The sequence below is a fragment of the Micavibrio aeruginosavorus EPB genome (assembly GCF_000348745.1).
Classification (GTDB): domain Bacteria; phylum Pseudomonadota; class Alphaproteobacteria; order Micavibrionales; family Micavibrionaceae; genus Micavibrio; species Micavibrio aeruginosavorus_A.
The window spans coordinates 1,038,090-1,151,906 of sequence record NC_020812.1; the positions used below are offsets into that span (position 1 = coordinate 1,038,090).

General features: G+C 54.3%; 114 protein-coding genes, 6 tRNA genes and 1 pseudogene (2 of these 121 running past the window's edge). 53 read left to right on the top strand and 68 right to left on the bottom strand.

The window, feature by feature from the left end:
- Positions 1-1,027 carry the 5' end (the start) of an ATP-binding protein gene (locus tag A11S_RS04775; RefSeq protein WP_015467366.1) on the bottom strand. It extends 1,091 nt beyond the left edge of the window, so the window shows 1,027 of its 2,118 coding nt (coding positions 1-1,027); it begins with the start codon at positions 1,025-1,027; its stop codon lies off the left edge, out of view.
- On the opposite strand from A11S_RS04775, the gene A11S_RS04780 reads away from it, so the two are divergent.
- Entirely contained in the window at positions 1,026-1,397 is a 372-nt protein-coding gene (locus A11S_RS04780; RefSeq protein WP_041802473.1) for a hypothetical protein, read from the top strand. The genes A11S_RS04775 and A11S_RS04780 overlap by 2 nt on opposite strands.
- 725 nt (positions 1,398-2,122) lie before the next feature.
- Here A11S_RS04780 and A11S_RS04785 read toward each other — a convergent pair.
- The 5 genes from A11S_RS04785 to A11S_RS04805 all read right to left on the bottom strand — a co-directional run bounded on the left by A11S_RS04785 (position 2,123) and on the right by A11S_RS04805 (position 5,276).
- On the bottom strand, positions 2,123-2,626 hold the full coding sequence (locus A11S_RS04785; RefSeq protein WP_015467367.1) for a hypothetical protein: 504 nt from the start codon (positions 2,624-2,626) through the stop codon (positions 2,123-2,125).
- Between the two features lie 15 nt (positions 2,627-2,641).
- A complete protein-coding gene (locus A11S_RS12245) occupies positions 2,642-2,860 on the bottom strand; it encodes a helix-turn-helix transcriptional regulator (protein WP_015467368.1) in 219 nt (72 codons plus the stop codon).
- Positions 2,861-3,010: 150 nt separating this feature from the next.
- Complete coding sequence (locus tag A11S_RS04795) at positions 3,011-3,805, bottom strand: transcriptional regulator domain-containing protein (RefSeq protein ID WP_015467369.1); 795 nt, start codon at positions 3,803-3,805, stop codon at positions 3,011-3,013.
- Positions 3,805-5,037 (bottom strand): tyrosine-type recombinase/integrase, encoded by a 1,233-nt coding sequence (locus tag A11S_RS04800; protein WP_015467370.1) that lies wholly within the window; start codon positions 5,035-5,037, stop codon positions 3,805-3,807. Before A11S_RS04800 ends, A11S_RS04795 begins: the two co-directional genes overlap by 1 nt.
- A gap of 163 nt (positions 5,038-5,200) precedes the next feature.
- Positions 5,201-5,276 (bottom strand) — tRNA-Glu (locus tag A11S_RS04805).
- 198 nt (positions 5,277-5,474) lie between these two features.
- Between A11S_RS04805 and A11S_RS04810 the strand changes: the two genes are divergently transcribed.
- Together A11S_RS04810 and A11S_RS04815 are read left to right on the top strand one after the other, a co-directional pair.
- Positions 5,475-7,223: a cation:proton antiporter domain-containing protein gene (locus A11S_RS04810; protein WP_235068256.1), complete on the top strand. Its 1,749-nt coding sequence runs from the start codon at positions 5,475-5,477 to the stop codon at positions 7,221-7,223.
- 132 nt (positions 7,224-7,355) lie between these two features.
- The gene (locus A11S_RS04815) at positions 7,356-7,550 is read left to right on the top strand and encodes a hypothetical protein (RefSeq protein ID WP_015467372.1); all 195 of its coding nucleotides are present in this window, start codon (positions 7,356-7,358) and stop codon (positions 7,548-7,550) included.
- Positions 7,551-7,625: 75 nt separating this feature from the next.
- On the opposite strand, the gene A11S_RS04820 is transcribed toward A11S_RS04815, so the two are convergent.
- The 9 genes from A11S_RS04820 to gatC all read right to left on the bottom strand — a co-directional run bounded on the left by A11S_RS04820 (position 7,626) and on the right by gatC (position 14,863).
- Complete coding sequence (locus A11S_RS04820; protein ID WP_015467373.1) at positions 7,626-9,593, bottom strand: methyl-accepting chemotaxis protein; 1,968 nt, start codon at positions 9,591-9,593, stop codon at positions 7,626-7,628.
- Positions 9,594-9,793: 200 nt separating this feature from the next.
- Positions 9,794-9,885: transfer RNA gene (locus A11S_RS04825), tRNA-Ser, on the bottom strand.
- Positions 9,886-10,069: 184 nt separating this feature from the next.
- Positions 10,070-10,474: a hypothetical protein gene (locus tag A11S_RS04830; RefSeq protein ID WP_015467374.1), complete on the bottom strand. Its 405-nt coding sequence runs from the start codon at positions 10,472-10,474 to the stop codon at positions 10,070-10,072.
- A gap of 21 nt (positions 10,475-10,495) precedes the next feature.
- Entirely contained in the window at positions 10,496-10,717 is a 222-nt protein-coding gene (locus A11S_RS04835; RefSeq protein ID WP_015467375.1) for a DUF4177 domain-containing protein, read from the bottom strand.
- Positions 10,717-10,959 carry a hypothetical protein gene (locus A11S_RS04840; protein ID WP_015467376.1) on the bottom strand — a complete coding sequence of 81 codons (243 nt, stop codon included), beginning with the start codon at positions 10,957-10,959 and terminating at the stop codon, positions 10,717-10,719. The genes A11S_RS04835 and A11S_RS04840 overlap by 1 nt, the downstream gene beginning before the upstream one ends.
- A gap of 28 nt (positions 10,960-10,987) precedes the next feature.
- Positions 10,988-12,442, bottom strand: coding sequence for an Asp-tRNA(Asn)/Glu-tRNA(Gln) amidotransferase subunit GatB (gene gatB, locus A11S_RS04845; protein WP_015467377.1), 1,455 nt, complete (start codon positions 12,440-12,442; stop codon positions 10,988-10,990).
- 34 nt (positions 12,443-12,476) lie between these two features.
- Positions 12,477-13,076 (bottom strand): hypothetical protein, encoded by a 600-nt coding sequence (locus A11S_RS04850; protein WP_148285106.1) that lies wholly within the window; start codon positions 13,074-13,076, stop codon positions 12,477-12,479.
- Entirely contained in the window at positions 13,073-14,563 is a 1,491-nt protein-coding gene (gatA, locus tag A11S_RS04855) for an Asp-tRNA(Asn)/Glu-tRNA(Gln) amidotransferase subunit GatA (RefSeq protein WP_015467379.1), read from the bottom strand. Before gatA ends, A11S_RS04850 begins: the two co-directional genes overlap by 4 nt.
- A 12-nt stretch (positions 14,564-14,575) precedes the next feature.
- On the bottom strand, positions 14,576-14,863 hold the full coding sequence (gene gatC / locus A11S_RS04860) for an Asp-tRNA(Asn)/Glu-tRNA(Gln) amidotransferase subunit GatC (protein ID WP_015467380.1): 288 nt from the start codon (positions 14,861-14,863) through the stop codon (positions 14,576-14,578).
- 65 nt (positions 14,864-14,928) lie between these two features.
- Here gatC and ruvX point away from each other — a divergent pair, with 65 nt between their 5' ends.
- Entirely contained in the window at positions 14,929-15,417 is a 489-nt protein-coding gene (gene ruvX, locus A11S_RS04865; protein ID WP_015467381.1) for a Holliday junction resolvase RuvX, read from the top strand.
- Here ruvX and A11S_RS04870 read toward each other — a convergent pair.
- The 4 genes from A11S_RS04870 to A11S_RS04885 form a co-directional block, all read right to left on the bottom strand.
- On the bottom strand, positions 15,395-15,700 hold the full coding sequence (locus A11S_RS04870; RefSeq protein ID WP_015467382.1) for a hypothetical protein: 306 nt from the start codon (positions 15,698-15,700) through the stop codon (positions 15,395-15,397). The two genes, ruvX and A11S_RS04870, sit on opposite strands and share 23 nt — an antisense overlap.
- A 175-nt stretch (positions 15,701-15,875) precedes the next feature.
- Positions 15,876-16,727: a hypothetical protein gene (locus tag A11S_RS04875; RefSeq protein WP_015467383.1), complete on the bottom strand. Its 852-nt coding sequence runs from the start codon at positions 16,725-16,727 to the stop codon at positions 15,876-15,878.
- Positions 16,728-16,814: 87 nt separating this feature from the next.
- On the bottom strand, positions 16,815-17,582 hold the full coding sequence (locus A11S_RS04880; protein ID WP_015467384.1) for a M48 family metallopeptidase: 768 nt from the start codon (positions 17,580-17,582) through the stop codon (positions 16,815-16,817).
- A gap of 161 nt (positions 17,583-17,743) precedes the next feature.
- A complete protein-coding gene (locus A11S_RS04885; RefSeq protein WP_015467385.1) occupies positions 17,744-19,129 on the bottom strand; it encodes a polyhydroxyalkanoate depolymerase in 1,386 nt (461 codons plus the stop codon).
- A 172-nt stretch (positions 19,130-19,301) separates the two neighbouring features.
- On the opposite strand from A11S_RS04885, the gene A11S_RS04890 reads away from it, so the two are divergent.
- The 3 genes from A11S_RS04890 (at position 19,302) to A11S_RS11885 (ending at position 22,422) form a co-directional block, all read left to right on the top strand.
- Positions 19,302-20,270: a PfkB family carbohydrate kinase gene (locus A11S_RS04890; RefSeq protein WP_015467386.1), complete on the top strand. Its 969-nt coding sequence runs from the start codon at positions 19,302-19,304 to the stop codon at positions 20,268-20,270.
- 139 nt (positions 20,271-20,409) lie between these two features.
- A complete protein-coding gene (locus A11S_RS04895; RefSeq protein WP_015467387.1) occupies positions 20,410-21,705 on the top strand; it encodes an NAD(P)/FAD-dependent oxidoreductase in 1,296 nt (431 codons plus the stop codon).
- Between the two features lie 48 nt (positions 21,706-21,753).
- Entirely contained in the window at positions 21,754-22,422 is a 669-nt protein-coding gene (locus A11S_RS11885) for a hypothetical protein (protein ID WP_015467388.1), read from the top strand.
- A gap of 6 nt (positions 22,423-22,428) precedes the next feature.
- Here A11S_RS11885 and A11S_RS04905 read toward each other — a convergent pair whose 3' ends face one another.
- Positions 22,429-23,385, bottom strand: a complete 957-nt coding sequence (locus tag A11S_RS04905) for a peptidoglycan-binding protein (protein WP_015467389.1) — start codon at positions 23,383-23,385, stop codon at positions 22,429-22,431.
- A gap of 161 nt (positions 23,386-23,546) precedes the next feature.
- Between A11S_RS04905 and A11S_RS04910 the strand changes: the two genes are divergently transcribed.
- The 4 genes and pseudogenes from A11S_RS04910 to tgt all read left to right on the top strand — a co-directional run bounded on the left by A11S_RS04910 (position 23,547) and on the right by tgt (position 26,876).
- On the top strand, positions 23,547-24,578 hold the full coding sequence (locus A11S_RS04910) for a cobalamin biosynthesis protein (protein WP_015467390.1): 1,032 nt from the start codon (positions 23,547-23,549) through the stop codon (positions 24,576-24,578).
- A 105-nt stretch (positions 24,579-24,683) separates the two neighbouring features.
- Positions 24,684-24,947, top strand: a pseudogene (gene rpmB / locus A11S_RS04915) (50S ribosomal protein L28); the annotation flags it as partial.
- A 270-nt stretch (positions 24,948-25,217) separates the two neighbouring features.
- Entirely contained in the window at positions 25,218-25,670 is a 453-nt protein-coding gene (locus A11S_RS04920; protein ID WP_015467392.1) for a hypothetical protein, read from the top strand.
- A gap of 21 nt (positions 25,671-25,691) precedes the next feature.
- The gene (gene tgt / locus A11S_RS04925) at positions 25,692-26,876 is read left to right on the top strand and encodes a tRNA guanosine(34) transglycosylase Tgt (protein WP_015467393.1); all 1,185 of its coding nucleotides are present in this window, start codon (positions 25,692-25,694) and stop codon (positions 26,874-26,876) included.
- Between the two features lie 99 nt (positions 26,877-26,975).
- Here the strand turns inward: tgt and A11S_RS04930 are convergent, their stop codons facing one another.
- Both A11S_RS04930 and A11S_RS04935 read right to left on the bottom strand, forming a co-directional pair.
- The gene (locus A11S_RS04930) at positions 26,976-27,896 is read right to left on the bottom strand and encodes a hypothetical protein (protein ID WP_015467394.1); all 921 of its coding nucleotides are present in this window, start codon (positions 27,894-27,896) and stop codon (positions 26,976-26,978) included.
- Positions 27,893-28,315, bottom strand: a complete 423-nt coding sequence (locus tag A11S_RS04935) for a hypothetical protein (RefSeq protein ID WP_015467395.1) — start codon at positions 28,313-28,315, stop codon at positions 27,893-27,895. Before A11S_RS04935 ends, A11S_RS04930 begins: the two co-directional genes overlap by 4 nt.
- A 209-nt stretch (positions 28,316-28,524) precedes the next feature.
- Between A11S_RS04935 and A11S_RS04940 the strand changes: the two genes are divergently transcribed.
- From A11S_RS04940 to ppa, 5 genes are all read left to right on the top strand, one after another.
- Complete coding sequence (locus A11S_RS04940) at positions 28,525-29,454, top strand: diguanylate cyclase domain-containing protein (protein ID WP_015467396.1); 930 nt, start codon at positions 28,525-28,527, stop codon at positions 29,452-29,454.
- On the top strand, positions 29,454-31,007 hold the full coding sequence (locus A11S_RS04945; RefSeq protein ID WP_015467397.1) for a sensor histidine kinase: 1,554 nt from the start codon (positions 29,454-29,456) through the stop codon (positions 31,005-31,007). Before A11S_RS04940 ends, A11S_RS04945 begins: the two co-directional genes overlap by 1 nt.
- A 73-nt stretch (positions 31,008-31,080) precedes the next feature.
- A complete protein-coding gene (locus tag A11S_RS04950) occupies positions 31,081-31,527 on the top strand; it encodes a Fur family transcriptional regulator (protein ID WP_014102621.1) in 447 nt (148 codons plus the stop codon).
- A gap of 2 nt (positions 31,528-31,529) precedes the next feature.
- Positions 31,530-31,868 (top strand): DUF1491 family protein, encoded by a 339-nt coding sequence (locus A11S_RS04955; RefSeq protein ID WP_015467398.1) that lies wholly within the window; start codon positions 31,530-31,532, stop codon positions 31,866-31,868.
- A 56-nt stretch (positions 31,869-31,924) separates the two neighbouring features.
- Positions 31,925-32,464 (top strand): inorganic diphosphatase, encoded by a 540-nt coding sequence (gene ppa / locus A11S_RS04960; protein WP_014102623.1) that lies wholly within the window; start codon positions 31,925-31,927, stop codon positions 32,462-32,464.
- On the opposite strand, the gene A11S_RS04965 is transcribed toward ppa, so the two are convergent.
- Entirely contained in the window at positions 32,465-32,830 is a 366-nt protein-coding gene (locus A11S_RS04965; RefSeq protein ID WP_015467399.1) for a DUF1304 domain-containing protein, read from the bottom strand. It abuts the gene before it with no gap.
- Between the two features lie 160 nt (positions 32,831-32,990).
- Between A11S_RS04965 and A11S_RS04970 the strand changes: the two genes are divergently transcribed.
- Complete coding sequence (locus A11S_RS04970; protein WP_015467401.1) at positions 32,991-34,568, top strand: peptide chain release factor 3; 1,578 nt, start codon at positions 32,991-32,993, stop codon at positions 34,566-34,568.
- A 39-nt stretch (positions 34,569-34,607) separates the two neighbouring features.
- Here A11S_RS04970 and A11S_RS04975 read toward each other — a convergent pair whose 3' ends face one another.
- Complete coding sequence (locus tag A11S_RS04975) at positions 34,608-35,375, bottom strand: hypothetical protein (RefSeq protein WP_015467402.1); 768 nt, start codon at positions 35,373-35,375, stop codon at positions 34,608-34,610.
- Positions 35,376-35,531: 156 nt separating this feature from the next.
- On the opposite strand from A11S_RS04975, the gene A11S_RS04980 reads away from it, so the two are divergent.
- Positions 35,532-36,521 carry a hypothetical protein gene (locus A11S_RS04980; protein ID WP_015467403.1) on the top strand — a complete coding sequence of 330 codons (990 nt, stop codon included), beginning with the start codon at positions 35,532-35,534 and terminating at the stop codon, positions 36,519-36,521.
- Positions 36,522-36,576: 55 nt separating this feature from the next.
- Here A11S_RS04980 and A11S_RS11985 read toward each other — a convergent pair whose 3' ends face one another.
- Positions 36,577-36,747, bottom strand: a complete 171-nt coding sequence (locus tag A11S_RS11985; RefSeq protein ID WP_015467404.1) for a hypothetical protein — start codon at positions 36,745-36,747, stop codon at positions 36,577-36,579.
- A gap of 275 nt (positions 36,748-37,022) precedes the next feature.
- Between A11S_RS11985 and A11S_RS04985 the strand changes: the two genes are divergently transcribed.
- From A11S_RS04985 to A11S_RS05025, 8 genes are all read left to right on the top strand, one after another.
- Positions 37,023-37,475 carry an SUF system Fe-S cluster assembly regulator gene (locus tag A11S_RS04985; RefSeq protein WP_015467405.1) on the top strand — a complete coding sequence of 151 codons (453 nt, stop codon included), beginning with the start codon at positions 37,023-37,025 and terminating at the stop codon, positions 37,473-37,475.
- Positions 37,476-37,481: 6 nt separating this feature from the next.
- Positions 37,482-38,939 carry a Fe-S cluster assembly protein SufB gene (gene sufB, locus A11S_RS04990; RefSeq protein WP_015467406.1) on the top strand — a complete coding sequence of 486 codons (1,458 nt, stop codon included), beginning with the start codon at positions 37,482-37,484 and terminating at the stop codon, positions 38,937-38,939.
- 396 nt (positions 38,940-39,335) lie between these two features.
- Positions 39,336-40,085 (top strand): Fe-S cluster assembly ATPase SufC, encoded by a 750-nt coding sequence (sufC, locus tag A11S_RS05000; protein WP_041802483.1) that lies wholly within the window; start codon positions 39,336-39,338, stop codon positions 40,083-40,085.
- 1 nt (position 40,086) lies between these two features.
- On the top strand, positions 40,087-41,331 hold the full coding sequence (gene sufD, locus A11S_RS05005; protein ID WP_015467409.1) for a Fe-S cluster assembly protein SufD: 1,245 nt from the start codon (positions 40,087-40,089) through the stop codon (positions 41,329-41,331).
- The gene (locus tag A11S_RS05010; RefSeq protein WP_015467410.1) at positions 41,316-42,569 is read left to right on the top strand and encodes an aminotransferase class V-fold PLP-dependent enzyme; all 1,254 of its coding nucleotides are present in this window, start codon (positions 41,316-41,318) and stop codon (positions 42,567-42,569) included. The genes sufD and A11S_RS05010 overlap by 16 nt, the downstream gene beginning before the upstream one ends.
- Before the next feature lie 3 nt (positions 42,570-42,572).
- Entirely contained in the window at positions 42,573-43,028 is a 456-nt protein-coding gene (locus A11S_RS05015) for a hypothetical protein (RefSeq protein WP_235068260.1), read from the top strand.
- Positions 43,029-43,057: 29 nt separating this feature from the next.
- The gene (locus A11S_RS05020) at positions 43,058-43,450 is read left to right on the top strand and encodes an iron-sulfur cluster assembly protein (protein WP_015467412.1); all 393 of its coding nucleotides are present in this window, start codon (positions 43,058-43,060) and stop codon (positions 43,448-43,450) included.
- Positions 43,450-43,818 (top strand): HesB/IscA family protein, encoded by a 369-nt coding sequence (locus A11S_RS05025; RefSeq protein WP_015467413.1) that lies wholly within the window; start codon positions 43,450-43,452, stop codon positions 43,816-43,818. The genes A11S_RS05020 and A11S_RS05025 overlap by 1 nt, the downstream gene beginning before the upstream one ends.
- 122 nt (positions 43,819-43,940) lie before the next feature.
- Here A11S_RS05025 and A11S_RS05030 read toward each other — a convergent pair whose 3' ends face one another.
- From A11S_RS05030 to dusA, 6 genes are all read right to left on the bottom strand, one after another.
- Positions 43,941-44,132: a hypothetical protein gene (locus A11S_RS05030; RefSeq protein ID WP_148285107.1), complete on the bottom strand. Its 192-nt coding sequence runs from the start codon at positions 44,130-44,132 to the stop codon at positions 43,941-43,943.
- Positions 44,129-46,735, bottom strand: a complete 2,607-nt coding sequence (locus A11S_RS05035) for an ankyrin repeat domain-containing protein (protein ID WP_015467415.1) — start codon at positions 46,733-46,735, stop codon at positions 44,129-44,131. The genes A11S_RS05030 and A11S_RS05035 overlap by 4 nt, the downstream gene beginning before the upstream one ends.
- 141 nt (positions 46,736-46,876) lie before the next feature.
- Positions 46,877-47,044 (bottom strand): hypothetical protein, encoded by a 168-nt coding sequence (locus A11S_RS11990; RefSeq protein WP_015467416.1) that lies wholly within the window; start codon positions 47,042-47,044, stop codon positions 46,877-46,879.
- A 14-nt stretch (positions 47,045-47,058) separates the two neighbouring features.
- Complete coding sequence (locus tag A11S_RS05040; protein ID WP_015467417.1) at positions 47,059-47,646, bottom strand: hypothetical protein; 588 nt, start codon at positions 47,644-47,646, stop codon at positions 47,059-47,061.
- A 27-nt stretch (positions 47,647-47,673) separates the two neighbouring features.
- Positions 47,674-48,288 carry a hypothetical protein gene (locus tag A11S_RS05045; protein ID WP_015467418.1) on the bottom strand — a complete coding sequence of 205 codons (615 nt, stop codon included), beginning with the start codon at positions 48,286-48,288 and terminating at the stop codon, positions 47,674-47,676.
- A 183-nt stretch (positions 48,289-48,471) separates the two neighbouring features.
- Entirely contained in the window at positions 48,472-49,476 is a 1,005-nt protein-coding gene (dusA, locus tag A11S_RS05050) for a tRNA dihydrouridine(20/20a) synthase DusA (protein WP_015467419.1), read from the bottom strand.
- A 103-nt stretch (positions 49,477-49,579) separates the two neighbouring features.
- Between dusA and A11S_RS05055 the strand changes: the two genes are divergently transcribed.
- Positions 49,580-50,098, top strand: a complete 519-nt coding sequence (locus A11S_RS05055) for an SH3 domain-containing protein (protein WP_041802983.1) — start codon at positions 49,580-49,582, stop codon at positions 50,096-50,098.
- A gap of 131 nt (positions 50,099-50,229) precedes the next feature.
- Positions 50,230-51,222, top strand: coding sequence for a hypothetical protein (locus A11S_RS05060; protein ID WP_015467421.1), 993 nt, complete (start codon positions 50,230-50,232; stop codon positions 51,220-51,222).
- Between the two features lie 15 nt (positions 51,223-51,237).
- Here the strand turns inward: A11S_RS05060 and A11S_RS05065 are convergent, their stop codons facing one another.
- Positions 51,238-51,645, bottom strand: a complete 408-nt coding sequence (locus tag A11S_RS05065; RefSeq protein WP_015467422.1) for a hypothetical protein — start codon at positions 51,643-51,645, stop codon at positions 51,238-51,240.
- 148 nt (positions 51,646-51,793) lie between these two features.
- Between A11S_RS05065 and fabA the strand changes: the two genes are divergently transcribed.
- Genes fabA through A11S_RS05080 form a run of 3 tightly spaced genes read left to right on the top strand, consistent with a single transcriptional unit; the run spans position 51,794 to position 54,423 of the window.
- On the top strand, positions 51,794-52,315 hold the full coding sequence (gene fabA / locus A11S_RS05070; protein ID WP_041802485.1) for a 3-hydroxyacyl-[acyl-carrier-protein] dehydratase FabA: 522 nt from the start codon (positions 51,794-51,796) through the stop codon (positions 52,313-52,315).
- Positions 52,316-52,320: 5 nt separating this feature from the next.
- On the top strand, positions 52,321-53,565 hold the full coding sequence (gene fabB, locus A11S_RS05075; RefSeq protein WP_015467424.1) for a beta-ketoacyl-ACP synthase I: 1,245 nt from the start codon (positions 52,321-52,323) through the stop codon (positions 53,563-53,565).
- A 15-nt stretch (positions 53,566-53,580) separates the two neighbouring features.
- Complete coding sequence (locus tag A11S_RS05080; protein WP_015467425.1) at positions 53,581-54,423, top strand: enoyl-ACP reductase FabI; 843 nt, start codon at positions 53,581-53,583, stop codon at positions 54,421-54,423.
- Between the two features lie 55 nt (positions 54,424-54,478).
- Here the strand turns inward: A11S_RS05080 and mscL are convergent, their stop codons facing one another.
- The 4 genes from mscL to A11S_RS05100 all read right to left on the bottom strand — a co-directional run bounded on the left by mscL (position 54,479) and on the right by A11S_RS05100 (position 59,599).
- On the bottom strand, positions 54,479-54,880 hold the full coding sequence (gene mscL, locus A11S_RS05085) for a large-conductance mechanosensitive channel protein MscL (protein WP_015467426.1): 402 nt from the start codon (positions 54,878-54,880) through the stop codon (positions 54,479-54,481).
- Between the two features lie 64 nt (positions 54,881-54,944).
- On the bottom strand, positions 54,945-55,694 hold the full coding sequence (locus tag A11S_RS05090; RefSeq protein ID WP_015467427.1) for a glycerophosphoryl diester phosphodiesterase: 750 nt from the start codon (positions 55,692-55,694) through the stop codon (positions 54,945-54,947).
- A gap of 89 nt (positions 55,695-55,783) precedes the next feature.
- Positions 55,784-57,931: a polyribonucleotide nucleotidyltransferase gene (gene pnp, locus A11S_RS05095; RefSeq protein WP_015467428.1), complete on the bottom strand. Its 2,148-nt coding sequence runs from the start codon at positions 57,929-57,931 to the stop codon at positions 55,784-55,786.
- A gap of 288 nt (positions 57,932-58,219) precedes the next feature.
- Entirely contained in the window at positions 58,220-59,599 is a 1,380-nt protein-coding gene (locus A11S_RS05100; protein WP_015467430.1) for a hypothetical protein, read from the bottom strand.
- Between the two features lie 126 nt (positions 59,600-59,725).
- Here A11S_RS05100 and A11S_RS05105 point away from each other — a divergent pair, with 126 nt between their 5' ends.
- Positions 59,726-60,361, top strand: a complete 636-nt coding sequence (locus A11S_RS05105) for a 2,3-bisphosphoglycerate-dependent phosphoglycerate mutase (protein ID WP_015467431.1) — start codon at positions 59,726-59,728, stop codon at positions 60,359-60,361.
- Here A11S_RS05105 and A11S_RS05110 read toward each other — a convergent pair.
- The 19 genes from A11S_RS05110 to miaB form a co-directional block, all read right to left on the bottom strand.
- Positions 60,358-62,112, bottom strand: a complete 1,755-nt coding sequence (locus A11S_RS05110; protein WP_015467432.1) for an acyl-CoA dehydrogenase family protein — start codon at positions 62,110-62,112, stop codon at positions 60,358-60,360. The two genes, A11S_RS05105 and A11S_RS05110, sit on opposite strands and share 4 nt — an antisense overlap.
- Before the next feature lie 102 nt (positions 62,113-62,214).
- Positions 62,215-62,982, bottom strand: a complete 768-nt coding sequence (locus A11S_RS05115) for a GNAT family N-acetyltransferase (protein WP_015467433.1) — start codon at positions 62,980-62,982, stop codon at positions 62,215-62,217.
- A 301-nt stretch (positions 62,983-63,283) separates the two neighbouring features.
- Positions 63,284-63,562, bottom strand: a complete 279-nt coding sequence (rpsO, locus tag A11S_RS05125) for a 30S ribosomal protein S15 (protein ID WP_015467435.1) — start codon at positions 63,560-63,562, stop codon at positions 63,284-63,286.
- Between the two features lie 19 nt (positions 63,563-63,581).
- Complete coding sequence (gene truB, locus A11S_RS05130) at positions 63,582-64,523, bottom strand: tRNA pseudouridine(55) synthase TruB (RefSeq protein ID WP_015467436.1); 942 nt, start codon at positions 64,521-64,523, stop codon at positions 63,582-63,584.
- Between the two features lie 5 nt (positions 64,524-64,528).
- The gene (gene rbfA, locus A11S_RS05135) at positions 64,529-64,978 is read right to left on the bottom strand and encodes a 30S ribosome-binding factor RbfA (protein ID WP_041802492.1); all 450 of its coding nucleotides are present in this window, start codon (positions 64,976-64,978) and stop codon (positions 64,529-64,531) included.
- 5 nt (positions 64,979-64,983) lie between these two features.
- Positions 64,984-67,629 carry a translation initiation factor IF-2 gene (gene infB, locus A11S_RS05140; protein WP_148285108.1) on the bottom strand — a complete coding sequence of 882 codons (2,646 nt, stop codon included), beginning with the start codon at positions 67,627-67,629 and terminating at the stop codon, positions 64,984-64,986.
- Between the two features lie 22 nt (positions 67,630-67,651).
- On the bottom strand, positions 67,652-68,365 hold the full coding sequence (locus A11S_RS05145) for a DUF448 domain-containing protein (RefSeq protein WP_015467439.1): 714 nt from the start codon (positions 68,363-68,365) through the stop codon (positions 67,652-67,654).
- Between the two features lie 26 nt (positions 68,366-68,391).
- Positions 68,392-69,906: a transcription termination factor NusA gene (gene nusA / locus A11S_RS05150; protein ID WP_015467440.1), complete on the bottom strand. Its 1,515-nt coding sequence runs from the start codon at positions 69,904-69,906 to the stop codon at positions 68,392-68,394.
- A gap of 60 nt (positions 69,907-69,966) precedes the next feature.
- Positions 69,967-70,479: a ribosome maturation factor RimP gene (locus A11S_RS05155; protein ID WP_015467441.1), complete on the bottom strand. Its 513-nt coding sequence runs from the start codon at positions 70,477-70,479 to the stop codon at positions 69,967-69,969.
- Between the two features lie 128 nt (positions 70,480-70,607).
- Complete coding sequence (locus A11S_RS05160; RefSeq protein WP_015467442.1) at positions 70,608-70,967, bottom strand: hypothetical protein; 360 nt, start codon at positions 70,965-70,967, stop codon at positions 70,608-70,610.
- A 101-nt stretch (positions 70,968-71,068) separates the two neighbouring features.
- Entirely contained in the window at positions 71,069-71,812 is a 744-nt protein-coding gene (trmB, locus tag A11S_RS05165; RefSeq protein ID WP_015467443.1) for a tRNA (guanosine(46)-N7)-methyltransferase TrmB, read from the bottom strand.
- The gene (metK, locus tag A11S_RS05170) at positions 71,809-73,026 is read right to left on the bottom strand and encodes a methionine adenosyltransferase (RefSeq protein WP_015467444.1); all 1,218 of its coding nucleotides are present in this window, start codon (positions 73,024-73,026) and stop codon (positions 71,809-71,811) included. Before metK ends, trmB begins: the two co-directional genes overlap by 4 nt.
- A gap of 154 nt (positions 73,027-73,180) precedes the next feature.
- Positions 73,181-73,684, bottom strand: coding sequence for a helix-turn-helix domain-containing protein (locus A11S_RS05175; protein WP_015467445.1), 504 nt, complete (start codon positions 73,682-73,684; stop codon positions 73,181-73,183).
- A 187-nt stretch (positions 73,685-73,871) separates the two neighbouring features.
- The gene (lnt, locus tag A11S_RS05180) at positions 73,872-75,449 is read right to left on the bottom strand and encodes an apolipoprotein N-acyltransferase (RefSeq protein ID WP_015467446.1); all 1,578 of its coding nucleotides are present in this window, start codon (positions 75,447-75,449) and stop codon (positions 73,872-73,874) included.
- A gap of 97 nt (positions 75,450-75,546) precedes the next feature.
- Entirely contained in the window at positions 75,547-76,506 is a 960-nt protein-coding gene (locus A11S_RS05185) for a hemolysin family protein (protein ID WP_148285109.1), read from the bottom strand.
- 68 nt (positions 76,507-76,574) lie between these two features.
- Positions 76,575-77,093 (bottom strand): rRNA maturation RNase YbeY, encoded by a 519-nt coding sequence (gene ybeY / locus A11S_RS05190; protein WP_015467448.1) that lies wholly within the window; start codon positions 77,091-77,093, stop codon positions 76,575-76,577.
- 9 nt (positions 77,094-77,102) lie between these two features.
- On the bottom strand, positions 77,103-78,227 hold the full coding sequence (locus tag A11S_RS05195; protein ID WP_148285110.1) for a PhoH family protein: 1,125 nt from the start codon (positions 78,225-78,227) through the stop codon (positions 77,103-77,105).
- Between the two features lie 65 nt (positions 78,228-78,292).
- Complete coding sequence (locus A11S_RS05200) at positions 78,293-79,222, bottom strand: PhoH family protein (protein ID WP_015467450.1); 930 nt, start codon at positions 79,220-79,222, stop codon at positions 78,293-78,295.
- A 91-nt stretch (positions 79,223-79,313) separates the two neighbouring features.
- The gene (gene miaB, locus A11S_RS05205) at positions 79,314-80,657 is read right to left on the bottom strand and encodes a tRNA (N6-isopentenyl adenosine(37)-C2)-methylthiotransferase MiaB (RefSeq protein WP_015467451.1); all 1,344 of its coding nucleotides are present in this window, start codon (positions 80,655-80,657) and stop codon (positions 79,314-79,316) included.
- A gap of 170 nt (positions 80,658-80,827) precedes the next feature.
- On the opposite strand from miaB, the gene A11S_RS05210 reads away from it, so the two are divergent.
- The 4 genes from A11S_RS05210 (at position 80,828) to A11S_RS05225 (ending at position 88,102) form a co-directional block, all read left to right on the top strand.
- Positions 80,828-81,322: a hypothetical protein gene (locus tag A11S_RS05210; protein ID WP_015467452.1), complete on the top strand. Its 495-nt coding sequence runs from the start codon at positions 80,828-80,830 to the stop codon at positions 81,320-81,322.
- A gap of 133 nt (positions 81,323-81,455) precedes the next feature.
- Positions 81,456-82,979 carry an alanine/glycine:cation symporter family protein gene (locus A11S_RS05215; RefSeq protein ID WP_015467453.1) on the top strand — a complete coding sequence of 508 codons (1,524 nt, stop codon included), beginning with the start codon at positions 81,456-81,458 and terminating at the stop codon, positions 82,977-82,979.
- Between the two features lie 160 nt (positions 82,980-83,139).
- On the top strand, positions 83,140-87,030 hold the full coding sequence (locus A11S_RS05220; protein ID WP_015467454.1) for a hypothetical protein: 3,891 nt from the start codon (positions 83,140-83,142) through the stop codon (positions 87,028-87,030).
- A gap of 160 nt (positions 87,031-87,190) precedes the next feature.
- Complete coding sequence (locus A11S_RS05225) at positions 87,191-88,102, top strand: EamA family transporter (RefSeq protein WP_015467455.1); 912 nt, start codon at positions 87,191-87,193, stop codon at positions 88,100-88,102.
- On the opposite strand, the gene A11S_RS05230 is transcribed toward A11S_RS05225, so the two are convergent.
- Positions 88,068-88,844: a glucosamine-6-phosphate deaminase gene (locus A11S_RS05230; protein WP_015467456.1), complete on the bottom strand. Its 777-nt coding sequence runs from the start codon at positions 88,842-88,844 to the stop codon at positions 88,068-88,070. The genes A11S_RS05225 and A11S_RS05230 overlap by 35 nt on opposite strands.
- 150 nt (positions 88,845-88,994) lie before the next feature.
- On the opposite strand from A11S_RS05230, the gene A11S_RS05235 reads away from it, so the two are divergent.
- On the top strand, positions 88,995-89,933 hold the full coding sequence (locus A11S_RS05235; protein WP_015467457.1) for a TIGR01459 family HAD-type hydrolase: 939 nt from the start codon (positions 88,995-88,997) through the stop codon (positions 89,931-89,933).
- A gap of 43 nt (positions 89,934-89,976) precedes the next feature.
- Here A11S_RS05235 and A11S_RS05240 read toward each other — a convergent pair whose 3' ends face one another.
- A complete protein-coding gene (locus A11S_RS05240) occupies positions 89,977-90,942 on the bottom strand; it encodes a patatin-like phospholipase family protein (RefSeq protein ID WP_041802498.1) in 966 nt (321 codons plus the stop codon).
- Positions 90,943-91,099: 157 nt separating this feature from the next.
- On the opposite strand from A11S_RS05240, the gene A11S_RS05245 reads away from it, so the two are divergent.
- The 10 genes from A11S_RS05245 to A11S_RS05290 all read left to right on the top strand — a co-directional run bounded on the left by A11S_RS05245 (position 91,100) and on the right by A11S_RS05290 (position 97,450).
- Positions 91,100-91,372, top strand: a complete 273-nt coding sequence (locus tag A11S_RS05245) for a hypothetical protein (RefSeq protein ID WP_041802500.1) — start codon at positions 91,100-91,102, stop codon at positions 91,370-91,372.
- 12 nt (positions 91,373-91,384) lie between these two features.
- Positions 91,385-93,157 (top strand): ABC transporter ATP-binding protein, encoded by a 1,773-nt coding sequence (locus tag A11S_RS05250; RefSeq protein ID WP_015467460.1) that lies wholly within the window; start codon positions 91,385-91,387, stop codon positions 93,155-93,157.
- Complete coding sequence (locus A11S_RS05255) at positions 93,157-93,999, top strand: alpha/beta hydrolase (protein WP_015467461.1); 843 nt, start codon at positions 93,157-93,159, stop codon at positions 93,997-93,999. Before A11S_RS05250 ends, A11S_RS05255 begins: the two co-directional genes overlap by 1 nt.
- 91 nt (positions 94,000-94,090) lie before the next feature.
- A complete protein-coding gene (locus A11S_RS05260) occupies positions 94,091-94,558 on the top strand; it encodes a CBS domain-containing protein (protein WP_015467462.1) in 468 nt (155 codons plus the stop codon).
- A 5-nt stretch (positions 94,559-94,563) separates the two neighbouring features.
- Positions 94,564-95,907 carry an ArsB/NhaD family transporter gene (locus A11S_RS05265; RefSeq protein WP_015467463.1) on the top strand — a complete coding sequence of 448 codons (1,344 nt, stop codon included), beginning with the start codon at positions 94,564-94,566 and terminating at the stop codon, positions 95,905-95,907.
- A 1-nt stretch (position 95,908) separates the two neighbouring features.
- Positions 95,909-96,400: a DUF192 domain-containing protein gene (locus A11S_RS05270; RefSeq protein ID WP_015467464.1), complete on the top strand. Its 492-nt coding sequence runs from the start codon at positions 95,909-95,911 to the stop codon at positions 96,398-96,400.
- Positions 96,401-96,424: 24 nt separating this feature from the next.
- Positions 96,425-96,501 (top strand) — tRNA-Pro (locus A11S_RS05275).
- Positions 96,502-96,775: 274 nt separating this feature from the next.
- On the top strand, positions 96,776-97,045 hold the full coding sequence (locus A11S_RS05280; RefSeq protein WP_041802502.1) for a GIY-YIG nuclease family protein: 270 nt from the start codon (positions 96,776-96,778) through the stop codon (positions 97,043-97,045).
- A gap of 6 nt (positions 97,046-97,051) precedes the next feature.
- Positions 97,052-97,360, top strand: coding sequence for an ETC complex I subunit (locus A11S_RS05285; protein WP_014102692.1), 309 nt, complete (start codon positions 97,052-97,054; stop codon positions 97,358-97,360).
- Positions 97,361-97,373: 13 nt separating this feature from the next.
- Positions 97,374-97,450, top strand: a tRNA-Arg gene (locus A11S_RS05290).
- 571 nt (positions 97,451-98,021) lie between these two features.
- On the opposite strand, the gene A11S_RS05295 is transcribed toward A11S_RS05290, so the two are convergent.
- The 5 genes from A11S_RS05295 to A11S_RS05315 all read right to left on the bottom strand — a co-directional run bounded on the left by A11S_RS05295 (position 98,022) and on the right by A11S_RS05315 (position 101,540).
- A complete protein-coding gene (locus A11S_RS05295) occupies positions 98,022-98,876 on the bottom strand; it encodes a sulfurtransferase (protein ID WP_015467465.1) in 855 nt (284 codons plus the stop codon).
- A complete protein-coding gene (locus A11S_RS05300) occupies positions 98,873-100,042 on the bottom strand; it encodes an adenylate/guanylate cyclase domain-containing protein (protein ID WP_015467466.1) in 1,170 nt (389 codons plus the stop codon). The genes A11S_RS05295 and A11S_RS05300 overlap by 4 nt, the downstream gene beginning before the upstream one ends.
- An 87-nt stretch (positions 100,043-100,129) precedes the next feature.
- Positions 100,130-101,269, bottom strand: a complete 1,140-nt coding sequence (gene chrA, locus A11S_RS05305; RefSeq protein ID WP_015467467.1) for a chromate efflux transporter — start codon at positions 101,267-101,269, stop codon at positions 100,130-100,132.
- A 42-nt stretch (positions 101,270-101,311) separates the two neighbouring features.
- Positions 101,312-101,386: transfer RNA gene (locus A11S_RS05310), tRNA-Asn, on the bottom strand.
- A gap of 80 nt (positions 101,387-101,466) precedes the next feature.
- Positions 101,467-101,540, bottom strand: a tRNA-Cys gene (locus A11S_RS05315).
- A gap of 419 nt (positions 101,541-101,959) precedes the next feature.
- Here A11S_RS05315 and A11S_RS05320 point away from each other — a divergent pair.
- The 4 genes from A11S_RS05320 (at position 101,960) to A11S_RS05335 (ending at position 107,749) form a co-directional block, all read left to right on the top strand.
- Positions 101,960-102,619: a protein-L-isoaspartate O-methyltransferase family protein gene (locus tag A11S_RS05320; RefSeq protein WP_015467468.1), complete on the top strand. Its 660-nt coding sequence runs from the start codon at positions 101,960-101,962 to the stop codon at positions 102,617-102,619.
- Positions 102,620-102,652: 33 nt separating this feature from the next.
- Positions 102,653-104,329: a TolC family outer membrane protein gene (locus A11S_RS05325; protein ID WP_015467469.1), complete on the top strand. Its 1,677-nt coding sequence runs from the start codon at positions 102,653-102,655 to the stop codon at positions 104,327-104,329.
- Positions 104,330-104,405: 76 nt separating this feature from the next.
- Entirely contained in the window at positions 104,406-105,035 is a 630-nt protein-coding gene (locus tag A11S_RS05330) for a DUF2497 domain-containing protein (protein ID WP_015467470.1), read from the top strand.
- Between the two features lie 53 nt (positions 105,036-105,088).
- Positions 105,089-107,749, top strand: a complete 2,661-nt coding sequence (locus tag A11S_RS05335) for a valine--tRNA ligase (protein ID WP_015467471.1) — start codon at positions 105,089-105,091, stop codon at positions 107,747-107,749.
- Between the two features lie 153 nt (positions 107,750-107,902).
- Here A11S_RS05335 and rpmE read toward each other — a convergent pair whose 3' ends face one another.
- From rpmE to A11S_RS05355, 4 genes are all read right to left on the bottom strand, one after another.
- On the bottom strand, positions 107,903-108,145 hold the full coding sequence (gene rpmE / locus A11S_RS05340) for a 50S ribosomal protein L31 (protein WP_014102706.1): 243 nt from the start codon (positions 108,143-108,145) through the stop codon (positions 107,903-107,905).
- A gap of 157 nt (positions 108,146-108,302) precedes the next feature.
- The gene (gene fbaA, locus A11S_RS05345) at positions 108,303-109,400 is read right to left on the bottom strand and encodes a class II fructose-bisphosphate aldolase (protein WP_015467472.1); all 1,098 of its coding nucleotides are present in this window, start codon (positions 109,398-109,400) and stop codon (positions 108,303-108,305) included.
- 108 nt (positions 109,401-109,508) lie between these two features.
- On the bottom strand, positions 109,509-109,748 hold the full coding sequence (locus A11S_RS05350; protein ID WP_041802505.1) for a hypothetical protein: 240 nt from the start codon (positions 109,746-109,748) through the stop codon (positions 109,509-109,511).
- A gap of 9 nt (positions 109,749-109,757) precedes the next feature.
- On the bottom strand, positions 109,758-110,312 hold the full coding sequence (locus A11S_RS05355; protein WP_015467474.1) for a MarR family transcriptional regulator: 555 nt from the start codon (positions 110,310-110,312) through the stop codon (positions 109,758-109,760).
- Positions 110,313-110,518: 206 nt separating this feature from the next.
- Here A11S_RS05355 and A11S_RS05360 point away from each other — a divergent pair, with 206 nt between their 5' ends.
- A complete protein-coding gene (locus A11S_RS05360) occupies positions 110,519-112,042 on the top strand; it encodes a hypothetical protein (RefSeq protein ID WP_015467475.1) in 1,524 nt (507 codons plus the stop codon).
- Between the two features lie 39 nt (positions 112,043-112,081).
- Here the strand turns inward: A11S_RS05360 and gap are convergent, their stop codons facing one another.
- Both gap and A11S_RS11930 read right to left on the bottom strand, forming a co-directional pair.
- Positions 112,082-113,092: a type I glyceraldehyde-3-phosphate dehydrogenase gene (gene gap, locus A11S_RS05365; protein ID WP_015467476.1), complete on the bottom strand. Its 1,011-nt coding sequence runs from the start codon at positions 113,090-113,092 to the stop codon at positions 112,082-112,084.
- Between the two features lie 148 nt (positions 113,093-113,240).
- Positions 113,241-113,396 carry a hypothetical protein gene (locus A11S_RS11930; protein WP_015467477.1) on the bottom strand — a complete coding sequence of 52 codons (156 nt, stop codon included), beginning with the start codon at positions 113,394-113,396 and terminating at the stop codon, positions 113,241-113,243.
- 156 nt (positions 113,397-113,552) lie between these two features.
- Here A11S_RS11930 and A11S_RS05370 point away from each other — a divergent pair, with 156 nt between their 5' ends.
- A protein-coding gene (locus A11S_RS05370; RefSeq protein ID WP_015467478.1) for a class I SAM-dependent methyltransferase crosses the window boundary here: on the top strand, positions 113,553-113,817 show its start. The gene runs 434 nt beyond the window's last position; only the first 265 of its 699 coding nucleotides appear in the window; it begins with the start codon at positions 113,553-113,555; its stop codon lies off the right edge, out of view.

The following is a 113,817-nucleotide window of genomic DNA, read 5'->3' on the forward strand; positions in this document are numbered from 1 at the left end:
CGTAGTTATGTACTCGGATGCCGTCTCGATAAACCCTTATACCTCCATTCTCATCCAGAAAATCTTTAAGCAAGTTTGTATTTGTCATGAGACTCATGATTTCCGCGTCACGGTCGAAAATATAAAACTCGCCACAGACGGGGCCGATTCCGTCTGTAAAGGTTTTGTCTGCTGTTAGGGTTCCATATTTTTTTTGGTCATCCTTTGCAAGTTGGAGCGTCGCATTTTTTTCGGACTTTAAAGACCGTCCTTTGATTTTTAAGGCATCAATTGGCTTAAATTTGTACTCCCATTCAAACTTTCCATCCTCAAACCAGAAGCAGTAATGCCAGATTGCTTGATCAAGGATGTCTTGAACATCTGGTAGCTTAGAAAGCCACTCTTCTTTTCCGGGTACGGAAAGATTGGCTCTGAAAACTTCTTCTTCTTTGAATGGCGAAGAAATTGACTTCACGTTGGCCCATAGCCTGCGGATGTCTCCGCGACTCCAAGTCTCGCGAAGTTCGCTGATGATTATCTTGGTGCCAGTTTCCCCTTGTTTGAACGTGGAGCCATTGCTTTCAACGATTCTGACGTTCGCTTCGTCCATATATCTTGTGTCATTTACTAGGTCATGCCAGTCAATATCAATTGTATATTCAGGTTCGTTTTCTGCCCGCGTGATAAGGGTAATTTTATTTCCTAGTTTGTGAACAGCAAAGCGTCCTACGCCTTTTTCCCCTAGAGGTAGGCGATTGAATTTCTTTGTTCGTTTTCCAGCTTTTCTTTGTAGCTCACGATGATCTGCTCCAGGCTCAAACCAGATATTTTGGAGTGTGCTAAGTGGCATGCCTTCGCCATCATCAGTAACAACAATGCGTGGATTTTGCTTTTCGAGATTTTCAAAAACAATATCCAGCTGATTTGCGTCGGCATCGTAGGCGTTCTTTACTAATTCAAACAGGGCAAGCCGAGCGTTTCCAATCAGCTGGTCTCCAAGCAGTTGAAGTAATCGTGCGCGTGGGCGGAAAGGTGCAACAGCGGTCATGGTGCTCAGCCTTACAATTTTTATACTTGTTGTTTATATTCATAACGTGGAGCGGCTTGCACCGCTTCAGTCGTTTGCCCTTATGCTGCTTTTTATCCGGGAAAAGCACAGTAATTATTCCAACCATTTGATCCATAAGTCGGATTTTAAAAATATAGTAAAACGTTTGAGGCTACAAGCAGGGATTGCTGAATTAGGCCGCTTCAGTTGTGATGGGTGTATTTATCTGTTTTATTTGAAAGGTCTAAAACATTTTCCAAGAGAGCTGATCAAGCCCAGTAATTTGTACGGACCACCCGTACAAGTTTCTGGCCCAACAGAAGCTGATAATGGAGGTATTGGGCAAGGCCTGATATTGTTAATAAATTGAACCCGGGTTCAAATTGGGCAGGGGGCCTTGCTGGTGCGAGGTTTATACCTGCTCAAGAGGCGTAAAAATTGCAAAAAAAGCCCCCCTCGGTTTTCTCCTGCGAGGCGTACGAGATGTAACGGATTTTTTGTATGTTGTGTGTAGAGGGTTTTAATTGTGTGGCATTGATAATCGATTGTATTTGAACAGTTCATCGGCTTTATAAAAATGTGACACCGATAAAATCGAGAAGAATTACGGCGTTGGTTAGGGGTAAATTTTGGTCCCGTTTTTTATTCATTGGAATTGCTCTGTTCTTTGTGGTCAGACCTCTTAATTTGGGGGCGGAACGCTCACGTCTGAAATCTATATAAGATTGCCTAGTTGACGGCGCGTCCGCTGCCGGGGCGGAACATTCTCCACATTCTCCCGCTCTGATTCTTAAGCCTATTTTGTTTTTTAGATTCTGAGAGTCTAAAAAGAATTTTAAAAATTCAATGTGAGTCAGCATAGTTATTACTTATTCCTATAGTTATTATTCTCATATTTATATATGCGGCACTTTCCTGCAGCCCATGGAGGTGCTTTTCTACATGGGTTTGCAAGAAAGTGCCTGTCCATCAGTTAAAAAATTTAACCGACGATTTTTGTTTGAAAATAGATAGATAGCCTTGATTGGGTAATTTTTATCCATTCACTCTAAATGTCTCTCTACCTGACTTGCATATAAGGACGGTTAAAAATCTTTACCGATGTATCCGCTTTGAGCGCGTTAATGGCTTTTTGTTTCGAACTTTGTTGGCTTCAAAATTAAAGTCGATTGCATACCAAGATCCGTAAGGGGTGCGATTGCGGGTGATACATTTCTTTTTCTGCATGTTGTCCAAAATTTCCTTTAGGCGTCGTTCCTTCAATGGCAACCCAGAAATTGTGGAGGGGATGCCGTCAGTAAAATGGCGATACTTTATGAACTCACGTGCTTTACCCCAAAATATCGTGCGATTCCAAATAAACATAAGAACCATGTACTCGCTCGGGGTGAGTTTTTTGATCCACGTATTATGAATCATGCGTAAAGACCAAAATTTATCTGAGGGGCTAATTTTTTCTCCTTTATAGGGTTTGATGTGCTCAGGGAGGTCTTCTCCATCATCGCCGCCATTGGGGTCAATTTGATTATCGTCGTAATCATCCTGAGGTTTGTAGTTGCAGTAAATTTCACGCGTTTTGCTGTACCGTGTTTCTGTCATAAAAATTCTCCAAAATTAAAGTGTTCGACTTTTTTCAATGCGCTGCTGTACCCAAGTGTCGATCTCGTGCTCTATAAACCCAACTCGACGCCCGCCGAGGTTGATTGGCTTCGGTAAATCTCCATTTTTGATACGCTCATATAAGCCACTTCTAGAAATTCCTAGGCGATTAATAACCTCAGAAATGCGTAGAATGCGTGTGGTCTTTGTATCGTTGTGATTGTATCGACTCATTTACTGCTCCTTTTTGTTCATATTGATGCGTTAGCCAACTCATTTGTGTGTCGTTGGATGCTGATAAACGTACTTGTACGGAGGTCAATAAAATAGAAAGGATAAGCCCGAGGCTTATCCTTTCATCTGCGTGATATAAATTGGAGGGAATTAAGAGATTTTAGCTATTTGACGATAGCCTGAATCACGTAGTCGTTTGGCTTCCATCAGGTTCCATCTTAGGGTTTTTTCGCCCCTGAAATCATCATCATAGGAATTGTCCATTCCGAATACATCTGCCATTTCCTTTAGATCTATTCCTCGAATATCTGCGTCGAGAACGCGAAGATAAAGTAGGTATTTTGATGTGCGCATGCGCATCATTTGGGATGAGGGGCTGTTTTCTTGGGTATTGCGCATACCAATACGCTGTCTAATTGTTTCTTTAATTTTTTTCAGTTGTGGGTCGATGGGGAGTTCCATGTCAATGGTGCAAAGGGCTTCGTTGAAGCCAAGGAAAGTTTCCTCTGGTTCGTAGTGTCTTCTGCTCTGACTTTCTGATCTAAAAAATATTCTTCTATCTTCAAACTTTATTCGTGCGGTTGCATTTTCTGGGGCAGGTGGAAATGTTAATAGGCCAAATCGTCCGTAGAAGATCTCCATTAGCTCGATGACTTGCGTAAGTGGGCGGTCTTCTTCGGAAAAAATGAGCTCTCTGTCTGAAGTGCTCTGCGCGACGATATTACGAGCTTCGTGTAAGTCGATCTCTGATAATTTTGATTCTCCAATCAAAGATTTTCGTAGATTTCCGTAGTGCGGTTGTCTTCGTAGGAATTCCCATGCCCAATTTGTTCCGGTCATTGTGCTGGGGTCTGGATATTGATCTTCTTGTCTCCAATCAGGCAGCCAAGAAAATCTCTGTGCTAGGTATTCTTTATTGGGTTCATGTTTCTTTTCGTTTTTCATTACAATACCTTTCTTGAAAATCGTCCTTGAATAAGTTTTCCGTTCTTGTGTGATATATTTTCGATATAATCTGCCCATTCCTGCATCATCTTTTTTCTCTGAGCCAGGAATTTTGTACGGTCATAGGCCCGACGAACAGAGTCGCCTTTGGCGTGCGCTAGCTGTGTATCCGGTACCTCATGCGGATAGCCCAGTTCCTCCATGATTGTTGTCATGGCCAGTGCGCGGAAACCGTGTCCCGTGTGAATACCGTGATATCCCATCCGTTTGAGAGCCATTAATATCGCCCCATTTGACATGTGCGTTTTGGGGTTACGCTGTCCCGGGAATAAAAATTCTCTATGTTCACTTATGGGTTTTAATTGCTCTAGGATTCTCAAAACTTGCTTTGATAGAGGAACGATATGATCCCGGTTCATTTTCATGCGCTCTGCGGGAATGATCCACTGCCTTTTTTCAAAATCAAATTCGTCCCAGCGCGCTTTTATCAGTTCACTGGTGCGAACAAACGTTAAGAGCATCATTTCTAGAGCCAGCTGTGTCGAAATAAAGAGCCGGGCTTCGTTGCTATAGAGCTTGCTTAGAAATTCGGGGAGGTCTTTTGCTTCCATCGCGGCGTAATGCCCTTGTTTGATAGGGGCTAGGAAATCTTTGGCTTTGATGTCTGCCGGGTTCGTGTCAATTTTTCCCCTTAGCTGAGCGTAGGCGAAAATTGCTCGGCTATATTGTAGTGCTCTACGTGCAATATCGTAGGCTCCGCGTTTTTCGATATTTTCGATTACAATCGCTAGGCGAGGGGTGGTGATTTCTTTTATGGGAAGGTTGCCTATGGCTGGGAAAAGGTCTTGTTCCAAACGGCGTAAAACGGTTGACGCATGATTGGGGCTCCAGTTGCCCTTATTCTTCTCATGCCACTCTAATGCCAGCGCCTCGAACGTATTGGCAGCACTGGCTTGCGCAAGGCGTTTCTTTTCCTGTTTGGCGAGGGATGGGTCATTGTGTTCCGCAAGCAGCTTGCGCGCCTTATCTCGCCCGTCACGGGCATCTGCTAAGGACACCTCTGGGTACTGCCCTAAGGCTAGGCGTTTTTCTTTGCCACCATAGCGGTATTTCATGCGCCACAGCTTGCTGCCCTTGGGGGTGATTTCTAGATACAGTCCCCCGGAATCGCCCATTTTGTAGGATTTCTCGCGGGGTTTGGCCTGTCTGCAGGCAACATCACTCAGAGGCATTGGGGGCATCCTCTTCTTGGTTTCAGTTAGATGCCCCCAAGAATGCCCCCATAACCTCAGGATGTAAAGAAATCTCCCGGGACGTTGACGAACAAAAAACCCGCGAAAACACGAGGTTTTCTGCGGGCTTTTGGATGATCTCGGATGTTGCCGGATCAGAAATTGGCGTCCCCTACGGGATTCGAACCCGTGTCGCCTCCGTGAAAGGGAGGTGTCCTAGGCCTCTAGACGAAGGGGACAGCCGAAGGATGGGGTTTTCTAATCAATGGCGCGGGGGAAATCAAGCACTTTCTGATATAAATTATATTTACATAATCTAAATCCTTGTTCTGACGTCCTGTGCGCGGTTTGGGTGCGGGGTGTGTGGGTAGGGCTGGGGTATTTTTTCATGGGGGATTTTTGTGGGGTTGGGCATCTGCTACGCTCCCGCCATGGAAATGCATCTCCCTTTTCAAGCCGAATTGCTGGTCTTTCTGGCGATCACGGCCATTCTGGTTCCGGTGTTCAGCCGTTTTCGGTTGAACCCCGTTCTTGGGTTCTTGCTGGCCGGTGTGGTCATCGGGCCGTATGGGCTTGGGCGGCTGGTGGGGGATTATCCGTTCCTGTCACATATCGTGTTCGAAGATGTGAAGGGCGTGGGCATTCTGGCCGAGCTGGGCGTGATCTTCCTGCTCTTCACCATCGGGTTGGAATTGTCGCCGCAACGTTTGTGGGCCATGCGGCGCATGGTGTTCGGGCTGGGCACGGCCCAGATTGTTGTGACGGGCGCGGTGATTGGCGTGGTGGCCTATATGTGGGGCAATTCCGGGCCGGCATCGGCGGTGATTGGTACGGCGCTGGCGTTATCATCCACGGCGATGATTATGAAGATCCTGTTTGATCGGCAACAATTCGCATCCCCCGTGGGACAGACGAGCTTTTCCATCCTGTTAATGCAGGATTTGGCCGTGGTGCCGTTGATCTTCATGGTGGCGATGTTGCAGGACAAGGGTGCGGGCGCGGAACAGAATGTCATGCTCTCTTTGTTGCTGGCGCTGGCCAAGGCGGGCGGTGTTGTCGCCGTGCTGGTGGCGCTTGGCCATTTTGTTGTGCGTCCGGCGTTGCGTTACGTCACGGCGGGGGCGCAGGGGCCGGAATTTTTCATGGCGCAAATCCTGCTCATCGTCATTTGCGCGGCATGGGCGACGGGTGAGGCAGGGCTGTCCATGGCGTTGGGGGCGTTTCTGGCGGGGCTGGTTCTGGCCGAAACCGAATTCCGCAACCAGATCGAGGTGGATATCGAACCGTTTAAGGGCATGTTCCTGGGCCTGTTCTTTATGTCCGTGGGCATGGGCGTTGATCTGTTGGCGGTGATGGACAATGTGTTCTGGCTGGCGGCGTCGGTCCTTGGCATTTTCGCGATCAAGGCGGTGATTACAGCCGGCCTGTGCCGCATTTGGGGCGTGTCCTTGCCGACATCCATCCAAACCGGTCTGGCGTTGGGGCAGGGGGGCGAATTTGCCTTTGTCCTGTTCGGTCTGGCCATGGCATCGGGTGTGGTGGAGAAAAATGTCGGCCATTTCATGATGATGCTGGCCAGCCTGACCATGATTCTGACGCCGTTTTATTATCGTTTGGGTGAAGTCCTGGCCGCGCGTCTGGTCAAGCGTAAAGCCAACGGCATGACCGAGGTCATGGAGCAGTATGTGAAGGGTGTCGAGGGCCATGTGGTCATCGCCGGATTTGGCCGCACGGGCCAGGCCGTCGCCGAAGTGATGGAAAACAATCAAATTCCTTATGTCGCGTTGGATCACCAATCCGGCCATTTGGAGGCCCTGCGCAAAAAGGGCAAGCCCGTGTTTTACGGTGATGCGTCGCAAACCCATGTTCTGGACAAGGTCAAGGCCACATCAGCCCGCGCGATTATTCTGGCCATGGATGACAAAAAAGCATCGCGAACCGCGATTGAAAATATCCGTCGCCATTGCAAAAATGTTCCCATCTATGCCCGCGCGCGCGATGAAGTTCATGCAGCGGATTTACAAAAATTGGGGGTGAACGATGTCGTGTTGGAAACGCGCGAGATCAGTTTGCAATTGGCCGGACGCGTGTTGCAATGTTTCGAATATTCCGCCGCCGCGGCCAGCCGGGTGCTGGACAGCGAACGTGAGGAAAGCGAGCATCGGAACGACGACGTTGCGGCATAAATCCAGTTAAAACGGCTGATTCCACCAATAGATACAATTTTATATATTGAAAATAGAATATTAAGATCTTCTGTGTATTCTGGTCTCAACGAATTGAAAACCAGAGCGTGAGCGTAGAAGGGGACTTGATAGATGGTTGATATTGTTGAAAGTGGCGGCGTTGAAACGAGCGTCAATCTGAAGGCCTCTTTTGATCAGGCTTTGGATGCGAAAGAGCCGTTACAGTTGCAAAAAGGCATGGATGTTGCGCTGTCCCCGTCGCAGTTGATGAACGGTGCTAAAATCCCGGCCACTGTCGAAAACTGGAAGGCGAGGGGCTTCTCCTGATTTTTCCACGGAACACAGAAAAAACCCGCCAGAAATGGCGGGTTTTTTACGGTTTTCGATGCTTCTTGTGTAAAACTATGCGTTTTTAACCGCCATCAGGAACGAATCCACTGTTTCTTTCAGTTTTAACGTTTCCTGTGCCATATCCAGCGATACGCGGGATACCGTGTTGGCGGCATCACCCGTGCGGGATGCGGCATCGCTGACGCCGTTGATGTTTTTATTCACTTCGTTGGTTGCGGTGGACACTTCCTGAACGTTGCGGGAAATCTGCTGGGTCGCGGCGCTTTGTTCTTCAACGGCGGCGGCGACGGTCGTGCTGATTTCGTCAATGTTGCGGATGGTGGAACTGATGCCAACGATGGAATTCACGGCATCCACCGTGGCCGATTGCACGCGCATGATCTGGTTGGAAATATCTTCCGTGGCCTTGGATGTCTGGCTGGCCAGGGATTTTACTTCGCTGGCCACCACGCTGAAGCCTTTGCCGGCCTCACCGGCACGGGCGGCCTCAATCGTTGCGTTCAGAGCAAGCAGGTTGGTTTGCGCCGCAATCTGGTTGATCAGTTCGATAACCGCACCGATTTCTTCGGATGCCGTTTTCAACCCGTTGATCAGGACGTTGGCTTTATCCGACTGATCGACGGCGTCGCCGGCGATGCGCGACGCGCTGCTGACCTGTTGGGAAATGTCGGCGATGGTTGCGCTCAACTCCTCGGTCGCGGCGGCCACGTTCTGGACGTTGGCGGATGCTTCCTCCGATGCGTGGGCCACGTTCAACGACCGGTGCGATGTTTCCTCCGCCGTGACGTTCAGGCTTTGCGACACGGTTTGCATTTCCGATGTCGCACCATTCAGGCTGGCCATCAGGGCTTCGATATCCGATTCAAACCCGCGGGCCAGATCGCTGATGCGTTTGGCGCGTTCTTCACGTTGGGCGGCGGCGGCGCGTTGTTCGGCCTCCATCTCGCGGTTTTTGATCAGGTTTTCTTTGAAGATATTCATGGCATCGGCCATCGGGCGCAGGCTGCCCGTGCTGTCCAGGAATGGGATGGATTCATCCGTTTCCCCTTGGGACAGGGATGTCATGCGGGTGCCCAAGGTCGACAACCCGCCCGTGATCATCCGGCTCAGGAACAGGGCCGCCAGAACGACGATAACGGCAATCCCGAGCATCAGCCCCGTCGTCATAACGGTAATGCGGGCCGCGCTGGCATTATAGGCCTTGAGCGCATCGTCTTTGCGTTGCGATGCCAGTTCATCAATTTTTTCAATGAATGGTTCTGCGGCGGCATATTTATCGCTCAGCAAAGAAATGGCCGTGTCTAATTCGCCGTATTTCGTGGCCATGCTGTAAAACGAATCTTGGTAAATTTTCATTAATCCGGTGATTTTTTGCTGAACGGCGTAATCCAATCCTGATGTGCTCAGGGCCAGTTTGAATTCTTCACCACGCTTTTTGATGTCTTCAATGTATTTTGGATCCTTGCGGGCCAGAAAATCTTTCTCATGGCGGCGCATCATCAACATTAAAACTTTCAAACGATCTTGATTCTGGGCGTTGATGATTTCCTCGACGCCGTGAACGGCGGCGCGTAAATCACCCAGAAGGCCGCTTTTTTCGTTTAATCCGACATCTTTTTGCAGGGCGACGACGGCGTCAAACTGTGCGGAATAATCATTAAATCCAGCCTGGAATTTTTGAGCCTGCTCGGTGATTTCTGCATCTTCTGAAACAAGGTCAAGAAGCATTTTGTTTTCGGCGGCGACCAAATCCTGAATTTCATCATGGCGCGTGACGTATTTTTCATCCAGGCGCAGCAGGAAGTCTTTTTCGGCGCGACGTGCGGTTAAAAAGGCAGATTCCAACGATGCCGCGTGGTCGTTGATTTCAACGGCCGCAAATGCTTTGCCCTGAATTTTTTCCAGGTTGCCTTTGCCTACGCTCACGGTTAATCCCACCGCGGCAAAACCCGCAATCATCAATGCGGAGAGTATAATAAACTGGGTTTTCAGCGTCAGGTTATGAATTTGAACACGCATCGAATAATCTCTCCATAAAATACAGGGCCGTGGTCGGCCTTTAATCTCTAATAATTCTATGGAGGTTATGTTGCAGTTTTATGACAGAGCGGGCGGCCTAACCCTATGAATAGAAAAAAATGCAAAAAATGTTGTTTCCTGAAGCGTTTATTAAATTTTTTGCATGAAAAAAGCCCTCGCAAGCGAGGGCTTTGATTTGGTGGCGGAGACGGAGGGATTCGAACCCTCGATACAGTTTAACCCGTATGACGATTTAGCAAACCGTTGCCTTCAGCCACTCGGCCACGTCTCCATAGTCTTTATTAAAGCATGTCGGGGTAGCCGTGCTTTTGAAAGCGGGCGGCCACGCCCCACATGGTAGTCCCCATAGTCGTAGTCTTTATACTCGTAGTCAGCTCGGCCAATGAATTATCAGGAAATGGCGGGCGGATCAACTGTTTACTGGGGCGTTTCCTGCGGATTATAAGCCCTTTAAATCAATCAATATAATGATTGTCGCGCAATTTCTTGCCAGTGCCGAAATCCTCGGCCACGGCCAGGATGAAGCCGATCAGCCCCACGCCCACGGCCAGCGTGATCAAAACCTTAATAAAAACAGGCCAATCCAGAATTTGGGCCCAGATTTGGGCGACGATCAGGCCGCCTGCGCCAAGCGCCAGCCCGCAAAGCAGGAAGAGCAGCCATTTACGGCGGCTGGCCGGAATATCGTAATCAACCGCGATCAGGAAGGAGGCCAGCGTGCCTAGCACGATAATTGTGCCCATGGTCCGCACAAACACGGCCCATTCCATAACGTTGCCCCACATTTGGGCCAGACCCAGCAAGGCGGCCACAACCCCCATACCAATGAGGGAAAAGAGCAGGATGCGCGTGCGGATCATGGGGGCCTCTTTTATAGTGAGTTAAATCTCACGTTCCATGATGGTCAGGAACGCTTCGCGTTTGAAGAACAGCAATTCGCGGCGCGTTTCCCGCTCCATCGTAATCACCTTCCACCCCTCGGCGGCGTTCTTGTTCAGGAAGTCGGTGTAACGCACCGGGTCCACACGCGATCCGCCCAGGAAGATAGAGCCGAGCAGGGGTTCGCGGTAAATGGCGACCTTGTATTCGTATTTTTTACTCATCACTTAAAATCCGGTTGGACGGTTTTAATCTCCGGCATGGATTGCAATGTGCGCAATACGTCCGCCGGATTTTTGTTACAGGTCACCAGCATGCGGCGCGGGTCATAGGCCGGAGCCGGAAGCGCATCGGGAAACACGGAGGTAATGTGTTTCATCCGGCGCATCTGTTGCCCGAGGGCGCTGCATTGGGCTTCGTCAAAATCATCGTGCAGCGTAATGCTGAACGTTGTCCGCCTCGTCATGGTTATTCTCCCTGTTTACAGGCTCTTCTTACGAGAGCTTTTTCTTCAGCAATTCGTTGGCCATGCCCGGGTTGACTTTGCCCTGAGACTTTTTCATCACCTGACCGACCAGGAAGCCGAAGACCTTTTCATTGCCACCTTTATAATCGGCAACGATTTGCGGGTTTTCGTTCAACACTTCTTCCACGATCTTTTCGATCGCACCGGTGTCGGTCACCTGTTTCAGGCCCTTGGTTTCGATGATCGTATCGGCGTCCTTGCCCGATGCGTACATTTCGGCGAACACGTCCTTGGCGATTTTGCCGCTGATCGTGTTGTCGGTGATGCGTTCGATCATCAGGCCCAGCATGGCGGCGGTGACGGGGCTTTCGCTGATCGTCTTGCCATCCTTGTTCAAAATGCCCAGCAATTCGTTCAGAACCCAGTTGGCGGCCAGTTTGGCGTCACGGCCCTTGGCCACGGCTTCGTAATAATCCGCACGGGCACGTTCCGCGATCAACACGCTGGAATCATAGGCGGACAGGCCGTAGGAATCCATGAAACGGTGTTTCTTCTGGTCCGGCAGTTCCGGCAGGGTCGCCTTGATCTTCTCAACCCAGTCGGATTTCAGGTTCAGCGGCAACAGGTCCGGGTCCGGGAAGTAACGGTAATCGTGCGCTTCTTCCTTGGATCGCATGGACCGGGTTTCGCCCTTGGATGGGTCCCACAGGCGTGTTTCCTGTTTAATCTCACCGCCGCCTTCGATAATTTCGATCTGGCGGGCGGCTTCGTATTCAATCGCCATCTGAACGGCTTTCAACGAGTTCACGTTCTTGATCTCGCACCGCGTGCCCAGTTCTTTCACGCCCAGACGACGCACGGATACGTTCACGTCGGCACGCATGGATCCTTCTTCCATGTTGCCATCGCATGTGCCGAGATAGCGTAGAACCATGCGCAGTTTCGACAGGTACGCGGTGGCTTCATCCGCGCCGCGAATATCCGGTTCCGACACAATTTCCATCAGGGCGCAGCCGGACCGGTTCAAATCGACGAAGGATTTTTGCGGGTGCTGGTCGTGCAGGGATTTACCGGCATCCTGTTCCAAATGTAGGCGGGTAATGCCAATGGTTTTCACCGTGCCGTCCGGCAGGTCGATTTCAATTTCGCCCTTGCCCACGATCGGGTGCAGGAATTGCGAAATCTGATAACCCTGCGGCAGGTCGGGGTAGAAATAGTTTTTGCGTTCGAACACCGACGTCATGTTGATCTGCGCATTCAGGCCCAGACCCGTGCGCACGGCCTGTTCAACGCAATATTCGTTCAAAACGGGCAGCATGCCGGGCATGGCGGCATCCACCATGCTGACCTGGCTGTTCGGGGCGGCGCCGAATGTGGCGGATGAACCGGAAAACAATTTGGAATTGGCGGTCACCTGGGCGTGGACTTCCATGCCGATGACGATTTCCCAAACGCCTGTGTCCGTTTTAATTGTCTGTGCCATTGTCGTTGCTCTCTACTTAGATATCAATTGATTGTTATTCGCTCGTGCCTTCACGCAGGCAGGAGAAAAGATTGTTGCTGGCCTGTTGGCGGAATGACGGGCTGCTCATAATCGCGGGCAGGGGGTCGCGCAGATCCGGGTTGTGGGCCAGAATGCTGCGCATCATCGCCTCGCCATCCGTTTCCAGATAGGCGGCAGAGCGTTTCGACATGCAACGGCAGAGTTTCGGCATATCGCGCAAATCAAAATCCATGATTTTCTTGTCACGCATGCATTCGTTGAACAGCAAATCCTGCGCCGCCGTTTGCATGCACGGGCCGTAAACCTGTGTCTGCATTTTGTGCATCAGTTCTTTGCCCAGCTTGGTCGGCTTGCCGATGATATCCAGCTCTTCCATGCTGAACCGCGACATCATTTTAACGGATGTGCAGGAGCACAGCTCCGCTTGCGCCTCATCGCTCATCCGCTGATCATCGGCGGCCATGCACTGGGCGTAGTAACTGTTGGCACGCTCGGTCGTGATCGGCGTGCGCGTTTGCGGCGGTAATTCTTCCTGTGTCTGGGCCCGTGCCGGTGTTGCCACCACCACAAACGCCAGAACCGAAACAATTAGGATCAGGAAGCGGATCATCATGCGGCTTTCTTCACGACCATTTGCGGAACGGCGGTGAAGTTTGCGGCCTTTTCAATCACCTGCGACACGTTCAGAACGGTTTCCTCGTCCCACGGCTTGCCAATGATCTGCAAGCCCAGGGGCAGGCCGTCACCGCTCAAACCCGCCGGAACGGACATGCCCGGCATACCGGCCAACGAGGCCGGAACCGTGAACACGTCGTTCAGGTACATCTTGATCGGATCGTCTTCGTTTTCGCCAATGGCGAACGCGGCGGACGGCGCGGTCGGGGTCAGCAGGACATCGCATTCCTTGTAAGCGTTCAGGAAGTCTTCCGAAATCAAACGGCGGACTTTCTGGGCCTTGGTGTAATACGCATCGTAATACCCGGCGGACAGAACGTAAGTTCCGACCATGATCCGGCGGCGGACTTCTTCGCCAAAGCCCTGTGCGCGGGTGTTTTCATACACTTCGCGCAGATCCTTGCCTTCGGCGCGCATGCCATACCGCACGCCGTCATAACGGGCGAGGTTGGACGAGCATTCCGCAGGGGCGATGATGTAATAGGTCGCCAACGAATATTTCGTGTGGGGCAGGGATACATCGACGATTTTCGCGCCGGCATCTTTCAAATACGCTTTGCCTTCATCCCACAATTTTTGGATTTCGGCGGGCATGCCGTCCACCGCATATTCGCGCGGAATGCCGACCTTCATGCCTTTTACGCTTTTGCCCAACGCGGCCACAAAATCCGGCACCGGTTTGTTAGCGGATGTCGCATCCTTCGGGTCGTGCCCGGCAACGGATTTCAACAGCAATGCGCAATCTTCGGTGTTGCGGGCGAACACGCCCGGCTGGTCCAGCGATGACGCGAACGCAACCACACCCCAGCGGGAGCAGCGGCCATAGGTCGGCTTGATCCCGGCAATGCCACAGAAGCTGGCCGGCTGGCGGATGGAACCGCCCGTATCCGTGCCCGTTGCGCCCATGCAAGAGCGTGCGGCCACAGCAGCGGAGGACCCACCGGACGAACCGCCCGGAACCAGATCGGCATTATCGCCGTTATTGCGTTTCCACGGGCTGATCACGTTGCCGAACGCGCTGGTCGTGTTGGACGATCCCATCGCAAATTCGTCGAGGTTCAGTTTGCCCATGAACACCGCACCGTCATTCAGCAACTTGGTCGTGACGGTGGATTCGTAATGCGGCACGAAATTGCCCAGAATTTTGCTGGCCGCCGTGGTGCGGATACCGTTGGTGCAGAACAGGTCCTTAATCCCCAGCGGAATACCGTCCAGCGCACCATTTTTGCCCGCGGCGTAACGCGCGTCGGATTCCGCGGCCTGTTTCATGGCCACGTCCGGCGTTTCGGTGATATAGGCGTTCAGGTGACGGGTGTTTTCCATCACCTTCACATGCGCGGCGGTCAATTCAGTCGCGGTGAATTCTTTTTTCTTCAATCCGTCCAAAGCGGAGGCAATGGTCAGGTCGGTCAGGGCGTTGCTCATAATCTTCAATCCTTACTCAACGACTTTGGGAACGACGAAGAAGCCTTCCATGGCTTCCGGCGCATTGGCCAGTACATCGGACTGGATATCCCCGTCAGTGACCTTGTCCGCGCGCAGTTCCATTTCCATGTTCACCACGCTGGCCAGCGGGGCGACATTGTCGGTATTAACTTCGCCCAACTGCTCAACCCATTTCAGCAAACCGCCCAATTGGGGGGCTAGCTTGTCGGCCTGGTCTTCGGTAATGGCCAGACGGGCGAGGGTGGCGACTTTCTTAACGGTGGCTTTGTCCATCGACATGCTTGTGAATCCTCTCAGAAATGCTTAGATTTTGTATACTTCCCAGCCACAGGACGCAAGCCCAGATGCCAGCAGAAACCCTCGAAAAAATCGCCGGAACCCGGCCCCGCAACGTCCGTCTGATGGGGCTGGATCTGGGGACAAAAACCATTGGGGTGGCCATTTCGGATTCGGCCCACTCCATTGCCACCCCGGTCCGGGTGGTGCAACGGACCAAATTCACCCGCGATATCGTGGAATTGGGCAAGATTATCCGCGATTATGACATCGGTGGATATGTCTTGGGATATCCCCTGAACATGGACGGAACCATGGGGCCGCGGTGCGATGCCGTGCAATCCTTCGCCGCGGAAATGCTCAATCACCCGGATATTTTCGGCGAAAAGCCATGGATCGCCCTGTGGGATGAACGCCTGTCCACCGCCGCCATGACCGATTTTCTGATCGATACTGTGGATATTTCAAGAACAAAGCGAAAACAGGTCATCGACAAACTGGCCGCCCAGTACATTCTTCAGGGCGCGCTGGATTTTATGCAGGCTGGGGGCCTTTAGAGGACACGGCCTCGTAAGCTTCCAAAACCAGCTTCACGCGATCCTGCGCCTGCCAGACCTGGCGAATATCCGCCCCTTGATTGTGCTTGTCCCAAGCCGTGCGCAAATTACTCTCTGCGCGTTCATAAACCCGGCAAAACGCCAGCAACAGATCGGACGGGCTGGTGGTCTCCTGATCGACCTCCAGGATGGCACGATAATTCGGTGCGGCGGCGTTATCCGTCGCCCGGGCATAAGGGGCGTTGTGCTTGCTTGCGCGTTGGGCCCGAATTGTGAGGCTCATATTTGGCTCCGTATAGAATGAATTTCGCGGGGACGTAGCCGATTTTGGGATAAACGCGCAAGAATAATCGTATGGGGTGCCATAAGGGATAGGGTGGGCTATGAATCCTGCCCAAACCGCATCAAACTATGCCCATTCTTCTACATCCAGTCATAGCCGGAATCGAAATCGTCGCTCAGCTTCTCGCACTGGGGCCAGAAGCGCTGGCTGTGGCCCATTTATACAAGTGTGAAAGAATACCTGCGTTTATGGCGGTGAGGTAGATGTAAATTATAATCCATGGTGCCTCAAGGAAGATGAGGCTTAAAATATATTCTGACGCTGTGGAGTTAAGCTCTTCTGGCAGAAGGTCAGCATTAAAATACTCAATTACAAGCAATAAAACGATTGCGATTGCGCCCGGTATAAACGAAGCAATGGAGGCTATCATCCATGCTGTAGCTTTTGCTGCGATCAAATGAATGGTTAGATCTTCGGAAATATTGTCAGCTTGTTTGAATGATGTTGATTCTCCAATGGCCTGGGCGGGAAGCATAAAGCAGTACCCCGTTGCCTTGATTGTAATGTAAGTGAGTGCTGCCATGCTCAAAGAATATATGAGGAGTGATGTCATTGATGCTTGGTTTGTGCCAATCATGTAAAAAATCGTCATGGTGTAAGCCAAGAATACGAATGTGGGGGTCCAAATCGTGATGAATAAGGTGATAGAGGTAGTTATAAATTTAAATTCACTTAATTTCAGACGAAGCGCATTAATTTTGTGGCTTCGTGAGGGGCCAAGCAGGTTGGCTCGGTACCACATGAGCGCAAAGCATGTATGAAAATATAGCATGGTGAAAAAGTATATTAGTTTACCTATATCATCGTACTGTTCTTCTAGGAGGTGTTCTGCAAGGAAGGCCAGCGGAACAATTATGATGGCGGGGATCAAAAGCTGTTTGATATAAAAGAGTGCCAACCCTGCATTGTTCCAGAGAAAGCTGTGTGATTGTAAAACTAGTGTTTTTATTGAGGGTCTTTTGTTCATGATTGTGCATGTGTTTGTTTTTATACCGGGGCACAATTCTAGCGTGTTTTTATCGGGGCGTCCATTTTATGTTGAAATGCGTAGGGTTTAAGCATCCTGCCCATACCGCATCAAACTATGCCCATTCTTCTGCATCCAGTCATAGCCGAAATCGAAATCGCCGCTCAGCTTCTCGCACTGGGTCCAGAAGCGCTGGCTGTGGTCCATGATTTTTAGGTGGGCGACTTCGTGGGCGATGACGTAGTCCATGGCCAATGGCGGGGCGAAGATCAGCCGCCAGGAGAACGATATTTTGCCATCCTCGGAACAACTGCCCCAGCGGCTGCGCGTGTCGCGGACGGTGATGGATTGGATTTTTGTGTGGCGGTCAATTTGCTTCGCTTTTTCGTGTGCCATTTCGGTGATGGCGTCGCTGGCCAGTTGGCGCAGGAAGCGTTTGATGCGCGGGGCGGCATCGTCCTTGTTCGTTTTGACGATCAGGGTGCGCGGTTTCAATTCAATGTCCGTCATTTTTAATTTCGGATCATAATGAATATGCAGTGTGACATTGTGGCCAAGGATCGGCAGAACGGCCCCATCCACAAACGGAACCGGTTCCGGTAAATCTTCCAGACGTTTTTCAACCCATAATTTATTCTGGCGTGCGAAATCCAGCGCGCGTTCCATGCTGGCGCGGTGGGGGACGATCAAGTGCACCACGCGCGCGGCCGGGTCCAGCCGCAGGGCCATGCGGCGGGCGCGTTTGCTGACGGTCAGGCGCAGGCAGGGGTGAACAGCGCTCACGGCCTGTTGCGCCTTGGCGATGGCGTCCTTGTCACGGTTTTTGCCGCCTTTGGTTGATGTTGTCCGGACCATCCTAGCCCGACCCTTTCGTCTGTTACAAAGAATAAATATATGGGTTTGCCCCGACGGGATTCCAGATGCGGCGCCCGTTCAAAAACGGGGCCGTTCAAACCGGAGCCAGAGGGGGTACACCACACTCATCAGCCCCGGCCGGAAAGCTTTTCGGGGCTAAACTATTCCGCGGCTTCCGCCGTTTTTTCGGATTTTTTCGCTTTCGCGGTTCGGGCGCGGACCGCGTCGATCCCGTGAACACGGACATCCCAATGCGTCGGGGCGATGTCCGGTATTTTTTTCAAATCATCCGCCGGGATTGGGTCGCGTTTTGAATCGTGGGCGCGCATGAAATGGCGAATGCGCGGCATGATCAATGTGCGCCAGCGGCTGCCGTTGAAAATACCGTAATGGCCAACATTTTCCTGGAAATGGTGGAATTGTTTTTCCGCCGGCAATTTGGTGGCAATGACATGCGCCGCCGTGGTCTGGCCATGCGCGGAAATATCGTCCAGCTCGCCCTCAATGGTCAGCAGGGCGGTTTTGCGGATGGCGGACGGGTCGACTTTATGCACGCGACCGCTCAACGGGTCTTTCCACGTCATTTCGCCTTTGGGCAACGCATGTTTCTGGAACACGGTTTCCACGGTCTGCAGATAGAAATCCGCATCCATATCCATCACGGCCAGATATTCGTCATAGAAGTCACGGTGGCGTTCGGCGGATTCACCGTCGCCTTGGATCAGGTGGTTATAAAACTCCACATGCGATCCGACATGGCGGTCCAAATTCATCGACATGAATCCGCTCAGTTGCAAGAAGCCGGGGTAAACGCGGCGGTGCGCGCCGGGATAATAAAACGGGACCGGCGACACAACGGTTTTTTCAAACCAGCTTAACGGGCGTTCTTCGGCCAGTTCGGTGACGGCGGTTTTGGACACGCGTGTATCAATCGGCCCGCCCATCAACGTCATGCTCAGCGGTGTATTCGGATCTTCGTCAGCTTCCATCAATGCAATGGCGGCAAAGACGGGTACGGCGGGTTGGCACACGGCCACCACATGCACATCCGGCCCCAGCAGGGTCAGGAATTCGCGGACATAGGCAATATAACTGTCCAGATCAAAGCGCCCTTCGGTCAACGGCACTTGGCGCGCGTCCTTCCAGTCAGTGATATACACATCATGGTGTGGAAGCAGGGCCTCGACCGTACCACGCAGCAGGGTAGCGTAGTGGCCGGACATGGGCGCGACGATCAATACGCGCGGATCATTGCGGCGTTCCATGCGGCGGAAATGGATCAGGTTACAGAACGGGCGCTCGGACACGATGTGTTCCACCACATCGACCGTGCGGCCATCAATCTGGGTTGTTTTCAAACCAAATTCCGGTTTTGCAAATTTGCGTGTGGATCGCTCGAACAATTCCGCACCGGCGGCAATGGTCCGGCCCAGCGGGGTATAGGACAGCGGATTGTTGGGATTGGCCCATGCGTTACGGGTCATCTCTGCCGTCAGGCGGGCAGGGGTCATAAACGCATGATGAATATCGAACAGATGGTAAAGCACTCTTTTCACTCACACAATTTTGAACGCGTTGGACGTTACATTAGCACCATTGTACACCCAAAATCGTTAAATTATGCACCGCAACAAAAGATTTAGATTTTTTGTTCCAAATCATTGACATACAAAGATATTTTCTTTACATAAGCGCCTCTCTTGTTCGGGAAGGGGCCCCATGCTGTTTATTGGCGACTTGGTTATTGATTGTACCGCGCGCGTAACCGACGCCGATCTTGCACGCTGGGGGCTTGAAAAAGGCCGTCGCCAGACGGTGGATCCCGTCTTTATCAATGATCTGTTGTCCCAAATCGAAGACCGCAAATTCTGTGGCGGCGGGTCTACTGGAAATACGGCTTTTGCGTATGCCGGTATGGGCGGGCGGGGCACGTATCTGACCGCCATGGCGACGGATGATCACGCGGATGTTTTGCGCCGTGAAATGGAATCCGTCGGGCTGGATCTGATCATTGGCGGCGTGCCCGTCCCGGGATCGTACAGCAATATTTGTCTGTGTCTGGTGACGCCGGATGGCGAACGCACCATGTTGATGGGGTTGGAAACCTGTTTTTGCAGCACGGCCATGGTTGTCGATATGGTCGAAAAATCCACACATAATTCCGTGTTTATGACGGCGTATTCCGCGGCGGGATTTGGTATTGGCGGTTTTTGTGACATTGCAAAATCGGCCTTATATAACGGCAAGAAACTGTATATGTCGTTGTCCAATCCCACATTGGCCGCCGCCCATCGCGAAGCATGGATCGATCTGATCCGCGCCGGGGCATCTGTGTTTAGCAACCAGGGCGAATTTTCACCGTTGCTGGATGGTCAACCGCCGCAATCATTGCAGAGTTATTTGCGTGATGATGCCTTTGCCGTTGTCACGGATGGTGAAGATGGCGCGCATGTTGTCACCACGACCGATGTCATGCGTTTTGATGCGGTTCCTGTTGTGGATGTGCAAAACACCACAGGGGCAGGGGACCATTACGCGGCCGGATTTTTGTATGCGTTGTCCCGTGGATTGGGTCTGTCCGATTGTGCGACCTTTGCCGCCAATCTGGCCGCGCGTAAAGTGGCCGCCCCGGCCAGCCGCCTGGACCGTTCGGCCCTGACCGATTGCGCCGGGTTGGTTGCCGCTTAAATCAAATAAAACAAAGGCTTGATTGCGTTCCTGTTGGACCGTGCAGGTGCAGCAGGGCTTTTTCTTTAAACAGTCCAAACGCCGGATTAAACTCCCCTTCCGCTGAATGCGGGTACAATAATAAAGGGAGTTTCAAATCATGCTCATGCGCAAGCCAACCGATTATATCGACACCTATTACCGCGACACCATGCAGGGTGCGCGCGCCTATGACCCGTTGGTCGATAAAATTCAGGCCGATGTGTGCGTGATCGGTGGCGGTCTAGCGGGATTGAACACGGCGCTTGGTTTGGTTGAACGCGGGCGCGGGGCGGTGGTGATCGAAGCTGCACGGATTGGCTGGGGCGCATCGGGCCGCAATGGCGGGTTTGTGGCCAAGGGCTATGCCCGTGATTTGTCCAGCTTGAAAAAGAAAGTCGGGCTGGATCATGCCCGGGCGCTGGTCAATTTGACCAAAGACGCGCGCGCGATGATCAAACAACGCATCAATGATTTGAATATCCCGTGCGGTCCATTGCGCCCCGGTGTTCTGACCGTGTCATGGAAAGACAATCCCGATGCGGTGAAGGCCATCGTGGATGATATGAACGATTCATACGATCTGGGCTTTGAATTCTGGGGCACGGACAAGGTGCGCGAACAATGCCACACCGATAAATATTTCGACGGCGTGTATTCCCCCGGTGATTTTCAGTTCCATCCGCTGACCTATGTCCAAGGTTTGGCCAGCACGATTGTGTCCAAAGGCGGCCAGATTTACGAAGGGTCCAAAGCCACCAAAATCACCCAGATGCCATCAGGCCGCTGGCGTATCGAGGTGGGCAACGGCGGCGTGATTGAGGCCGAACACGTTGTCCTGTGCTGTTCTATCTATGTCAACGGGCTGGATAAACGTCTGCGCAACGCGGCGTTTCCGGTGCGCACCTATGTGATGGTGACGGAACCGGTTGATCCGGCGGATCTGAAAACCTCCATCGATACCGAACACGCCATTTATGATATGCGCTTCGCCAGCGATTATTACCGCGTTCTGCCCGATAACCGCATCATGTGGGGCGGGCGTGTCAGCGTGGGCCGTGACCCGGCGAAGATTGCCGAACTTCTGCACGGCGATATGCTGAAGGTCTATCCGCAATTGCGCGGCAAAGTGAAAACCGAATATGGCTGGTCGGGTGATCTCTGCTACGCTCCGCACAAAATGCCGCAAATCGGGCAACTGGCCCCGAATTACTGGTACGCCACCTGCTTCGGCGGCCACGGCCTGGCCCCGACCACGGTCGGCGGCGAAATGATTGCGGGGGCGATTGCGGACAAAGACGACCGCTACAAACTCTTCTCCCCCTTCGGCCTCAACTTCGCCGGCGGCCCATTGGCGCCGTATATTGCGCAAAGCGTGTACTGGTGGTGGCGCGCGCGGGATTATATTGGGGGTTAGGGCGTCGGCCATATTGATTGCAAAATTATTCGCAGGTATTCTTCTGAGGTGAAAATAAACCTCATCATTGTCGCCGCCTTGATTATCTGCTCCGTCGCTTTTGCTCTGGATCCGGTCGTAGAGCATGGGCGTGTTTTTATTCCTGACGATGTCTATGTTGGTAAAGATTGCGGATGTGAATGCATCGCCGACAGCCGTCCATGGTACAGCACCGTAAATTATTGGCGTTGGCTGTGGATGGTATCGATTCCTCTTCTTGTTTTTTCTATTAAACCCGATGCCTCAAAGTGGTTACGGGCGAGCCGGACAGTGGCTGCCGTCATACTTGGTTATGTGGTCATGAATCTGGCGATTCAGTTGTTTTGGGATATCGGAAACGGCCCTTTTGTGGTCGATGGAAACCCCAATACGCCATGGCAAAAAACATGGGACATTCCCAATTGTGCCGATATTGCGGACGGTGCCAGCATCGTTTCTACCCTCTTTTTCGGATGGCTTTACGCCATTATTTATACAGGCTGGTGGGATATGGTCTGGTATCAATATCATAAGCGCAGAACAAAAATGATTGACGATGGTTTTAAGCGTGACATTTGCAGTCAGGTTGTATTCGTGACGTCCAAGATTGTCACAATCTTGGTAATTCTGTTTATGATTCTTATCTTTTTTGCTGTCTGTGGCGCTTGGGTTTTTGAAAGAACGGGGTTGTTACAATGAGGCGGGCTATTTTTCGGAAAGACTTATTGTTCCTGCAATCTTTGTTGTCCACTGTCCTGTTGTAACAAAGGGATGTCCCATCAAGTCAGTTGTTAACAAGACTGCTCCGCCCAATAATGAGGGAGGTAATGTTGCGACCTTCGATGTTCCTAAAACAAGTTGCCGAACACTTAATGGATCTGTGAACTCATCATAGAATTCATATTCTGCCGTAGCGTTAATTGCTAAGATATTGTTTTTTCTGCTAACGGTTCCGGAGAAATGTCCGCTTATTGTTACTTTCCCAAGCGCATAAACGAGGTCCCTGAATTCGTAAGAATTATTCCAGGAACCTGAAAATGTGCCCGAACCTATGGTTTTGGCTTTATCCGCTATTTGGCTTTTGACGCGATCAAACATGAGCCTTTGTGCTTGTTGAATAACGGCCCCAAGCAAGCCCATTTCTGACAGTTCTGTGCTTTTGCCGAAGCCAAAATAAAAGTGCCATATGAACTCTACATTCCCCCAAGGTCTAGCATTGTCCTGAATGGTGCTTGTTACTGTTTGTGTCAATCCAAGGGAGTTTTGCGACTCAGCCCAACACCGGCAGTTAAAGTCTTCTCCTGGATCTGGTGAATCGCTCCATGCACGTTCGGTGCGGTTATAGGCGGCGTGGCTGGATCGGACTTTGTTATCCTCGACACTGCGCCAGATATAGGTCCCTTCTGGTTCTTTTGATATTTGGGCATTCAGGGACGCAATTGTTTCGTCATCAGGTTGGGCCGCGCCCGTTGCGGTTAACCCATGATCGCGTTGGAATTTCTTTAAGGCATCAAAAACCGTACGGTCCGCCATTCCGGTAATGCCGGTTTTTTCGTAAGGGGTGTAATATCCCAGACGGTTCAGTGCCTTTTTGATTTGGCGGGTGTCGAATTCATCCACTTTGCTGTTTGGTCTAAATGTTTTGTTCAGTTCGATTTTCATTAAAAGCCCCAGTTTTCAAAATTTCAACAAAAAGCCCCACAGCGCGGACGCATGTGGGGTGGTGACGGTTTGATTATACATGAAATAGGAATAAATTCCAGATCTTTTTTTGCCCGGTTTTGTCGCTTTCTTTGCCCGGACTTGATGCTAAACTCCACCCCATGACCGATCTTCTCGTTTACATCCATTCTTTGTTGTTCGATCCCACCCGCATCCCTCTGGCGATGGGGGCGATTATGACGGTGGGCATTTTTGGGGTGGCCACGGGGCCGATGCGGGGGAATGCGAACCCGTTATATTGGGCCGTTGTGAACGGGTTGTTTGGCGGGTTCGGGGCGCGGTTGGACCGGGTGCAGCGGACCCCGGCGGACCTGATGATGCGCGGGTTTTTTGTGACCGTTTTAGGGTTGGGCTTCTTCTATCTGTGCGCGCGGCTGGCGGCCAGCGCGGCGTTTTTCTATCCGGCGGCGGGGCTGACGGAAGTGGTGTTGCTGTCGCTGTGCCTGAGTGCGGGCACGATCTGGTATGCGCTGCTGAAGCTGTTTTTTGCGTTGAAGGATAAAAAGGTGGGCAAGGGGGCGTATTATACAATTGCGTCCTCCAGCCGTTGTGACCTTTCCGCCAGCGATGATTTTACGATCACCCGTGTGGGCATGGCGCTGGCCGCCCGGAATTTTGACAAGGGGCTGGTGGCTCCGGTGGTGTGGTATCTGATTGCCGGATTGCCGGGGGCGTTTATCTATACCGGGTTGGCCGCGCTGGCGTGGCGGTTTGGCAAGGATGGGTTCACCAAGGGGTTCGGGCGGTTGCCGTTGGCGCTGGAACGGCTGATGGGGTTTGTTCCGACCCTGCTGGCCGGGTTCTTGCTGGCCGCGGCCGGGCTGTTGACCCCGACCGGGGGCATGACCCGGGCCTTTATCGGGGTTTTTGGCACCGGAAAGGGGCGTGCGCCCTATGACCAGGGGGGGCAGCCGGTCACGGCCATGGCCTGGTCCCTGGGTGTCAGCCTGGGGGGGCCGAATCAAGATTTGGACGGGTCCGCTCTGCAACGGGCCTGGGTTGGGCCAGAGGGGGCCACCGCCCGGCTGGAGGCCAGCCATTTGCGGCGGGCTATCTATCTGCATTTAATGGCGGTTTTACTGCTGTTGGCGGCCCTGGGCGGGGGGCTGTTCTGGGGGCATATCGGGGGGTAAAACCCGGCCTGTTAAAAGTCAGAGGAAACGCTTGACTTCCCCCGGATTCATCGACTATTGTCCGCACCTGTTTTGGAAAACCAGTAAAACTACAGGATTTATGCCATGAGCCGCCGCTGCACCGTTACCGGAAAAGGCGTTATGACCGGGAACAACGTTTCCCACGCTAAAAACCGCACCCGCCGCCGTTTCTTGCCGAGCGTTAAGCGCACTGGCATGTTCAGCGACATTCTGGGTCGCTTTGTTGATGTGAAACTGTCCGTCAACGGTATCCGTACGATCGAACATAATGGCGGTCTGGATGCTTACCTGCTGGACACCGCGAAGACGAAGCTGGACCCGAAACTGCGCGCTTATCGCCGCACGTTGGACAAAAAAGTCTCCGACGGCGCTGTAAGCCCGGTGAAGTTCGAGAAGAAAGCCATGCCGAAGGGCAAAAAGGGCAACATCTCGGCACGTCTGCTGAAGAAAAAAGCTGCGAAAGCTGCTGCCGCGAAATAATTATTGGGCCGACCGGTCCAATTGAATAAAAAGCCCCCGTCACGGGGGCTTTTGTTTTGCGGTTAAGTTTGCAAGCCAATGCGGATGGCCTTATAAAACAAGGCTGATTTCCAACCAAGGCATAAGAGATAAATAATCATGGCAAAAGCAACTTTGTACAAATCACTGGTCGCGGCGTTTGCTGTTGTAAATGCAATCACATTCGCGGATAGCGCCATTATCGCGCACACGGTTCACAGCGGCCCACACGCACCGGATGTCCGTTTTGACCAAGTCGGTGTGCAGGCGGGCATGACGCCATTGATGAATATGTATCAGTGGACGGCGAAAGATCTTGATGATCGCTCCCTGACCGCGCGCGCACCGCTCAGCTATATCGCCGCCGCATCGGGCGCGGTTTTGCCGCCGGTGCTGGATGGTGTTGTTGGGCTGGCTGTGTCGACGCTGGGCGCACCGGGCACGGTGGTCGGGCATTGGACGGGTGTTGCGACGGGCAAAACCGTTGCATCCGTATCCGGCGCGAAGACACAGGCCGAAAAAGCGGTGGCCGACCGGTTCAAGGCCAATATGAACCAGTTTCCTAATCTCTAATCCGAAAGAAACGCGTACCCTATGCTGACTTATCCGAATTTCGCTTTTGATGTTTTGCATCGTGATCAAAACGGTACGCGGGCGCGTATCGGGCGTCTGGTGACGCCACATGGTACGATCGAAACGCCGAACTACATTTTCTGCGGCACCAAGGGCGCAATTAAAAACCTGTCCCCGATGCAGATGCGCGAGGCGGGTGCGGATATTATTCTGGGCAACACCTATCACCTGATGATCCAGCCGGGCGCGGATTTGATTGAACGGATGGGCGGCTTGCATGAATTTAACCGTTGGGATGGTCCGATGATGACCGACTCCGGCGGGTTCCAGATTTTCTCCATGGGGCATGGCGGCGTTGCCGATGAAATCAAGGGGCGCAGCAATAACAAGGGCCGCGGCAAATCCCTGCTGGAAATCTCGGAAGAGGGCGCGCGTTTCAAATCTTACTGGGATGGCAGCATTCTGAACCTGACGCCGGAGGAATCCATTTCCATCCAGCGTAAAGTGGGTGCGGATTTGATTTATCAATTCGACGAATGCACCGCGTACCACGTTGAACGGTCCTACACCGAAGAATCCATGTACCGGTCCCATCGTTGGGGGGAACGATCCATCGCCGAATTCGAACGCGGCCATGACGGGCGGCAAGCCTTGTACGGTATTGTCCAAGGTGGCGTGTACAAAGATTTGCGTGATATCAGTTGCGAATGGACGGCGGAAAAACCGTTCTTTGGCACCGCTATTGGCGGGTGCCTGGGTGGATCAACCGAAGAATTTTACGAGATCACCGGATGGTGTGTTGAAAAAATCCATCCGGACCGTCCGGTCCACCTGCTGGGCATTGGCGCAATCCGCGATATCTTTACCTGCGTTCGTCTGGGTATTGATACGTTCGATTGCGTGTCCCCGACCCGGATCGCCCGCCATGGCTGGGCATTGACCAAAGGGGGCTCGGGCCGCATGAACCTGCGTAATGCCCAGTACCGTGAGGACAAGGAACCTCTGGACGCCTCGCTCGGTATTCCGGCCAGCGCACATTTCTCGCGCGCCTATATCCATCACTTGCTGAAGGCGGGTGAATTGCTGGCCAGCCAGTTGATCGCCCAGCATAACGTGGCGGTGATGACCCGTTTGATGCGCGAAATCCGCGCCGCCATCAAAAACGGCACGCTGGATTCGCTGGAACGTGAATGGATTGAAGATTAAATTTTCCCGTCATCCCGGCGAAGGCCGGGATCTTCCAGCCATAATCGACGAAGACCCCGGCTTTCGCCGGGGTGACGTTATGGGGTTATATTTTCAAGATTATGCCGGGCCGCCAGCCTTTAATGTAGGGTGGGCTTGCACCGCTGCACGGGGCTGATGCGTAAACAGCGCATTCAAATCGTCAAGAATGTCGCGGGTCAGGTCCAGATGTTCGTTGCTGTATCCTGAATCCATTGTGCCCGTTCGTTTGACAGAATGGATTTTATCCTTGAAATTCTCGCCGTTCGCCAGCCGGGCAAATTGTTCAATATTGTTGCAGGCGTTAGCGTGCTTCTTCTCCAGGTCGTCCTGAACAATCGTAATGATGTGTTTTAAATCGTTCAGGGGCAGGTGGCGTTGAGAATCCAGCGTGTAACTGCCCAACCGCTCCATCAACCCGTCGTCCAGTTTGACAATGTCTTTATTGCTCAAATCGTCATACAGGCTTTGGATGCTGGAAAACAAAGACGGTGGCAAAATGGCGTATCCGAATGGATTTTCCAGTTTTTCCGCCACCGCAGGGATGGTTGAAATGATCCGGTCAATCCGGTTGGTCACAATTTTGTAGGCTTCTAATTTTTCCTTGGCGGCGGCCAACGGCGATTGGCCGTTGCATTGCCATTCCATCATGTCACGCACATTCGTGCGGCGCATTTTTTCGGTGACATCGGCCAGGTCGGCGGCCGCGATATCGTATTCCTTGCGGTAATCATTTTGCACGGATTCGACCGTGGCCAACATGCGCGTCAATGATTGCGGCGTGCAAGGGTTGTGCAGGTCACGCCAGAAGCTGTCGGCAACCTTGTTTTTCTTGTCGAATGACATGGTGTTACCGGGGACGAAGCGTTTATGGCTCAACGCATCCCAATAAAAAGCGGTCAGATCCTCTTTCAATGAGGCAGGAATCTCGACGCTATAGACTTGCGGCACTTTCCGTGCACGGGCGGCCAGATCGAATACATTGCGCGGTGTCTCGGTCATCGTGGGTCTACTCCTGTTTCGGTTTTTTTATTGGGATGCACAAATGGGCGTACATCCCCTTTTGGTTTTTGTTGGATTAGCCGGGACAAATCGTCCTGGATGCAGTCAATCAGGTTTATGGCTTCGTCATTGTTGCAGGCCACGTAATATCCGCGCGCTTTGCCAACAATGTTATGCAGATCGCTGAACAAAACCGGCGCGTTGAAATCGTAAACATAGTTGGACAGGCGCGCGCGTTGCTCCACATCAAACCCATCGGATTCAAATGCATCGCGGTTGAGAACATGGTCGGCCAGAATAAATTCATAGAGATGTTTCAAACCCTGCCGCACTTCATCGGGCAGGGGGGTGGCGGCCTGGGCTGGTTTTTTCCCGGCGGCTACAGCAATATCAAAGACGTTACGCGGTTTTTGATCCATGGCGTTATAGAACCATAATTTTTACGCAGTTCGCAATAATCTTTTTCATAATATTGTGCTGTCATGCACAGGAACCGCGAAAATCCGCCATTTTAGGGAATAATCCTGATTTTGCCGGGCGTTAACCAATCAGGGGTAAAATCCCGGTATAGTGAAGAAACGGGGTTTAGCCCGTTCTTTTTAAACGCACTTTTCGGATTTATCCACGCATGACGGCACCAACCGACACATCGCAGGACCATGTTTCTGAATCCCACATGCTGGCCCCCATTCTGGACCAGTATGCGGAATGGTTTGGCCGTGTTCTGCGTCATGCGTTTTACGTGCAGGCTGTCGGCCCTTTGAATGGCCCGCCGCCAGCCAGTTTTGGTGAATGGGTGGCCCAGGCCGATCCCGATATGGCCGAGGCCATGAACCGTCTGCACACCGATATGGAGACCGCCGCCCAGGCCGTGTTGATGGGCGCGCCGTCACCCGACATGGCGGCGTTTGATGCGTTTGTGCAATTGTATGAGGAATTCGTCCTGCGCATTCATCGTCTGGAACGCGATAGTTTGTTGCAGGATAGTGGCGTCGATCTGCTGACCGGTTTGCGGTCGCGCAAGATGATGATGCCCGATCTGGACCGCGAAATGGAACGCCGTGCGCGGCGGGGGCAACCGTTCTGCCTGGCGTTGGTCCGTATTGACCATTTCGATGTCATGCAGAAATCATTGGACAAAGCGGCGCTGGATCACGTTTTGCAACGCGTATCCGCCATGATCAAAAAAACCATCCGGTCGTTTGATGATGCGTATCGTCTGGATAACGGCGAATTTATGATGAGCCTGAAACAGGCGGACAGCGCCGGTGGGGCCGCGGGCATCAACCGTCTGCGCCGTTTCATGGAGGAAGAAGATCTGCGCGTACCCATGAAGGGGCGCAATGTCAGTGTTACCTTGTCCTGCTGTGTCGGTGAACCGCAGCCCGGTGATGATCTGGATGCGTTGATGGATCACATGCGTGACGATCTGGAACGATTTGGGACGGAACGGAATACCGCTGTCGAATATGTCGATATCAGCCCGCTGGAACGCTTTGTCCACGCTATGGATGAACCCACCATGGATAAACCCAAGGGTGATGGTGGGGCGCATTGATGAGTCATACCCCCGTTGATCACGCCGCCCTGTTTCAGGCGATGCCCGTGCCGCGTTTTGTGGTCGATGTGGCGTCGGCACCGCGCTATGTGATCGTCGATGCCAATGGAAAGGCTCTGGAATATTTCAACCGTCTGGAACGTGAAGTGGTCAACGTGGCGCTCCAGGATGTGATGGATGCCGCGCCATATCGCTATTTCGAACAATCTTTTGAAGTGGCGCTGAAGCAGAAGAAAGCCGTATCCATTCAAACCGTGCCCGATTTCCCCGGTGGTTTGCGCGTTCATGGGTTCTGGATCAATCCGATTTTAAACGAAAAACGCGAAGTCACCTTTCTGGATGTGATCGCCCAGCCCGTCGCCGTGACACCGTCCAGTCTGCAACGCGAGCGCGATGACGCCATTTCATTGCTGACATCCGTGTTTGATGTCAGTGAAGTGGGCATTATTGTTACCGATCAAAACCAGCGTATTGTCCGCGTGAATGACAGTTTCGTGCGTATTTATGGCTGGAACCGGAACGAACTGGTGGGGCATTTGTTTGTTGAACTGGTGTCCCCGGATGAACGGGAGCAGGCCAAAAAGTCCCACGATGAATTCACCAAAAGCGGGATCCGCAGCAGCGGTGAAATGAAAATAATGCGCAAGGACGGGGGCGTGGCCAACGTCTTGTTCACCACCGCCGCGCTGGAATTGTCCAACGGACGTCGGTTTCAGGTGACAACCATTATGGACATTACGCTGCGCAAGCAGATGGAAATGACCCTGCGCGTGGCCAAGGAACAGGCCGACGCCGCCAACCACGCAAAATCCAGCTTCCTTGCGAATATGAGCCACGAGCTGCGCACGCCGCTGAACGCCATCATTGGCTTTTCGGAATTGATGCAGAACGAAACGTTCGGCCCGCTGGGGCAGCCGAAATATCTTGAATATCTGGGTGATATTCACTTAAGCGCCCGCCACCTGCTGGAAATCATCAACGAAGTTTTGGACATGTCCAAGATCGAAGCAGGCCGCGTCGAGTTGGACGAGGACATTTTCGATGTCGGCCAGTTGATGCAGGCGGTCGCCCGCATGATGGATTCCCGCGCGTTCAGCGGTGGGATCAAGATTGTGCAGGATATTCAATCCGACCTGCCGCCATTGTTCGCGGACCCGCGCCTGATGCGACAGGTGTTGATCAATCTGGCGGGCAATGCCGTAAAATTCTCCAACACGGGTGGCACCATCCACATGCGGGCGAATATGCAGCCGGATGGGTGCATGCGTATCGTTGTGGCGGACGAAGGGGTCGGTATCCCTAAGGATCGCATCCACGAAGCCCTCGAACCCTTTGGGCAGGTGCACCAGCCTGTGGAAACCAAGGGCCTGCAGGGCACGGGCCTGGGCCTGCCGCTGGCCAAGGCCATGGTGGAAATGCATGGCGGAACGTTGGGCCTTGAATCCGACCTGGGGCAGGGCACAATCGTCACCATCGACATGCCCGCCGTGCGCGTGGTCGGCAGCCCGGATTGGCAGAAATATCAGGCCAAAACCGCGGAAAAAGCCCTCTAAACCTGTTGCGCCGCAGCGGTTGGGGGCCTAAACTGCCCCTCAACCACAGGATTGAAGCAGGAGGGATTGAGGGATGAGCCATCACGAACATCATAAAGGCTCCCGTTCTCTGGAAGAGCGCTGCGCCGCCGCCGGGTTGAAAATGACCGGGCAACGCAAGGTTATTCTGAAAGTGCTGGACGATGCCGAAGATCACCCGTCGGTCGAGGTCGTATATGACCGCGCCCGTGCCATCGACCCGTCGATCAGCATGGCCACCGTGTATCGCACGCTGAACCTGCTGGACGAGCTGGAGCTGGTCACGCGCCACGATTTCAACGAAAAATTCTCCCGCTACGAAGTCAACATGGACCACCACCACCACTTGATCGACGTTGAAAGCGGCGAGGTGATTGAGTTCCAGAACGACGAAATCGAAGCCATGAAGCGCGATATCGCCGAAAAACTGGGCTATGAACTGGTTGAATGCCGTTTGGAGCTGTATGGCCGGAAAATCAAAAAAACCGGGTCCATGAATTAAGCATGGCCGACGATCGCCTGCCCACCTGGCTCTATCTCGAAGGCCATTTGAAAACGCTGGACCAGCAGGCGGTCTATTACTACATCCACCAGCGCGGGGCCCCGGCCTCGGGCCTGATCCTCTTGAAAATCAACCCTTTGGATGGCACGGCCCTGTTGCTGACCCAGCAACGGGATCTGGACGGGGTCATGGGCTGGATGCGCCTGATGAAGGGCGAGGCCGTGCCGGATGCCGAGGCCGACGCGTATATCCGCCGGGCCATGGACCGTGACCCCGACCTCTGGGTCATTGAAATTGAGGACAAAAACAAGAAAAATCCCTTTGAAGGAAAGGTCTTTTGAGGGTATTGTGCCGTCCGCCGCAATGCACAATAACTTGATTAAGAGGTCCCGTTTCCATGTTCCTGTCCAAAATCTCCGTTGGTCCGAATGCCCCGGAAGAAATCCATGTCGTTATCGAAAACCCGCTGGGCGGCGTCCCGGTGAAATACGAACTGGATAAGGAAAGCGGCATGATGTTCGTGGACCGCTTCCTGCACACAGCCATGTACTATCCCGGCAACTATGGTTTCATTCCGCACACGCTGTCCGGCGATGGCGACCCGGTTGACGTGATGGTGATTGGCCGCACGCCGGTCATGCCGGGCGCGGTGATGGTATGCCGCCCGGTTGGCGTGATGCTGATGGAAGACAATAACGGTCAGGATGAAAAAATCATCGCCGTGCCGGTGCCGAAACTGCACCCGTACCACGACAATATCGAAGACCTGACCGACATTCGCCCGATCCTGCGTGAACAGATCGAACATTTCTTTGCCCACTACAAAGATCTGGAGCCGGGCAAATGGGTGAAAACCAATGGGTGGGGCGATGCCGAAATGGCGAAGAAAATGATCGTCGAGGGCATCGAGCGCGCGAAGAAAGACAAGGCCGCTTAATTAAACGAACAACAGGGCTGCCAGCGTTACAAGCGCGGGCAGTCCCTGAATAAAGAAGATCCGTCGGTTCACCGAATACCCGCCATACGCCCCGGCCACAGCCACACAGGTCAGGAAGAACAGGGCGATTTGGTGCCCGGTTTCCGGGACGGGATGGGCCACCGCCCAGATCAATCCCGCCGCCAGAAACGCATTATACAGCCCCTGATTGGCGGCCAGCGTTGCGGTTTTGGCCGCAAAATCCTCATCCATCCGAAATGTTTTCCGCCCCAGTGGCTTGGTCCACAGGACCATCTCCAGCACGCAGAAATAAACGTGCAGGGCGGCGATGATCAGGATGAGGATGGTGGTCAGAAGGCTTATCATTCGTGAATTTTAGCATGCCAACCATAAGCCGTCACCCCGGCGCATGCCGGGGTCTTCGTCCATAATGGCTGGAAGATCCCGGCTTTTGCCGGGATGACGGTGGGGGAAAAGAAGGCTGAAATCCTTGGCTTTTTTCCATTCCAATGCTAAAAACCCCGCCATGACCAGCTTGAAACAGGAAATTGACCAACGCCGCACTTTCGCGATCATCGCGCACCCGGACGCCGGTAAAACGACGTTGACGGAAAAATTGCTGTTGTTCGGGGGTGCCATTCAGATGGCCGGGATGGTCAAGGCCAAGGGCGACCGCCGCCGCGCACGATCCGACTGGATGAAAGTGGAACAGGAACGCGGTATTTCCGTCGCGTCATCCGTGATGACGTTCGACTACGCCGGAAATACGTTCAACCTGCTGGATACGCCGGGCCACGAAGATTTCTCCGAAGATACATACCGCACGCTGTCCGCGGTGGATTCCGCCATTATGGTTTTGGACGCGGCCAAGGGCATTGAATCGCAGACATTGAAATTGTTCGAAGTCTGCCGCATGCGCGACATTCCCATCATCACCTTCATCAACAAGCTGGACCGTGATGGACAGGACCCGTTCGACCTGTTGGATGAAGTTGAAAGCCGCCTGGCGCTGGATGTTGTTCCGGCCAGCTGGCCGATCGGCATGGGTCGTGATTTCAAAGGGTGTTACGACTTGTTTAATGACACGCTGGTGCTGTTTGATCGCAGCAAGGGCGAAGAATTGCTGGCCAGCATTGAATGCTCCGGCCTCGATGATCCGAAGCTGGACCAGATGTTGCCCGCCGAGCAACTGGCGAAATTGCGCGAAGATGTTGAAATGATCCGTGGTGTGTACCCGGAATTCAACCATCAATCCTATCTGGAAGGGCACATGACGCCGGTGTTCTTCGGATCCGCCGTCAATAACTTCGGTGTGCGCGAATTGTTGCAGGGGATCGGTAAATACGCGCCCAGCCCGCGCCCGACCAAAACATTGCAACGGGAAATCAAGCCGGATGAGAACAAGGTCACGGCCTTCGTCTTTAAAATTCAGGCCAACATGGACCCGAAACACCGTGACCGCATCGCCTTTGCGCGGATCTGTTCCGGCAAGTTTAAAAAGGGCATGAAGCTGACCCATGTGCGCCACGGCAAGCAATTGGTCATTCATAACCCGTTGATGTTCTTTGCTCAGGATCGCGAAACGGTGGAAGAAGCCTTCGCTGGCGACATTATCGGCATTCCGAACCATGGCAATATGCGCATTGGCGATGCCTTGACCGAGGGTGAAACGTTGACCTTTACCGGTATTCCCAGCTTTGCGCCGGAATTGTTGCAACGGGCCCGGGCCGATGATCCGCTGAAGGCGAAACATTTGTCCGCCGCACTGGAACAATTGGCGGAGGAGGGCGTCGCCCGTATCTTCAAACCCGCCATCGATCCGAACTGGATCGTGGGGGTTGTCGGTGCGTTGCAGTTTGATGTTCTGATGGACCGCATCCGCAGCGAATATAACATTCCGGTGAAGTTCGAGCAGGTCGAGGTCTATGCCGCCCGTTGGGTTAGCTGTGACGATCCGGCCGAGATGAAGAAATTCGTTGATACGATGGGCAGCGCCGTGGCCAACGACCATGACGGCGACCCGGTCTTCCTGGCCCGCAATTCATGGCATTTGAATGATACGAAGGACAAGTTTCCGAAGATCGAATTCAAAGCGACGAAGTAACAATATAAAAAACCCCGCCGAAGCGGGGTTTTTTATTGCTTATGCCGGGTTCAGCCCAAAACGCAACGCCTTGTAAACCTTGGCGATGGTTGGGTGGTTGTTCATGAATTCAATCTTGCGGTCCTGATTGCCATACGCAAACCCGTAATATTCGTGTTTGATAATGTCGTTCAGGTTATGGCGTGTTGCATTCGGGGCTGCGTGTGGCAACAGGTGGATTTCGCGTTCCACCGGGCTTACGCCACTGATCAATCCGCAATCCATGAAGATGGAAAACCCTTGTGCCGATGTGCACGCGGACAGGGCCGTGCGGATCTGGCTTTGCAATGCCCACATTTCCATTTCATCCCGTTCGTGCAGGCATCCGGTAAACCCGGCCTGGCCGACGGTGGTGATCACCATGTGGTTCGGGACAATCGCGTCTTTGGATGCCTCGCGGTAGCATCGTGCATTCTGGCCAAAGGTGAACAGCAATTCACGTTTTTTGTTTTCGGGCATAAAGCCTTTCAACGGGCCGTACATGTCGCCCTTAACGGCGCTCAGGAACGTTGTGCCGGGCATGCGTTTATTCATGTCGATGATATTGATGCGCACGTTCGGTTCGGTCTGCCCGGCGGCGGCGCCATCAACGGCGGAGATCAGGATGCGCGAGGAATCGCCTTCGAAATACATATCGTCGCGAATGCGCATGGCACGGGCCCACAAATCGGCTTCAGCTTGGGGTGAAACCTGATCCAGCCGCGTGATATTCGGGGTCGCAATGGTCACAAAAGAATGACCGTTGAAATTTTTGTTCAGTGTGCCCATGCCCGTCGTCCTGTTCTTGGTGATTTGAATTGCGGGGTGGTTATAGCGTGGAGAGGGTGCTCAGGTCAAAATTGACATTGTTGCAACGCAACATGCTTTACACCCCTGCGGGTCCGGTTATAGTCCGGGACAAGTTTGAACAGGGCCGAGGGGACAATGGGACCAGACATTCAAATTATTCGTGATGCAGATACGCCGTTTGGTCTGTTTTACCGCGACCCGTCACGGGCGCAGGCATTGGTCGATATGTGCCGGAAGTTTTACGGCGGCACCATGCTGGATGCGGGTGGCTATATGGCGCGCCGATGGTGGGAACGCAATCGCCATGAACCGTATGGCGATGAAGTGGCCAGTGTTGCCCGGCTTCTGGGGGATGATGCCGTTTATGCTTTGAACCTGTCCTATGAATGGGGTTGCACCACCGCCTTTAATAAAACCGCATCATCCAAAACGCAGGGCGTCACGATGTTCCGCGCCATGGATTGGGCGTTGGACGGTTTGGGGGACAAATTGGTTCTGGCCCGTATGGTTGGGGGCGCGGGTTTATATTGGGCCATGACATACCCCGGTTATATCGGTGTTTTGCAAGGCATGGCCCCCAAACGTTTTTCCATGGCCATCAATCAGGCACCGGCCCCGGACCGTGGGTTGGGGCGTGTTTTCAATCTGGCGGCGGATAAAATCGCAACATATCGCAGCCGGACTTTGCCGCCCTCATTTCTGCTGCGCCGTGTTTTTGAACAATGCGCGACGTTTAACGAAGCCGTGACCATGCTGTGTAGAACGCCAATCTCCACGCCGGCCATCTTCTCAATTGTCGGCGTTGATGCGCGTGATCATTGCATTATTGAACGCAGCCGGACGCGCGCCGTTCCAAATTACAACACAATGTGTGTTGGCAATGAATGGCTGTTCCCCGGATGGAAGGGCGTCGCCAACCAAACGGACAGCAAAGCCCGCGTGGCGCAAATGTCATCGGGGCTTGGCACGTATAAAGGGCATTTTGATTGGCTGAATGCGCCTGTCTTATGTGATCGCACCCGTTTGGCGTTCGAGGCCAATGCCAAAACCGGGCAATTGGTGGTGCAGGGGTTTGAAGGCGGCCGGGCTGTGACCCGACCGCGATATATTCACTGCATGCTGTAATAACGAAAAAGGGCCGGAAAAACCGGCCCTGTTCTTATTTGTTCTTCATCAAGCCTTAGTGGCGCGCCGGAAACCCGAAACGATTGCGCGGGCTGGTATCCGGTGTCGGGCTTTCCGTCGTGGCGCGCGGCGGGGCGTACCCACGGGCGGCCAGCTCCAGAACTTGCAGTTCTTTCAGGCGTTGACGGTCGGCTTTGCTGAGATCGTTAAATTCGTTGGTTGGCATGGCTTTGGTTCCCTTGTGAAATCGTCGTTCTTTGTGAAACGGAATTCTTATTGTTTATTCTCTATTAATGACGCTGAAATGGTTAAAACGGGCTTAAGGCGGGGCCATTTCGCGTCAAAATTATGACGCCGGATCAAAATCTTATGCCGCGCCGCAAAATAATCCTATATAATTAGTACTATAATAGTCCTGTATTGAGGGAAAAACCTTGAAAAACGGGTTAAAGACTGGCATTGAATGCGGACCTTATCAGTCCGATTTGGGGTTTTTGGGAAATGATCCGTCTGTCGCGCTTTACCGATTATGCCGTTTTGATGCTGGCCGAACTGGCCCGCGATGAAGCCGCGCGCGCGTCCGCCGCCGATCTGGCCACACGCACCAATCTGGCTGAACCGACGGTGGCGAAGATTTTGAAAATTCTGAACCGCGCCGGGTTGGTCGTGTCCACACGCGGGGCCACGGGCGGGTATATGATTGCCCGGCCCGCGCACGCCATGACCGTGGCCGATATTATCACCGCGGTGGAAGGGCCCGTGGCCATTACCGCCTGCGCCGATGGGCATGATGATGATTGTTCATTGTCCGGTATATGCGCAATGAATGGCCGTTGGGGCGAGGTCAATGCCGCCGTGCGTGGCGCATTGGAATCCGTCACATTGGCCGACATGATGAATAAGAAAAGTGCCGTGCGCGCAGGTGTGCCTGCGCAACAGCAGGTTATGGAGTAAGAGACAATGTCATCCATCACGCAAGACACCATCGATACCGTCAAATCCCTGAGCCACCAATACGAAGCCGGGTTCGTGACGGATATTGAATCGGAGAAGGCGCCAAAGGGCCTGAGCGAAGACACCGTGCGCTTTATCAGCGCGAAGAAGGGCGAGCCGGAATGGCTGTTGGAATGGCGTTTAAAGGCGTTCCGCCACTGGCAAAAAATGCCGGAGCCGAAATGGGCGAAGGTTGATTTCCCAGAATTTGATTATCAGGATGCGTATTACTATTCCGCCCCGAAAACGGCGGATGATCGCCCGAAATCGCTGGACGAAGTTGATCCAAAATTGTTGGAAACCTATGCGAAGCTGGGTATCCCGCTGCGTGAACAGGAAATGCTGGCGGGCGTGGCTGTGGATGCCGTGTTTGACTCCGTGTCTGTGGCCACCACATTCCGTGGCAAGTTGAAGGAAGTCGGCGTTATTTTCTGCTCCATCTCCGAAGCGGTGAAGGAATATCCCGAACTGGTGCAAAAATATATGGGGTCGGTGGTGCCGATTTCCGACAACAAACACGCCTGTTTGAATTCCGCCGTGTTTACGGATGGATCGTTCGTTTACATTCCGCCCGGTGTGCGGTGTCCGATGGAACTGTCCACCTATTTCCGCATCAACGAAATGAACACGGGGCAATTTGAACGCACGTTGATTATTGCGGATAAGGGCGCGTATGTGAGCTATCTTGAGGGCTGCACCGCCCCGATGCGCGACACCAACCAATTGCACGCCGCCGTGGTCGAATTGATCGCGCACGAAGATGCCGAAATCAAATATTCCACGGTCCAAAACTGGTACCCGGGCGATGAGGAAGGAAAGGGCGGTATCTATAACTTCGTCACCAAACGTGGCCTGTGCGAAGGGGCCAATTCCAAAATTTCATGGACGCAAGTGGAAACGGGTTCCGCCATCACTTGGAAATACCCGTCCTGCGTGCTGAAGGGCGATAACAGCCAAGGCGAATTCTACTCCGTCGCCATCACCAACAATTACCAGCAAGCCGACACCGGCACGAAAATGATCCATATCGGCCGCAACACGAAAAGCCGGATCATTGCGAAAACGATTTCGGCAGGTAAATCCGATTCCACCTATCGCGGCTTGGTCAAAGTGATGCCAAAAGCCGAAGGCGCCCGCAACTTCACCCAATGCGACAGCCTTCTGATCGGCGACCAATGCGGCGCGCACACCGTTCCGTATGTCGAAAGCCGTAACCCCAAAGCCCATTTGGAACACGAAGCCACAACCAGCAAGATTTCCGAAGACCAATTGTTTTACTGCCAACAACGCGGATTGAGCGAGGAAGAAGCCGTGGCGTTAATCGTCAACGGATTCTGCCGCGAAGTATTGCAGAATTTGCCGATGGAATTTGCTGTTGAGGCGCAAAAGCTGGTAGCGATTTCGCTGGAGGGGAGTGTCGGGTAATGAAAAGAAAAATCACTTTTCTAAACGTTTGGGATGCAGTGTCGGTTGCGTCGTTCTTTCTTTTTGTGAGCGCAACGTTCCTTTATTTCTATTTATCTAAGGTGGATTATTGTGGTTCTTACGGGTTAAGCGGGTTCTTTTCCCTTAATTGCCACAATGTATTTTTGTCATTTGTTCTTTCGACGTTCAGTGCATTTGGAATAATCCATGCTGTTGCTTTTGGGCTTATGGTGAATATTCTTTTGGCTGTAGTTTGTATCTTTCTCTATATGAGTTATTTATTTTTGGCTTTTAGGGGGCTCGGTATTCTCTTTCTGTCTATTATTAAGCTTGTTTCACGAATTTTGTTTAGAAATAGACATGCGAAATACAATTGGAATGAAACGGTGAATGAAAATGTTACAAATTAAAAACCTCCACGCCAATATCGATGGCAAAGAAATTCTGAAAGGCCTGTCGCTGGACATTCCGGCGGGGGAGGTTCATGCCATTATGGGGCCGAACGGGGCGGGGAAATCGACCCTGTCTTACATTCTGGCCGGGCGAGAGGAGTATGAAGTCACCGAAGGTGAAATCATTTTCAATGGCGTAAACATGCTGGACCTGGCCCCGGAAGAACGCGCCGCCGCTGGTCTGTTTCTGGCGTTTCAATACCCGGTCGAAATTCCGGGTGTGCAGATGACCAATTTCATGAAAACCGCCCTGAACGCCATCCGCAAGCAACGCGGCGAGGCGGAATTGGACGCGCTGGATTTCCTGAAATTACTGAAAGCCAAGCAAAAAGATCTGGGGATCAGCGATGACATGCTGAAACGCCCGGTGAATGTCGGTTTTTCGGGTGGCGAGAAAAAACGGAACGAAGTGTTGCAAATGGCGATGCTGAACCCGTCCTTCGCCGTTTTGGATGAAACGGATTCCGGTTTGGATATTGATGCCCTGCGCATCGTGGCCGATGGCGTAAACCGCCTGCGCGCGCCGGAACGGTCATTCCTGGTGATTACGCACTATCAACGCCTGCTGGATTATATCGTGCCCGACCATGTGCATGTTCTGGCCAACGGAAAAATCGTAAAATCCGGCGGCCCGGACCTGGCCAAGGAACTGGAAGCCAAAGGCTACGCCGATTTTATGGGAGAGGCGGCATAACATGACCGCGCAAACCGCAACCATCACGACCCTTGAACCGCGCACGCCGTACCAGCCGGAAACGGCGAACGGGGTGCTGGCCGCGTATGATGGTTTTTCCGATACGCTGTTGCATGAACCGGACTGGCTGGCTGCATGCCGTGATAAATCGCGTGAGGTTGTGGCCCGTCGTGGGTTGCCGACCGCGAAGCTGGAAGGGTGGAAATACACCAACATCCTGCCGCTCGTGAAAACGATCAACCAATCCGGAACGGTAAAAATCACCCATAAAGAAGGCCATGGCATTGCGGTGCATTCACTGGCCGGGATGCTGGGCGAGGAGTGGGTGCAAAAAGCCATTACCGCGCCATTGTCCGATAAAGAATACAACACCGAAAACACGTTGTGGCATTTGGGCAATCTGTTCATGCGCGATGGGTTGGTGATTGATGTGCCGGCGAACACCGAAGCCAAAACACCGCTGGATTTAACCATGGTGGCCGATGGTGGATTGGCCAATGCGCGGTTGATTATCCGTTTGGGCGCGAATGCGCGTTTGACGGTGATTGAACACCATAACGGCGCGGGTTCATATTGGAAAAATATCCAGACGCAAATCATTCTGGCCGATGGCGCGCATTTAACCCATGTGCGGTATCAGGAAGACAGTGAACAATCCATCCACACCCAATTGACCCATACGGTTTTGGGCAAGGATTCCGGGTATGAAGGCATTGTTTTTTCAACCGGTTCCCGCCTGTTCCGCAATCAATTGCACGGCGTGATGAACGGGGCCGGGGCGGTGTGTTCGCTCAGCGCCGTTAATTTGCTGACCGGGCAACAACATGGTGACACCACCATTCTGGTCGATCACATGGCCCCGAATGGCAATTCGAACCAGAATATCCGCACCGTTCTGGACGGCACGGCCCATGGCGTGTTCCAGGGCAAGGTGCATGTGCACCAACCGGCGCAAAAAACCGACGGGTACCAATTGTCCAAATCCCTGATCCTGAACGAAGGGGCGGAGATGGACACGAAACCGGAATTGGAAATTTACGCCGACGATGTGAAATGCTCGCACGGCGCGACCACCGGGCAATTGGACGAAGGGCCGCTGTTCTATATGCGTGCCCGCGGCATCCCGGAGGCGCAGGCCCGCGCTTTGTTGATCGAATCGTTCGTGGATGAAGCCTTCGACCGTGTGGCCGATGAAACCATTCAATCCGTGTTGAAAGACAAGGTGAAAGCATGGCTGGCGTCGTAAAAATGCCATCGCAGAATGATTTTGCACGGTACCGGGATGATTTCCCGGTGCTGGCCCGACCCATGAACGGCCAAAAATTGGCCTACATGGACACGGCGTCCAGCGCGCAGAAACCGCGCGTTGTTATTGATGCCCTGCGCGAAGCGCTGGACCGCGATTACGCCAATATTCACCGCGGCCTGTACGCCCTGTCGCAAACGACGACGCAGAAATTTGAAGCCACGCGTCGCAAGGTCGCCGACTTCATCGGCGCATCATCCGAAAACGAAATCGTCTTCACCCGCAACACGACCGAAGCCATCAATCTGGTTGCGCAAAGCTGGGGCCGGACCAATTTGAAGGCAGGGGATGAAATCATCATCTCCGGCATGGAACACCACGCCAATATCGTACCGTGGCAATTGTTGCGCGATCAAATCGGCATTGTGCTGAAAATCATTCCGGTCCTGCCCAACGGTACGTTGGATATGGATGCGTTTGACGGGTTGTTGTCCGACCGCACGCGGTTTGTGTCGATTGTGCATGTGTCGAACGCGCTTGGCACCATCAACCCGGTTGAAACCATCATTCGCAAGGCCAAGGCCTATAACGCCGATATTCTGGTTCTGGTCGATGGGTCGCAATCGGTCACGCATATGCCGGTCAATGTTTTGGGCCTGGGCTGTGATTTCTTCGCCTTTACGGGGCACAAATTGTATGGCCCGACCGGGGTGGGGGTGCTGTATGGCCGATCCGCCCTGTTGAACGCCATGCCGCCCTATCAAGGGGGCGGGGATATGATCGAAACGGTCAGTTTCGCCCACACCACCTATAAATCCGCTCCGGCTCGGTTTGAGGCCGGAACCCCCGCCATTGCCGAGGTGATCGCCCTGGGCACCGCCATTGATTACGTGGCCGCCATCGGCATGGATAATATTGCGGCGCACGAGGGTATGCTTCTGACTAGGTTAGTGGAACAACTGGAAACGGTGCCGGGCCTGACTTTTTATGGGACCGGGCCAGACAAAGCCGGGATTGTCAGCTTTACTGCCGATTGGGGCCATCCCTCTGATATCGCTATGATTTTGGATCAATGCGGGGTGGCTGTGCGCACCGGGCACCATTGCTGTATGCCCCTGATGCAGGGCTTCGGGGTTGAGGGCACGGTCCGGGCCTCGTTAGGGTTATATTCAAACGTAGATGACATAATCTCTCTGATGAATGGGGTGACGAAGGCACACAAACTTCTCGGAGCGTAGAGTATGGGGATACTGAAATTTTCGGCGGCTGTCGGCGGGGCAGTCGGTACTTTCTTAGCTGTTTCAACGTTTTCCAGTCCGGTGAAAAGCACAGAAAGGTTCGTCAATAACTGCATATCGGGGTATGAAAAAGAAGGCGAAAGCAACCCGTTGCTGGACGGGGTGGATAAAGCCGGTTTTTGTGGGTGTCTGGCGGAAAAGAAAATTGATGATAATTTCACCTATGACACTATGAAACCGTGCATGGACGCCCATATGAAGGAACCAGTGGTCCGGTTTTGTGAGGACGATCTGTCCAAACACATGGAAGGCTACGTGAATTGTGAATGTATTTACGACCACACGGCCCAATGGGTGTTCAAGAGCGCGGCAGCGGCCAGCCACAAGGGGCCGCAACTGAGTAAAGCGGACGAAACGCAAGCGTCCATCACCATGATACAAGAATGTGAATTCAGATGAGTTTGACGAAGCCAGTAGCCGATGAAAGCATGTTGCGAAACGCCCTGGGCGATAATGGGTTTGACGAGTTGGCCGAGCCGCCAAACGTCGAAGCAACGCGCGACCATCCGCTGTGGCCGCAAATCGTCAAAAACCTGCGCGCGGTCTATGACCCCGAAATCCCGGTGAATATTTACGAACTCGGCCTGATCTACAAAGTCGATATCCGCGACGGGCTGGACGGCAAGGCCGACGTGTTCGTGGAAATGTCCCTGACATCACCGGGGTGCCCGGTGGCTCAGGAAATGCCCGGCATGGTCCAGGGCGCGATCTTCCCGGTTGATGGCATCGGCAATGTCGATGTTGAAATCGTCTGGGACCCGACCTGGGACCCGTCTTTCATGGCGGAAACGGCGAAACTGCAACTGAATATGTTTACGTGATGAATAAGACCATGGCGAACGATCCGATTATCCTGACCGATGGGGCCGTAACGGCGATCAAATCCAAAACCGCGTTGAAAGACGGCGCGGTGGGTCTGCGCCTGACCATCAAATCCACGGGCTGTTCCGGGAACAGTTACAAAATGGAACACGTGATGGAACAATCCGCCGCCGATGACCGCTTTGAACGCGACGGCGCAGTGTTGTTCATTCCAAAAATCCATTCATGGATGCTGTTCGGCATGACGATTGATTACGAAGATGGCGACATGCAATCCGGCTTCACCTTCAACAACCCGAACGAAACCGGCCGCTGTGGCTGCGGCGAATCCTTCACCATCGACCCGGGCAAACGCGCGCCGGGGTAAGGGGCTGTCTCAATTGTCATCCCGAACGAAAGTGAGGGATCTCCTCTTGAAAAAGGTGAGATCCCTCACTTTCGTTCGGGATAACAAACAGAGAAGGTGCGGGGAAGGCAGAATGCGTGCCCTTATCCCGTAATAACGTATTGTTCTTCTGAATCCCGGTATTTGTTGTAATCGGCGGGTTTGGCAGGGGGGTGCGCGGCTGCAAATCCCATATTGTTTGGCGTGTTTCCGCCTGCCCCAAGATGTATTTTCGCAATTCCCGCCTTGTGCGCGGCCTTGGCAAAGGTCGCGCATAGTTTTTTCCATTGCTTCACATCCATCTGGCTGGGCAGATATTCCAGGGAATCGAGGACCAGCTCGCCTTTCTTTCCACGCCACGCCCAGCTTTGGGCAACGATCTGATCGGTTTTGTTGTTGGTGACAACGTAAAACGCGGCCTTGGGCGAGAGGAAACCGTGTTGCGCGCATTCACGGCCCTCACCGCTCCGCCAATATGCTGGCAACAGGCGGTAAAGGCCCCCAACGCCAATCCGCGTATATCCCCATCAGGCAGGCGGTGGAACGTAAACCCATCTTTGCCGAAGGCTGCGCCATCGATCGTAATATCCGGTATGGCATCGGCGGGTTTTTTGTTGTCGTTGGCGGCGTATGTCTTTTGATATTTTTTGATGGTTTTTAACGCCGCATCAAAATCTTCATCATCCCATGCGCAATCCAGAGCGATGAGGGATAATTCCGGGTTTTTGTGCGCATTTTTATACGCATAATCGGCGATAATTTCTTTCGTATTTTTCAGGGACCAGAACCGCCCCGATCGATCCTGTGCCGGACGGGGCAGGCGGTGGGAAAATTTTACAAATTTCGCCATCTCCGGCCCGCATTGCAAAACCGCATCGCCCCATGATTTTAAATCCAGACTTTGGCCATCTCCGATCGCCTTTGGCGAAGGAATTGAAATCATCTGGATGACATTGTGCAAAGGTTGATTGCCATGTGCGCCCCATTTTTCCAGATATTGCAGGATGCGTGATTCCGTACCAAACAAGGCGGCGGCGTTATACGCATAGGGGTAAGCCATATTTTCGGGATAACCCTCTTGCACCAGGATTGCGGCAACGGTATCCAATACGGATCGTTTTATCAGGGTTGGATCTTTTGCGGTGATGGATGTGGGAATGGTCGCGTATCCATGAATATTGCCCCACCGCATTACGCCCTGAATCTGTTCCTGTGTCTCTTGTAGCAAGCATTCGGTGCGGGCCCCGTGCGCGATCAATAATTTTATAATATCCGCATTTCTTTTTCGAACGGCAAGGCGTAAGGGGGATTCGTTATTGGTATGAAAATCGGCCCCGTTTTCGATCAGGATTCGGGTCACATCGGCTGTGGCAGAAACGCGCAGGGCTTCCTCATTTTCTGCATGGACATTGGCACCGTGTTTAATCAACAATTCCACAATATCCGCCCGGCCCTTCACGGACGCGAACCGCAAAGCCGCATCGCTGTTCGCCCGAACATCGGCCCCATGTTTGATGAGGAGTTTGATAACATCGATATGGCCATGTTCAACGGCCACCCGCAGGGCCTCGTCATTTTTGGCGTGGATATTGGCTTTGTGTTTTATCAGCAGTTTAACAATGGCGGTATGGCCATTTCCCGCAGCAGCGCGCAGTGCCCAATCATCGTTGGTGTGGGGGATGACTCCGTGTTTGATAAGTAAGCGGACGATGTTTGTGTGGCCGTTACTTGCGGCCCACTCTAGGCCGCTTCTTGTCGTCCATTCCCGCGTCAGTTCGCAATCATTGTTAGCAGTATGGCCTATGTGTTTGGTGAGATGGCTTTTTTGTTTGATGATGAGCCGAACAATATTGATATGGCCACTTGCCGCGGCCGTTGACAGGATTGCATCACTGATGTTGGCGTTGTGTTTTATCAGTAGTTTGAAAATATCGATGCGGCCATTTATCGCAGCCGCCCGCAGGGCCATATCATGGTTGGCGTGGATGTCGGTATTATGCTTGAGGAGCAATCGGACAATTCTGATGTTGCCATTTTCCGCAGCGGTCAACAGGACTTCATCACTGATGTTGGCGTTGTGTTTTATCAACAGCTTGACAATGGCGATGTGGCCATTTTTTATCGCCAGCCGCAAGGCCCAACTGTCTTTTGTGTTGATATCGGCCCCGCGTTTGACAAGCAAACGGGCAATTTTGATATGACCGTTTGCTGCAGCCTCTCGCAGGGCCCAACTATCGTTAGCAGTGATATCGGCCCCATGTTTGATAAGCAGTCGGAGAATATCGATCTGGCCATTTTCGGCCGCATGGCGCAGTGCCGCGCCATTGTTAGCGTGTATGTTAACTCCGCGTTCAATCAGCAGTCGGACGATGTCAATGCGGCTCTTCGCCGCCGCGCATCGCAGGGCGGATTCATTGATACTGTCGATCGCGGCGTCATGCGCGATCAACAATCGAACGATATCAATATGCCCGTTTGATGCGGCATGGATCAGAGCGGTTCCGTAACAAACCCGATCATCGGCGGTGAAATCAATGCTGCCTTTTTGAATGATGGATTGAACGCGGTCCATATCGCCGTTTTGGGCGGCGTCAATAAATTTCTGTTCGATCGGCAAGGGGAAGGATTTGACAATGTCTTCGTATGTTTTTTGTTTCTGGTTTTTCGGTGGCGCGCCAAGCGATTCATACAGGTCACGCACATGATCCACCCCCTGATCCGCGTGGGTGCGGAGCGTTTCAATCGACGCGTCCATTTCATTCCGCGCCAGCCGTTGCGCTAGCGGGGGCAGGGCTTTGGCCAGGGCGTCAAGATCGTTCCGGTCCGGCGCGTTCGTGCGCAGGGCCGCGATCACGGCCAGCGCATTTGTGATCTCGATCGGGGTTTGCTTTTCGTCCATGCTCCGCGCCTTTGACAATCCCAAGCGAGAACTATTGTCATAATATTTAAGTGTGGTCAAACTTTTTGAATGGCGGGAGGGGGGACAACAAAAAAGCCCCCGTTGGGGGCTTCTTGTTATTCGATCTGTATGGGCAACGTCTTAGTTGTTGTCCAGGTTCAAGCCCACGAAAGCCATCGGCATGAAGCCGTCGCAAGAGGCGGAAATTTGCGGAACCAAACGTTTCGTCGCGGCGCGAACTTCGTCGCTTTTCTTAACAGCGGCTTGAACGTTCAGGAAGGCCTGCAGTGCATTCAGATCGTTTTTCATGTTGTAGTCCCCTCTTATTTTTGTTTTTCGAGGTTATCGAAATACACATCTGTCAGGTGGTCGCCCGGTCCGTTGGATATGTATGCCTCGTATATATCACCGTGCCCGAAGGATTTGAGGGAGTCAATAAATTCCGACCCATTGCCCACAGCTTCAAGCTCTTGGGCAATTTTACACATTGTGACGATTATGTCAAGCATTTTGGCGTGATATTGGGCTTCGAAGGCGACGGGGTCCATATCCGCCGTCGGGGTGCCGTGGCCGGTCATCTGCTGCTGCGCCTGGCGCAGGGCGCCGCCCAGTTCCAGCACATGGGCCGGGCTTATCGTATTGATATCGCTTGATATTCCAAGATATACGGCGCGGTTTTCGGGGCTGAAGGCCTGGCCCGATTTGTGGCGTAACACCTTGATTTGAATGTTGTTTTGATAGGCCCAGCGCACCAGTTTCAACCCGGCGGCCGACCGTTCCAGCGTGGTTTCGGCGGCATGACGCAATTTATCGGCCTGGGGGTGGCTGTAATCAATTTCTGTGGATTGGGCCTGTCCGGTGCCAAAGGCCCCCTGCAACTTGCCAAACGGGGAATCAGATGTCGAAGCCATGATCGTGTATCCCTCTCAATAACGTTTCTAACGCGCCATGTCGCCGGCGCTGTACCCGGATGTGCTGATGGATGAAGACATCAGCATCTGGGTGTCCAGAACATTGACGCGGCCGCGTTTATCGACGGTGATAACGGCCCGCACCAGTGTGCCCAGATAGACCATCGACGTTTTAATTGTGAAGTCGCCCGCGATATTGGCGTTGATTTCGGGCGGCTGGTGGTGGACGGCAATGGCGGCCACCTGATCGCCGGACAAGGCGTCCAGCGCGGGGTGATCCTGCATGCGGTCGATCACGAAAATATCGCCGTCCGGGCCGGAAACATGTTCGAAGAAGAAGGTGAGGTAATCCATCACATTCGATGTATCGAGGAACAAATGCCCCGCATCATTCGCCGCATAAATCGGCATGACCGATCCGTCGAGATAGAAATAGGTCTTTCCATCGCCCAGATAGTCAAACGAGAAGGACGGCAGGGACGCATAGTTGGTCAGGCGATAGAGCAACAGATTGCGGTAGAAAGACAGCTTGTGGCATTTGGCTTCGCTGGTCGTCGGCGCAAACAACCCGGAATCGCCAGCGGTTTTCACGCTGTCGATCATGGCGATGGTGCGGTCGCGGTCCAGACGGTGCCATTGCATGCTTTAAATTCCCTGTTGGGCGGTGGGTTGTGCCCCGCCCATAAAAATGCGCCACAACTATACCGTCAAATGGGGCTGGGCCATACCAAAAAATCTATTCTTCGTGCGCCATCCCGGCGAAAGCCGGGATCTTTTTCCATTCTGTCTGGAAGACCCCGGCTTTCGCCGGGGTGACGCTGGCCGTTACGCCGCAATCCATTCCGGCCCGACCGCTTGATCCACGGCGGCGAGGGCGGTTTCGATAATGGCTCCGGTCGTACCCGGCAAATGGGCCTCGGTGGACAGGATGCGGCGCCAGACCCGGCCACCGCGCTGGCCTTGGTACAGACCCAGCATATGGCGGGTGATGGATTTCACCGGGGTGCCGGTGGCGCGGCGGTCCTCGATATACGGGATCATGGCCCGGGCGATGTCGGCCCGGCTGGCTGTGGTCGTATGGCCGTACAAAGCCTGTTCAATCTCGGTCAGCATCCAGGGGTTCTGGTACGCTTCGCGCCCGATCATCACCCCGTCAAAAGTATCCAGATGGGTTTGGGTTTCGGTCAGGGTTTTGATCCCGCCATTCACGATCACCCGCATATCCGGAAACGCGGTTTTAATCCCGGCGGCAATGTCATAGCGCAGCGGGGGGATTTCCCGGTTTTCTTTCGGGCTGAGGCCTTTTAGCCAGGCTTTACGGGCGTGGATGATGACCTTACGGCATCCGGCCTCGTGAATGGATTGGACGAAGGTGTGCAGAAATTCTTCGTCCACGCACTCATCGACACCAATGCGGCATTTCACTGTTATTTCAGTATTTTGCGCGGTGTTGATCATGTGGGATACGCAGTCACCAACGCGCCCCGGATCCTTCATCAGGCAGGCCCCGAATGCACCGTTCTGCACCCGGTCGCTGGGGCACCCACAATTCAGGTTGATTTCATCATACCCGTAATCGGCGCCAATCGCGGCGCACTGGCCCAGATGGGCGGGGTCCGATCCGCCCAGTTGCAGGGCGACGGGGTGTTCGGCGGGGCTGAAAGCCAGGTAACGGTCCCGGTCGCCAAAGATAATGGCCCCGGTCGTGACCATTTCCGTGTACAGGCGCACATGCGGCGCGATCAAGCGCAAAAACACCCGGCAATGCCGGTCAGTCCAATCCAGCATCGGGGCGACAGAGATTTCAGGTGTTTGTTTCACGTGATACATGAGCGGGAGAGGTACAGAAAACTGCCGTTTATGTCAATCTTTGCGCTGTTTGCAAAAACTATTGATCTGCATCGCCGAGCGTGTATTTTCCTTATCCATCATGATGATCTGTTTGCGTATTCTCATTCTTTCTCTGGGGCTGGCCGTGTTTGCGGGCGGGGCCGGGGTGTCGTTTGCCAAGGATGAGGAGCCGCGCTTTAACGCCACGGGCTTGGCGTTGCCGCGTTTCGTGTCTCTGGCTGCGGAAGAGGCGCATGTGCGCGCTGGGCCGGCGACGCGGTATCCGATAAAGTGGATTTACAAGAAACGCGGATTGCCGGTTGAAATTGTTCAAGAATTTGATGTCTGGCGTAAAATTCGCGACCGGGATGGTGATGAGGGGTGGCTGCACAAATCTCTGCTGTCCAGCCGCCGCAATGTTATTATTTTGGGTGAAGAATCGGTCGCAATCCGTTCACAAGACAGTGAAAATTCCCGCACCATCGCGCGGCTCCAGCCCGGCGTAATTGCAACGGCCAGCGAATGCAAAAAAGCATGGTGTAAAGTCACCGCTGGCGGCTACGAAGGGTGGGCCGAAAGAAAATCACTTTGGGGTATTTACGCCACCGAAGAGTTCGACTAACCTTCCTTATGTGGGGTTATCCACACCCTATCCACAGACTGATCCACAAAGTTTTTCACAGGGTTGCGGCGGTTCATCCGATTCGTCGTACGCTCTGATTCCCTCTCGATTCTCTCGCTCTGAAGTACCCAATGACCTTTGATTCTGCATCCATTCTGACGGACAAGGCGGCTTTTACGGGCCAGTTTGTCCATGCGCTGGTGTCCAAATGCCGTGACCATAATGGCCGGGGCGTTGATGGCATGCGCCTGATTCAGATGATGGCCGGGGCGATTGTTGAATTTACCCTGTTGTTCGATGAATCCGACCGTGGGGTGGAGGCGATGTACGACCATCTGGCCACCATGCTCGGCTGTGAGCCGCAGGAAGGTCCGGTTTCCGATCTGGCCCTGCCGCCGGCCTATATCATTGATTTCCGGGCCGAGCAGGGGCGTGAGCTGACCCGCCGTATGTTCGAGGACTGGCTGCATTGCGCCTATGAGTTCCAGGACGTCCTGTTGTTCGTCTGCCAGCAGATGTTCATGGCAATGGAGGAAGAGGGGCAACACCGTCGCGATCTGTTCCGCCTGTTGATCGAGTGCACCAACCGTTGCCTGGGGTATGAAATTGCGGCGCAGGAGCTCTGCGACATCGTGATTGAGCAGAAGATTGGGCTGGAGGGCTGGAGCCTGCCGGAGAGCATTTCCGGTCTGTCCGCCGTATCGGGCCGGGCTTTGGCCTTGTCTTTGAACGCCTATCAGCAAACCGCCTTCCGGGGGGCGGACCTGCCCGAACATTTGGACCGATTAACCTGTGTGATGACACAGGAAGCCGTTCGTCTGGGCCTGCCTGCGGGCAGTGACTGGCGTTTCGGGCTGGCGGCCAATGACCGCCCGCTGGATGCGCCGTATGAATTGATTGCGTCATTGGAGCCGTTGGCCCGGGATTTCTTCCGGGTGATCCGGATGCATAATCTGATGGATCAGGCGGTGGCCAGTGCCAAGGCCACAGGCCGCATGCTGGCCGTGGCCGCGGGTGGGGATCGTCCAGAGGTCGAGCCTGTGATTGCCAAGCCATTGGCCATGGCGGCCATGACCGAAACATACAAGACGGTGTGCACCCAGTACGCGATTATGTCGATGTAAGTGAGGGGCGAATCGTTAGCGGTTCAGCCGTTTGCGCATTTCCATGCGTTGGCACATGGCGCTCATATCCTGACCGTTGGCCAGTTTTCCGCCATTCGCGCAGATTTCTTCAACACGGTTTTTCAAATGCTCCTGACCCGCCTTGCGTTCGCTGGCGGTCGGGGCTTTGCCTGGCGCCGGGGCATCGCCGGTGCCGTTTTTGTGGTCCTGGACCTGTAATTGGCGTTCACAGGCTTTTTCCGCGCTGGCGATCAGGCCAGGGGACGGATTGGCGACGCGGTTCAATGTCTGTTTAACGCAGCTTTCCATGCGGTCGCTCTGGGACGGGGCGGCTTCGGCCTCTGGGGCGTTCAGGCCAAAGGTCGCGGCGCTGGCCAGCAGGAAGGCGGCTGTGGTGTTTTTCATTGAGGATATAAATTCCATGGTGGCCTCCTGTGGCGATGATCTGGGGGGGGTTTACCCAGACTTATAAGTTATGTCAAATTGTGGGTTGTGGCTGGATTCCGTCTAGACGGGGGGGCTGATCCATCGTAAAAAAGGGCCCATGACTCAAACAGCAGAAAAACAACCAATGTCTAATGTACAAAAATCAAGCTACAGCTACGACGACCTGATCGCTTGTGGCAAGGGTGAACTTTTCGGTCCTGGCAATGCGAAACTGCCGGCCCCGCCGATGTTGATGTTCGACCGTATTACCGAAGTGTCCATCGATGGTGGCGCGCATGGTAAGGGGATCATCAAGGCCGAGCTGGATGTGAATCCGGATCTGTGGTTCTTCCAATGTCACTTCCTGGGCGATCCGGTGATGCCGGGCTGCCTTGGTCTGGATGCCATGTGGCAATTGCTGGGCTTCTATCTGGGTTGGACCGGCGCGCCGGGTTCTGGCCGGGCGCTGGGCCTGGGCGAATTGAAATTCACGGGTCAGGTTCTGCCGGAAGCCAAACTGGTGTCCTATGAAATCAACCTGAAACGTGTGATCAACCGCAAGCTGGTTCTGGGGATTGGTGATGGTACCGTATCCGTGGACGGCAAGGTGATCTATGAAGCGACCGATTTGAAAGTCGGTTTGTTCGATAACCCCAAATCTTTGTAAAAAACATGAGCAAAACAATTACGCAACGCCGCGTGGTCGTGACCGGCCTGGGCGTCATTTCCTGCATCGGTAATTCCACAACGGAAGTTCTGGAATCCTTGAAGGCTGGTAAATCCGGTATTACGTTTTCGCAAGATTACGCCGATCGTGGTTTCCGCAGCCAGGTGTGGGGCAAGCCCGAGGTCGATTTTGAAGCATTGATCGACCGCAAGCTGCGCCGCTTTATGGGCGATGCCGCGGGCTATGTGCATTTGTCGATGGAACAGGCGATTGCCGATTCCGGTCTGACCAAGGAGATGATCAGCAACCCGCGCACCGGCATTATCGTCGGGTCGGGCGGGGCGTCTGGCCGGAACCAGGTTGAATCGGCCGATATCGCGCGCAATTCCGCACCGAAACGTGTGGGGCCGTATATGGTGACGCGTTGCATGGGGTCCACCACATCGGCGACCGCTGCGACCAATTTTGAAATCAAGGGCGTGAACTACTCCATTTCGTCCGCGTGCTCGACCTCTGCGCATTGCATCGGTAATGCGGCCGAGATGATTCAGTGGGGCAAGCAGGACATTATGTTCGCCGGTGGTGCCGAGGAACTGGATTGGACCATGTCTGTCCTGTTCGATGCCATGGGTGCGATGTCGTCCAAATATAACGACCGTGCCGCAACCGCGTCCCGCGCCTATGACAAAAACCGCGATGGTTTTGTGATTGCCGGCGGTGGTGCGGTTCTGGTTCTGGAAGAACTGGAGCATGCCAAGGCCCGCGGTGCGAAGATTTACTGCGAATTGACGGGCTATGGCGCCACGTCCGACGGTGCCGACATGGTCGCGCCGAGCGGTGAAGGCGCATTGCGTTGCATGAAGCTGGCATTGGAAACGGTCGATGGGCCTATTACCTATATCAACAGCCACGGAACCAGCACGCCGGTTGGTGACATCACCGAATTGAACGCGATCCGCGAAGTTTTCGGTGCGCGTGGTGAGAAGGTTCCGGCGATCAGCTCGACCAAATCGATGACGGGCCATTCGCTGGGTGGAACCGGAGCGCAGGAAGCGTTGTATTCCATTTTGATGATGAACAATAATTTCATCTGTCCTTCGATCAACATCGAAGAGTTGGATGAGGGTGCAGCGGATGTTGATATCGTCCGCGAATGCCGTGAAAACGTACAGCATGAAACTGTCCTGTCTAACAGCTTCGGCTTTGGCGGTACGAACTGCACGCTGGCTTTCTCGCGTTTGAAAGACTAGGGGCAGGGTAGCGTTATGACACTGGAAAAAGGTTCTAAATCCAACATTATGGCCGGAAAACGCGGTCTGATCATGGGCGTGGCCAATGATCACTCGATCGCGTGGGGCATTGCCAAAACCCTGTATGAACACGGGGCCGATCTGGCTTTTACCTATCAGGGCGATTCACTGAAGAAACGGGTAGAGCCTTTGGCGAAATCTGTCGGGTCCGATATTTTGCTGGGCTGTGATGTAACGCAGGAAAGTGAAATTGATGCCGTCTGTGCCGGTTTGGGCAAAGTCTGGGACGGTCTGGATTTTGTCGTGCATGCCGTGGCCTATTCGAACAAGGAAGAATTGAAGGGGCGTTATCTGGATACGTCCTTGGAAAACTTCCTGAACACGATGCACATCTCCTGCTACTCCTTCACCTCGGTTATGCGCCGTGCGGCGCCGATGATGCGGAAAGGTGGTTCGGCCATTACGCTGTCCTATTACGGGGCGGAAAAAGTGATGCCGAATTACAACGTGATGGGCGTGGCCAAGGCCGCGTTGGAAGCATCCGTACGCTATCTGGCCGCCGATCTGGGCCCGGAAGGCATCCGCGTGAATGCTGTGTCGGCTGGCCCGATGCGCACATTGGCTGGTTCCGCCATCGGCTCCGCCCGCACCACGTTCAAGTACAACAACATGACCGCGCCGTTGCGCCGTGGCGTTGAGTTGGAAGAGCTGGGCGGCACGGGCCTGTACCTGCTGTCCGATCTGGGCGGTGCGGTAACGGGTGAAGTCCACTACGTTGATTGTGGTTTCAATGCTTTGGGCATGCCGCAAAACCTGAACGAAGTTCTGGCCGTGATGGGCGGGAACGCGAAAGAGTAAGGTTTAAAAGAATCAATGATCAAAGAAAAAGCCCGCCGATTGGCGGGCTTTTTTATTATTTGTTTTTCAGCAGGTCGCGAATTTCTTCCAGTAACACTTCCTGTTTCGGCGGCGGCGGAGCATCGGCGGCACCGGCTTCCTGTTTGCGCTTCAGTGTGTTCATCACCTTAATGATCATAAACATGGCCCAGGCCACGATAACAAAGTTTACAACGGACTGAATGAACAGGCCGTAGTTCAGCGTTACGGCGGCGGCATTGTCAGTGGCTTCGATCATGGTCCAGCTCAGTTTGCTGAAATCAACCTTGCCCAGAATAACGCCGATCGGCGGCATAATAACGTCCTTCACCAGGGAATTGGTGATGGACCCAAATGCGGTCCCGATAACGATACCGACGGCCAGGTCGATGACGTTGCCGCGCATGGCGAATTCGCGGAATTCATTAATGATTTTCATGGGTTATGCTCCTTGTAAATGATCTTGTTCAATCTGTAGCTGTCGAATCATGCAGGTTCAAGATTTAGTGAACGTGAAACATGGCTTCGCGAATAACGTCCGGCACATCGGTAAACACGGTATCCACGCCCCAACCGCGCAACTTGCGGGCTTCTTGTGCATCGTTGACGGTGTAGACCATCACGGCTTTTTCCATGTCGATGATTTCTTCGACCATTTCGCGCGTGGCCAATTGCTGGCTGATGTTCACGGACACAACATCCAGATAATCGGCAATGTCAGCCCAGTTGGGTGGGAGGTCATCATGCCAGAGGAGGAGGCCGCGATACCAATCCGGTGCCATTTCCTGCGCCGTTTCCAAACTGACCAGTTGGAAGCTGGAAATCAGCAAACGGGAATGATCGTCCCAGATGCGGGAGAGAACATCCAGCGCCACTTCCGCTGTTTCCTTCTCGCGCCCCGGCGTCGGTTTGATTTCGAGGTTCAGGCCGAGATTCTTTTGGATGATTACATCCAGCGCATCTTCCAGCGACGGGATTTTTGCCCCGGCAAAGCTTTCACCGAACCAGCTTCCGGCCTCAAGCTGCTGCAAATCGGCCCATGTGGCGTCGGCAACATTCCCAAAACCATTGGTGGTGCGGTCCAATTGATCGTCATGGAAAATGACCGGAACATTGTCCTTGGTCAGCATGACATCCAGCTCAACCCATTCCACGCCCATTTCGGCCGCGGTCAGGATGGATTCAATCGTATTTTCCGGCGCATATCCGCACGCGCCACGGTGACCGATGATCTTCGGGATTTTCAACGCCATGATGTGTCCTGTGTATCAGAAGGGATAAAGAAAATTGGATGACCGGGGTAAACCAATCATCCAATTTTCAATCATTTATTGGTCAACACTTAACCAGCTTCGCGTTCGCCGCGCGGTTTGCGCTCTTCGATTGCGATTTGTTCGCCGGTTTGTTGGTCAACGCGTTTCATGGACAATTTGATTTTGCCGCGATCGTCGAAACCGATCAGCAGAACCTTAACCATGTCGCCTTCTTTCACCACGTCGGTGGTGGCGGCAACGCGTTGGGTGGCCAGTTCGGAAATGTGAACCAAACCATCTTTGCCCGGCATGAAGTTGACGAAGGCACCGAAATCGGTGGTCTTCACAACTTTGCCGTCATAGATCGCGCCAACTTCCGGGTCATCGGTGATGCCGCGGATAATGCGTACGGCTTCTTCGATGGCTTTCGCGTCGGACGCGGCCACTTTAATCGTGCCATCGTCTTCGATGTCGATTTTCGTGCCGGTTTTTTCAACGATTTCACGGATGACTTTACCGCCCGTGCCGATGACTTCGCGAATTTTCTCTTTCGGTACGGTCAACGTTACGATTTGCGGTGCGTATTCGGACATTTCGGTCCGTGCGCTGGTCAATGCCTTGGCCATTTCGCCCAGGATGTGCAGGCGGCCTTCGCGGGCCTGTTTCACGGCGATGGTCATGATTTCCTCGGTGATCGAGGTGATCTTGATGTCCATCTGCAGGGCGGTGACGCCCTTTTCCGTACCGGCCACTTTGAAGTCCATGTCGCCCAGGTGATCTTCATCACCCAGAATGTCGGACAGAACAGCGAAGTCAGAGCCTTCTTTAATCAGGCCCATGGCAATACCCGCGATCGGGCGTGCCAGCGGAACACCCGCATCCATCATCGCCAGGGACGAACCGCAAACGGACGCCATGGAGGATGAACCGTTGGATTCGGTAATTTCCGACACGTTACGAACGGTGTACGGGAATTCCTCAGCCTTCGGCAGCAGCGGGTTGATTGCGCGCCATGCCAGTTTACCGTGACCGATTTCGCGGCGGCCCGGGCTGCTCATGCGGCCGGCTTCACCAACGGAATAGGGCGGGAAGTTGTAGTGCAGCATGAAACGTTGTTTGTATTCGCCTTCCAGCGCGTCCATGATCTGCTCGTCCTGACCGGTGCCCAGCGTGGTGACGACCAGTGCCTGGGTTTCGCCGCGGGTGAACAGTGCGGAACCGTGTGCGCGCGGCAGAACACCAACTTCGGCCACGATCGGACGAATGGTTTTCGTGTCACGGCCATCGATACGCATGCCTTCTTTCAGGATGCGGCCACGGACCACGTCGGCTTCCAACGTTTTGAACGCGGCGGCGACGGTTTCCTTGGACAGGTTTTTCTCTTCGGAAACAAATTCCTCAACGGCTTGTTTCTTCAGTTCGCCAACCAGTTCATAACGGGTTTGCTTGATCGGCTCCAGATAGGCCTTGGACAGCGGAGCTTCGAATTTTGCCTTCATGGCTTTGGTCATTTCGACCACTTCCGGGCGGGCAACGGGCACATCCCAAGGCTCTTTCGCGCACATTTCGGCCAGGCCGATAATGTTTTTAATGACGGTCTGGAAGCTGTTCCAGCCGAACATAACCGCGCCGAGCATGACTTCTTCGGACAGTTCCTGGGCTTCGGATTCAACCATCAGAACGCCTTCGGCGGTACCGGCCACAACCAGATCCAGAACAGAGTTCGTGCGTTCGGACAAGGTCGGGTTCAGAACGTATTGGCCGTTAACGTAGCCAACGCGTGCGGCGCCAATCGGGCCCATGAACGGGATACCGGAAATGGTCAGAGCAGCGGAAACGCCGATCATTGCGACGATATCCGGATCGTTTTCCATGTCGTGTGCAACCACGGTGGCGATAACCTGAACTTCGTTCAGGAAGCCTTCCGGGAACAGCGGGCGCACCGGACGGTCGATCAGGCGGCTAACCAGCACTTCCTTCTCGCTCGGGCGGCCTTCGCGTTTGAAGAAGCCACCCGGGATTTTACCGGCGGCGTATGCTTTTTCCTGATAGTGAACGGACAGGGGGAAGAAATCCTGGCCTTCGCGCAAGCTGCGTGCGCCAACAACGGTGCACAGAACGGTCGTGCCGCCCATGGTGGCCATCACGGCACCGTCAGCTTGACGGGCGATTTTGCCGGTTTCGAGAACGACTTTTTTGCCGCCCAGTTCGAATTCTTTACGGTAGATATTAAACATTCAACGTTCCTTTTGTTTAGACTTCGTGCGCCATACCAGCCCTTGCTGATACGGCGTGTTTGCAGAAAGACGCAATTTTTGCGCGGGGGAGGGGTTCGGTGGACAATAAAAAACAGGGGGTCCGACGGGGTGGGATAACCTGTGCTTTACAGTCGACCGCACGCCGCCTCCGGACCTTGCGCCAACTGAGCCTTTTAATGCCATGGGGGGCGTGGGAAGTCAAAGAAAAACAAGGGTTTTTGGCCCAAAACCCCCGCCATTTACACCTTTTGGCGGGGGATATGGCAATTATGGGCGCGGTTGGGGCGCGGCGGCGGTATTTTTGCCCCGGATCAGCGAATCCAGCATCCCCTGACCGAGCATAAGACCACCAATATACAACTTGCGTTCCAGATCCGGGCGCGGCTTGTCATCAGTGTGCAGGGCATGACGCCACGTTTCGAGTTGGTTCATCACACCTTGCAACGGAACCTGTCCATGTTTTGCGGCTTCGGCGATTGATCGGGCAAAGGCGTTATGAATGGCCTGTTTTTCTGTTTTTGATGTCTTGTTCAAAATATCGTCAATCGACGGCGGAACATTGTCCGGGCGTGCGATAACGCGCTCCCGGGTTTCAACCGTGACGCGGGCTTTGGCCTGTTCGGTGCGGGCCTTGTATTGATTGACGAAGGCGGAGGATCCTTTGCCCGTGCCCAAATAGGCAACCATTGCGTTGATCTCATCAGGCTTCAAGGCATGCTTGCGGGTAATGTCCGCGGCAATGCGGCCAATGTCGTTGAGGGTGTAGGATTTCAGCGTCTTGGACCCGACGGAACGAATATGGGCCATCGCGGCGTCATGCCCCGGCGTCGTGTAATAAATGGCCGCCGTGTAAAATTCCGCATCGGATTCACGGCGATAAATCGACATCATTTCCGGTGCTTTCCACCGTGAACTGACGGCGCGGATGTCTGCTGTCTGTTGCATGATGGCTTGGTCGCCCTGTGCGGCCATGGTCAATGTGGCGGCAACGTCGGCAAACATTTCGGATTGATGGATGGCCAGCGCGCGTTCAAACGCGGCGTCTTTGTGGATTTTCTTGCGCTCAATAACAAATTCCGGATCCAGGCAGTGCCACACTTCATGCCAGACGCTGCGCTTCATCATCGCGTATGGGCCGGGATTAATGGTGGGTTTCAGGCGGTATTTACCGGCCTCACCAATCCATTTTTCGACCAGGCTCTGCGACGACAAATCTGCATTCTCTGCAATCACGGCGCATTTTTTGTGGTCGTCCAGATGGAAGGCCTGCGGGTTCAGGCTGGTTGGGCCGTAACTTGATCCCATGCCCAGACGGATCGACGAAAATTTCTTATGTGGCAGACCCGGCACAATGCTCTGCATGTAATAAAACAGGCGTCGTTCATAAGGGATCGGTTCGCTGCGGGTTTGAAGTCTGACGTAGTCGTTGTTGATAATCAAAACCTGGGGCAGGCGGGATTGCGTTTTTGCGTAGGCGTTGGCCTGATCCTGAATGTCATCCAAAATGGTGGTCAGGGTTGTTGTGCCGGATGGGCGCGTATCGGCATCGGCCGCTTCCGGGCCAAATCCGGCGGCCGCCATGAAAACAATCGACATGCTGCCCAAGGTTCGGCGCAGGCTTTTCAAAGCCTTGGATGATGGCTGCATTGTACGCTCCCTGTATTCTTTTTATGATTTGGACCAAAAGTGTTATATAAAAATGGCCACCATGTCATGGTTTTATGACATCTCTTTGATTTTCCTGATTTTTCTCGCCAGATAAGGGGATAACACATGAACACGCTCGTCTTGCTCCGCCACGGTCAAAGCCAATGGAACTTGGAAAATCGTTTTACCGGATTTCATGATATCGACCTGAGTGATCTGGGCCGGGAAGAGGCGCGTCAGGCGGGCCTGCGTCTGAAATCCGCCGGGATCAAATTTGATCAGGTGTTCACCAGTACGCTGCAACGCGCTTATCACACGGCGGAAATTGCGCTGGAGAATGCGGGGCAGGCCGATTTGTTAAACACCATGATCCGTCACGACGATCTGCGCGAACGCGATTACGGCGATCTGACCGGATTGAACAAGGATGAAACCCGCGCCAAATTCGGCGATGAACAGGTGCATATCTGGCGTCGGTCTTATGACGTGAACCCGCCGGGTGGGGAGTCGTTGCAGGACGTCGTCGAAAACCGCGTGCGCCCTTATTATACGGCAAACATTAAGCCGTTGGTCGATGGCGGGAAAAACGTCCTGATTGCCGCCCACGGCAATTCATTGCGCGGTATCCTGATCGTTCTGGGCGCCGAAACGCCGGACACCATCAACGCCGCCGAAATGGAAACGGGCGTGCCGTTGGTATTTGAACTGGAGAACGGCAAAATCCTGCGTCGTTATGCGTTGAAAGACGCGTTGGCCGCTTAATTCGGCGCTGGCCCGTTTGGTCCGGTTTTCTTGACCGGTGTTGGGGCGGGCGAAACAACGCCGCGCACAAGGCGGTTGAAATCATCGGCCAGCGTGTCAACATTGTAACCCGCTTGCTTAACCTGGCTGAACATCGTTTCGGCCAGTTTTTGCAGGGCCAGCGTTTTCGTGCTGTCGTTGTGATGTTTCATTTCCCACGCGGCATCGCGCGCCATCAAGGCATAGGTCAGAATATCGGCGGCCGCATCCAGAATGTCATCCGCGACAAATTCTGCCGTTTGCGGATTTTTGACCAGATCGCCCATCATGCCCGCAATCTCGGCGCTTTTGCGTTTCAGCAAGGCCCGTTCGGTTTTCATCTCTGACGGCAGGGCTTTGGCAAGGGCGTTCAGGTTTTTGATGAAGCTTTCCGCGCCCTTTTCCGGGCCCAGGATTACGCGGGTCAATTCCAGTGCCTGAATTTGGCGCGGGCCTTCCCACACTTGCAAAACCAACGCATCACGCATCAGCCGTTCGGTCGGCCAATCGGCGGTATACCCATTGCCACCGACCATTTGTACGGCGGTGTTGGCGGATTTTACGGCCAGATCGGCGGTGCGGTATTTGGCAATGGCCGTGACCATACGCATCCAGCTATGCGCGGTGGGGTCGTTGCCCTGTGATACATCAAAACTGTGTGCCGCTTCGAAGGCGAGGGCGCAGGCCGCCATCCAATCCACGCTCATCCCGATCATGTGTTTCTGGTTCATCGGGCGGTCGGACAGGGCTTTGCCGAATGTTTCGCGGTTATCCATCCAGCATCGCACCTCCAGCAAGGCGCGATGCGCGACACCAGCGGCGGACATGGCGTTGTGGACGCGGCTGTAACCAAGGGCCTCCATCATCACGCGCAAGCCATGCGGCGGCGGGACCAGTTCGACGGCATACGTATCGTCCAGCAACAATTCCGCCGTGGCCAGTGCCCGCGTGCCGAGTTTTTCCTTCAGTTTGGTCACGTGATAGGAATTGGGCTTGGTCCAGTCCTTGTCAACATGGCTGGGCACCAGATACAGGCCTAGCCCCTTGGCCCCCGTTGTGCCCTCGGCGCGGGCCGTGGCCACGGCGAGGCCGGAGGAGGCGTTGGACGCAAACCATTTCTGCCCATTCAGGCGGTATGACCCGTCAAAATGCTTGCGCGCGGTTGTTGTGGTGTTGGCCACGTCGCTGCCGCTGTGTTTTTCCGTGGCCCATGTGCCGCCGGTTTTGGCCAGCCCATCCATCCGCGTGGATTCATGCAGGAAGCGTTTTTTTACATCGTCACTGCCGTATTTGTTCACCACATACGCAACGGCTCCGGTCATGGTGACGGGGCAGTGGGTGGAAATATCCGTTTGCGACAGCAGGTAGCCCATGACGAAGGACAGGCTGTGCGGTTCCGGATTTTTGTCCTGAAAGGCGAGGCCGATCACGCCGCGGCGGTAAATTTCGATCTGTGCGTCTTCATAGGCCGGGTTGAACACGACGCGGCCCGTGCGTTCGCCGGGTTTTCCGGCGGGGATGATGTCATGCGCCAGCTTCGGCGGGGCGTGGCGGTCGCTATATTCCGCTTGCACATCCAGTTCGTTGCCAACCCATGCGCCCAGATCGGTCAGGCGGCCATTCTGGCGTTTCAGCATTTGCGGGTTCGTACGTTCCAGGAAATATTTTACGTTCTGATCCAGCGCATAAAAATTCAAACCCCGCACAACCGGGGGCATGGTGTTGGATGCCATGACGACCACCTCTCTGCCTATCCATTATAGCCCCTTTCCGGGGTCTTATTGATCAAATATGGCGTTATTCTTCATGGATAGGCAGGGGAATGCAACCCGGTTTTAAACGGGCCGCAGGATCATTTCCTTGGTCGATTTTTGCCAGCCGCTGATGACATAGCCTTGATCCAGCATGGATTTCTGGGTTTCGATGTCGTGGATGGGGCAGGTTTTGCATCCCGGGGCAACCGCATTAAAGGCCTGGGTCAGCCGTTTTTTCTGAATATTCGGGATGGTTTCGTGGACGTTGTACACAACGGTGCCATCGGAGGGGTCCAGCCCAATGCTGGAGATTTCCATGCCATGGTCCAGAAAGGTGGCCCAGCTGGCGATATTTTTAACATCCACTTCGGCCAGCGCGTGGCCCTTGTCGGCTTTGATGCCGTAATTCAGCCAGGCTTTGACCATGCCATGCATCAGGCCGTTGTTCCGATAGCTGGGCAAGACCGTGACACCCTGTATCAGGGTGATGCTGTCCGGTGCGCCAACGGGGGCCATGTCAACCATGCCGGTCTTTGGGTGTTCAATGGAGGGGTTCAAAACAATCGATTCACCAACCAATTTGCCATTGTGCAGAACGCCCAAAACCGTGTTGCCATGGTTCCGGTTGAAATGGTCAACGAAGAATGATGCCGGTTTGGGCAACATGAAAGCCTTTTCTTCCGCGCTCAGCATTTCAATGGCTTTGGTATGCAGGGCGATGATGTCCGACAGGTGCGTTTTATCCAGTTGGATAACGCTGTACGGGCTGCCATTCCGCATGCTGCCTTCGTGTAGGATTGCGCAATCGTTGAACGGGGTTTTGATTTTTTTAAATGCTGGTACCGACATTGTTTTGTTTCCTCTGTGTGCGATCGAAAGATAAGTGCGCATCCGCCTGGCCCATCTGGATCAGGAAGCGGAGAGGAAAGGGATGTCAGGAAGTTTGATTAGGCCTGCACCGCACGATCCGCAACGCCCTGAGCCAACAGGGGGCGGTTTGTACGTCGTGCGCGTCGGATCGCGCTATGCGGTGCGGTTGCGTTTTGCATGGGGTGATTAAACATCAAACCGGGCGGGTTTGGGAAGAAAAAAATAAAACGGCCCGAAATCAATGATCTCGGGCCGTTTAAATTCAGCAATTCCGTTGGAATTAGCGGCGGATACCCAGTTTTTCGATCAGGGACTGGTAACGGCCTTGGTCCTTTGCCTTGACGTAGTCCAGCAGTTTACGGCGCTTGGCAACCAGAGCCAGCAAGCCACGGCGGCTGGACATGTCTTTTTTGTGGGACTGCATGTGCTCGGACAGATAGTTGATACGGTCTGTCATCACGGCAATTTGCACTTCCGGTGATCCTGTGTCGCCTTGTTTCGTTTGGTTCTTGGCGATGACGTCCTTTTTACGGGCGGCGGTGTTCATGTTATTCGACATCGTTTTCTCCGATCATTTTTTAAAGGTTCAGTACGCGAAGCGGCTGAATATCGATGCCGTCGATGTTCACAAGCGCAACAGGTGTGCCATTGAACAGCGCCAGCGCCGTCACGGGGTTGGATTTATCGGGAACCACGCCGGCCCGGTGGAGTCGATCCACATCAGGGCGGGAGATGAACGATAAAACCTGGCCGTTCTTCAACCGTGCTGCTTCCCTTTCGTTCAGATCCAGAGCCGGGATGTCGTCTAGCACCGTCTGAACAGGAAGAAGCATGTCTTCAAGGGGCGGAATTTGGCCGGAATCGGCCGAGAAATCAAGTGAAATCGCATTGTTTACGGTAAAAGGCCCGACCCGGTCCCGGCGCAGGGCCGAAATGTAGCCCACAGACCCCAGTTCCAGCGCCAAATCCCGACCGAGGGAGCGGATATAGGTCCCCTTGCCACAGACACAGCGGAAATCGGCTTCATCCCCACGGATGGCCAATAATTCAAGGGAATCGATGCGCACGGCCCGGGGGGCCAGATCGACGTCTTCGCCGGCGCGGGCCAGATCATAGGCCCGCTGCCCGTCGATTTTCAGGGCGGAAAAACGGGGCGGCAACTGGTCAATCGTGCCAATAAAGCGGGGCAGGATGGCCCGGATGGCGTCTTCGGTTGGGCGGACATTGGATGTGGCGATGACCTCACCCTCGGCATCGTCGGTGGAACGTTGTTCCCCGAACCGGACCGTAAAGCTGTAGGTTTTTGTGTGATCCATGCAAAAGGCGATGGTTTTGGTGGCTTCGCCCAGGGCGATCGGCAAGATGCCGCTGGCCAGTGGGTCGAGTGTGCCGCCATGGCCGATTTTCTGGGCGTTCAGCAACCAGCGCAATTTCCCAACCACCTGCGTCGATGTGACGCCCAGCGGTTTATCAACCGCAATCCAGCCGTGGATGGGAATGCCTTTTTTGCGACGGGCCATGGGCGTTATTGGTCGTCGTCGGATTCTTCATCCGCGTCTGCGCCGTCGTTCTCACCCGGGGCTTGGTACCCGTAACGATCCGTTTCCGGCAAGGCCCCGATCAATGTTTCAATGCGCAAGGCTTGATCAAAGGTTTTGTCCATGATGAAGCGGACCTTGGGCGTAAATTTCAGGTCCAGCTTACGCCCGATATCGCGCTGAAAAACAGCGGCGGAATCGTTCAGGGCGGGCAACATTTCATCCATGTTGCCACCACCCAAGGCCAGAACATAGGCCGTTGCGTGTTTCAGATCCGGGCTGACGCGCACTTCGGTCACGGTGACAATAGCGGATGCGTCGAACAGCAGGGGGTCGTCAAAACGCCCCTGCCGCAACGTTTCCGAAATCACGTGGCGCAGTTGTTCGCCAACACGCAACATGCGTTGCGATGGTTCCGATGCTTTGTGCTTCCGCATGCCGATTAACCCACCGTCCGGGCTTCGGATACGATATCGAAGCATTCGATAACGTCACCGTCTTTGATGTCGTCATAGTTTTCGAACGCCATACCGCATTCCATGCCCTCTTTGACTTCTTTGACTTCGTCTTTGAAGCGTTTGAGGGTTTTGAGCGTGCCTTCGTGAATAACCACATCGTCGCGGAGCAGGCGGACCTTGGAACCGCGTTTGACCACGCCGTTTGTAATCATACAGCCAGCAACCTTGCCCACCTTGGTGATGTTGAACACTTGGCGGATCGAAGCCTGGCCCAGATATTCTTCGCGCAGGTTCGGTGCCAACATGCCCGACAGGATCGCCTTCGCATCATCAATGATGTTGTAAATGATGCTGTAGTAACGGATGTTCACGCCGTCGCGTTCGGCCAGTGTACGGGCCTGGGTGTTGGCGCGGACGTTAAAGCCGATAATCATGGCGTTGGATGCCTTCGCCAGAATGATATCGGATTCGGTAATCCCGCCCACACCGGAGTGCAGAACGCGGACCATAACATCCGGGTTGTCTTCGGAAATTTTCTGCAACGAACCGGCGATGGCTTCGACCGAACCATGCACGTCGGCTTTGATAACGACGGGCAGGGTGGTTTTTTCGCCTTCTTTCGCGGCGGCAATCATCTGCTCCAACGAATTGGTGCGGCGGGCGATGGACGCGGCGGCCTGTTCGCGTTTCTTGCGCGCACGATAGGCGGCAATTTCACGGGCACGGGCGTCATCTTCGACCACGTTGATTTTATCACCGGCTTCCGGTGCGCCTTGCAGACCCAGAACCTCAACCGGCTGACCCGGCAGGGCTTGTTTGACCGCGTTCCCACGATCATCCAACAGGGCACGAACACGACCCGATTCCGCACCGGCGACGAAAATGTCACCAACGCGCAATGTGCCGTTTTCAACCAGAACCGTGGCCACGTTACCGCGCCCTTGTTCCAGTTTCGCTTCGACCACCGTACCATTGGCGCGACGGTTCGGGTTGGCGCGCAGGTTCAGCATTTCAGCCTGCAGCAAGATGGTTTCTTCCAGCTTGTCCAGGTTGATCCGTTTTTTCGCGGACAATTCAACGGCCATGGTTTCGCCGCCCATTTCTTCCAGAACGATTTCGTGCTGGAGCAAGTCCTGGCGCACTTTGTTCGGGTTGGCATCGGGCAGGTCGATTTTGTTGATGGCAACGATGATCGGCACGCCAGCAGCTTTGGCGTGGTTAATCGCCTCAATCGTTTGCGGCATGATGGAATCGTTTGCGGCAACAACCAGAACGACGATGTCGGTTACGTTCGCACCGCGGGCACGCATTTCGGTAAAGGCGGCGTGACCCGGTGTATCCAGGAACGTGATTTTATGACCAGACGGCATCGTAACCTGGTACGCGCCAATGTGCTGGGTAATGCCACCGGCTTCGCCCGCGACCACATCCGTGGCACGCAACGCGTCGAGCAGGGAGGTTTTACCATGGTCAACGTGACCCATGATGGTGACAACCGGCGGACGCGGCAACAGATCGCCTTCGGCATCCGTATCGCCCTCAATCCCGATTTCAACGTCGCCTTCGGTTACGCGTTTGATGGTGTGACCAAATTCGGTCACGATCAATTCGGCGGTGTCGGCATCAATCGTTTGCGTAATGGTGGCCATCACGCCCAGTTTCATCAGGGCTTTCACGACGTCAGAGCTGCGCTCCGTCATACGGTTGGCCAGTTCCTGAACCGTAATAAATTCCGGCAGAACCACTTCGCGCAGAACTTTTTGCTGCGGCTCGGCGGTCATGGAACGGTGGGCTTTGGCGCGGGCGCGGCGCGTTGCGGCCAAGGACCGGCCACGCTGTTCCATCACGTCTTCGCTCAATGCTTTCTGAACGGTCAGGCGGCCCGGGTTCCAGTTGCGGTCCTGTTCGCCACGGCGGGACGGCGGGGCCTTCACGCTCGCCTTTTTCATGCGCTCGCGATAGCTTTCTTCTTCTTGCTCGTCCTCGCTGAAGCTCGGGCGGCCAGCGGCCCCCGGACGGGCGGATTCGCGCATAATGTCCTGCGCGGCAACGTTACCCGGCCCGCGGGCGTGTTCTGTGGTTGAGGCATGACGGCGTTCATCCGCGCGCTTCTTCTGCTGCTCTTCTTCTTCGATGCGTTGCAGTTCTTCCAGTTCGCGCTGGCGGGCCTGTTCGGCCGTTTCCGGCTGGGTAACAATCGCAGGCGCGGTCGGGGAGCGGTATTCAACCGTTGTGCCGATGATGCTGCGGTCGTCTTCGTCTTCGCTGGTGTCGGCGCGGCGCTTGGATTCTTCTTCCGCGGCCTGCAGGGCGCGGATACGGGCTTCGCGCTCCTCGCTGGTCAATTGACGCAGGGCGGCCATCGTGCCGGCTGTGTGATCCTCGGCCTCAACATTGGCTTCGGTCGTCGGGCGGCTCATCGGCGCGGTGCTGGACCCGCTGCGTTTGCGGCGGACTTCAACGGCAACGGATTTCCCGCCGCGTGTCGGTTGGGCTGCGCGCGGGGCTGCTGCTGCGCCACTGGCGGCGCCGCCCTTCAGGCTTAATGTTCCTTTGGAGCCAAGGCTGAGGGTGGATTTCTTTTCCGTGCCCTTGTCTGTGCCTGTGCCTTTTTCTTTACTATCCGTCATTCCTGTGCCTGTGCTTTCATCATCAGTCATTATTAAATTTATTCAGTCGATCAACCGCGTTTAAGAACGGCTGACAAAGGGGGCCTCTCCGGATCACGGCATGCCACACATTCTGGGCGCCGCTGTGGGTGGAAAGATCTGCGCTGGAAAACTGGTCGATCACGGGCAGAGACCGGGCCAAATTGGCCAGTTTCCGGCGGGTGACCGCGCTTTCTTCGGCGGCGGTTACATATACACCACCTTTACGCGATCGCAAAATTTGCTCGCACTTATCGGCCCCGGTGATCAGGTCGCCCGCTTTACGCGCCATGGACAGCATGTCCAGCGCCTTGCGGGTCAGGGCTTTGGTGATGATTTCATCAATATTTTCAGGGATTTTGATGCTGTCGTGGGCGGCGGCGGTGAAGGAACCGCGGCTGATGGCCTGCGCCAGTATGCTGTGCCCCAGCGTGATCCAGAACCCGGTGCCGGGCAGTTTGGCGTCCAAATCCACATACAGCATGGAATCGGGGCCGATCACCAGACGTATCATCTGGTCCCGGGGCAGGGTTTCACCGCTCACCAGACAGGTTTCGGTTTTGATTTTCTTTGCAGGGATTTCCGCAGACGGTTCTGCAGGGGCTGTTGGCTGAGCGGCGTCTTGACCTTCGGACGTGACAATGCCCGACGACAGCAGATTTTCATCTGCCATCGGCGGGATCATGTCATCGGTGCGATTGTCCTTTGTAAAGGTCAATACTGTTCCTCTCTACCAGCATGGACTTAACCATTGCTGGCGGCCTTTTCTTCTGTTGCGTCTTCTTCCGTGAACCAGTGTTCACGGGCTTTCATGATCAGGGCGTTGGCGTCACGGATATTGATGACCTCTTCACCCAGAATTTCGACCAGCTCGTCACCAGCCAGATCGGCCAGATCGTCAAGGTTTTTCACGCCTTGTTCGGCCAGTTTCAAGATGTGTTCGGCTTTCAGACCGTCGAAGGTCATCAGGTCGTCTTGAATGCCCAGTTCGCGGCGTTTGGTTTCCAGTTCAACGCGCAGTTTTTCCAACCATGCATTGGCACGGGCCTGCAATTCGCCGGCAACGTCTTCGTCGAAGCCTTCGATTGTGGCCAGTTCCGGAATCGGCGTTTCGCTGATTTCTTCGATGTTGATGAATCCTTCGGCGACCAGCAGGTGCGCGATGACATCGTCAACGTCCAGAGCTTCCATGAACAGGCTGGAGCGTTTTTTGAATTCTTCGGCACGGCGTGCGGATTCTTCGGCTTCGGTCAGGATGTCGATATCCCAGCCGGTCAGCTGTGATGCCAGACGAACGTTCTGGCCACGGCGACCAATCGCCAGGGACAGTTGTTCTTCCGGAACAACAACGTCCAGACGGTGTTTTTCTTCGTCCAGAACAACCTTGGCCACTTCGGCCGGGGCCAGCGCGTTCACAACGAATGTTGCGAAGTCTTCGGACCACGGCACAATGTCGATTTTTTCGCCTTGCAGTTCGCCAACAACGGCCTGAACACGGCTACCGCGCATACCAACGCACGCACCGACCGGATCAATACCGTTATCACGGGACCATACAGCGATTTTTGCGCGGGAACCCGGGTCACGGGCAACGGCTTTAATCTCGATCACGCCGTCATAAATTTCCGGCACTTCCTGCGTGAACAGTTTGGCCATGAATTCCGGACGGGCGCGGGATACGAAAATCTGCGGACCACGCACTTCCTGGCGCACGTCGTAGATGTAGGCACGAACGCGATCACCAACTTTCAGGTTTTCACGCGGCAGGGATTCGTCCCGGCGCAGCAGGGCCTCGGCACGGCCCAGATCGATTGTGGTGTTGCCGTATTCGGAGCGTTTTACGATCCCGTTGATCATTTCGCCAACGCGGTCTTTGAATTCGGTAAATTGACGCTCACGCTCGGCGTCGCGCACTTTTTGCACGATAACTTGTTTCGCGGTCTGGGCGGCAATGCGGCCGAAATCCAGCGGCGGCAGGCTGTCGATCAGGAATTCGCCAACCTGTGCGTCCGGCTTGATGCGTTGTGCTTCTTTCAGCGTCAGTTGCTTGGCTTCGTCTTCGATGGTTTCAACCACTTCGCGATAGCGCTTCAGCTCGATCTGACCGGAACGGCGGTCGATGATCGCGCGGATATCGTGGTCATAACCGTATTTGGAACGGCCAGCCTTTTGAATGGCTTCTTCCATCGCGACCAGAACGATATCACGGTCGATGTTTTTCTCGCGGGCAACGGCATCTGCAACTTGCAACAGTTCCATAGTTTTCCTCTTTTTGGCTTTGCCTGTTTAAACCAATTAACCTGTTTAGTGTGTATTCAATTAAACTGCTTTTTTGATGCGTTTCTGCATCGCTTCGATCAATTCGTCGTTCATGACCAATTTCGCTTTCGCAATGCCGCTTAAGGGCAGGGCGATACGGCCTTGGTCTTCGGTTTCGACGATGACGGCGCCATCTTCGATCCCTTGTGTGACGCCACGGAAACGTTTCTGCCCGTCAATCGGCATATCCATTTCGATCTTGGTGTCCAGTCCGCAGAAATCGACGAAATCTTTTTCGCGGGTCAGCAGGCGGTCAATGCCCGGCGAGCTGACTTCCAGACGGTAGGCGGCGCTGATCGGGTCTTCAACTTCCAACAGCGCGTTCAGGGCGCGGCTGATGGCGGAGCAATCATCGACGCCGATCGTGCGCGTGGCCGGATCTTCGACCATGATCTGCAAGATCTGCATTCCGTCTTCACTCAGCATGCGCACGGCGACCAGTTCGAAGCCCTTCTCGGCGACGACCGGTTCGATCAGTGCGGTAATTTTTTGTTCCTGCGGCGTTTGGCGCATCGTTCGTCCTTAGTTGATTCCGGGCAACAAAAAAGGCGGGCTTTTTTGGGCCCACCCCTCTACTAACCTGGGATTTTGCAAGGGTTATAGGTCTGATTCCCCTGTTTGGCAAGATCTTTTTCAGGGTTTTAGCGTTGCGGGGCCTTTGTTCCCCATCGCACCAGCTTGAGATCCACGTGCAGGGCCCCATGGGTCAGCATGTCGATGACCAGCAATCCCTGGGCCGCGGTATCGAAAACAATCGAGATATTGTTGTTGTCCGCGGGCAGGGCGCGCGCCTTTAAAACAGTAAATTCGTCTTGTTCCAGAAGGTGATAGGGCAGGCAGGCCAGCCCAATATTGTGTTTTGGAACAGGTTTTCGCCCCTGCCGGCGCAGGCGGCTGGGGAATTGGATTTGGGCCTGTGGTTGCCCGGTTTTCAGGAAAAACCCGTACTCCGGGTAGTCAAAGACCTGTTCAGGCCGTGAATCAAAAGGGGGCGACGCCATGGCATTTGCTCGGTTACGCAGTGTACTTTACGTAATTCTAATATAACCGAGGTGAGAAATGCAATAAAAATGCCTTTATATCCAAAGGGATATGGCGTGGCTCAGGTCCGTTTGTACAGCAGATAGGTCTGTACCCGTCCGGCAGCGCGACCCTTTTCTTCGTATCGTGTGGGGATCCAGCCCTCGGGCATGGTGTGCAGATCTGCCGGGTGGCCGGTCCAGGCAAAGGCCGGGTGGGCTTCGGCCTGATCGCGCATCCATTCTGCCAGATCATCAACATCCGTGGCCATGATCAACATGCCGCCGGGTTTCAGAACGCGGGCAAACCGGTCGAGGTTTTCGGGGCTGATGATGCGGCGCTTGTAATGGCGTTTCTTCGGCCACGGGTCGGGGTTCAGGACGTAGATTCCGTCCAGTGTTTGATCGGCCAGTGCGTTCACAACCAAAATGGCATCATCCATCCAGACGCGGACGTTGGATGTGTCGTCGTCCTGAATGTCTTTCAGAAACGCGGACATGCCGTTGATAAAGGGTTCTGCGCCGATAAAGGCGGTGTCGGGGTGCTGGCGGTGTAGGGCGGCGACATGTTCGCCATTGCCAAAGCCGATTTCAAACCACATGCCGCCGTTAAAAGCGCGGACGAACAAATCGACATCGCGCAATGATGCGGGGGTCAGGGCTTCGGGCTGGATTTGCAATTGCGGCAACAGGCTGTCCAGAACGCTGGCGCGCTCGGGCTTTAACGGACGGCCCTGACGGCGGCCGTAAAGCCGCCGTTTATCACGGTCAACATCCGTATGCGGAATGGTCAGGTTTATGTCGTTACGCTGTTTGTCTGTGCTCATGCGCCCAGTTTTTGGCGCAAAGCATCGACAAGGTCAATCTTTTCCCAACTGAACCCGCCATCGGCTTCCGGATCGCGGCCAAAATGGCCATAGGCGGCGGTGCGGGCATAGATCGGACGGTTCAGGTGCAGGTGTTCCCGGATGCCGCGCGGGCTCAGGTTCATCAATTCCTGCAGGGCGGCGGAGATACGGGCTTCATCCGCCAATCCGGTGCCATGGGTGTCAACGTAAACGGACAGAGGCTTGGACACGCCGATGGCGTAGGACAGCTGGATCGTGCATTTGTCGGCCAGTCCGGCGGCCACAACGTTTTTCGCCAGATAACGCGCGGCGTAGGCGGCGGAACGATCAACCTTCGTCGGGTCTTTGCCAGAGAAGGCACCACCACCATGCGGGGCAGATCCGCCATAGGTGTCCACGATGATCTTGCGGCCCGTCAGGCCAGAATCCCCAACCGGGCCACCAATCACAAAACGGCCCGTCGGGTTGACGTAGAATTCGTTGTCCGGGCACATCCAGCCTTCGGGCAGGACGTTCATGACATGTGGGCGGACCATCTCGCGCACATCGGCCTGCGACAGTTTTTCGCTGTGTTGGGTCGAAACGACGATGGATGTGGCGCGCACCGGCTTGCCATCGCGGTATTCCAGCGTGACCTGTGATTTCGCATCCGGGCCCAGTTCGGCCAGCGTTCCGGAATGGCGCGCTTCGGCCAGTGATTTCAGAATATTGTGAGAATAATGCAATGCGGCGGGCATCAGTACAGGTGTTTCCGTGCAGGCATAACCAAACATAATGCCCTGGTCGCCTGCGCCTTCGTCTTTGTTGCCGGCGGCATCAACACCAACGGCAATGTCGGCGGACTGGCTGTGAACGCGCACATCGACGTTGACTGTACGCCAGTCGAACCCTTGCTGCTCATACCCAATATCGCGGATTTTGTGTTTGGCAATATCGCGCAGAACATCATGGGTGATATCAGACGGGCCGCGCGTTTCACCAACAATGATAACGCTGTCGGTTGTGACAACGGTTTCAATCGCTGTGCGGGCATACGGATCGGATGTCAAATAACGATCCACGATAGCATCGGAAATCTGATCACAGATTTTGTCCGGGTGACCTTCGGATACGGATTCGCTGGTGAACAGGAAATCTTTCAGCCGTGCAGTACCGTGCGGATGAGTGTTTTCGTTCTGGGCTGGTTTGAACATGATGATTTTCCTGATTGAAGAATAGAGATATAAAATGCGGGAAATAGAATACCCGCCATTGTGGCAATTACAAGACAGTTGCTGCGGTTGTATGAAAAAAGCCGGGGAACACTCCCCGGCTTTTTAAAAAAAGAATACTCAGAATATCAGAGGATTAAACCTCCTGATAAAACTCAACCATATTACGCAGGGCCTTCATGATGTTACGGCGGGCGTTTTCATCATCCAGCGTGTAGTACAGGCGAACAAGTTCCAGCGTTTCTTTACGGCTCAGGATATCACGATCATCTTCGAACCCCAGCTGTTCGCTTTCAGCCAAGCCAGACGCCAGTGTTTTGGCGCGGCCTTTATCGCTGAAGCCTTCAAAGAAGTAGCTGACCGGAACATCCAGCACGTGGCAAGCTTGCCACAAGCGGCTGGCGCTGATCCGGTTGGTTCCGCGTTCGTATTTTTGAACCTGCTGGAAGGTCAGTCCCAGAGCATCGGCCAGTTTTTCCTGGCTGAACCCCAGAATGCCTCGGCGTTGGCGCAAGCGGGCACCAACATGGACATCGACGGGATCGGGGTTATCCGATCCGCCACCACGTCCGCGACGGGGCGTAGGAAGTTTTTTGACCACCTTATCCGCGCTTTTCTTTTCAGTTGTTATCTTTGCCATATGTTTTACCTGCTTTATTTCCGTCCCGAAGCCATGATGAGATGGTTTCGTGGATTAAGGAGTATCCGATAATATGAAATACTCCACAAGGATTGGCACAAAAGCACGCGGGATGCAAAGGCGCAACTAACCGGAAGTATTGGAAAGCGCTATTCTCTACCCCTTGGCGTACTTGTGCAAATAACGCTTATAAACGGCGTCTTATTGCGCAGCACAAGATTATCAAAACCAATAAAATGACCACGGGCGCGTTCCGCCAGACGACATAAAAAGGGGCGTTCGGTGTGTCGGCGGGGAGAATCACGTCAACACTGCCCGGTTTATCGTAAGGGATTCGGGTCAGAATTCGACCATAGGGGTCAATGATGGCAGAGATACCATTATTGGCTGAGCGCACGACCGGTAGCCCTTCTTCGATTGCGCGGAACATCGTTTGGGCCAGATGCTGATACGGCCCGGGACTGTTGCCGTACCAGCCATCATTGGTGACGTTGACGATCCATGCGGGGCGTTCCTCGTCATCAGTGACCGCACCGGGGAAAATGATTTCGTAACAGACCAGCGGGCTGAAGGGGGGCACGACAGATTTGAGGCCTGGTAGTGTCAGCGTCTGTGGTCCCGGTCCCGGCGTGAAGCCTGAAAATTGGACGAATGGCGTGATCGGCAAGATCGATTGCAGTGGGATATATTCGCCAAACGGGACCAGATGCGCTTTGTCAAAGCGGGCCAGTGGCTGTAAATCGCGGTCAAACGCGACCAGTGAATTGCCGTAGGAGGGTGTTTCATTCCCTTCGCGAATTAAAATTCCGCTCAATAACAGCGGGTCGCGGCCCATCAATTGCAGGGATGATGTAATCGCCATACGTACATCAGGAATGGACAGAAGGCGTGTGCTGATCGCCGTTTCTGGCCATACGGCGATCACGGGTCGGTCCGTAACGGGAGGGTTGGCGGTCAGCCCATCAATGAGTTTTTGTAAATTCAGCGATGTTTTTTCCGGGTCCCATTTATCCGCTTGCGGGATGTTGGGTTGGATCAGGCGGATGGCAGGTGCGTTGTCCGCAAATTGCGTTGGATGCGTGTGCAAGCGTGCCGCACCCCAGCCGTACAAGGCCATCATGCTGATAACGATGGCAATCAGTATCGCCGCTGTGGTTGTTTTTTTAAATCTTGCAATGACCAAAAACCCAGGCAATGCCGCCCAGATCAATGTGATCAGGCTTAAGCCATACGGCCCCACCAGCGCGGCCGTTTGCGCCATTGGCAATGTTCCGGCCCAGGCATAGGCGTACAGATTCCATGGGAATCCGGTCAGGATATGACCGCGCGCATATTCACCTGCAATAATAATCGCGCAGAAAAATACAAACCCATCCCACTTTTTCAAATTGGCAAAGCGCCAGACGATCCATGATGAGGCGGCGGTGAAAAAAGCCAATGCAATAGGCAGCCCCGCAATCGCCAGCGGCCACACCCATTTAAATGGGTTACCGGGGACCAGCAAGGCATTGCTGATCCAGAACAAACCAAACAGGAAAAACCCAAACCCGAAGGCCCAGCCGATAAGAGTTGCGTCGCGCCATGTCCGCGCACCGGTCAATGTCATGTAGAAAAGTGACAGGCATGGAAATAAAAGGACCCACCATGACGTTGGTGCCATGGTCAATGCCATCAATGATCCGGCCAGCCACGCCAACCCCGCCCGGGCAAAAACGGGCAGGGCGATGATGCGATCCGCAAGGGTGTGCAGGTGTGACAAAATCATGCGGGGACGATAATGGACTTGTCATTCCCGCGAAAGCGGGAATCCATGCAATCGGCGATTATTCCCCGTTGGAATAGCAAGGCAAAGAGGCGCGAGTCTATTGTGTGGGTGTCTTAGGCTTGACGTTCTTCACGCGCAGGCGTTTCACCCGGCGGGCATCGGCATCCAGGATTTCAAAAATCATCCCGGATTCTTCGTGGACCAGGATTTCACCCCGGCTGGGCACGCGGCCTGCAATGGCAAAAACCAAACCGCCCAGCGTGTCGATGCTTTCGCGTTCCTCTTCGGTCATAAATTCACCGAAGCGGTCTTCGAATTCCTCAACGTCAAACCGGCCATCGGCGATGATGGACCCGTCCTGGTTTGTGATCAGTGTCGGGTCGGACCCCATGGTGTTATGTTCGTCTTCGACATCGCCCACAATGGCTTCGATAATGTCACCAATGGTGACAAGGCCATCAATACCACCAAATTCATCAACCACCAGCGCCATATGGCGGCGTGTTTGTTTCATTTCCAGCAACAGGTCCAAAACATGCATGGATGGCGACACAATCGGAACGTCGCGGACCAGATTTTCCAGCACGATCGGTTCCTTGCGCAGCGTGGTGCTGAGAATGTCCTTGATGTGAACGGTGCCAATAACATCGTCCAATGATTCACGGAAGACAGGGAAACGGCTGAATTGCTTTTCCGACAACAAGGCAAACAATTCGGATTCCGAAATGCTGATGTCGATGGCCACAATGTCAACGCGGGGGATCATCACATCAACGGCGCGCATATCGCGCAAGTCAAGCACGTTGGAGATCAGTGTGCGTTCGTGGTTTGCAACGGAGAGCGTGGAGTCATCTTGCGTATTCGCAACATACTCGGCCAAATCGTCACGCAAATGCGTGGAACCCTTGGATGATCCCAACAGGGACCGGATCTGGGTCAGGATGGATTTTTTCGGATCGCCAGACGGTTCATGACGGGAAGGGTGCGATCCGTAACCGGATGATCCTGTCCCGCCGGGTCTACTTCCGGATGGGTCGTTATCGTCGTTTTGGGTCATTTCAAACATGGCCTTAATATATTATGCCACACTGCAACATGCTAGTCCCCATGCGTGCGGCGGTATGCTTAATCCCCATCGGGCAAGAGGTAGGGGTTTTTTATGCCTAACCCATTGAGAATATTAACTTCTAGGTCTTCCATTTCCTCCGCCTCATCGTCGTCGATATGGTCATAACCCAGCAAGTGCAGGGTGCCGTGGACAACCAAATGGGTGAAATGATCGGCAAAACTTTTGGTTTCATCGGTGGCTTCGCGGGCCACGGTTTCGAGGGCAATGACCAGGTCGCCCAGCGTGCAGGGAATGCCTGGCGTGGGGTATTCCCATCCGTCTTCTGTGTCCTGCATGGCGAAAGACAAAACATTGGTGGGCTTGTCCTTGCCCCGGTAATCGCGGTTCAGGATGCGCACGGATTCATCATCACTCAACGTAATGCTGATCTCAATCGATGGAACGCTGTCCTTGATTTCGCCCGCAACGGGGCAGGTGGCGAACACGGCATGAATGGCGCGTTCAATCACGGATTCATAATCGGGCAGATCCGTATCCCAGCCGGGGTTTTCCGATGTAATTTGCAGGTCGATCATGATGGTCGTTTAACGTCCACCACCACGCCCGTCATGGCGGTCATAGGCCGTGACGATTTTTGCAACCAGATCACTGCGGACAACGTCCTTGGACCCGAAACGGATCAACCCCACTTCGGGCAGATCGTGCAGAATATCCATGGCCTGCAATAGGCCCGACGTTTCACCACTGGGCAAGTCAATCTGGGACGGGTCACCCGTAATAACCATGCGTGATCCTTCGCCCAGACGGGTCAGGAACATTTTCATCTGCATTGCCGTGGTGTTTTGCGCTTCGTCCAGAATGACAAAGGCGCGGTTCAATGTGCGCCCGCGCATAAAGGCCAGCGGTGCAATTTCAATGTCTTTGGACAGGATGCGTTTTTCCGCCTTTTCCGCGCCCATCGTGTCGTACAAAGCGTCATAAAGCGGGCGCAGATAGGGGTCGATCTTTTCCTTTAAATCGCCGGGCAGGAAGCCCAGACGCTCCCCGGCCTCAACCGCCGGGCGGGACAGGATAATCCGTTCCACTTTTTCCTGTTCAAACAACGACACGGCCTGTGCCACGGCCAGATAGGTTTTACCCGTACCGGCGGGGCCGATGCCGAAAACGGCTTCGTGTTTTTGCATCGCTTCGATATAGGCGGCTTGAACCGGACCGCGTGGGGCGATGGTTTTTTTGCGTGTGACAATCTGGCCCTTGGTTTCGATCAGCTCTTTCAGATTGGTCGGGGTGCTGGATGTCATGTGTTTCCCATCTTTGTGGTGATCGGTTTTGCGGCGTTGGTGATGGTGCTGTGGGGTCGTGCGCTGTTCTTCCGCATGTTCGTCGGAAAAGCGCAGGGCGGCGCTGACCGTGTGAATATCCACGTCTTCGCCGCGTTTCAGCTTGCTCCACATTAAATTCAGGATTTCGCGGCCCAGCGCGATTTTTTCAATGTCACCGATCAGGGTGATTTCATTGCCACGGCCGATGATTTCTAAGCCCAACGCCTGTTCCAAAAACGAAAGATTTTCGTTCTGCCCGCCAAAAAGGGCCGGCAGCAGGCGGTTGTCATTGAAAACCAGGTGGTCGTGTTCGATTTGCGTGGTTATGGGCGCTCTCCGTACTCTGTCCCCAATTATAGCACAAGTAATTGTAAGGATAAGGTAAATATGGGCGGCGCAGCAAAAAACCCCGGCTTTGGGCCGGGGTTTTTGTATGGGGTTATGAGCCGTTATTACGGTTTCGGGGCCGGGGCGGCTTCGCGGATCGCTTGGCCGGCTGTGTTGGCCTGTTCTTTATGACCTTCCAGTTCCGGGATCGGCAGATCGTCACCACGTTCCATCATTTTCAGGATCAGCGGGTGGCGTTTGCAATCGGTTTTCGGGATTTGCACCAGGCCAATTTCACGGTCGTACACCGGGTTGGAGAACCGTTCCATATAAGCGGTGAACGCGGTGCGTTTTTGATCCGTCCGGTCGTTCTGCGCATCATCACCCATGTAGATGAAGGTGGACCCTTTACCAATACGGGTAAAGGATGTGCGCAATTGACGGGCCGATGCGTTCTGGCATTCATCCAGCAGATAGAACGTATATTTGTACGTGCGGCCACGGTTGAACGCGTGCGGCGCAATTTCCAGCACGCCCGCCTGCATCAAACGTTCACGCAGCGGCTTGCCGATCAGCTCGTCAATGGTTTCAACCATCGGACGCACGTGCGGCATCATTTTTTCATTCAGATCGCCGGGCAGGAAACCAATTTCTTCGTCGGCCGTAACGGCGGGGGTCGCCAGACAGATACGGTCAATTTTGCCTTGGGCCAGGGCTTCCAGTGCCGAATAGGTACTGAACAATGTTTTCCCGGTCCCGGCCTTGCCATTCACGAAGAGGAAGTCTTTGTGCTGGGCTTCGTGCCGGATTTTCTTTTGGGCCTGTGTCGGCGTAATGTCTTCGCGACCGAGTTTGAAGGACCCACCATCAAAGCTTGGCAATGCGCGCTCAACAGCGGCCTGAGCCTCGGCGATGGTCATGGTGCGGTTGGCGTTGTCGTTGGATGCGCCACCAGCTTCGTTGAATTGGTCTTGTGTTTGCCCTTTACCGCGGCCGTTCCCTTTGCCGGTGCTGCGTGTATCGCGTGAACCTTGTTGCGCTTGTCCCTGTACCATTCTTTTTCTCGCTTTCCTGCGGGTTTCCAGCCCGGTGTGATCCGGGTATGGGTACCGTTTTTATGTGAAGACAGTCAATAAATGCAAGAAATTACTGGGCCAGTTCCCCGGTAATCGATGTTGCGGTTGCGTTATCGACCCGAACCTGGGCGATTTGGCCGAAATATTGGGCCGGGGCCATGACGTGCATAGGCTGGTTCCATGGGGTTCGGCCATAAAGCTGGCCGTCCTTGCGGCCGCGCCCGTCAAACAGGACGGGGATGGTCTGGCCGATCATGGCGGTGTTAAATTCGCGTTGTTGCTCCATCAACAGGGCCTGCAGGCGTTGCAGGCGCTCATCCATAATCGCGTCATGGACCAAGCCCTGCATATTCGCCGCCGGGGTGCCGGGGCGGGCGGAATATTTAAAGCTGTAGGCCGACATGAACCGGACATCGCGGACCAGTTGCATGGTGGCTTCGAAATCGTCTTCGGTTTCGCCGGGGAACCCGACGATGAAATCGGAGGAGAAGGCGATATCAGGCCGCGCCGCGCGCAGTTTGGCAATGATGTCGCGGTAATGATCCGCCGTATGTTTGCGGTTCATGGTTTTCAAAATCGCATCCGAACCGCTTTGTACGGGCAGGTGCATAAATGGCATCAATTCCGGCACATCGCGGTGGGCGTCGATCAAATCCTGATCCACGTCGCGCGGGTGGGATGTCATGTAACGAATGCGCTCCACACCATCAATTTCGCCCAGTGCTTGGATCAAGCGGCCCAGCGACCATGTCGACCCATCCATCGCTTCGCCGTGATAGGCATTCACATTCTGACCCAGCAGCGTGATGTCCTTGACCCCACGATCCCGCAGCGTTTTGGCTTCATCCAAAATCTTTTCCGCCGGACGTGAATATTCCGCACCCCGTGTATAAGGGACGACGCAGAAGGTGCAGAATTTATCGCATCCTTCCTGAATGGACACAAAGGCCGACGGGCCGTCTTGCGTCACATGATCAACGGGCAGGGAGTCAAATTTGGATTCAACCGGGAAATCGGTATTGACCACGCGTTCGCCCAGCGCCCGCACAACCATTTCCGGCAGTTCGTGGTAAGTCTGTGGCCCGAACACCAGATCGACATAGGGCGCGCGATCCATGATCAATTCGCCCTCGGCCTGGGCTACGCACCCGGCGACGGCGACCAGTGTTTTCTTGCCGGACTTGGCGCGTTCGTCCTTGTGGTCGCGCATACGGCCCAAATCGGAGAAGACCTTGTCCGTGGCTTTTTCACGAATGTGGCAGGTGTTCAAAATGACCATATCCGCATCATCCGGCGTGTCCACGGCGCGGTAGCCCAGCGGATGCAGGATGTCGGCCATCCGGTGGCTGTCATAGACGTTCATCTGACAGCCCCAGGTTTTGATAAACAGTTTTTTCGTCGCGTTTTCGGTCATGGCGGGGTTTTAACCATGAAAGCGGCGGGGAGGCAAGGTTTCGCAGATGTTTAAATTGACATAATGTCTATAATATTCAGGGGTTTCCTTTCATAATCTCCTTGCCCATATCTATTGAATACCGCTAAAGACTCAGACCAGCGGTAACGGTTTAATGGATGGTGGGACGCATGCGCGTTTTTGGTTTTGGTGTGATGGTGTTTGCGGCCCTGATGTTGGCTGCTCCTATGGCGCAGGCCGCAGGTAAAAATTGCTATACGCAGGCGGAAGCCGAGGCGGAGCAGGCCATTCGTATTCATAGTGAATTGATGGTTATTGGCCTGAATTGTCAGCACATGACCCCGGCAGGCCAGAAAAACCTGTATCAAGCCTACCGCGAATTCACGGATAAAAACGTGGGCCTGTTTGCGGCGTATGAATCAACCCTGCTAGGCTATTTCCAGCGCACTGGTTCCCGTGATGCCGAGGCCGAGATCAACTCCCTGCGCACCGCCTTTGCGAACAAGATTTCGCTGGATGCCGCCAAAATGCGCCCGGATCTGTTCTGCAACCATTATATGCCACGCATTCAAAAGGCATCGGTGATGGGCCGGAACGATATTCAGAAATGGGCGGCGACATTCTTCCCGTCCCATCCGGTATCCCATCCGATCTGCGGACAATAAGTTTCTTTCCCCCAGTCAATTAAATGGGTTGTGAATTAAATGGCCGGGTGGCTTGTTCCCGGCCCTTTCACGCGCCTATCCTGTACGGATTAGGTTAAGTGATTCAATTCGATAAACAGGGAATTATAAGAAAATGACGGCACACGCCCCCTCCGGGATCGACAAAATGATCGACTCCGCTTTCGTCGGATTGGCCGATTTCTTTGATAAAACACTGTTTTATGGGCTGAAATTCGACCTTCCCGGCGCGGCGGGCGACATGGTGACGAAGGAAGCGCCGCTGATCCTGATCTGGTTGGTCATGGCGGGCCTGATTTTTACCCTGTATTTCCGTTTTGTGAATTTACGCCTGTTCAAACATAGCTTTGACGTTGTGGCCGGTAAGTTCGAGGAGCCGGGGGCCCCGGGTCAGACCACCAATTTTCAAGCCCTGATGGCGTCACTGGCCGGAACGGTCGGGTTGGGCAACATTGCCGGGGTGGCCGTGGCGGTATCCGTTGGCGGGCCGGGGGCTGTGTTCTGGATGGTGGTGATGGGCTTCATCGGCATGTCCACGAAGTTTATCGAGGTCGCCGCCGGGGTGAAATATCGCCGTGTCTTTATCAACGAAGAAGGTCACACCGATATTTCCGGCGGGCCGATGTATTACCTGCAGGATATTTTCAGTGCGCGGGGTCTGCCCGCTATTGGTAAATTTCTGGCGATTGTATTTGCCATTTTCTGCATCGGTGGATCGCTGGGCGGCGGCAACATGTTCCAGGCCAACCAGACCTTCATTCAATTCGTCAACGCCACGGGCGGGCCGGACGGAAGTTTTCTGGCCGGGCAGGGCTGGTTGTTTGGGCTGGGGTTGGCCATTCTGACCGGTATTGTCATTATTGGCGGAATCCGGTCCATCGCCAACGTGTCGGCCCGTTTGGTGCCGATGATGGCGGTGTTGTATGTCATTGCGGGATTGTTCGTCATTATCACGAATTACCAGCATATTCCGGCGGCCTTGTGGTCGATCATCCATGATGCCTTTACCCCGGAAGCGGGCCTGGGGGCTGTGGTTGGAGGCTTGCTGATCGGGGTGCAACGGGCATCGTTTTCGAACGAGGCAGGTCTGGGGTCGGCATCGATCATCCAAAGCACGGCCCGCACCAACGAGCCCATTCGCCAAGGTCTGGCCGGAATGATGGGGCCGTTCCTGGATACGATTGTGATTTGCTCCGTGACCGCGTTGGTGATTACCATTTCCGGCGTTTACGAGGGCGGACAGGGCATGCAGGGCATCACCCTGACGGCCAAGGCGTTTTCAACGGCCATCCCGTTTGCGGATCATTTCCTGGCCTTATGCGTCTTCCTGTTTGCGTTTTCGACGATGATCGGGTGGGGCTATCTGGGGGTGAAGGCATCGACCTTTATCTTTGGCGAACACATCCTGGTTGAAAATGCGTTCAAGCTGATCTTCTGCGGGTTCATTGTTGTGGGTTGCGCGTCCGACCTCAGCAACGTGATCCGGTTTACGGACTCGTTGATCCTGTCTATGGCCATTCCCAATATTATTGGCCTGTACATCATGGCACCGGAGATCAAGAAAGACCTGCAAGCCTATCTGGCGGCTGGCAAACATCGCCGTGTGAAGGGTGAGGGTGTGGCGCAGGCGGCGGAATAGCCCCTGTTTTCATATTCAATCCAAAATGCCGTGCATAAGTCGGGGGATGAAGGGGTAAAAGCCTTGAAGATCCGCCCCTTTCTGTGGCCCTATTACAGCATTCCAAAAATTGATTGCCAGCACTGCGTTCACACGCAGGGGAATGCCAAAGGGGTTTCGCATGACTTTTTCGTCCAACGCACCGGAAGATCAAACCAAAACCAAAACCGCCGAAGATGGCGACAATGTTTTGAAAACACCGTCATTGGACGGTCTGCGCGCCCGTCGCCCTGGCGAATATAATATCCAATCCGGCCTGAAACGCCTGCGCATCACCGCGGCCCCGGACATTGACAATATCCCGGACGAGGATGACGCCGCCGCGACGGCCAGCCCCAGCCTGTCCGCGCCGTCCGTATCTACCCCGTCTTCTCTGTCCACATCTGGGTCCACATCCGGTCTCTCCGTGCGGGCCAGCCGCATGAATGATGCCGAAACAACGGCCGTGACCGAAGAGGTTGATGAAGAGCCGGTTTTGATGCTCTCCCCTGTAAACGCACGCTCTTTTGGCAATGACAATCCCTTCAAAACACCGATGGCTGTGCGTATTGCACAGGTTGCCGGTGTGTTTTTTAGCGTGTTCTGGGTCGTTTTGACGCTGGTCTACGCCGTGGCGCAGGGTATTTCCCTCAGCCCGGATGTTCTGGGCCTGTATCTGGCCGGGGCGCTGGCGCCGGTTGTCCTGTTGTGGACGTTGATCAGCATGGTTTCGCGCGGCAATGAAATTCGCCGTTATTCCGAAGTTTTGCGCGGCGAATTGCAATCCATCATCTATCCGACGGAAGAGCGCGCGCGCAAAGTGTCGCACGACATCGAGATCCTGACGAAACAAGCAACGGAACTGGCCGGAGCGTCGCGTGCGGTGGTGAAATCCATCAACCGTGCCCGTCATGGTCTGCGCACCGAAGTGCGTGATTTTGTTGGTATTTCCAAGAAAACCGAATTCCACATTGATCGTCTGGCCGAAACGCTGCACGAGCGCGCGGAAAAATTGCTGGTCCTGACGGACGAGATTGAACAACGTACCGACGGCATCAATACCAAGACGAAAGAGGGTGTATCCGCGTGGGACGAAGCCACGGTAAAAATCCTGGATCGTGCATCCGAAATCGAAGGCGCAATGGGTCGTGGCGCGGACAAAATTCTGGCCGCCGCTGACCAAGCGAAAGACAAAACCAAGGACATCGAAACGCACCTGAACGGCAGTTATGACGGGCTGAACAAGGCCGTCGACCAAGTGGCCGAACGTTTGAAAGCATTGTCCGAACAATTCGATGGCCACACCAAGGGGTTGGCCACCGCCGCCGACCATGTGTCGGATGAAACACGCCGTCTGGCCGGAACGATTGAAAGCCAGATCCAGTCGCTGGAAGAAACCACCAGCCGCACGCTGGAATCCATGGCGAAATCCAGCCAGTCGATTGAAGACCATCGCAAGGAACTGGATCGCGGTGCGGAATCTGTCGCGGCCCAAGCCGAGAAGATTGCATCGACCCTGTCCGGTGGTATCGACCGTCTGGATCAGGCCGCGGACGATCTGGTGTCCCGCACCAATACGCTGGAAACCCGTTTGGAAACCCAGGCCGAAAAACTGCACGAAACCGTACGCGGTATTTCCAATGGTGCCGACGCGATTGAGGAAGCCGGTGTATCGGCGGCCAACAAACTGTCCGAAGCCATGGGCACGGCGTTGTCCGGTGCGGAATCCATCAGCGCCGCGGTTCGCCGGTCTATTGAATCGCTGGAAAAATCAACCCAATCAGCGAAAGAGCAGGCGGAATCCCTGATTGAATCCGCCGAATCCAGCATCGCCAAACTGAACGAAGCCGGGGCCGGGAATGTTGACCATGTCCGCGACATCGTCAGCATGCTGGAGAAAAGCCGCGCCCAGATCGCCGAAGCCAGTGCGTTGGCCGATGAACAGGTGCGTAAATTGTCCGCCGCCGTCGAGGAACAGGCCGAAACCATCACGGTATCCGCCGCCAGCATGGTGGACCGCATTGAATCCGTCCGTACGTCTCTGTCCGAACCGTTGAAGGACATGACGCACGCCGTGGCCGAAGCCGATGCGAAGCACGAAGAAATTGAAAGCACACTGCGCCGCCGTGTGTCGGATTTGAACGAAGCCAGCGATAAGGCGAAGGACAGCGCGGAACATATCCGCACCATCCTGCGCGGTCAGGCCCAGGAAATTTCGACCTTGGCCGGTCAGATCGCAGGCAACGCCCGCACCATCAACGATCAGATGGCCCAGCAAAGCGACCAGCTGGGCGACAAGGTCCGCAAGGCACTGGATGATGTGGACGCGGTGCGCAAGGCACTGGAAACGCAAGCCTCCCGCCTGCACAGCCTGTCCGAAACGGCCGTATCCGACATTTCCGAACTGGAAGGTCAGGTGGCCGCCCGTTGCAAGGAAGTGGAAGAGGCGACATCGGCCGCATTCGGTACGTTGGAGCTGATGGATGCCAGCATGGGCGACCATGTCCGCACGCTGAAAGACCGCGCGGAAATTGCCTCCGCTGCTGTGGTCAGCGTTCGCGAAGCGCTGGAAAAAACCGCAACCGGGTTCGAACCGCTCTACACCAAAACGGTGGAGCAGGTGGGCGATATGCAGAAACGTTTCGAAGTTCTGCGCCAGACCTATGACGACAGCGCGACCAGCAACTTGGATAAGCTGAAACAAATCGGCATCGTGTTCGATGATCGTCTGCAATCTCTGCGCGGTGGTGCGGATCAGGCGGCGAAGATCCTGAAAATCTCCAGCGAAGATCTGCAGGAACGCGTGATGGATATTGAATCCGCCGCCCGTTCGGCCAGCGACAAGATGCGCGACATTCAAATGTCGCTGGGCGATCAATCGTCCGACATCCACCTGATCACCGATCAGGCGTTGCTGAAGATCGAAAGCATCCAGAAAGCCATTAACGAGCAATTCCACGAATTGTCCGAAGCGGTGGGCCAGGCCCTGACCCGTATCGACACCGTGGGCGATGCGTTGGGCAAATCGGCGGAAACCGTCGATCTGGCCGCCGAACGCGCCGTGGCCCGTTATACGGAAGTGGGCGAAATGGCCCGCGCCGAAACGGAAGAACTGAACCAGGCATCGGCCAAATCGGTCAAACTGACCGAGGTTCTGGTGTCCCAGGTTCAGGCCGAAGCCGAGAAACTGCTGACATCGTCCCGCGATACGTTGGTCGAGCTGAAGAAAACCAGCGATGGTTTCGCACAGCGCAGCCGCGAAGTCGCCGAACAGATGAAGGCTTCCCTGCAGACATCGCAATCCTATGGTGCCGAACTGCGCCAGCAGGTTTCGATTGTGGCCGAAGCCTCCGCCGAAGCCGGGGACAAGGTCAGCCGCGTCGTGTCCGACCTGAACAGCCGTTTGGACGACATCCGCACCGCCACCACCGATACGATGGTGAAGGTCGAAAAAGTCCGCGATGGCCTGTCGGTCGAATCCGATCGTTTGATTACGGTTTCTTCTTCGGCCATCAAAGCCGCAGACGAAGCCGCAGATACGTTCAGCCGCCAATCCAACGCCCTGTTCAAGGCGGTGCAGGATGCGGCCGATCATGCCGAGAAAATCCGCACGATGGATGCCCGCATCCAGCGCGAAGCCTTCTTGTCGGCGGCGAAATTCATCGTGGAATCCCTGCATTCCCTGTCGGTGGATTTCACCCGCATGTTGGACGGCGAAGTGCCGGAAAAGACATGGAAAGCCTTCCAGAAGGGCGATGTCGGGGCCTTTACCCGCCGTCTGTCCCAACTGGGCGACGAATTGCCGATGGACAAATTGCGCGAAAAATTCGCAAGCGACAGCGAATTCCGCACCTATGTCCAACGCTTCCTGCGCCAGTTCGAAGACATGTTTGAACAGGCCAGCGCGAACGATCATGGCGACCTGCTGTCCTCGACCTTCGCATCCAGCGATCTGGGACGTCTGTATGTCGTTCTGTGCGGAGCGGCAGGCCGTGACGCCAAACTGACCCGCGAAGACCGCCGGGTTGCGTAACGACGCAGGCGCACAATAAATAAAACACCGTCACCCCGGAAATCCCGTCAGGGATTATCCGGGGTTTCTGCCATAATGGGTCACCATCACGGCACAAATCCCGGATAAAGGCGTGCGCCTTTATTCGGGATGACGAATAAGACAAATTTGGGATGATGTTATGAGTTGGGTTTTCTTCGCCTTTTTGCCGCCCTTCCTCTGGACGATGAACAATGTCATCGACCAGATGCTGGCCCGGGATTTATTTCACCGATCGGCGTTTTCCTTCCTGATTATTTCCGGGGCTTTGACCCTGCCGACCGCTGCTGTGATGGCGGTGGCCCATCCGCAGGTTTTTGACATCCCGTGGGAAACGGTTCTGCTGCTGTTTGTTGGGGGATTGTTTGGGTTCGCCGGGGCTTGGCCCTATGTCATGGCGATCCAGAATGATGATGCAGCCAGCGCCGTACCCATTCTGCAAACTGTTCCCGTCTTCGTTTATTTGATGGGATTTTTACTGCTGGGCGAAACGCTGAATGCGGTCAAACTGGCCGGGGGCGGGTTGGTTGTTGCGGGGGCGATGGTGTTTGCGTGGAATCCGGATACACGGAAATTACATGCACGGACCCTGGTCCTGATGCTGATCAGCGCGTTGATCTGGGCGGCCTATGGTGTGTGGATCCGGTATTGGACCCAGGATTTGCACTGGATGGCGGTGATGTTCTGGGTTTATGTCGCATGGGTGGTGTTTGGGGCTGTTGGGTTGGCGATGGCGCGGGACATTCGCAATGATGCGCGGCTGATCCTGAAATCCGGGAAATTCCTGAAGGTTCTTCTGCCCCTGTTGATGTTGCAACAGGTGATGTTGTGTCTGGCCGATCTGGCCACGGCCAAGGCGATGTCGATTGCGCCCACGGCGGTGCAGGTGTCGTTATTTAATGGCCTGCAACCGGTCATTATCATGATTTTGTGTGGCATCTTCTATCGCTTCCGCCCGGATGTATTTGAACCCATCCGCATGGGACCACGGCTGTATTATCGTTTGGTCTGTGTGGCCGTTATGTTCGCGGGAATGGTTCTGCTGCTGACATAGCGGCCTGATCGGCGATAATCGTGACATTGCGTATCCGGCGTAATGCCGTGGCGGGCAGGGCGGGTGACACCGGGTCATGCAACATCCGCTGCAGAATATCCGCCTTATGCGACCCCTGGACCAGCAGGATTGTTTCCCGCGCCTGCATGATATGGCCAAGGCCGAGCGTATAGGCCGTATGTGGCACGTGATCCAGCCCACCCCAATAGGCAGCATTGGCGGCCAGACTGTCCGCCGACAGGTGGATCAGGCGCGTATGTGCATCAAATGCGCTGCCCGGTTCGTTGAACCCGATATGGCCGTTGGTGCCCAATCCCAAAACCGCAATATCAATGCCGCCTTGGTCCAACAACGCATCCATGCGGGCACATTCGGCAGATGGATCGGGCGCGGCGCTGTTAAAAATTGTGCGATGGGATGACGGGATGGAAAGGGGGGCCAGAATATCGCGGTCCAGCCAGTTGGAAAATAAACGGCGGTCATCCGGGGTCAGCCCCGCATAATCATCCAGCGCCACATAATGGACCCGGTCCCACAAATCGCGCCGATCGGCGTGATGGGCGATCAATTCACGGTACAGGCCCAGCGGGGTGGACCCGGTCGGCAAAACCACCCGGATCGGGCCGTTTTGGGCCGCGGTGCGGTCCGCCGCCCGATTCAGGGCGGCCATGAAAATATCAGCCGCCAGTATGTGAAAAGCGGAATTGTTGGGGGCGATTTTGATGGTCGGCGCGGTGTCCATGCCTCCTTTATGGCATTTAACGCATTGATTTTCAATAAGGTTTTCGAATTTGCGTATTGTTCCCGACCCCGGTGCCGTGATAATCTTTTGGTAGGATTTATCGCCTATCCTTGATCCTAAGTTATTGACGCATAAGGGGCATCACACGTTATGGGCAAGACCAAATTCTGCCAGGGCATTTCGGATATTTCAGACAGCTATATGGCGTTCATCATCGACCAATGGGGCGTGCTGCATAATGGCGAGCGCGCCTATGACGGCGTGATTGATTGTTTGAAGGAACTCAAAGGCCGTAAAAAGCAGATCATCATTCTGTCGAACTCTGGCCGCCGCGCCAGCGAAAACGCCGAGAAGTTGAAGGAGATGGGCATTGGCCCCAGCCTGTATGACCAGATCGTCACATCTGGCGAACTGACATGGCAGGGATTGCATGACCAGAACGAGGGCGTGTTCGAAAATATCGGCACGAAATGTTTTCTGATCAGCCGGAATGATGATCGTTCCATCATTGATGGGTTACCGGAAATCGAATTGGTGCATGATATTGACGAAGCGGACTTCCTGCTGATCAGCGGGTCGGACGCGCCGGAAAAAAACATGGTCGATCATTATGAACCGATCCTGAAAAAAGCGATCCGTCGCCGGTTAAAGGCGATTTGCGCCAACCCGGACAGCCGCATTCTGATTGGTGCGAATTCCGCGCTTGGCCCCGGCATGATTGCCCGTCGATACGAAGATTTCGGCGGTGTCGTGCATTATATCGGCAAACCGTTCAAGCCAATCTTCCAGCACTGTGTGAAGCTGTTGCAGGAAAAACAAATTTACCCCGGTGAAACCGTGATGATCGGTGACACGATGGCGCATGATATTGTCGGCGCCGCGGCGATGAATATTGATACGTGTCTGGTCCGTGCCGGATTGCATCTGGGGGCGTTTAAACAGGCGCATACACCGTCCGAAGTGGACAAGGTGCTGAACGTTCTGGTTTTGCAATATCACAACGTGCGGCCAACATATCTGGTCAATACGATGATCTGGGGCAAGGCCTTGCCGGATCGGAAGCATAAGAAACGCAAGGTGACGGCATAAAGAATTATTATCCCCGCCATGGCGGGGATAATTTTTTTTAAGATTATTTTGGCGGGATCAAAATATTCACCGCGGCATGAATTTCATCCAGTGCGCGTTCGGCGGCCAGTTCGCCTTCATGGATCATTTCCCGCGCGCGTTCGAATTCCAGCATTCCAATATGCCCGATGCGCGGCCGGATATGCACATCCGGTGGGTCGCCGGCCAGACGGGAGCGTGTTAAACGGTCCTGAATAATGGTCAGGGCCGATACCATCACGCCGAACAGGCTGGGGGCGTTGGGTTCGCGGTTGAAAATGCGGCGCCCCAGCCCAGCGGTAAATGATTTCTGGTCTTCCAGATCAACATGATCCGGGTTGAAAACATCAAAGCCCAGAACGCTTTGGTACGATGTTCCGGGGCGGCGGGATTTGCCGATCATGTCGGCGTTCAAATCCACCGCAATCGTCATGTGCGCGCCGTATGAGTTCAGTGGTGATACAGGCACGGGGTTCAGCAATGCACCATCAACCAACAACCGATTGTTTAAATCCACCGGTGGAAATACGCCGGGCAGGGCAAAGGACGCCCGCATGGAATCCACCAGCGATCCACGGCGCAACCAGACTTCGTGCCCGGTGACCAGGTCGGATGCGATGCAAACCAACGGGATGGGTAAGTCCTCAATCATCATCTTACCGAAATGATCATCCAGAACGGCATTCAAACGGTGCCCACCAATGATCCCGGCGCTGCGGACCCGAAAGTCCAAATAACGGAAAATTTTGCGACGGTTCAGGGACAGGGCCCAGTCTTCCAGCTCGTCCATCTTCCCGGCCAGATAGGCCCCGCCGACCAGTGCGCCAATTGATGTCCCCGCCACCAGACCGGGGCGAATGCCATGGCGGGTGAGGGCCTTTAAAACGCCGATATGGGCAAACCCGCGCGCCATTCCGCCCCCCAAAGCCAGTCCGATCAGCGGAACAGGAGGTGTTGGTTGTTTTGACGCTGAATCAGAGGGTTCCGGCACGTTTACGGTCCTTTCGGGGCTGGTTTCAACGGCAAATTTATTGTATCACAAGGACGTTAAACAAGGGGATAAGCCACAGTTTTTCTTGATCGTTCTGGCATCGGGGGGTAAGTCTAACCCCTTGTTTACGGAATATCCCTAAAAGAGGTTTTTGAGAATGCGACACTCCCGTTTTAGCACCCTTTTTGCCCTGTTGGCTTTGTCTGGCCCGCAATCCATGGCGTTTATTGACATCATGACGGCCTTTAACCGTGCCCAGCAATTGACCCAGGGTCCGGTTCAATCCTGGCGCCAGGATAAAAACGGCTTTACCGCTTTGCCGGATCGCGATGCGCGGACGCGCTCGAATGCTGGTAAAATGCACACCTTTGCGCCGCCCAGCCATCCGGCACGGAAAAAGGGTTACACCCAGCCGCGTAAATTCCACTAAAGGATTCATGTTTTGACCACCACGCCCCAGCCGACTTCGCCGAAACGGGATTCAACCTATGTCATGGTGCGCCGTCTGGTGCGCGATTACGTGCGGCCATATTTTGGTACGCTGGGGTGGGCGATCCTGTTTATGTTGATTGGTGCGGGTACAACGGCGGCCTTTGCCGGGTTGATCGAACCGGTGATGGACCATGTCATGGTGGCCCAGAACAAGGGCATGATCCTGCCGCTGGCGGTGGGGATTTTGCTCTGCTTCTTCGTCAGCGGGATGGCCACATATGGCCACAGCGTTTTGATGAACAAGGTCGGCCAAAATATCCTGACCGATATTCAACGGGATCTGTTCGCGCGTTTTATGGGCATGGATCTGGCCTTTTTCCATGCCAACCCCAGCGGACAACTTCTGTCACGCATTATCAACGATGTCAGTGTCATGCGGGCGGCGGTGGCCGACGCGCTGACCGGGATTGGTAAAAGCTTCCTGACGCTGATTTTCCTGATCGGTGTGATGTTTTATCAGGATTGGAAACTGTCTTTGATCGCCTTCACGGTGTTTCCGCTGGCGGCGGGCATGGTGGCCTATGTCGGGCGACGCCTACGCAAAGTGTCGGGCAATATCCAGAATGAAACGGCGGGACTGTCCGACATGCTGTCGCAAATTTTCCTCGGCGTGCGGCAGGTGAAAGCCTATGGCATGGAGGGGTATGAATCCGAACGGGCGGGCAATGCAATTAAACGCGTGCGAAATCTGGTGATGAAATCGGTGCGCATCGGTAACCTGACCGTTCCGGTGAATGAAACGCTGATTGGCTTGGCTGTGTTCGGTATTGTTGTTTATGGCGGTTACAAAATCGTTGATGGGCAAACGACTGTTGGGTCGCTGATGTCCTTCATTGCGGCCTTTGCGCTGGCCTATGAACCGATCAAAAAGCTGGCGAAGCTCAACAACTCCCTGCAAATGGGCTTGGGGGCGACGGAACGTGTGTTCCAAATGATCGATATGAAACCCGGCATCCGTAACATGCCAAATGCGGTGGAATTAAACACGCGGATGCCTGAAATTCGGCTGGAAAACGTAAAGTTCCAGTATGAGGGCGGTGACGGACCGGCCCTGCAAGGCGTCACCCTGATTATTCCGCCGGGCAAGGTTACGGCACTGGTCGGTCCATCCGGCGGCGGCAAATCCACCATCATGAATTTGATCCCACGCTTCTATGACGTGAACGAAGGCGCGGTCAGTGTGGATGGGTATGATGTGCGCGAGCTGACCATGGAATCCCTGCGCCGCCATATCGCGCTGGTGTCGCAGGATATTACCATTTTCGACGATACGGCGATGGCCAACATTGCCTATGGCCTGCAAGACGCGACGCTGGATGAAGTCAAAGCCGCTGCGCGCGCAGCCGAAGCCGATACGTTTATCAGCGCGTTGCCCGAAGGGTACAACACGCGCCTGGGGGAAAATGGCGTGAAATTGTCCGGCGGCCAACGCCAGCGGATCGCCATTGCCCGCGCCATTTTGCGCGATGCGCCGATTTTATTGCTGGATGAGGCCACATCCGCACTGGATAACGAATCCGAACAGGCGATCCAGCGCACGCTGAATAAACTGCAAACCGGCCGGACTACGCTGGTCATTGCGCACCGCCTGTCCACCGTGCAGAACGCGGACCAGATTATTGTCCTGAAAGAGGGGAAGATCGCGGAGCAGGGCAAGCATGATGAATTGCTGGCGCAAGGATTAATCTATGCCCGGATGTATCAGGCGGGATTGAAGGAATAATGATCGCTGTATTCAAACGTTATACCAAACGGGATTTCAAACGCATGGCGTTTGCGTTTTTATGCGGATATATCGGTCTTCTGGTTTTTCTGTATGTTGCACAGCGCAGTTTTATTTACGTTCCCGATCGTCATATGGAAGCTCCGGAATTTTACGGTGTTCAGGGCTATGACGTTGTACAGGTGACGACCGATGACGGCCTGACATTATCGGGTTGGTATCACGCGCCAGCGACCCCCAACAGCCCGGTGATCGTTTATTTCCACGGCAATGGCGGGTCGTTAATTCAGCGCACCGAGCGCGCCAAGCTGTATGCGCAATCCGGCTATGGCGTATTGTTTGGCGAATATCGGGGGTATGGCGGGAACCCCGGTAAACCCAGTCAGGACGGGCTGTTTTCCGATGCGCGGGCTTATATCGATTGGCTGCGGGCGCAGGGTATCGCCGATGGTCATATCGTTTTGTATGGTGAATCTCTGGGCACGGGTGTGGCCACTTATGTAGCGGCGGACTACGCACCGGACGTGCGCGGGCTGATTTTGGAGTCGCCCTATACCTCGCTTGCTGATATCGGACGGATGCGCTTCTTCTTCGTTCCCGTTGACCTGATGTTGCAGGACAAGTTTGATACAAAATCACGGATTGGCCGGGTGACGGTGCCCATTCTGATCCTGCATGGGCGGCGCGATATGATTGTGCCGTTCAAATATGGCGAACGTGTTTTCAAGGCGGCAAACGAACCAAAATTATTCCGTGAATTTCCTGATGCCGGGCACAATGATTTGTACCTGAAGGGGGCCTGGCCCGCTGTTCAGGAGTTTGTGGACGCGTTGCCGCGATAATCCCCCTTGTCATAATTAACGTAACTGCTTTGGCTTGCCTCATACACGGGCGAGCGCGTACGATATGCATTGCAAATCAAGGGGGATTTCTATGCCGTGTATGAAAGCCATGCTCACCGATATTATCAGCGTTCGCCCGGATCAAGCCGTGGCCGATGCAATCCATGCGTTTGAAGACCAGCATGTGCGGTCCGTTCCCGTTGTTGATGCGGATGGAAAATTTTATGGCATGCTCAGCATCCATGATTTGATGAAATTCCTGATCCCCCCGTCTTATTTTCTGGCGCATGTGCCGTGGCATCTTGATTTCATTATGGGGGCGACGGAAGACAAGGCCCGCATTCTGGCCGATTTGCAGAAAAAAACCGTCCGTGAATTGATGAACGAGGAAATTGTCACGGCCAAGCCCGACACGCCGATTTCCGAAGCCATCCGCTTGTTGTTCCAGAATGGCAGCCCGCTGCCCGTTGTTGACCAGAATAAGAAGCTGGTCGGGCTGGTGTCGGAACAATCGGTTTTGCGGCATTTGAAAGACACTTTGCACGATAAGGGGGAGTAAGCCCGATGGTTGTCGATCACGCCGCCGCGCCCGAAGTGTTGTTCGGGATGGACCCGATGATGGTGTCCACCGCGATCCTGATTTTCGCCTATGCCTTCATCATTTCTGAAAAAATCAACCGCACCATCATTGCGTTGCTGGGTGGGGCGTTGATGATTTTTATGGGCGTGTTGAACCAGGATATGGCGATCAAGGGTGTGGATTTCAATACCATCGCCCTGCTGACCGGGATGATGGTGATTGTGTCGATCACGGAAAAGACCGGAGTCTTTCAATATGTGGCGATTTTATCGGCCAAGTTGGTAAAGGCCAATCCACGCGCGCTCTTGCTTGTCATGGGGATTATTACGGCGGTGTTTTCGGCGTTGCTGGATAACGTGACCACGGTTTTGTTGACCGTTCCCATTACCTTGTTGCTGACCGACCAATTGAAAATCAACCCATACCCGTTTTTGTTCGTGCAGATTTTTGCATCCAATATCGGCGGCACGGCCACGCTGATCGGGGATCCGCCCAATATTATGATCGGGTCTCAGGTGGGTCTGAGTTTCATGGATTTCGTCAATAATGTCGGGCTTCCGGCGTTGGTGTGCCTGATCTTTATCATGGTGTTTTTCGATTTCTTCTGGGGGCGGAAAATGGTGGCGGCGGAATCTGCGCGTGCGGCCATCATGCGATATGTCCCGGCCGAGGCCATTGAGGATAAGGGGCTGCTGATCAAATCGCTGATCGTTCTGGCGCTGGTTCTGGCAGGCTTTATTCTGGGTCATGATCATGGGTTGATGCCGGGCACGGTGGCGTTGGCCGGTGCGGCTCTGCTGATGCTTTTGCAATGTGTGGGCCTTAATGCCGAGAAGCAATCACACAAGGTGCATGAATCGTTCCAGAGTGTTGAATGGGGCACGATCTTCTTTTTCATCGGCCTGTTCGTTCTGGTCTATGGCGTCGAGGTGGCCGGGGTTTTGAACCTGATGGCGACGAAACTTCTCGACATCACCAACAACGATCTGTTTATGGCCAGTATGGTGGTGCTGTGGTCGTCGGCGATATTGTCGGCCATCGTTGATAACATTCCATTTGTGGCCACGATGATTCCGCTGATTAAATCGACCACGGCGGCCTTTGGTGGGCCGGATGCGGTGATGCCGCTGTGGTGGAGCCTCTCTCTCGGGGCCTGTCTGGGCGGCAACGGTTCGTTGATCGGGGCCAGTGCCAATGTGATGGTGGCGGGCTTTGCCGAACGGGCCGGGCATCGTATTTCGTTCCTGAAATTTATGGCGTTGGCCTTTCCGCTGATGCTGGTGACCATTGCGATTTCAACGATTTATGTCTGGTGGGCGTTTTTCTAAGATGATCCGGTTTGTTTTGGCTGTTCTGATGGCTTTGGCCATTCCAATGGGGGCGGCACGGGCCCAGCAGGAAGTCCCGGTCAATTATTCATCCCCGCTGGTCATCACCACGGCAGATGGGGCGCGTCACGAATTTATGGTCGAGGTCGTGCAAAACGGTCCCGCCCGGACTCAGGGGCTGATGTTCCGCAATTCCATGCCGGCGGAGGCGGGAATGCTGTTCCTGTTCCCGGACAGTACGGAGCGGTATTTCTGGATGAAAAACACACTGATCCCGCTGGATATCGTGTTTATTCAGGGCAATGGCACAATTCATCATATTCATGAGGGCGCTAAACCGCTGGATTTAACCCCCATTCCGTCCAACGGGCCCGTGCCCGTCGTGCTGGAATTGAACGCCGGAACGGTCCAAGCCCTGGGGATTAAGGCCGGGGACCGGGTTCTGCACGCGGATGTGGCCAATTCGCTTGCTCCCGAGCCCGGAAACCAGTAAAACAGCCCAGTCCGATGGGAATCACGGGGCGTAGCGCAGTCCGGTAGCGCGCCTGCTTTGGGAGCAGGATGCCGGGGGTTCAAATCCCTCCGCCCCGACCACCCTTCGCCCTTACGGGCTTCGGGTGGCTTACGCCCCGGAGCATAAGCGGAGGGGCGAAAGCCACCCGAAACCGTCTAGGCCGAAGGAGTGCCGCCCGAAGCTCCGCAGGAGCGAAGGGGGGCGATGAAGATGCGAAAGCATTAGTCGTCTTTAATGAGTTCTGAAGGGCTTACGCCCCGGAGCATAAGCGGAGGGGCGAAAGCCACCCGAAACCGTCTAGGCCGAAGGAGTGCCGCTCGAAGCTCCGCAGGAGCGAAGGGGGGCGTGCAGTGGATGTATTACGTCTACCTGATCCAGAGCATAAACTTCCCTGAGCAGCGATATATTGGTTATACCAAAGACCTGAAATCACGCATTCGGGCGCACAATGCGGGCGAATCCCCACATACGGCTAAGTTTTGCCCCTGGGAACTGGTGGTTTATCACGCATTTAAGGACAAAGAGGCTGCCCAGAAGTTTGAGTATTATTTGAAAACGGGATCAGGTCAGGCATTCGCAAATAAGCGTTTTTGGTGTAAAACCGACGCGTTAAGGGGAGAGTGAGAAATCATGAAAGTCACCATTTTCAAACCAAGCCGTAACGTCATGCAATCCGGGCTGGGTAAAACCAAGTTGTGGGTGCTGGAGTATAATCCGGCGACCCCGCGTGGGCCGGAGCCTCTGATGGGCTGGACGGCGTCTGGCGATACGTTGAATCAGGTGCGCCTGACCTTCGCCAGCATGGATGAAGCCATCGCCTATGCGCAGAAAAAGGGGTGGGAATATACGGTTCTGCCCGAACACACGCGCCGCGTTGTTCCGCGCAACTATGTCGATAATTTCGCCTATGTTCCGCCGGAAAAGAGCGCTAAGGCTTAAATCCGCCCAAGAAGCGCCCGTAGCTCAACTGGATAGAGCATCCGCCTTCTAAGCGGACGGTTGCAGGTTCGATTCCTGCCGGGCGCGCCATTTTTCCCAAAAATTGCGGCCCTTTTTTATGATGGTTCGGACTTTGTCCGAACGGGCGCGCCATTTCCCTTGGAAATGGTCGCCATTTTCTTTGAAAATCAGGATTTTTAAACGGTGCACGCAGGTGCGCCGTTTTTATTTTGGGCCGTATTTGGGATTCCGCACAAAAAAAGGTCCGGAGACCTTTTGCAAGGACCTCCGGACAAACGGCGGTAATAGAGGGTGTGTAACTATTTTGTAGCCCAATACCGGAACCGGTGCAACACAAAAAACGCGAAAAGACAGTTTTTTTGTACCATATCCGAAACTATCTCCAGTAAATACAAATAAACGAGTAATAGTGATTAAAAAATATAGTACTCAAATACATTTTTCTTATTCATCAAGTTAATGAAACTATGGTTTTGAATATATAGATTGGATGTTTTCTTTGTTTAAATTACTTGTATTTAAGTAAATACAGTAGAAAACGGTCCGGATGTGGGTTTGGATATGCCCGGATACTTGTGACGCGGGGCAGAGGCTAAGCTAAACTTGTGAATAGGAAGTTAAAGCCAGAGGGGTGCGGAAATCAGCCCACAGAAATGGCGGAGTTCAGGGGTTTTTGCCCCCATTCACACCATGATCCGTCGTAGACGGCCACGTCATCGCGCCCCATTTCATGCAGAGCGAGGGCCAGAACACAGGCGGTGACACCGCTGCCGCAACTGGTGATGATTCGTTTTCCGGTCGCGGCGCGAATCATTTCAGCCACGCTGGGGTGGTTCGGAATCAGGCGGGCCGTACCGGGGTCGATGATGTCCATGAAAAACAGATTACGGCTGTTCGGGATATGGCCGGACGTTAAATGCGGGCGTGGTTCCGGGGTTGAGCCTGTAAAACGATCCGGGCTGCGCGCATCAAGGATCAGGCATTCATCCGGGCGCGTGCGCGCGTCATCCACCGCGGCGTGGTCGCATACCAGATGCGGGCGATAGGTGGCGCGGAACGGCGTTGTGGCGGCCGGTGTGGGAGCTGCTGGACCAACATTCATGGGCAGGCCCATGGCCACCCACAACGGCAATCCGCCATTCAGGACGCGGACATTATCATGCCCATACAGACGGAACATCCACCATACGCGGGCGGCGGCCATGGCGAGGCCACTTTGATCATAGATGACAATCTGGCTGTCATTGCCAATACCCATGGCGGTGACGGCGGCGGCGAAATCGTCGGCATCCGGCACCATATGCGGCAACGGATTATCGTGGTTTGCAATGTCATCAATATCGAAGAAAACGGCATTGCCGATGCGGGCCTGGGTGTAGACAGGATTCATCACGCCGTATGTGGCGTCAATCAGGACCAGATTGGCCGGTGCGTCGGCCATCAACCGCGCCAGATCCTGAGGCTCGATCAAAGCGGATGCGGGACGTTCTGTCATGCGGCAACAGCGGTGTTACGGCTTTGGCCGTTGATTGTATAAACGGTGATGCCTTCGGTTTTGCCACGCACCGATTGGTGGCCCATGGCTTCCAGCTGGGCTTGCCAGTTTTGGCTCAGGTCGCGGAGCAGGGAGTCTGAGAGCAAAATTTTTGTACCCAACTCCTTGTTCATCTGTTCCAAGCGAGCGGCGGTGTTGACCACGTCGCCATAGACGCCGAGGAACAATTTTTCTTCGCCAATCTGTTGCAAAACGACGGGGCCGGAATGAATGCCAATGCGGAAATCGGGCACGGTTTTATACAGCTTTCGGTATTCGTGACGGCTGGAATCCAGTTGGGCGCGCAGGGCAATCACTGAGGCCAGCGCGCGGTCCGCGTGTTTGCGCGGCCACAGAACGACAAGGCCATCCCCCGTGTAATTGACAATATCGCCCCCATGAATCCGGAAGATGGCGGTGGCGTCGAAAATAAAACGGGCGATCAAATCCATCGCGTCCTTTGGGGGCAGGCGTTCCGCATTCGCGGACGATCCGACCATATCGAGAAACAGGACGATGCGTTCCCGTTCGACCGGGTGGTGATACGTGCCCGTCAGGAATTGCACGAAATGGTTCGGGCCCACCATGCCGATAATTTTCAGCAGGCCGATGGAAATGGTTGGCACCGTCACGGCCACGGCCAGGAAATACATGTAAAATTCCGTCGGCAACCGCTCAACCAGCGTCATCAGCCCGTAGATAAACACCGTCAGGCCAAAGCTGGCCGATAAAGCGGCACCCAGCATGATGATATACAGGCCCAGCCGTTGTGTAGGGGATGCCCGGCGCAGGGACAGGCCGTGGATGGATTGTGTAATCTCAATATAAATCAGCCAGCACAGGCCGTAGAGCGCCCAGAATGTTAAATGCACCGTATCATCGACGGGCAAGGGGACGCCGCTGAATTTCAGAATGCCAAAGGCGGCCATCGCGGTGATAACAAAAACGCTCAGGCGTGTGGCGAAGAAGAACAGGGCCGTCGCGCCGATCAGCGCACATTCCCCCCAGTAAATCAGCGCCAATGATCCGACATGCAGATGATCCGTGTAAAACGCCGCCAGCGGTGCCAGGTTGAGCAGGATCAGGAGTGGGATCAGGAATTTCGGGCTGAAGAGAAATTTAGTCATGGGCGTGCTTTGTGACTCTGTTTTTCATGCTGTAACCGCCCCGCACACCGTTTTTATAATTATGGGGCTATTGATCATTGCAATCTATCATAGCGAAAGCGCAAACCCAAGGCATCCCGATGCAATAAGTGTCACGGGAATGACCCATTTCCAGCGAATCAGGCTGATGGCGGCCAGTGCGGCCAAAGCGAGCACGACGGGAACAGGGGCGGTCAGGGTTTGGTGGGCGATTGTTGCGGTCGTGACGGCGAACAGGCCGATAACGGCGGCTGCGATGGCGTGTAATCCGCCATGCCATGACGGGTTTTCAATGATTTTTTCCAGATGATTGTGGCCCAGCAAGGTAAAACCAAAAGCGGGCAGAAAGATGCCCAGGGTCATCAGAATGGCCCCACCAACCCCATCGACCAGATAGCCCAGATAGGTGCCAAAAATCACCATCGGGGCCGGGATAATGCTGGAGAGCGCAATCCCGTCCACGAAATGTTGCAGTGTGATATTGGGGTACAGGCCGACCATGCTGTTTTCCAGGAACGGAAGCACGGTATAAGCCCCGCCGAATGAAAGCATGCCGGCCTTCAGCCCTTCAATAAACAATCCGCCATGCCGTAAAACCGACAGCGGAACGGTGGGCGATGCGAATGTTGTCGAGGCGATAAAGCCCGCAACGATAATCGCGCTGGCGATCAGCATAACGGGGCGGGGCCACGCATGGTCCATGTAATGGATGGTCAGCGCCGCGGCGAACACGACCAGAAAATGCACGCCGGCAAAGGTCATCGCGCACGAGGCCAGTGCGATAAACCACAATATCGGCGTATCCAGCGTATGCCGCCCCATGCGGTACAGCGCCCGCACGATCAACGCGACCACAGCCGGTGCAACGCCCACAAAAATGGGCAACAACACATCCGCGCCCAAACGCACATACAATGCGGACAGGATCAAAATGAACACAAAGCCGGGCAACATAAACCCCAGCCCGGCCAACAGCCCGCCCAATCGCCCCATGCGCACCATACCCATATAGACGCATAATTCATGCGCCTCTGGACCGGGCAGGGCCTGATACACGGCCAGCGCACGACGGAATTTATCGGGTGATATCCATTGCTCCCGCTCCACCAACGCATGGCGGATCATATCAATCTGCGCCACGGGGCCGCCCCAGGCGTTCAGGCCGAATTTGAGGAAGGTCCAAAACAGAGCGAGATAAGAGCGCATCATTACGTCTGCTAAATGTTTTGGGGAAATGAAAAGGAAAAGAGATGGCTCCCTGAGCAGGATTCGAACCTGCGACCAATCGATTAACAGTCGATTGCTCTACCGCTGAGCTATCAGGGAATGCTCATATGCGAACGGGATGAGGGATAGAATATTATTTCCCGGATTTCCAGTCCTTTTTTTATTTTAACAACAATCTTTGGAGGCACGAGCCGGAATCGAACCGGCGTACAAGGATTTGCAGTCCTCTGCCTAGCCACTCGGCCACCGCGCCCCACCAAAGAATGCGTCAGGGGTAGGGATATGCCTGAAGTTCTGCGGGGCGTCAATGGCTGGTTAAGGGGAAAATGGATTTTTCCGTTTCTTATGACCGCTGGGGCTTGACGGAATCTCTGGGCGGCGTAGTTTAAGCACGAATAAACCGTTCGGTTTAGATTTTTGTGGGTTTTGTCTTATGTTAATGGCGGTGCGCTGTTCACGGTCGTATTCAAAGCAACGTTGCAAATTGACACGGACGGCGTGGCGCGGCAGTGAAGATGGGGAAGGGTACAAGTCAAAATTGTCGTCGGCGTTATGTTTAACCTGTGGAAAACTGCTGGTCAGCGAGTCGGTGATGGAGTAAAAAGGAGAAGGCCCGTTCGGGACCGTTTCCTGTTTCTAATCTTCTAACGTTTAAGTCTCTTGGTGTTGTCGATGAATTTTTCTCAGGCGCGCAGCGCGATGGTTGAATCCCAGATCCACACAATGGGGGTGATTACGCCCGCCATTCTGGAGGCGTTTCGGACCGTTCCGCGCGAAGCGTTCGTGCCGCCACATCTGGCTGGCATTGCATATATTGATGAGGACATTCCCCTGGGGGATGGCCGCGTGTTGATCGAACCCGCCGTTCTGGCCCGCATGATTGAAGCCGCACAAGTAAACGCCAACGATGTTGTTTTGAATGTGGGTGACAGCACGGGCTATTCGTCCGCGGTGTTGTCGTTGCTGGCCACCACGGTGGTCACGATGGAATCCCACCCGGGGCAATTGGACGCCGCCCGTCATGCCTGGGCCGCATGTGATTACTGTAACATTGCGCCGATTACATGTGACGCAACGGAAGGGTGCCCGGAACATGCGCCGTATTCATTGATTGTGATGAACGGTGCCGTGGCTGAAATTCCCGAAATTTTTGTGGCGCAATTGTCCGTTAACGGGCGTTTGGTCGCTGTGTTGAAGCCCGATGCAAATGCGCCCGGCCATGCGGTGATTGTACAGCGTGTCGGCAATGAAAAATATTCGACCACGAAAGTGTTCGACGCGAGCATGCCTTATCTGCCCGGTTTTGAACCGCGGCACGATTTTGTTTTCTAAACGATATCCAACTTAAAAGAAGGACCTGCGCAAATGATCCGTAACCGTAACAAGTTTTTGACTGGTGTAATGGCGTTGATGGTTGCAACGCCCTTGGCCGCGGCCAGCGCGCAGGATTACAAGCCAAAACCGGGCGTCGGCATGGCGCCGATTATGGATGGCCCGGGCGAACGGTCGAAACCGCAGGCGGCTGTGACGCAATCGTCCGGCGCAAACGACGCCTATATGGGCGGTGCGGCTGCACCGGGAACCGTATCCAAGGATGTGTCTAAAGATGCGCCGAAGACATCGAATGGAAACAGTCTGAGTGACGTCGCCGCCGCACAAGCGGAAAAAACCGAAGATATGAATATCAATATTCACACCATCCAAACGGCGGACAGCAAAGCCCCGGAACAAACGCTGGGGGCCGTTTTGCGGTGGGCGTATGACAACAACCCGACCATTCGGGCTGCGCGTCAGGAGCTGTATGCGACGCAGGAAAACCTGCCACAGGCACAAGCCGGTTGGAAACCGACGGCAAGCGCCAACGCCAACGTAACCAAAACGTGGCTGGATGGCACGGGTGATCCGGACGGTTCGACAGAAAAAGGCATCGGCGCAGAGATTCAACAGCCGCTGTATCGTGGTGGCCGGACCGTGGCGTCAACCGACAGCGCCGAAAATTTAATTCTGGCGCAACGTGCGTTTCTGAAAGCCACGGAACAGGATGTGATGATCTCCGTCATCACCGCGTATATGAACGTGTTGCGCGATCAGGCTTTGTATGACCTGTCCGTCAACAACCGCGAAGTGATCGCCCGTCAGTTGGAAGCATCCCGCGCGCGTTTCGATGTGGGTGATGTAACCCGCACCGACGTGTCGCAATCCGAAGCCCGTCTGGCCCAGGCCGAAGCCGGTGTGACCAACGCGATTGGGCAGTTGCGGTCCAGTCTGGCCGTCTATGAACAGGTTGTCGGCATGCCGGCAGGTCGTCTGACCTATCCGAAAGTAAAGGTCAGCATTCCGTCATCACGTGATGCCGCCGTATCGCAGGCGGAAACAGACAACCCGTCCGTTGTTGCGGCTGAATTCCTGCGCAATTCGGCGGAGCATGATATTGACCGCGTCTTCGGCGAATTGTTGCCGGAGGTGGGTTTGTTCGCCCAATGGAACCAGGCGTGGGACCCGTCACCGGGCCTGTATGATGATTCTTCGGATACGGCGATTGGCGTTCGTGCGACCATTCCACTGTACGAAGCGGGCGCGACACGTTCACGCGTGCGCCAGGCCAAACACACGGAAAGCCAGCGTTTGCTCCAGATCAGCGAGGCGCGCCGTCTGGCCCGTCAGCAAGCTGTCAGTTCCTGGGAAGATCTGGCCGCTGCGCGTGCCGAAATCACTTCGCGTGAAGCCCAGGTTGTGGCAACACGCGTTGCCCGTGACGGCGTAAAGCAGGAAGCCGAGCTGGGCACCCGGACCATTCTGGACGCCCTGGACGCGGATCAGGAATATCTGGACGCCCAAACCGCTCTGGTTACAGCCCAGCGGGATGAGGTTGTGGCGCAATATTTCCTGGCCTCAACGGTGGGGACGCTGACCCCGGATTCGCTCGGTTTTCCAGAACTCAGTCACATGGAAGGGTATGATGCCCATCTGGATGACATAACAAGCCGTGTTTTTTCCATGGATACAGAAAATACGGTGGATCACGGCGATAACGGCCTTTGACAAGGGCGGAGCAATGTAAGAAACTGATTTCACAGAGATAAATTTTTGTGAAACATCTTACGGAATACTGCGCCGAATGAACGCGACCGCCCCTGATCAGGAACCCTCAATCGAGGAAATTTTGGCCTCCATTCGTCAGATCATTTCTGACGATGATGAGGATGGTACACCTGCGCAAGCCGCAGCGCCCGAACCTGTGAAGGAAGAGCCAAAACCTGCGCCCGCGCCGGAGCCGGAACCTGTCAAACAGGCCGAGCCGAAGAAGGACGATGTTCTCGAACTGAAAGATCCGATTCCGGAACAAGAGCCGGAAGAACCGGCACCCGCACCTGTCATCGACATGGAAGACGCTGTGGAGGAGGAGCCCGTTGTTGCGGCCCCGCCACCGCCACCACCACCTGCGCCGAAACCTGCACCGGCTCCTGCGCCCGTCGCGGCACCGGCACCGAGAGTGGATATTGATGAAGAATCTGTGCTGGGTGAAGTTGCGGCGTCTGCGACCTTTGCGGGCTTTGCGCGTTTGGCCAACAACATTGCCGTTGATCGCCGTCGCCAAACAGGTGAAGGCGTCACGATCGAAGATATCGTGCGTGAGATGCTCCAACCGCTGTTGCGTCAGTGGCTGGATGACAATCTGCCGACAATGATCGAACGCATGGTCCAAAAAGAGCTGGAAAAGCTTGCCCAGCGCGCTTTAGACGACTAAAACAATCATCGGAAATTACTGGTTTTTTGTACAACTCTGCACGGGGATGATCCATGCTGGAAAAAACATTTCAGCCTGAAAAGGTTGAATCGCAACATTACGAATTGTGGGAACAATCCGGGGTGTTCAAATGCAATCCGGAAAGCGATAAGCCTCCCTTTGCCATCATGATGCCGCCGCCCAACGTCACGGGCAGCCTTCACCTCGGCCACGCGCTGAACGGCACGTTGCAGGATATCCTGACCCGCTATTACCGCATGAAGGGCCATGACGCCCTGTGGCAACCGGGGACCGACCACGCCGGTATCGCGACGCAGATGATTGTCGAACGCAACCTGGCCGCCGAGGGGTTGAATCGCCGCGAAATGGGGCGTGAAAAATTCCTGGAGAAAGTCTGGGAATGGAAAGAATATTCCGGCAGCACGATCACCCGACAATTCCGTCGCCTCGGCACATCGCCGGATTGGGCGCGTGAACGCTTCACCATGGACGAGGGCCTGAACAAGGCCGTGCGCCGCGTGTTTGTCCAGCTGTTTAAAGAAGGGCTGATTTACAAAGACAACCGTCTCGTCAACTGGGACCCGAAATTGCAGACCGCCGTTTCCGATCTGGAAGTGGAGATGAAGGAAACCAAAGGCCATATGTGGCACATTCGTTACCCGATCGAAGGGGAAACGGAACGGTTCATCACCATCGCAACGACGCGTCCGGAAACCATGTTGGGTGATACGGCGATCATCGTGAACCCCGATGATGATCGTTACAAAGATTTGATTGGTAAATTTGCCATCCTGCCGATCGTTGGGCGCCCGATTAAAATTATTGCGGATGATTATGTTGATCCCGAATTCGGAACCGGCGCGATGAAAGTCACCCCGGCGCACGATTTCAACGACTTTGAAATCGGCAAGCGCCACGGGTTGGAATTCATCAATATTTTCGACCGCACCGCGCATTTGAATGAAAACGTGCCGGAAGAATATCAAGGCATGGAACGCTTCGATGCCCGCAAGAAATTGCTGGCCGAACTGGAAGCACAGGATTTGCTGGTAAAAATCGAAGATGTGACCCACGCCATTCCGTATGACGAGAAAAGCAAAAGCGTCATTCTGGAACCGTTCATGACCGAACAATGGTATTGCGATGCCAAGACGCTGGCCCAGCCGGCGATTGAGGCCGTGCGGTCCGGCAAAACCGTGATTATTCCGAAATCCGCCGAAAGCACCTATTTCCACTGGATGGAAAACATCCAGCCATGGTGCATTTCCCGCCAATTGTGGTGGGGACACCAGATCCCCGCATGGTACGGCCCGGAAGGGTCCGTATTCGTGGCAGAGACGGAAGAAGAGGCCTATACCGAGGCGAAAGCCAAATTCGGCGATGGCGTAACGCTGACCCGTGATGAAGATGTTCTGGATACGTGGTTCTCCTCCGCGTTGTGGCCGTTCTCCACACTGGGCTGGCCCGATAAAACGCCGGAGCTGAACAAATATTATCCGGGTGATGTGCTGACCACGGCGGCCGACATTATCTTCTTCTGGGTGGCCCGGATGATGATGATGGGTATTCACTTCATGGGGGATGTGCCGTTTAAAACCGTTTATCTGCATGGTTTGATTTTGGACGGGAAGGGACAGAAAATGTCCAAAACCCGTGGCAACGTGATCGACCCCTTGGACACCATCGAAAAATACGGCGCGGATGCGTTGCGTTTCACGCTGGCCGCATTGGCCACGCAGGGACGGAATATCAAATTGTCCGAAGATCGTGTGGAAACATACCGCAACTTTGCCACCAAATTGTGGAATGCGGCACGCTATTGCCAGATGAACCATTGCACGGCCGGGCGGAACTATAACCCCGCCAACGTCACGGCAACGCCGAACAAATGGATTATCAGCGCGCTGAAGGAAACGACCGAAGCGGTGGATGTGGCGATCCAGTCCTATAAATTCAACGACGCGGCCAATGCCCTGTATCAATTCGTCTGGGGCACGTTCTGCGACTGGTATCTGGAATTTACCAAGCCGATTTTGTCGAGCGATGACAAGGTGCAGGCCGAAGAAACCCGCGAAACGACCGGCTGGGTGCTGGACCAGATTTTGCTGATCCTGAACCCGATCATGCCGTTTATTACCGAGGAGCTGTACACCGCGCTGGCCGAACGCCCGTTGAATACGGCATTGATTTCGTCCCAATGGCCGGAATACCCGGCATCGTTTACGCATGCCGATGCGACGACGGAAATGAACTGGCTGATCAAGTTCATCACCGAAATCCGCAGCGTCCGGGCCGACATGAACGTGCCGGCCGGGGCGAAAATTCGCCTGCTGGTTAAGGATGCGAATGCGGGCACACAGGCCAGCCTGAAAGCGTACGATGACGTTCTGAAGCGCATGGCGCGTCTGGAAACTGTCGATCTGTTCAGCGGTCAGTCCGTTCCGGCGGGATCGATCCAGACGGTCGTGAACGAAGCCACCTTGATCATGCCGATTGCCGACATTATCGACCTGGACAAGGAACGCGCCCGTTTGCGCAAAGAGATCGAAAAACTGTCATCCGACATCGAAAAGATCGAGCAGAAGCTGTCCGACAAGAAATTCGTTGATAATGCCCCGGCGGAAATCATCGAAGAGCAACACAAACGCAAGGAAACAGCCGAAACCACCCGGACAAAATTATCCGCGGCGTTGAAGCAGTTGGAAGCGGCGTAAATATCCACCTTAGTCACCCCGGCGAAAGCCGGGGTCTTCGTCCCTTATGGCGGGAAGATCCCGGCTTTCGCCGGGATGACTGACGGGGGAGAAAATAAAGAAACAAAAAAGCCGCCCAATGGGCGGCTTTTGTATGTCGTATCGCAACAGCGATTATTTCTTGTCGCCAGCTTCTGCGCTGAGGCCGAAACCTGCGTAACGCTTGGAGAATTTGTCCAGCGCGCCGCGTTCGGTAATTTTCTGTGCGCCGCCGCTCCAAGCCGGGTGGCTGTAGCAGTCAACGTCCAAGCGCATAACATCGCCCGGTTTGCCCCAGGTGGTGCGCATCGAATATTCTTCGCCCTTGGTCGTCACGACTGTGATTTCGTGGTAGTCCGGGTGTATATCGGCCTTCATGGCGTATCTCCTATAAATCAGGGGCACTTTTTATCGTTAATGCCCCGGCAATTCAAGTACTTTTTCGGAAAAAAGCACCTAAAACCGGGGGGGGTACCAAAAAATGAAGGGGTTTAATAAAAACCCCTTCATTTGCAATGGGATAGGTTGTTTCGGCTTATGCGTATTTCACCTTTGAATCGCATTCGCCACAGGCCAGCGACTTCCCGGCGGAGCGCAAATCGGCGAAGGCTTCGTCCAGGCGGGCGATGATTCCCAGTTCGCCCTCGCGCAGCCATTTGCGGGGGTCGTACAGTTTTTTGTACGGGGTGCCGTCATCTGGGTCGATCTGGTACTTGAACGCCTTGGCATTGGCTTCAACGAACTTACCAACATATTCCGAGAACGCGAACTGCGTATCCGTGTCGATGTTCATTTTGAAAATGCCGTAGCCCAGAGATTCGGTGATTTTGTCCTTCTCCGACCCCGAACCGCCGTGGAAGACCAGGTCCAGCGGGTTGGCCGCCGTGCTGTGGGTCTTCTGAACCAGTTCCTGGGAGTTTTTCAGGATTTCGGGGCGCAGTTTCACATTGCCCGGCTTGTACACGCCATGCACGTTGCCGAACGAAGCGGCAATACTGAAATGGCCCAGCGGCAACAATGTGTCATAGGCGCGCAGGACGTCCTCCGGCTGGGTGTAGAGTTTGTCGTTGTCGACATCGTCGGACCCGACGCCGTCTTCTTCACCGCCGGTCACGCCCAGCTCGATCTCAATGCTCATATCAATCTTTGCCATGCGTTTGAGCAGGCGGGCGCATTCGGACAGGTTGAAATCCAAATCTTCCTCGGACAAATCCACCATGTGGGAGGAGAAGAGCGGCTTGCCAGTTTCTTTGTAGAAGGCTTCGCCATGCTCGATCATCGCCTCAACCCACGGGATCAATTTCTTGTTCGCGTGGTCGGTGTGCAGGACGACGCACACGCCGTAATGTTCGGCCATCAAGTGCACATGGCGGGCGGCGGAAACGGCGCCCAAAACCTTGGCCTTGAAGCTGTCGGCGCAGCCTTTGCCAGCGTAAAATTCCGCGCCGCCGTTGGACAGTTGGATAATCACATCGGCCTTGTTCTTCGCTGCGGCTTCCATCACGGCGTTGATGGAATTGGTGCCCACCACGTTCACGGCGGGCAGGGCGTATTGGCCGTCTTTGCAGGCCTTAACCAAAGCCAGATAATCCGCGCCCGTAACAACCCCGGGTTTCAGTTTTGTGGTGCCCATGATGGTATCCTCTTTCAAAATGCAATGACGGGGAAACTATAGAACCCGCGTGGCCAAACAAAAAGCCCCAACTTGCGCGGGGCTTTTGAAAAATCGGTTTTGCCGGAATTACGGAGCCGGAGCCGGACCACCGCCGCCGCCTTCGCCGCCCGACGGGGCCGCGCCACCATCAGAAGAGCCACCGCTGCCAAAGCTGAATCCGCCAAAGGAGAATCCAAAGCCGCCACCGGATGATCCGTCCGCGCCAAAGTCCAGAGTCAGCGCCGCCACGTTGGGATCAACCACCGGGGACGGGAGGGCGTCAAATGCGGCCTCAAACTGTGCTGTAAACTCAAGTCCTGTTGTCATCGTTCCAAATCAATCATTTCCGGTCTTCTGCAGGATTCCCGCGGCAATAAGGTTGTTTAATGCCCGGTTGTCCGTGGTCAGCGGCCCGTTATACAAAACATCAAAAACATCTTGGCGTTTCACCGTTTTCAGACTGCCCACCGTGGCGACAATCTTGGCGTCCCGCAGAGTGGGGCGGTGCTGACCGAACAGATTGATATAGTGAATCAGGAAATTTTTCAAGCTTTTATGAGATTTTTCGAAGTAATCCAGGGATAAATCCAAGTTTTTCTTGGAATAACCTGCAATATGCAGGCGGATTTCACGCCCATCCCGGCCCGATTGCTGGCGCATGATGCAGCCATAGTCGTACAACCATTCAATATCGCGGTTCAGCGCAGATTTGTGGGCCCCCAGCCGGTCCATGATCTCGGCCTGGGTCGTGCCCGGAAATTCGTCAATATCGGCCAAAATCACCGCCCGGCGCAGGGTACAGGCCGGTTCCCCGCCCAGTGCATCCACCAGGTGGTCGATAATGTGGCCGATCCGTTCGGCCTTTTCCTTTGGGTCCATGGCTTGGCTCATGTGCGCCTTTTTGCGGTAAATCCCGGTTATTGAACACCATTTTGGGGGTAAATGTCTAAGAATGTGTTTCTGAGGGCGGTGCGTTTTTGTAATGGGTTGATATTAAACGGGAAAGTTTGTTTTTATGCGGATGTGGTTTTATTTGACATATTCCATAATTCAAGGCTATCTTCTGCCAGCTCAGATGTAATTAGGGAAAATTGAATATGGCAGATGATTCATACGGTCAGGGTACGGCACGGAAGCCGGGTTTCCTCAAGCGGTTGTTTTCCTTCGGCTGGGATAATCGGTTGCGCGCGAATTCCACACCCAAGGAATTGCCGCTGCCAGCGCCTGTGCCAGCGCCTCCGTTGAAAATTGTCGAGCCATGGACATTGACCGAACAGGAATCTTTATTTTTCCCGCAATCCAAAAAATCCTTCCGCACCCGTGCGTTTAAAAATCACGCTTTGCCGGGGCAGCCGCATGAATATCTAGAGGCTGATTATGTGCCTGATCTGCAAAAATGGCGCATCACGAAAATGGCCGTTTCTGAGGCCCGCGCTTTGCCCGCTTTGTCCGCCGATGCGGATGCAAACGGAAAAGTTCCCGTGAAATCATCCGTGATTTTGGAAGACGATGTATGCGTGATGCGGGCGTTGCATAAAATGGCCCTGTTCGAATTTGGCACGGATGTACAGAGCGCGCATTCCCTGCGCGAAGACGTGGTCGAGGATTTAGCCGGATCACACTTCATCGATTTTGCGCACGGGGAGCATATTATTTTCGAAATCAACGGTCACCCCAGTCTGACTAGCGAGGGTAAACCCGTCCGCAACGGCACCTATCCAGAGAGTGAATTGCAATTCGCAGCCAAAGCCTACGCGGATATCGTTGCGGAGAAGCAAGCTGCCGTTCGTTTGATTGATTTGGCGCGATTGGAAATTCATGCCAAACCGCAATCCGATGATCCGATGAAAGATTTTGAATATTTTGCATCCATTCAGGCGGCTGCGGATTTTGTTGCGAAAACAATCGGCGATAATAAGGCGTATTATTTTGGGCAAGTTCTGAAGGATACTGGAAATGCTCGTGGTCGTATTGCACGGCGCATGGAAACTGCGTCCTGCCCGATTCCATGGGAGAAGCGGAATTCGATCGATTTGGCCGCGGGTATTGCGTGTGTGAAATCGTCTATCCCTGCTGTGCAGAAACTGGCTAGTCTGGCCGATGTTTATACGGAAGAGACTGATATAAACGATGTTCTGCGGAACAGTGCTTTAAGTTTTATGGTTTATAACGCGGCGTTTTTGTATAGCGGGTATCAATCTGATCTGAGCGATTTTTCATGTTTTGGTGCGGTGGAATTTGCACAATCTTTGGCGCGTGAAGCTGATAGCTTGATGGATCATTATTCATTTGATGATGAAAGGAAAAGAGCTGTTCGGGCCTTTATCATGAAACCGCACCAGCCAGAAGTCATCGCCAATGGAATGATGAAGTTACGCGATGCTTTGAATAACCTGCACGATGTGTCTCGTAGACAATCGCTTGCCGTGCAAGAAGGGCAAAAGTCGAAAATGGAGTTGCCGGATTATCGCGATTTGACACCGCAATTTAATACGATTGCGTCGAATGATAACACACGGCAATTGGTGCAGATTAAGGCACCGGCCTATACCGATGAACAAATTGATCGGGATGCGAAGGCTTTTCACAAAAGGCTGCGCAAGGGGCAGCATTTAGGATAATAAAAAACGGCGCCATATGGCGCCGTTTTCTTTTGTTTCTTACAGGCTGGCCATCTTTACGGCCGTGTCCAACATCCGGTTGGAGAAGCCCCATTCGTTATCGTACCATGCCATGACGCGGACCATGGTGCCGTCGATGACTTTGGTTTCGTTGATGGCGAACATGGATGAATGCGGGTCGTGGTTGAAATCGCCGCTGACCAGTTCATCGGTGTAGTAGCCGAGGATGCCCTTCAGCGCGTTGCTGTTGGCGGCGGCCTTGATCAGTTCGCTGATTTCTTCGGTCGTTGTGGCGCGTTTGGCCACGAATTTGAAATCGACCAGCGATACGTTCGGGGTCGGCACACGAATAGCCACGCCGTCCAATTTCCCTTTCAGCTCCGGCAGAACTTTGCCCACGGCCTTGGCGGCCCCGGTGGATGTCGGGATCATGTTCAGGGCGGCGGCACGGGCGCGGTGCAAATCCTTGTGGTTGGTGTCCACAATGCGCTGGTCGCCGGTGTAGGAGTGAATGGTGGTCATGAAACCATGTTCAATGCCAATCGCGTTGTGCAACACGGACGCCACCGGGGCGAGGCAGTTGGTGGTGCAGGATGCGTTGGACACGATTTTGTGATCGGCGGTCAGTTTGTCGCTGTTTACGCCGTACACGACCGTGATGTCTTCATCGGTGGCGGGGGCGGAGATCAGGACTTTTTTCGCGCCGGCGGTCAAATGTTTGGCCGCGTCATCGCGTTTGGTGAAAATGCCGGAGCATTCAAACGCAACATCAACGCCAACATCTTTCCAAGGCAATGCGGCGGGGTCTTTGATCTGGACGCATTTAATTTTGTGGCCATTGACGATCAGGACGTCATTGCCTTGTGTTTCCACTTCAAACGGGAAGCGGCCATGAACCGAGTCATATTTCAACAAATGCGCATTGGTGTGCAAATCGGCCAGATCGTTGATGGCGACAATCTCCAGATCCTTGCGACCGGATTCATAAAGGGCGCGTAAAACCAGGCGGCCGATACGGCCAAAGCCACTGATGGCGACGGATGCTGTCATGGGAAATCCTCTGTTGAAAGACGTCGTTGTATGTTCGGGGCCATATTATCGTTTCAACGGCAGGATACAAGACGGGGGCCATAAAAAGCGCTGCGGGCCAAAGGATGTCATCCTCTGGCCCGGAAATGCGCTATCAAACGCGCGAATATCAATGGTCTGTCCGCTCATGCGGCGGGGGCTGGGCCCGGGCTTCGGTCTCGGTCTGCCGCTCCCGGCGCGCTTGCGCTTCTTTGGTGACTTGGGCGCTGATTGCAGCACTCATGGCTTCGCCAACACGGTGCATGCCCTCAATGAAATCTCTCATGTTTTCAGTGCCTTTCCATATCCTCTATATTTTCATTTTGCGATAAAATTATGAAAACTTTATTAGCAACAGGAAATATAACCCGCGCGCTTGAGAAAGCTTGACCGCCTTTCCTGTAAATGAGAATGATTTGCATCAATGAGGCAGGAGCGTTTTATGAGCACATCCCAAAAACTGGACACCCCAAAATTGGACACGTGGACGACATCGCAGGAAGAAGAAGACCGCATGGTCCCTGGCCATATGCACCATTGGCAAACCATGATCGGCCATGTGCGCGAACGGGATTTGCGGCATAAAACCATTCTGGATTTTGGTTGTAACCAGGGCGGGTTTATCCAGATGTTGTTCAACACCCTGCCATTCGCCCGGGCCGTTGGTGTGGATATTGCCGAAGGGTCGTTGGCCAAGGCCCGCGCGC

Excerpts from the sequence above, each read along its gene's own strand:
- A11S_RS04780 (WP_041802473.1), top strand. The coding sequence starts at position 1,026 with ATGGTGCTCAGCCTTACAATTTTTATACTTGTTGTTTATATTCATAAC.
- A11S_RS04785 (WP_015467367.1), bottom strand. The coding sequence starts at position 2,626 with ATGACAGAAACACGGTACAGCAAAACGCGTGAAATTTACTGCAACTAC.
- A11S_RS12245 (WP_015467368.1), bottom strand. The coding sequence starts at position 2,860 with ATGAGTCGATACAATCACAACGATACAAAGACCACACGCATTCTACGC.
- A11S_RS04795 (WP_015467369.1), bottom strand. The coding sequence starts at position 3,805 with ATGAAAAACGAAAAGAAACATGAACCCAATAAAGAATACCTAGCACAG.
- A11S_RS04800 (WP_015467370.1), bottom strand. The coding sequence starts at position 5,037 with ATGCCTCTGAGTGATGTTGCCTGCAGACAGGCCAAACCCCGCGAGAAA.
- A11S_RS04810 (WP_235068256.1), top strand. The coding sequence starts at position 5,475 with ATGCATCTCCCTTTTCAAGCCGAATTGCTGGTCTTTCTGGCGATCACG.
- A11S_RS04815 (WP_015467372.1), top strand. The coding sequence starts at position 7,356 with ATGGTTGATATTGTTGAAAGTGGCGGCGTTGAAACGAGCGTCAATCTG.
- A11S_RS04820 (WP_015467373.1), bottom strand. The coding sequence starts at position 9,593 with ATGCGTGTTCAAATTCATAACCTGACGCTGAAAACCCAGTTTATTATA.
- A11S_RS04830 (WP_015467374.1), bottom strand. The coding sequence starts at position 10,474 with ATGATCCGCACGCGCATCCTGCTCTTTTCCCTCATTGGTATGGGGGTT.
- A11S_RS04835 (WP_015467375.1), bottom strand. The coding sequence starts at position 10,717 with ATGAGTAAAAAATACGAATACAAGGTCGCCATTTACCGCGAACCCCTG.
- A11S_RS04840 (WP_015467376.1), bottom strand. The coding sequence starts at position 10,959 with ATGACGAGGCGGACAACGTTCAGCATTACGCTGCACGATGATTTTGAC.
- gatB (WP_015467377.1), bottom strand. The coding sequence starts at position 12,442 with ATGGCACAGACAATTAAAACGGACACAGGCGTTTGGGAAATCGTCATC.
- A11S_RS04850 (WP_148285106.1), bottom strand. The coding sequence starts at position 13,076 with ATGATGATCCGCTTCCTGATCCTAATTGTTTCGGTTCTGGCGTTTGTG.
- gatA (WP_015467379.1), bottom strand. The coding sequence starts at position 14,563 with ATGAGCAACGCCCTGACCGACCTGACCATTGCCTCCGCTTTGGACGGA.
- gatC (WP_015467380.1), bottom strand. The coding sequence starts at position 14,863 with ATGTCGATGGACAAAGCCACCGTTAAGAAAGTCGCCACCCTCGCCCGT.
- ruvX (WP_015467381.1), top strand. The coding sequence starts at position 14,929 with ATGCCAGCAGAAACCCTCGAAAAAATCGCCGGAACCCGGCCCCGCAAC.
- A11S_RS04870 (WP_015467382.1), bottom strand. The coding sequence starts at position 15,700 with ATGAGCCTCACAATTCGGGCCCAACGCGCAAGCAAGCACAACGCCCCT.
- A11S_RS04875 (WP_015467383.1), bottom strand. The coding sequence starts at position 16,727 with ATGAACAAAAGACCCTCAATAAAAACACTAGTTTTACAATCACACAGC.
- A11S_RS04880 (WP_015467384.1), bottom strand. The coding sequence starts at position 17,582 with ATGGTCCGGACAACATCAACCAAAGGCGGCAAAAACCGTGACAAGGAC.
- A11S_RS04890 (WP_015467386.1), top strand. The coding sequence starts at position 19,302 with ATGCTGTTTATTGGCGACTTGGTTATTGATTGTACCGCGCGCGTAACC.
- A11S_RS04895 (WP_015467387.1), top strand. The coding sequence starts at position 20,410 with ATGCTCATGCGCAAGCCAACCGATTATATCGACACCTATTACCGCGAC.
- A11S_RS04905 (WP_015467389.1), bottom strand. The coding sequence starts at position 23,385 with ATGAAAATCGAACTGAACAAAACATTTAGACCAAACAGCAAAGTGGAT.
- A11S_RS04910 (WP_015467390.1), top strand. The coding sequence starts at position 23,547 with ATGACCGATCTTCTCGTTTACATCCATTCTTTGTTGTTCGATCCCACC.
- A11S_RS04920 (WP_015467392.1), top strand. The coding sequence starts at position 25,218 with ATGGCAAAAGCAACTTTGTACAAATCACTGGTCGCGGCGTTTGCTGTT.
- tgt (WP_015467393.1), top strand. The coding sequence starts at position 25,692 with ATGCTGACTTATCCGAATTTCGCTTTTGATGTTTTGCATCGTGATCAA.
- A11S_RS04930 (WP_015467394.1), bottom strand. The coding sequence starts at position 27,896 with ATGACCGAGACACCGCGCAATGTATTCGATCTGGCCGCCCGTGCACGG.
- A11S_RS04935 (WP_015467395.1), bottom strand. The coding sequence starts at position 28,315 with ATGGATCAAAAACCGCGTAACGTCTTTGATATTGCTGTAGCCGCCGGG.
- A11S_RS04940 (WP_015467396.1), top strand. The coding sequence starts at position 28,525 with ATGACGGCACCAACCGACACATCGCAGGACCATGTTTCTGAATCCCAC.
- A11S_RS04945 (WP_015467397.1), top strand. The coding sequence starts at position 29,454 with ATGAGTCATACCCCCGTTGATCACGCCGCCCTGTTTCAGGCGATGCCC.
- A11S_RS04950 (WP_014102621.1), top strand. The coding sequence starts at position 31,081 with ATGAGCCATCACGAACATCATAAAGGCTCCCGTTCTCTGGAAGAGCGC.
- A11S_RS04955 (WP_015467398.1), top strand. The coding sequence starts at position 31,530 with ATGGCCGACGATCGCCTGCCCACCTGGCTCTATCTCGAAGGCCATTTG.
- ppa (WP_014102623.1), top strand. The coding sequence starts at position 31,925 with ATGTTCCTGTCCAAAATCTCCGTTGGTCCGAATGCCCCGGAAGAAATC.
- A11S_RS04965 (WP_015467399.1), bottom strand. The coding sequence starts at position 32,830 with ATGATAAGCCTTCTGACCACCATCCTCATCCTGATCATCGCCGCCCTG.
- A11S_RS04970 (WP_015467401.1), top strand. The coding sequence starts at position 32,991 with ATGACCAGCTTGAAACAGGAAATTGACCAACGCCGCACTTTCGCGATC.
- A11S_RS04975 (WP_015467402.1), bottom strand. The coding sequence starts at position 35,375 with ATGGGCACACTGAACAAAAATTTCAACGGTCATTCTTTTGTGACCATT.
- A11S_RS04980 (WP_015467403.1), top strand. The coding sequence starts at position 35,532 with ATGGGACCAGACATTCAAATTATTCGTGATGCAGATACGCCGTTTGGT.
- A11S_RS11985 (WP_015467404.1), bottom strand. The coding sequence starts at position 36,747 with ATGCCAACCAACGAATTTAACGATCTCAGCAAAGCCGACCGTCAACGC.
- A11S_RS04985 (WP_015467405.1), top strand. The coding sequence starts at position 37,023 with ATGATCCGTCTGTCGCGCTTTACCGATTATGCCGTTTTGATGCTGGCC.
- sufB (WP_015467406.1), top strand. The coding sequence starts at position 37,482 with ATGTCATCCATCACGCAAGACACCATCGATACCGTCAAATCCCTGAGC.
- sufC (WP_041802483.1), top strand. The coding sequence starts at position 39,336 with ATGTTACAAATTAAAAACCTCCACGCCAATATCGATGGCAAAGAAATT.
- sufD (WP_015467409.1), top strand. The coding sequence starts at position 40,087 with ATGACCGCGCAAACCGCAACCATCACGACCCTTGAACCGCGCACGCCG.
- A11S_RS05010 (WP_015467410.1), top strand. The coding sequence starts at position 41,316 with ATGGCTGGCGTCGTAAAAATGCCATCGCAGAATGATTTTGCACGGTAC.
- A11S_RS05015 (WP_235068260.1), top strand. The coding sequence starts at position 42,573 with ATGGGGATACTGAAATTTTCGGCGGCTGTCGGCGGGGCAGTCGGTACT.
- A11S_RS05020 (WP_015467412.1), top strand. The coding sequence starts at position 43,058 with ATGTTGCGAAACGCCCTGGGCGATAATGGGTTTGACGAGTTGGCCGAG.
- A11S_RS05025 (WP_015467413.1), top strand. The coding sequence starts at position 43,450 with ATGAATAAGACCATGGCGAACGATCCGATTATCCTGACCGATGGGGCC.
- A11S_RS05035 (WP_015467415.1), bottom strand. The coding sequence starts at position 46,735 with ATGGACGAAAAGCAAACCCCGATCGAGATCACAAATGCGCTGGCCGTG.
- A11S_RS11990 (WP_015467416.1), bottom strand. The coding sequence starts at position 47,044 with ATGAAAAACGATCTGAATGCACTGCAGGCCTTCCTGAACGTTCAAGCC.
- A11S_RS05040 (WP_015467417.1), bottom strand. The coding sequence starts at position 47,646 with ATGGCTTCGACATCTGATTCCCCGTTTGGCAAGTTGCAGGGGGCCTTT.
- A11S_RS05045 (WP_015467418.1), bottom strand. The coding sequence starts at position 48,288 with ATGCAATGGCACCGTCTGGACCGCGACCGCACCATCGCCATGATCGAC.
- dusA (WP_015467419.1), bottom strand. The coding sequence starts at position 49,476 with ATGTATCACGTGAAACAAACACCTGAAATCTCTGTCGCCCCGATGCTG.
- A11S_RS05055 (WP_041802983.1), top strand. The coding sequence starts at position 49,580 with ATGATCTGTTTGCGTATTCTCATTCTTTCTCTGGGGCTGGCCGTGTTT.
- A11S_RS05060 (WP_015467421.1), top strand. The coding sequence starts at position 50,230 with ATGACCTTTGATTCTGCATCCATTCTGACGGACAAGGCGGCTTTTACG.
- A11S_RS05065 (WP_015467422.1), bottom strand. The coding sequence starts at position 51,645 with ATGGAATTTATATCCTCAATGAAAAACACCACAGCCGCCTTCCTGCTG.
- fabA (WP_041802485.1), top strand. The coding sequence starts at position 51,794 with ATGTCTAATGTACAAAAATCAAGCTACAGCTACGACGACCTGATCGCT.
- fabB (WP_015467424.1), top strand. The coding sequence starts at position 52,321 with ATGAGCAAAACAATTACGCAACGCCGCGTGGTCGTGACCGGCCTGGGC.
- A11S_RS05080 (WP_015467425.1), top strand. The coding sequence starts at position 53,581 with ATGACACTGGAAAAAGGTTCTAAATCCAACATTATGGCCGGAAAACGC.
- mscL (WP_015467426.1), bottom strand. The coding sequence starts at position 54,880 with ATGAAAATCATTAATGAATTCCGCGAATTCGCCATGCGCGGCAACGTC.
- A11S_RS05090 (WP_015467427.1), bottom strand. The coding sequence starts at position 55,694 with ATGGCGTTGAAAATCCCGAAGATCATCGGTCACCGTGGCGCGTGCGGA.
- pnp (WP_015467428.1), bottom strand. The coding sequence starts at position 57,931 with ATGTTTAATATCTACCGTAAAGAATTCGAACTGGGCGGCAAAAAAGTC.
- A11S_RS05100 (WP_015467430.1), bottom strand. The coding sequence starts at position 59,599 with ATGCAGCCATCATCCAAGGCTTTGAAAAGCCTGCGCCGAACCTTGGGC.
- A11S_RS05105 (WP_015467431.1), top strand. The coding sequence starts at position 59,726 with ATGAACACGCTCGTCTTGCTCCGCCACGGTCAAAGCCAATGGAACTTG.
- A11S_RS05110 (WP_015467432.1), bottom strand. The coding sequence starts at position 62,112 with ATGGCATCCAACACCATGCCCCCGGTTGTGCGGGGTTTGAATTTTTAT.
- A11S_RS05115 (WP_015467433.1), bottom strand. The coding sequence starts at position 62,982 with ATGTCGGTACCAGCATTTAAAAAAATCAAAACCCCGTTCAACGATTGC.
- rpsO (WP_015467435.1), bottom strand. The coding sequence starts at position 63,562 with ATGTCGAATAACATGAACACCGCCGCCCGTAAAAAGGACGTCATCGCC.
- truB (WP_015467436.1), bottom strand. The coding sequence starts at position 64,523 with ATGGCCCGTCGCAAAAAAGGCATTCCCATCCACGGCTGGATTGCGGTT.
- rbfA (WP_041802492.1), bottom strand. The coding sequence starts at position 64,978 with ATGCGGAAGCACAAAGCATCGGAACCATCGCAACGCATGTTGCGTGTT.
- infB (WP_148285108.1), bottom strand. The coding sequence starts at position 67,629 with ATGACGGATAGTAAAGAAAAAGGCACAGGCACAGACAAGGGCACGGAA.
- nusA (WP_015467440.1), bottom strand. The coding sequence starts at position 69,906 with ATGGAACTGTTGCAAGTTGCAGATGCCGTTGCCCGCGAGAAAAACATC.
- A11S_RS05155 (WP_015467441.1), bottom strand. The coding sequence starts at position 70,479 with ATGCGCCAAACGCCGCAGGAACAAAAAATTACCGCACTGATCGAACCG.
- A11S_RS05160 (WP_015467442.1), bottom strand. The coding sequence starts at position 70,967 with ATGGCGTCGCCCCCTTTTGATTCACGGCCTGAACAGGTCTTTGACTAC.
- trmB (WP_015467443.1), bottom strand. The coding sequence starts at position 71,812 with ATGAGCACAGACAAACAGCGTAACGACATAAACCTGACCATTCCGCAT.
- metK (WP_015467444.1), bottom strand. The coding sequence starts at position 73,026 with ATGTTCAAACCAGCCCAGAACGAAAACACTCATCCGCACGGTACTGCA.
- A11S_RS05175 (WP_015467445.1), bottom strand. The coding sequence starts at position 73,684 with ATGGCAAAGATAACAACTGAAAAGAAAAGCGCGGATAAGGTGGTCAAA.
- lnt (WP_015467446.1), bottom strand. The coding sequence starts at position 75,449 with ATGATTTTGTCACACCTGCACACCCTTGCGGATCGCATCATCGCCCTG.
- A11S_RS05185 (WP_148285109.1), bottom strand. The coding sequence starts at position 76,506 with ATGACCCAAAACGACGATAACGACCCATCCGGAAGTAGACCCGGCGGG.
- ybeY (WP_015467448.1), bottom strand. The coding sequence starts at position 77,093 with ATGATCGACCTGCAAATTACATCGGAAAACCCCGGCTGGGATACGGAT.
- A11S_RS05200 (WP_015467450.1), bottom strand. The coding sequence starts at position 79,222 with ATGGTACAGGGACAAGCGCAACAAGGTTCACGCGATACACGCAGCACC.
- miaB (WP_015467451.1), bottom strand. The coding sequence starts at position 80,657 with ATGACCGAAAACGCGACGAAAAAACTGTTTATCAAAACCTGGGGCTGT.
- A11S_RS05210 (WP_015467452.1), top strand. The coding sequence starts at position 80,828 with ATGCGCGTTTTTGGTTTTGGTGTGATGGTGTTTGCGGCCCTGATGTTG.
- A11S_RS05215 (WP_015467453.1), top strand. The coding sequence starts at position 81,456 with ATGACGGCACACGCCCCCTCCGGGATCGACAAAATGATCGACTCCGCT.
- A11S_RS05220 (WP_015467454.1), top strand. The coding sequence starts at position 83,140 with ATGACTTTTTCGTCCAACGCACCGGAAGATCAAACCAAAACCAAAACC.
- A11S_RS05225 (WP_015467455.1), top strand. The coding sequence starts at position 87,191 with ATGAGTTGGGTTTTCTTCGCCTTTTTGCCGCCCTTCCTCTGGACGATG.
- A11S_RS05230 (WP_015467456.1), bottom strand. The coding sequence starts at position 88,844 with ATGGACACCGCGCCGACCATCAAAATCGCCCCCAACAATTCCGCTTTT.
- A11S_RS05235 (WP_015467457.1), top strand. The coding sequence starts at position 88,995 with ATGGGCAAGACCAAATTCTGCCAGGGCATTTCGGATATTTCAGACAGC.
- A11S_RS05245 (WP_041802500.1), top strand. The coding sequence starts at position 91,100 with ATGCGACACTCCCGTTTTAGCACCCTTTTTGCCCTGTTGGCTTTGTCT.
- A11S_RS05255 (WP_015467461.1), top strand. The coding sequence starts at position 93,157 with ATGATCGCTGTATTCAAACGTTATACCAAACGGGATTTCAAACGCATG.
- A11S_RS05260 (WP_015467462.1), top strand. The coding sequence starts at position 94,091 with ATGCCGTGTATGAAAGCCATGCTCACCGATATTATCAGCGTTCGCCCG.
- A11S_RS05265 (WP_015467463.1), top strand. The coding sequence starts at position 94,564 with ATGGTTGTCGATCACGCCGCCGCGCCCGAAGTGTTGTTCGGGATGGAC.
- A11S_RS05270 (WP_015467464.1), top strand. The coding sequence starts at position 95,909 with ATGATCCGGTTTGTTTTGGCTGTTCTGATGGCTTTGGCCATTCCAATG.
- A11S_RS05280 (WP_041802502.1), top strand. The coding sequence starts at position 96,776 with ATGTATTACGTCTACCTGATCCAGAGCATAAACTTCCCTGAGCAGCGA.
- A11S_RS05285 (WP_014102692.1), top strand. The coding sequence starts at position 97,052 with ATGAAAGTCACCATTTTCAAACCAAGCCGTAACGTCATGCAATCCGGG.
- A11S_RS05295 (WP_015467465.1), bottom strand. The coding sequence starts at position 98,876 with ATGACAGAACGTCCCGCATCCGCTTTGATCGAGCCTCAGGATCTGGCG.
- A11S_RS05300 (WP_015467466.1), bottom strand. The coding sequence starts at position 100,042 with ATGACTAAATTTCTCTTCAGCCCGAAATTCCTGATCCCACTCCTGATC.
- chrA (WP_015467467.1), bottom strand. The coding sequence starts at position 101,269 with ATGATGCGCTCTTATCTCGCTCTGTTTTGGACCTTCCTCAAATTCGGC.
- A11S_RS05320 (WP_015467468.1), top strand. The coding sequence starts at position 101,960 with ATGAATTTTTCTCAGGCGCGCAGCGCGATGGTTGAATCCCAGATCCAC.
- A11S_RS05325 (WP_015467469.1), top strand. The coding sequence starts at position 102,653 with ATGATCCGTAACCGTAACAAGTTTTTGACTGGTGTAATGGCGTTGATG.
- A11S_RS05330 (WP_015467470.1), top strand. The coding sequence starts at position 104,406 with ATGAACGCGACCGCCCCTGATCAGGAACCCTCAATCGAGGAAATTTTG.
- A11S_RS05335 (WP_015467471.1), top strand. The coding sequence starts at position 105,089 with ATGCTGGAAAAAACATTTCAGCCTGAAAAGGTTGAATCGCAACATTAC.
- rpmE (WP_014102706.1), bottom strand. The coding sequence starts at position 108,145 with ATGAAGGCCGATATACACCCGGACTACCACGAAATCACAGTCGTGACG.
- fbaA (WP_015467472.1), bottom strand. The coding sequence starts at position 109,400 with ATGGGCACCACAAAACTGAAACCCGGGGTTGTTACGGGCGCGGATTAT.
- A11S_RS05350 (WP_041802505.1), bottom strand. The coding sequence starts at position 109,748 with ATGACAACAGGACTTGAGTTTACAGCACAGTTTGAGGCCGCATTTGAC.
- A11S_RS05355 (WP_015467474.1), bottom strand. The coding sequence starts at position 110,312 with ATGAGCCAAGCCATGGACCCAAAGGAAAAGGCCGAACGGATCGGCCAC.
- A11S_RS05360 (WP_015467475.1), top strand. The coding sequence starts at position 110,519 with ATGGCAGATGATTCATACGGTCAGGGTACGGCACGGAAGCCGGGTTTC.
- gap (WP_015467476.1), bottom strand. The coding sequence starts at position 113,092 with ATGACAGCATCCGTCGCCATCAGTGGCTTTGGCCGTATCGGCCGCCTG.
- A11S_RS11930 (WP_015467477.1), bottom strand. The coding sequence starts at position 113,396 with ATGAGAGATTTCATTGAGGGCATGCACCGTGTTGGCGAAGCCATGAGT.